This window comes from Burkholderia sp. 22088 (assembly GCF_052045915.1).
In the GTDB taxonomy this organism is placed as follows: domain Bacteria; phylum Pseudomonadota; class Gammaproteobacteria; order Burkholderiales; family Burkholderiaceae; genus Burkholderia; species Burkholderia cepacia.
Window position 1 is genome coordinate 1 of record NZ_JBQEPY010000007.1, and the last position, 113,684, is coordinate 113,684.

Sequence of the window (113,684 nt, forward strand, 5' to 3'; positions counted from 1 at the left end):
CTGATCGGCGGGATCAACAAGGCGATGCACTTCGACGCAGCAATCGCGGAGCAGGCGCATTTCGGTTTGCACCCGCCCGCGTTGTGGGCTGCACTGGCGGTCGTCGTCGAGATCGGCGGTTCGCTGTGCATCGTGTTTCGCCGCTTCACGTGGCTCGGCGCCGGCGGCCTCGGCATGCTGACGCTCGTCGCGATGGCGGTGGCGAACGACTTCTGGAACCAGACGGGTGCCGCGCGTTTCATGGCGCTCAACAGCTTCTTCGAGCATCTCGGGCTGATCGCCGCGCTCATCCTCGTCACGATGCTCGGCGACGTGCGAAGCGGGGAAGGGGACGGACGAAGCTGATCGTCTGCTGTCCGGACGATTGCAGCAGGAAGGAGCGGCGATCACGAAGCACGTTCGCTCGACATGCCCGGCGCCGATGTGGGCGGGCGGTTTCCGCGCCGCACGCACGGCGTTCGCGGCGTGGCCGAAATCCGTCGCCATACCGGCGCCGCCGCTCGCGGTCGGGCCGCATGACGACACGGCGCACGTGCACGCAGCGCCCACCCGAGAAATTCGACCGTTTCACCGACAGCTTCGTCGCCACGTACGGTGGCAGCAAGTCGAAGCGGGGGCGTTTTCCAGGTGACGCCGACGTATGGTCAGACCATTTCCCGGCTCGCCTTCGCGCCGTGCCGCGCGATTTCGGTACTTGCCAATATGTGGGAAACGTCGTGCATCCGGCACTGACGTCAGCAACGGGGCACGCCCCCACCCGAACACCGGCCCATCGGCCGCACTGATCCCATTGCAGGCTGCGCAAGCGGCCACGATCCAGGCCTGCCTTCCTGATGACCGACAGCGCAAGCGGCGCCACGGTTCATCGATCCCGGCCAAACCCGCGCCCGAAACAATCGATCGAGCATGAACCGGCGTTCCGGTCAGCGCCCCGATTTGCGCGAGGTCGAGTTGCCCGCCGCCGCATGTCGCGTGGCAGGTGTCGAGTGATCGAATTCAAAATTTGTCTAGTCATCCTGGCGATTTGTCCATTCATCCTGCACCAAACGTGTGCCCGAATTCCCCGCGAAGAGGCACGTCAGAGCCCCGTATTTAGGGGATTTCCCGCGTTTACGCGGTTTTTTTTGATCAACGCTTGTCCGGCCGTTTTTCTTCTTGCATGCTTGTATAGACAAATTCCTGAGGCGTCTTGCAGACCGAAGGGATGACGAACTTCAACGCAAGGAGAAATCTCGTGAACGGCAAGCGCATCAAGTGGGCAATCAGGACGATCGGCGCGATCGCGGCGGCTGCGGCAACCCTCGCCGCGCCGGTGCAGGCAAAGGAATGGAAGACGGTGACGGTGGCGCTCGAAGGCGGCTACGCGCCGTGGAACCTCACGCTGCCGGGCGGCAAGCTCGGCGGCTTCGAACCGGAGCTGCTCGCCAACGTGTGCGAGCGGATCAAGGTCCAGTGCAACATGGTCGCGCAGGACTGGGACGGGATGATTCCGGGCCTGCAGGCCGGCAAGTTCGACATCCTGATGGATGCGATCTCGATCACGCCGGAGCGCGAGAAGATCCTGCTGTTCTCGCGTCCGTATGCGGCCACGCCCGCGACGTTCGCCGTCACCGATACGAAGATCCTGCCGAAGGCCGCGCCCGGCGCGCCGATCGTCAAGCTGACCGGCGACGCGAATGCGGACAAGGCAACCGTCGATGCGCTGCGCAAGCAGTTGAAGGGCAAGACGATCGGCATCCAGTCGGGCACCGTCTATACGAAGTTCATCAACGACGGCTTCAAGGACATCGCGTCGATCCGCGTATACAAGACGTCGCCCGAGCGCGATCTCGACCTCGTCGCCGGTCGCATCGACGCATCGTTCGACGACGTCACGTACTACGCGGCGAACACCGGGAAGAAGGAGAACGCGTCGATCGTGCTCGCGGGCCCGAAGCTCGGCGGCCCGATCTGGGGGCCGGGCGAGGGCCTCGCGTTCCGCAAGCAGGATGCTGACCTGAAGACGAAGTTTGACGCGGCGATCGGCGCGGCACTCGCGGACGGCACCGTGAAGAAACTCGCCGACAAGTGGTTCAAGACCGACGTCACGCCGTAAGCACACGCGCGGCCGCCGCTGCATGAGCGACCCGACGGTCGCGCAGCGGCGCGCATCCTGCCGATCCACTCAACGCTTGCCGGGAGGCACGCATGGCCATCCTTGAAATGCTGGGCTTCGGAACCGACGGCTGGGGCGGCGTCCTGCTGCTCGCGGCGCTGATGACGATCGCGCTGACGCTCGCCGCGCTCGCGGTCGGCGCCGTGATCGGCGCCGGCATCGCAGCCGCGAAACTGTCACGCCACCGCAGCGCGCGCGTGCTCGGCGACCTCTACACGACGGTGTTTCGCGGCGTGCCCGAACTGCTCGTGATCTACCTGTTCTATTTCGGCGGCTCGACGCTCGTCACGACCGTCGGCCAGTGGTTCGGCGCGGAAGGCTTCATCGGCGTGCCGCCGTTCGTGATCGGCGCGCTGGCGGTCGGGATGATCTCGGGCGCGTACCAGGCCGAGGTATATCGCGCGGCCGTGCTGGCCGTGTCGAAGGGCGAGCTCGAAGCGGCGCGCTCGATCGGCATGCCGCGAAGCATGGTGCTGCGCCGCATCCTGATTCCGCAGGTGCTGCGTTTCGCGCTGCCCGGCATCGGCAACGTGTGGCAACTGAGCCTCAAGGATTCCGCGCTGATCTCGGTCACCGGGCTCGCCGAGCTGCTGCGCACCAGCCAGATCGCCGCGAACTCGACGCACCAGTATTTCGTGTTCTTCGTCGCGGGCGGGGCGCTCTATCTCGTGATGACGGGCCTGTCGAACCGCGTGTTCAACCGGGCGGAAGCGATCGTCGGCCGCTCGTTCCGCCGCAATTTCGCACGCAACTGACGGAGCGATCGCATGTCCATCGATTTCGACTTTCTCCTCGACACGCTGCGCCAGCTGCTCGCGGCCGTGCCGACCACGCTCGGCCTGTTCTTCGCATCGCTCGTGCTCGGCGGCCTGCTGTCGCTCGTCATCGTCACGATGCGCGTGTCGCCGCACTGGCTGCCGAACCGCTTCGCGCGTGCGTACATCCTCGTGTTTCGCGGCTCGCCGCTGCTGATCCAGATGTTCCTCGTGTACTACGGGCTCGGCCAGTTCGGCGTGATCCGCGAGAGCTTCATGTGGCCGCTGCTGCGCGAACCGTATGTGTGCGCGGTGCTGTCCCTCGCGCTGTGCACGGCCGGCTATACGGCCGAAATCCTGCGCGGCGGCTTGATGGCCGTGCCGGTCGGGCAGATCGAGGCCGGTTATTCGATCGGCCTGTCGGGCTTCGCGCTGCTGCGTCGCGTGATCGGCCCGATCGCGCTGCGCCAATGCCTGCCCGCGTATTCGACCGAAGCCGTGCTGCTCGTCAAGTCGACCGCGCTGGCGAGCCTCGTCACCGTGTGGGAAGTGACGGGCGTCGCGCAGCAGATCATTCAACAGACCTACCGGACGACCGAGGTGTTCGTGTGCGCGGCCCTCATCTACCTGGGCCTGAACTTCATTGTCGTGCGCGTGCTCGGCGCGCTCGAATGGCGGCTGTCGGGCCACCTGCGCGCGCCGAAGCAGACCGGCGCGCCGGCCGCGGCCGCGCGCGACGCCCGACGCGTCGCGTCCTGAGCGCATCCATCCTTCCAGGAGAATCCGATGAACACCGCTGCTCCCGTTGCCCTGTCGGTCAGGAACATCCACAAGTCGTTCGGCGATCACCACGTGCTGAAGGGCATTTCGCTCGACGCGCACGAAGGCGACGTGATCTCGATCCTCGGCGCGAGCGGCTCGGGCAAGAGCACGTTCCTGCGCTGCCTGAACCTGCTCGAAACGCCCGACGACGGCACTGTCGCGCTCGCCGGCGAGGAGCTGAAGATGAAGCGCGCGCGCGACGGCAAGCTGCAGCCGGGCGACCGGCGCCAGGTCGACCGGATCCGCTCGCAGCTCGGGATGGTGTTCCAGAACTTCAACCTGTGGTCGCACATGACGGTGCTCGACAACCTCGTCGAAGGTCCGCTGCGCGTGCAGAAGCGCAGTCGCGCCGAAGCGGTCGAGGAAGCCGAGGCGCTCCTCGCGCGCGTCGGCCTCGCGGACAAGCGCGGCTACTATCCGGCGCACCTGTCGGGCGGCCAGCAGCAGCGTGTCGCGATCGCCCGTGCGCTCGCGATGCATCCGAAGGTGATGCTGTTCGACGAACCGACGTCGGCGCTCGATCCGGAACTGGTCGGCGAGGTGCTGCGCGTGATGCGTTCGCTCGCCGAGGAAGGGCGCACGATGCTGGTCGTCACGCATGAAATGGGTTTCGCACGGCACGTGTCGAACCGCGTGATGTTCCTGCATCAGGGCGAGGTCGACTCCGACGGCACGCCCGGCGACCTGTTCGGCGGCCAGTGCTCGGAGCGCTTCCGGCAGTTCGTGTCGAGCCATCACGACCGCGCCGCGAACTGAGGCCATCATGACCGTATTCCGTTCGGCAAGGCCGCTCGACTGGCGGCAGATCGCGGAGGTGGCCGCCGGCGAACCGCTGGCGCTCACGGACGAAGCGCGCGTGCGTGTCGCCGCGGCACGCGAGCTCGTCGATGAAATCGTCGCGCGCGGCATCCGCGCGTACGGCGTCAACACCGGCGTCGGCGCGCTGTGCAACGTGATCGTATCGCCGGCGCAGCAGAGCACGCTGTCGCGCAACATCCTGATGAGCCACGCGGTCGGCGTCGGCGCGCCGCTCGGCGCGGCGGAAACGCGCGCGATCATCGCGGCGGCGATCAACAATTACGCGCACGGGCATTCCGGCGTACGCGCCGACGTCGTCGACCAGCTCGTCGCACTGCTCGAACACGATTGCCTGCCGGAGGTGCCGGCGCACGGGTCGGTCGGGTATCTGACGCATATGGCGCACGTCGCGCTCGTCTGCATCGGTCACGGCCATGCGCGCCATCGCGGCGAGCGGATGCGCGGCGACGAAGCGTTGCGCCGCATCGGCCGCGAGCCGCTGGTGCTCGGTGCGAAGGAGGGGCTGAGCCTCGTCAACGGCACGCCGTGCGTGACGGGGCTGGCCGCGCTCGCGCTCGCCCGCGCGGAGCGGCTGCTCGACTGGGCCGACTGGGTCGCGGCGATGAGCTTCGAGAACCTCGGCGGACAGCTGGCATCCTTCGATCCGGCATCGCTCGCGCTACGCGTTTCGCCCGGCATCGGGCAGGTCGGCGCGCGGCTGCGCGCGCTGCTCGCCGACAGCGGGATGCTCGGCGCGGCGAGCGGCCGGCATACGCAGGATCCGCTCAGCCTGCGCACGATTCCGCATGTGCACGGCGCGGCACGCGACGTGTTCGCCGTGACGGCGGAAGTGGTCGATCGCGAACTGGCGTCCGTCACCGACAACCCGATCGTCGCCGGCACGCGCGCCGAACCGGCCGTCCATTCGCAAGCGCATGCGGTCGGCGCCGGCATTGCGCTCGCGATGGACAGCCTCGCGGCCGCGATGGCCCAGGTCGCGGCGATCGCCGAACGGCGTCTCGACCGTCTCGTCAATCCGCTCGTCAGCGGGCTGCCGGCGTTTCTCGCGACGCCGGGCGGCACATGCTCCGGCTTCATGATCGCGCAGTACACGGCAGTCGCCCTCGTCGCGCAGAACCAGCGGCTCGCGGCGCCCGCGAGCCTCGACGGCGGCATCACGTCGGGGCTGCAGGAAGATCACCTGTGCCATGCAACGCCGGCGGCGCTGAAGGCGCTCGACATCATCGAGAACACGACGCGCGTGCTCGCGATCGAGATGCTGGCGGCCGCACAGGCGTACGATCTGCAGGCGAACGGCGCGGCGCGGGCCGCGCCCACCGATACGTTGTGGCGCCACGTGCGCGAACGCGTGCCCGCGTACCAGGACGACCGGCCGCTCGCGGACGACATCGCGATCGCGACCGGCATCGTCGCGGGGATGCCGCCGCCGGTGCTGTGACGTCGGGTGACGGGGGCGGTGGCGGGTTATCTGGACATCTAATAATCATTCGGGCGAGGGCGCATGAACCATACGGAACGACACCTTTCCGCCGGGCTGGCGGTCGCGTCGGGCGACGACGTGCCGGCGCGCGCGCTGCCGGCCTACCAGCAGATCAAGCGCTACGTCGTCGAGCGGATCGCGAAAGGCGACTGGAAACCCGGCGGGGCGATTCCGACCGAAGCCGAACTGGTCAAGGAGTTCGGCGTCGCGCGGATGACGGTGTCGCGTGCGCTGCGCGAGCTGACCGCCGAGCGCGTGCTGACCCGCATCCAGGGCGCGGGCACGTTCGTCGAACGGCGGCATTACGAATCGACGGTGCTGGAAATCCGCAACATCGCGGACGAGATCGCGGAGCGCGGCCATCGGCACAGCGGGCGCGTGCTGCTGCTCGAAAACAGCGACGATACGGAGGCGATCGAAGCGCTCGGGCTGCGCTCGGGGCCGGTGTTCCATTCGCGTATCGTGCATTACGAGGACGACGAGCCGATCCAGTTCGAGGATCGCTACGTGAACCCGGCGCTGTTTCCCGCGTATCTGGAGCAGGACTTCACGGTCGAGACGCCGAATCACTATATGGTGCGGCTCGCGCCGATCCAGCGTGCGGAGTTCCGGATCTATGCGCAGAAGCCCGATGCGCAGGTGCGCCGGCATCTGGTGATGGAAATCGGCGAGCCGTGCTTGTTGCTCCGGCGGCGGACCTGGGTCGGTGAACAGGTTGCGACGTCGGTGCGGTTGTGGCATCCGGCTTCGCGGTTTCATTTGGCGGGGAGGGTGTAGGGGGCGACCGGGGTTGGCCGGAAAGTGTGCCGGTTACCAAACCGTATCGTTGGCAGACTCACGCGGCAACCCGCTGAACCGCGGGCGATCCGGAACGACCGTCACCTTTCTGTTTGTCGATGTCGAGGCCGACGGTACGCCCGCGGTTTCGCGAACCTGCGTCAGCGCATGCCGCCACTGGCGACGATGTGCTCGCCCGTCAGCCACTTTGCGTCGTCGGAAGCGAGGAAAACCGCAATCGATGCGACGTCGTCCGGTCTGCCCACGCGCCCGAGCGGCGTCTGGCTGACCGCCGAATGCTCGAACTCCGATCCGATCACCCCGGCGCTTTGCGCGCCTTCGGTCACGATCACGCCCGGATTGATCGTGTTCACGCGAATTCCTCGTGGCCCGAGTTCACGTGCGAGCGCGCCAGTGATGGAATCCACCGCGCCTTTCGTGCCGCTGTAGACGGCGGTCGTCGCCGGTGTGAGCGTCGAGACGACCGAGCTGACATTGATGATGCTGGCGCCTTCGCTGAGGTGCTGGACGGCGGCCTGTGTCGTGAGCAGGACCCCGAGCACGTTGATGTCGAACTGCCTGCGGTATTGCGCTTCCGTGAATGCTTCGATCGGCGCGAACTCGTAGACGCCCGAGTTGTTGACGAGGATGTCGAGGCGGCCGTACGTTTCGATCGCCGCATCGACGATGCCTTTCGCGTCGGCCGCCTTCGACACGTCGCCGCCCACGGCAACGGCTTTCCCACCGGCCGTGGTGATGGCGGACACGACGTCGTCCGCGCCGGCCTTGCTGCTTGCGTAGTTCACGACGACCGACGCGCCCTCTGCCGCGAGCGCCTTGGCGATGGCGGCGCCGATACCCTTCGACGCACCGGTTACAACGGCCACTTTCCCTGCAAGCTTGCCCATGATGTTCACCTCAGTGTGAATGATTCCGTTGATGGACACCGGCCTGCCGTCTCGCACGATGCGATCGCCGGTGTTTTCTGCCTATGCGGACCTGCATGCGGTCGCGATCGGTTGGCGCGGCGCGACTGGCCGGGCATCGATGCGCGAGACACGGCATCGTCAACCCGGCCATGCCGAATTGCGGATGACGGAACAGAAGTTCCCCCGATGAAAATGAGGCTCCTTGTCGGCGATCACGTCGGCTTTCACGTTGCCGAACGTGGTCTCCGGTTTGTGCTTGATGCCGTTGTAGAACGCCTGAATGATCTCTTCCTTGAAGTGCGGCGGGCGCGGATGCGCACGCGTGACGGCTTCGCGTTCCTCGTGCGAGAACGCGTGGTACGAAAGTCCGAGCACATCCATCTCGACCCCGGCGGTCACCAGTGCGACAACCGGGTGCATATGGCGCGGAATGCCGGGCGTGGTATGCAGCGCAATGGCCGTCCAGACGAGATCGATGTCGGCCGCGGTGATGCCCCGGCCCGAGAGAAACTCGCGGGCCGCATTGGCTCCGTCGACTTCGAAGCGCTCGGTGGCGCTGCTGTACGCGCCGGTGAGGCCGATGTCATGGAACATGGCGCCCGCGTACAACAGTTCCGGATCGAATTTCAGGCCGCGGCGCGCGCCCTCCAGGGCGCCGAACAAATAGACGCGGCTCGAATGATGAAAGAGCAGCGGGGTGGACGTGTCGCGCACGAACTCGGTGATTTCCCGCGCAAGCTGACTGTCGGGCACGGCGACATCCTGAATGACCTGCGACATGACGGTTCTCCATCGAAATGTGAGCGGACGCTGGCGTCGTGGCGGACGCCGCACGCGATTGGCCGGCTACTTCGTGGCAGTCGTTGCCCCGATTCTTGCCAGCGCCTCGCGAACGCCCGCGCCGTACTCGGGGTCGGCCTTCGCGCAATTGAGGATGTGGCGCTCCTGGATATGCGCGTGGACGGAGGCCATCTGGCGAGCGGTGTTGTCGAACAGCAAGTGTTGTTGCGCCTGACTCATCAGGCGAAACAGATTCCCGGGCTGCGCGAAGTGATCGACGTCCACGCGGTGGTCCCAATGTGCGGCGTCGCCTTCGATCCGCAGCGGCGGCTCGTGAAGGTCGGGCCGTACTTCCCACTCGCCGGAACTGTTCGGGTAGTAGGACGGTGTGCCGCCGAGGTTGTCGTCGGTGCGCATGGCGCCATCGCGGTGGTAGCTGTGGAAGGGGCACTTCGGCGCATTGACGGGAATGTGATTGAAGTTCACGCCCAGCCGATAACGTTGCGTGTCGCCATAAGAGAACAGCCGCGCCTGCAGCATCTTGTCCGGCGAAAAGCCGATGCCGGGCACGACGTTCGCGGGCGAAAACGCCGCCTGCTCGACCTCGGCGAAGTAGTTGCCCGGGTTGCGGTTCAATTCGAGCACGCCTGCCTCGATCAACGGGAAATCGCTTTTCGGCCAGACCTTGGTCAGGTCGAACGGGTTGAACGGCAGTGCCCTGGCCTCGTCGTCGTTCATCACCTGAATGAAGAGGGTCCAGCGCGGGAAGTCGCCGCGTTCGATGCTTTCGTAAAGGTCGCGGCCATGCGTTTCGCGATCCTTGCCCACGAGCTGTTCGGCTTCGCCGTCGGTCAGATTCGCGATGCCTTGCTGCGTACGGAAGTGGAATTTCACCCACGTCCGCCGATTGTCGGCATCGACGAGGCTGAACGTATGGCTGCCGAATCCATGCATGTGCCGATAGCTGCGCGGTATGCCCCTGTCGCTCATGACGATCGTGACCTGGTGAAGCGCTTCCGGCAGGAGCGTCCAGAAGTCCCAGTTGCTGTTTGCGCTGCGCAGTCCCGTGCGCGGGTCGCGCTTGATCGCGTGGTTGAGATCGGGAAAACGCAGCGGGTCACGGAAAAAGAACACGGGCGTGTTGTTGCCCACGATGTCCCAGTTCCCTTCTTCCGTATAGAACTTCACCGCGAAGCCGCGGATGTCGCGCTCGGCATCCGCGGCGCCGCGCTCGCCGGCGACGGTCGAAAAGCGCATGAATACCGGCGTTGCCTTGCCGATTTCCGAAAAGAGTTTCGCCTTGGTGTAGCGCGTGATGTCGTGCGTCACCGTGAATACGCCGTGCGCGCCCGATCCTTTGGCGTGCATGCGTCGTTCGGGAATGACCTCGCGGTCGAAGTGCGCGAGTTTCTCGATCAGCCAGATATCCTGCAGCAGCGCGGGACCGCGCGGGCCGGCCGTTTCGATGTTCAGATTGTCGGCAACGGGTGCACCCGTTGCGTGATCAAGACGCGTAGACGTATCGCGATTCTTCATGCGTCGACTCCAGGAGGGTTGGGCGGACCGGCGCAGCGCCATGCCGTTTCGGGCAGGCGGCCGCGCGAGGCTTGACGGGCAAATCAACGTGCTATCTCGGCAGGTGCGCCGAAATGAAACGGCCGGACCGCGATGGCCACCCGTTCACCGAGTGACGAGCCACGGAGGCATCGACGAGTCGATGTGAGAGAAGCGTACCTGCGGGGTGACCGCGCGATCTTGTATAAAACAACGATTCGTTGGACGATTCGCGGGCGACCGTCGCATACCGGGGGGCAGTGGCTGAATTCGGATCAGGAGGCGGCGGATCGAGCTGACACACATGCGCCGCCCGTGACGTTTGCACCTGTCCGGTGCTATCGGTTCCGCTGCGCCCAGTCTTTCGGCCCGCATCCCTCGAGACGCGAGAACACGCGCGAAAAATGACTCTGGTCGAAAAATCCGCAGTCCGATGCGATGCTGGCCAGGCTTGCATCGGTTGCCCGCAACAGCGATTTCGCGCGCTCGATACGGCGCTTGAGCAGCCACTGATGAGGCGTGCTGCCGGTGGTCTGCTTGAAGGCTTCGCCGAAGTAGCTGGTGGAGAGATTGCACTCGCGTGCGAGATCGGCGATCGACGGATTGTCGTGCAGGTGGGACGCGAAATAATCCTCGATGCGCCGCATCTGCCAAGGAGCGAGTCCGGAGCGGCGTGGCCGGAGCACCGGATCGGCTCGGCCATAGCGTGTGACGACGTGTTCGCAAAACGCCAGCGCGAGGTAATCGATGAACAACGCGCTCGTCAGGTCGGGCTGCTGCAGGACTGTCTGCAGCGTATGCGACAGACTGAACAGCACCGGGTCGCTGGCGCCGAGATGCGGCTGCACGAGTCCTCCTATGCGCCGGCGCCGCTTTTGATCGGTGAACTCCTCGATCGCACCCTGGGCCAGATAGAGCCGCATGGTATCGAACGGCATGTCGAGACGGCGCGTCGGGCTCGCGCGCAGGTCGAGCAGATAACAGCTGCCGGGGCTGCTCGATGCGGAAGCATCGAGGTTGCCGCTTGAATAACGGAGGCCGGGATCGGGGCCGAGTATCAGCGGCATCTGGAAGACGAAGGCTTCCTCCGGTTGCGGCGTGAGCGAGCGCCCCGGTTGGGGCCGCGGGTTGATCAACCGGGTGAACGAGATCGGTTGCCCGTGGGAGAAAACGCCGGCCCGTACGGTGGGCGCATCTCGCAGGAGAAACCGTCTGGCAAGCGTGTCGTCTGCAACGGGTTGCCCGAAATCGACAGGATCCTTGTCGTTCATTCATCGCGCCCTGAAGTGCGCCCGTTCGGGCGTGGTGTGCCTTTACCCGACGGCGTGTTCAAACGAAATCTGGCCCAATTTAGCGCAATTCGATGACGGCCGCGCAATGGGTGTTGTGACGCGCGAGACGCTGTCCGATTGCGGGCGCGACGCGCACTGCAATGGCGCGGTACGCACTCGCGCGAACCCGGAAAGTGCGCGGGTTTCGTTGCGCGCGCCAATGCTGGGCGGCTTCGTCAGCGTGAAGTCAGCGACGTCTGCCCGACGTGCGATGCCGGATCCCAGCCGCCGCCGAGTGCCTTGAACGTCGAGATCGCCGCACGCGCGGATTCCGTTTGTGCTTGCGCACGGGCGTCGGCGGCCTGGAGCAGCGTCTCGTTGGCGTGCAATACGTCGATGAAACTCGCCGCACCGCTGCGGTACGCGGTCATCGACGCATCCTTGGCGCGGGAAAACGACGACTCGGCATGCGACAGCGTGGCCGCCTGCGCCTGTCGGTTCACCAATGACGAGAGCGAGTTTTCGACGTCCTCGGACGCGCGGAGTACGGCCTGCCGATAGGCCGCGAGCGCTTGCGCGTCGGCGCCTTTCGCCGCTTCGACATCGGCACCGATGCGCACGAAATCGAACAGGCGCCAGCGCAGCCCGACGAGGCCGGCCGCCTGGTTGGCGCCGCCCGAGAACAACGTACCGGTGGCGGCGGAGGTCGCGCTGCCGAGGAAGGCGTTCAGCGAGACCGTCGGGTAGTACTCGCCGATCGCGGCGCCAATGCGCGCATTGGCCGCAGCGAGGTGACGTTCGGCGGCGATCAGGTCGGGACGTCTTTGCAGCAGATCGGCCGGCGTGCCCATTTCCGCGAGCGACGGCGCAACGGGGATCAGGGACGGCGGGCTCAGCTCCGCGCGGTGCGTGCCGGGAGGGGAGCCGAGCATCACGTCGAGGGCGTTCGACGCTGCATCGAGCGCCGCGAGCAGGACGGGCACGCCGGCCTGAACCTGGTCGAGCGCACCCTGCGCCTGCTGAACCTGATAGTCGGCCGCCGCGCCTTTCGAATACAGGAGTTTCACGTCCGAGAGCAGCGCCTGCTGCGTCTGCACCTGCCGGGTCGCGATGTCCAGACGGGCCTGGAGCCCCCGGATCGTGACGTAAATGTCCGCGGTCTGGGCCGCGACGGCAAGGCGAGTGGCGACCGCCGCCGCCTGCGTCGCCGAGTAATCGGCGAGCGCGGCTTCACGCTGACGGCGCAGACCGCCAAAGATGTCGATCTCCCAACCGGCCTCCAGGTTGGTTTCGTACTCGGTGCCCCAGCGCGAGTAACCCGGCGTGGCATTGAGCAATTGTCCCAGCGGCGTGTCGACGGACTGATAGGCGCGTGCGGCCGACGCGGAAACCGAGGCCGACGGAAGAAGCGCCGCGTTGGCCGTGCCGAGGCGCGCACGCGCCTGAGTAATTTGCGCAACGGCCTGGGCCAGGTCCAGGTTCTGCGCCAGCGCCAGCGATACGTAACGCGTGAGCAGCGGGTCGTTGAAGCTTTCCCACCACGCGGACAGATCGGCAACCGGAGCCTTTGCCGTGCCGGCGGGCGGCTGGGTCATGTAGTGCTGCGCCAGCGGCGCATCCGGGCGGTGGTAGTCGGGACCCACGGCGCACGCCGAGAGGGCGGCGACGCTGGTCAGGAGAACAAGTGAACGGTGCAGGGGCATGATCATTTCGGGAGCGCAACGGTGAGCGGATGTTGTGACCAATATACAATATGGTCACACGTTGTCAACTCGCGAGTGAGGGGCTAAGCTTGAGACATGAACAAACCGACTCCCTCCGCCTCCCCGTCCCGCGGCCCCTCGGACCACGAAGTTCGCGCCCAGATCGTCGACGCCGCAACGGAATACTTCAGCCGCTACGGCTACGAAAAGACCACCGTTTCCGACCTTGCGAAGGAAATCGGGTTTTCAAAAGCCTATATCTACAAATTCTTCGATTCCAAACAGGCGATCGGTCAGGTCATCTGCGCGAATCGCCTCGCCGCGATGATCACCGCCGTCAGGGAAAACATCGACGGCGTACACAGTGCGACGGAAAAATTTCGCCGTATGTTCAAGACCTTGCTTTCATCCGGAAGCGAGCTCTTCTTCCAGGATCGCAAGCTTTACGACATCGCCGCCGTGTCGGCCGCATCACCCTGGCCATCGGTCCAGGGTTATGAGGACCAGATCCGGCAACTCGTCGCCGAGATCCTGCGGCTCGGGCGCGAAACCGGCGAATTCGAACGCAAGACCCCGCAGGACGAGGCGGTGAACGCGATCTTCCTGGTGATGAAGCCCTATTTCAATCCGCTGCTGCTCCAGTACAACCTCGAGGGCGCGGAAGAGGCGACGACCCAACTTGCGAACCTGGTACTCAGAAGTCTCGCTCCATGAATCTTGTTGTGACTGTTGACTGAATTGGTCACCGGTATCAGAATGAGGGCTCCTGTTCTTTGCGAGAGGGGACCTCATGTTCCGGCGCCATCATTTTGTCTACACATTGGGCGTGGCTTCGCTTGCGCTCGCGGCATGCGGCGAGCATCCGGCCGCTGATCCGCGTACCGAGGCGCCACTTGTGCGTACGAGCGCCGTTCACGGCGCGGCGGGGGCGAGCCGGTCGTTTTCGGGTGTCGTGGGCGCCCGCGTTCAGAGCGATCTCGGTTTCCGGGTTCAGGGCAAGGTCATCGAGCGGCTGGTCGACGCGGGCCAGACGGTCAAGCGCGGCCAACCGCTGATGCGCATCGATCCGATCGATCTGGGGCTGCAGGCCCGTGCACAGCAGAAGCTCGTGGATGCCGCGCAGGCGCGCGCGACGCAGACGGCCGCTGACGAGGCGCGCTATCGGGATCTCGTCGCGGCAGGCGCGGTTTCGGCATCGACCTATGACCAGCTCAAGGCGGCCGCGGACTCCGCCAAGGCCCAGCTCGTCGCGGCGCAGGCGCAGGCCGTGCTCGCCAACAATGCGTCCGGCTATGCTGTCGTCATGGCGGACGCCGACGGCGTGGTGGTCGAGACGCTGGCGGAGCCCGGCCAGGTCGTCGCGCCGGGACAAATCGTCGTGCGGCTCGCGCATGCCGGCCCCCGCGAAGCCGTCGTCCAGCTTCCCGAGACGCTGCGTCCCGCATCCGGCTCGATCGCCGAGGCGACGCTGTACGGCGCGGCCCAGAAGCCTGTTCCCGCCGTCCTGCGCCAGCTCTCCGACTCCGCCGATCGGCTGACACGGACCTACGAGGCGCGGTACGTCCTCCAGGGCGCGCTGTCGAATGCGCCGCTCGGCGCGACCGTCACGCTCGATCTCGCCGGCGATGCCGGCCACGCACCCGCCGGCATGGTGGTCCCGGTCGGCGCCGTGTTCGATCCGGGCACGGGCACCGGGGTCTGGACGGTCGACCGGGCCCAGTCGCGCGTGACCTGGCGCAAGGTGCGTGTCACCGCATTGAGCGACGACAGTGCGACGGTAACGGGCGACCTTCGCGACGGCGACCAGGTCGTCGCGCTCGGTGCCCAGTTGTTGCACGACGGAGAGCATGTGCGCCTCGCCAACGACAAGATGATCGCGGCATCCGTCTCCGCGCAAGGAGCGGCGCAATGAGCGGCTTCAACTTGTCGGCGCTCGCGGTGCGGGAGCGCTCGGTCACGCTGTTTCTGATCATCCTGATCTCGATCGCCGGTGTGGTTGCCTTCCTGAAACTGGGGCGGGCCGAAGATCCGCCCTTTACCGTCAAGTCGATGACGGTCATTACGGCATGGCCCGGTGCGACCGCGCAGGAAATGCAGGACCAGGTGGCCGAGCCGCTCGAAAAGCGCATGCAGGAACTGCGCTGGTACGACCGGACGGAGACCTATACGCGTCCGGGGTTGGCCTTCACCACGGTGACCTTGCTCGACAGTACGCCGCCCGCGGACGTGCCCGAGGAGTTCTATCAGGCGCGCAAGAAGCTGCATGACGAAGCGGGCAACCTGCCGCCCGGCGTGATCGGCCCGCTCGTCAACGATGAGTACTCCGACGTAACGTTCGCGCTGTTCGCGCTCAAGGCAAAAGGCGAGCCGCAACGAGTGCTGGTGCGCGACGCCGAGGGATTGCGCCAGCGGCTTCTTCATGTCCCGGGCGTCAAGAAGGTGAACATCATCGGCGAGCAGGCGGAACGGATCTATGTCTCGTTTTCGCACGACCGGCTCGCGACGCTCGGCGTGACGCCCCAGGAGATCTTTGCCGCGTTGAACAACCAGAACGTTCTGACGCCGGCCGGTTCGATCGATACGGCGGGCGCGCAGGTCTTCATTCGTGTCGAAGGCGCGTTCGACAAGCTGCAGACCATTCGTGACACGCCGATCGTCGTTCAGGGCCGCACGTTGAAGCTCTCCGACGTGGCGACCGTCGAACGCGGTTACGAAGACCCGGCCACGTTCCAGATTCGCAACAACGGCGAACCGGCGTTGCTGCTCGGCGTCGTGATGCGGGACGGCTGGAACGGGCTCAACCTCGGCAACGCGCTCGACGCGGAGGTCGCATCGATCAATGCCGGGATGCCGCTGGGCATGAGCCTCACGAAGGTGACCGACCAGGCCGTCAATATCCATTCGGCCGTCGACGAATTCATGGTCAAGTTCTTCGTCGCGCTGCTCGTGGTGATGGTCGTGAGCTTCGCGAGCATGGGATGGCGCGTCGGCATCGTCGTGTCGGCGGCGGTGCCGCTGACGCTCGCGGGGGTCTTCGTCGTGATGGCCGCCACGGGCAAGAGCTTCGACCGCATCACGCTCGGTTCGCTGATTCTCGCGCTGGGCCTGCTCGTCGACGACGCGATCATCGCCATCGAAATGATGGTCGTGAAAATGGAGGAGGGCTACAACCGCGTCCAGGCGTCGGCTTACGCGTGGAGCCATACGGCCGCGCCGATGCTGTCGGGCACGCTGGTCACGGCGGTCGGCTTCATGCCGAACGGCTTCGCGCGATCGACGGCCGGCGAATACACGAGCAACATGTTCTGGATCGTCGGCATCGCGCTGATCACGTCGTGGGTCGTGGCCGTCGTCTTCACGCCGTACCTCGGCGTCAAGCTGTTACCCGACATTGCCGTGATCGAAGGCGGCCACGAAGCGATCTACAACACGCGGAACTACCAGCGTTTTCGCCGTTTCCTCGGGCGCGTGATCGGCCGCAAGTGGATGGTCGCCGGGATCGTGGTGGCATCGTTCGTGGTTGCCGTGATGGGCATGGGACTGGTGAAGAAGCAGTTCTTCCCGACGTCCGATCGCCCGGAAGTGCTCGTCGAAGTGCAGATGCCCTATGGGACGTCGATCGAGCAGACCGCGTCGGCAACGGAAAAGGTCGAGGCGTGGCTCGCGAAGCAGCCGGAAGCGCAGATCGTGACCTCGTACATCGGGCAGGGCGCGCCGCGCTTCTATCTGGCCATGTCTCCGGAGCTGCCGGATTCGTCCTTCTCGAAGATCGTGATCCGCACGAGCGACGAGCACCAGCGGGAAGCGCTCAAATTCCGTCTGCGCAAGGTCGTCGCCGAAGGATTGGTGCCCGGGGCGCAGGTTCGCGTCACGCAGCTGGTGTTCGGCCCTTACTCGCCTTACCCCGTTGCGTTCAGGGTCATGGGCCCGGACGCGGGGACATTGCGCACCATCGCCGCGCAGGTCGAGCGGACCATGAAGGCCAGCCCGATGATGCGAACGGTGAACGCCGACTGGGGGCCGCGCGTTCCCACCGTGCATTTCACGCTCGATCAAAATCGTCTCGGGTCGTTCGGGCTGACGTCCAGCTCGGTCGCGCAGCAACTGCAATTCCTGCTGACCGGAATTCCCGTCACGCACGTGCGCGAGGACATTCGTTCGGTGGAGCTGGTCGCGCGTTCGGCGGGAGACACCCGGCTCGACCCGCAACGGATCGAGGGATTCACGCTGATCGGTAACGCAGGGCAGCGGGTGCCGCTCTCGCAGGTCGGCAAGGTCGACATCCGCATGGAGGATCCGATCCTGCGCCGTCGCGATCGAACGCCGACGATTACCGTGCGTGGCGATATCGCCGAAGGATTGCAACCGCCCGACGTGTCGACCGCGATGCTCGCGCAATTGCAGCCCATCATCGCGAAGCTGCCGGGCGGCTACCGGATCGAGGAGGCCGGCTCCATCGAGGAGGCCAACAAGGCGACCAATGCGCTCGCGCCGCTGTTCCCGATCATGATTGCGCTGACGCTGCTCATCATCATTTTCCAGACGCGCTCGATTGCCGCGACCATGATGGTGTTCGCGACCAGTCCACTGGGTTTGATCGGCGTGGTGCCGACACTCCTGCTGTTCAATCAGCCCTTCGGCATCAACGCATTGGTGGGGCTCATTGCGCTCTCCGGCATCCTGATGCGCAACACGCTGATCCTGATCGGCCAGATCGAAGAGAACACGCGTGCGGGCATGGCGCCGTTCGATGCGGTAGTGGAGGCCACCCTGCAGCGCTCGAGGCCCGTGATCCTGACTGCGGTTGCCGCGATGCTTGCGTTCATTCCGCTGACCCATTCCGTGTTCTGGGGCACGCTGGCCTATACGCTGATCGGAGGAACTTTCGCAGGAACGATACTGACGTTGGTGTTTCTGCCAGCTATGTACTCGATCTGGTTCAAGATCCGGCCCGGGGCAGAGGAAAGCCACTCTGCGCTCGAACCCAGCGCCAGCGTGACTTCGTAGACATGTGGGCTTTGTCACGTTACGGAGGGTGATCGCGTAGGATGCCGGAATGACGAATCCCAAATCGCTTTACCACGGCCATCGTTTCCCAGCTGCGATCATCAGCCTGGCAGTCCGATGGTACTTCCGGTTCCAGCTCAGTCTGCGCAACATTGAGGAACTGCTGTTCGAACGCGGTGTCATCGTCAGCCACGAAACCATCCGTCGCTGGTGCGACAAATTCGGTGCAGTCTTCGCGGGCTGCGCGAAGACTGTACGACGCAAGACCGGCAGCACCTGGCACCTCGGCGAGATGTTCGTGACTCTGCGCGGCGAGCCTTATGTGCTGTGGCGCGCCGTCGACGAGCATGGTGCCGAACTCGACATCCTGCTGCAGAAGCGGCGTGATAAAGCTGCCGCCAAACGTTTCTTCCAGCGAGTGCTGCATTCCTTTCCGGCGCCGCGAAAGATCGTTACCGATCAGCTGCGCAGTTATCCTGCTGCGAAGGCGGAGTTACCGGAACTGGCGAACGTGAAGCACGTGTTCGTGAAGGCCTGTGCGCGCGTGAACAACCGTGTTGAGAACAGCCATCAACCCACCCGCGAACGCGAGCGACGCATGCGAGGGTTTCGCGACCCGAAGCGAACTCAGGCCTTCCTCGCGAGCTTCGGACCGATCCGTCAGCATTTCGCCTTGAAGCGACATCTACTGCGCGCCTCTCTTTATCGCAAACACCTTGCCGCACGTTTCTCGACGTGGCATGAATTCACCGAAGTCCCCCCCATTCCGTCTGCAGCATGACGCAGCGGGTCACTCTTACGCTCGCTCCGTACTTACTCGGCTAACTTGACAAAGCCGTTGCGCGCGCACCAGGCTCGCGCGACTCGGACCGCTTTGCGCGAGCGTCGTGTCAGCCAGTTGCACGAGGCGTTCGATCAGCGCGTCGTGCGCCAGGGTGACGTCGGTCGCGAGCGCCTTGACCGCCGTCGCGAAATCGCGTAGCTGCGCTTTCAGGTCGGGCCGCTTCGCGTCGACCTTGCTGCCCGCTTCGTTGACCATCTTGCGTTGCCAGCGGGCAAGCATCCACAGCAACTGATCGGTGGCGACGCAGAGCGCATAACGCATGAAACACGCAGCCTCCAGTCGGCGAATCGGCTGTCGGACGCGCTTGCTGACGGACGGCGGGCGGTTGGCGCAGCGTCGCGCGTAGTGCCGCACCACGGCCTCGTTGCATTCGGCCGGCCAATCGCGATGCACGCCGAGCTTAGTCAGGCGCTCAATCTTGCGAAACAACTCGCCCATCTGATTCGTCGAGTTCCGCAGCGGCACGGACCAGAGCCACTGCTGCAGGCTGGCGCCGCCCGATTCCGGCCGCGGCAACAGCATGCCCCACTGATCAAGGGCAGCGGCGCCGAACGCAGCCTCGAGCCGGTGAGTTAGCGCCGTTTCGACGTCCTGCACCGCCTGCACGATTAGGTGTCGCAGCGCACGGTCGTGGACAATCAGGACCCGATGCTCGTACAGCCACTGCTTGAGATCAAACAGCGCGGTGCTGCGATCCTGTCGGCCCGACAGCCGCTCCTTGAGCCAGCGAATGACGTAGCGTCGCTGGTGCTCGGCCATGGGTTGAAATCCGAGCGCCTCGTAGGTGAGCTTCTGGTGGTCGGCTAGCGTGTCAGTACGGTCGTCGTACAGCGCGCGCAACGTCCCCAAGTCGGGCGGGTCGATGCCGAGTTGCTCACCCAAGTGCTGCCACAGCCGTTTTGGAATTTGTTTGTAAGCGTCGAGCGTGCGGCCGGTCATCCGCACGAAGCCCAAGTGCAGCGCGACCGCCAAGCGGTAGAGGTGCGAACGGCGGCCGTCGATCAAGGTGCGCTCGCGGGCGGAGAACGTAAAGAAGGTATTGAGCTCGAATTCGGTCAGCTCATGCGGGAAGTGTCGCATGCCGAGATACGCCAGCCGCCAGTGGTCCATCGCTCGCACTCCCGCACGAAAAACGGACTATGCAGCGTAGCGGGAAAAAATCCGTGAAGCAATCGGGCGCACGAAAGACAAAGAGTATTTGGGCACTTCGGCAATTGCCGATGTCTTACAAAAACGTCATGCACCAGGACGTGCACTCGAACCGCGACTGTGCTTCGTGGTTGAGCGCGAGCCGTGTGATAGCGATTTACGCTTTGGCACGCAGCCTCAATCAGCAGGACGCCAGCGATTTCGCACAATCCCGCCCCTCATGGATCAATTCCCGCGCGACGTTGGACAAAACGCCATAACGCTCGATCGTCGAGAAGCCGGCATCGAGTCGGGCATGGTACAGCCCGAGCATCTCCTTGATCGTGACCCGATCGGCATCAGATAGCGCCGCACGCTCAAGAATGCGCGTAAACGCAACCAGCAGGCGTTGGATGACAAACGTCGCGTGATAGATCGCAAGCATGTCGCGGGCATCCCGACGCAGCGGAGACGCATACTTTATTTCCGGGCTGTTTTGAACGAGTTCCTCGCGCAAATTGATGCCATATAGGTAGGTGTGCGCCGCCTCATGAACCAGCTTGTCGAGCAGGAAGATCCAACTCAGGTCGATCTCCCCGTTCACGAGAATCATCGATTGAAGCTTATCACCCGTTAGCGATAACGCACGCTCGCTAGTCGCACCCGCCGATTCAAAAAAGACGATCGAGCCGACGAGGATCTCGATCTCCGCGGCGAGTTCCGCATACGCGGCTTCAAGCACCCGAACGCCGTGTGTCATAGCCGCTTCCGCGAGTTGCTCCTTTTCCCGGGGCAGCGGCCGTAAGACAATCTCCGTATAGGATGTGCCACCCGAGATTTCGTCCAGCACCTCGCGTAGCAACTTGCAATCGATGCGCGATGCCGGCGTGAATCGAGGCAGCGTCTCGTATCGGTCGCGCGCGATGACCGTGAGCAGGCGCGACGCTTCCGGCAGCTTGTTCTGCTCCGCCAAGCGGATCACATAGTGGTAGGCGAAGCTGTGAAATCCATTGAATCCGGCGGGCTGCAAGGTTGCGAAGTGCGCGTGGACGCTGTCGGGAAACAGCGCCGGCGCATGTGCCGCGAGTTGTTCGAGCAGATCCTCATACGCGGACTTCAGTTGGGATTTGAACCCCGTTGACAGCGACGAAGCCACACTTGCCACCGGAAGAAAGGGATAGGTCATGACAGTGATTGAAGGTCGAACAGTTCTCGGTTAGTCTGGAGATAGTGAGGCAAGCCACTATCTCCGGAATTGAGCATGAGCCTCAACGGCCTGGAAAAGACGATACAAAGGAGTGCAAGCACGAAAAGTTCGCTGCCGTAGATGATGACGGTGTCGGGCGACAGTGTCTTGAGGGCCACGCCCGATATCCAGATGCCCAAAGGAGCGGCGGCCGTGCAAAGAAACATCAGGCTCGATTCCATGCCGGTGCGATGCCCTTCCGGAATCGCCATCGCTCGTTTCGAATTGACTGTGACGTTGAACGTCGTCAACCCGACACCCAATGCGAAACCCAGCACGCACCAAGTGAGGAGATGGTGCGTGCAACCGAACGCAAAGATGGAGGCGCCGATCATTCCGATGCCGACGCTCGAAACTGCATGATCGGAAGCGATGCGCCGGGCTTGCTGGATCAGCAGGGCAGAAGCCCCCAATACGCCCGCGCCCAACGACAGCTCGATGCTGGCCACGTTCAGCATGGTGCCGCCCTCCGCGAGAACCTTGGCTGGCAACAGGAAGAATATGAACGGGACGAACAGCATGTTGGCGAGCAGCGACGCTGTCGCGATCGCCCGCTCGGCTCGAATACCGAGTACCCGTTGCATCCCGTGGCGCAGGTCCCGGAAAAACGACGGTGCTGGCCCGGCGCGCGTTCGCACCGATTGCACCGCACTGAACGACATGTGGAAGGCGAGCGAGGCCACGACGCCGAGACAACTGCTCGCGGCACTCAGCCAAAGCGCGGACTCGCCGCCAAATGCCCCGATCATGAAGCCCGCCAACGTCGGGCCGAACAGGATGTTCAGGATGAAACCCGACGCCTTCAGGCGCAAACCTCTGCGAACCTCGTCGGCATCGGGCGAAATCTCGGGTATCAGCGGTGTGCTCAGCGGCATCAGGGCCGCCACGGCGACGCTCGAGGTCACGCTTGCGATGACGATAACGACAACAAGCCAATTCGAGTGGGTGACGTGAAGCGTACGTGCAACGACGACGACCGGTATCACCGATGCAAGTGCGAGCAGCGACGCGCACAGCAACACGGTGCTCTTGCGGATTCGCTCGGCGACAACGCCGACAAATGGAAGGAATAGCAAGGTCGTCGCCCACGTCGCGATTAGCGTCAGCGTGAGTGCCGACGGGCTTGCGATGTCCTTCAGCAAAAGCCAGGTGGCATAGAATTGCAGGATGCGCGACGAAACCGTCACGGCTGCGTCGGCTAACACATAAGTCACGATCAGCTGCCATCGGGTCGAGTGCATCACGCTATTCGCTCTTCTGAAACTCGTCGGCAACGGATTTGAAAATGGCTGCCGCGTTGAACGCCCGTGCGTTCCCGGCAAAAACTTGCACCTGAATAAATACCTCGCGAATTTGTTCGATCGGTATGCCGAGGTGCAGGGCAGCGCCAAGTTGAAAACGCAATTGATTCTCGCAGCCGCCCATGGCGCTGATTACCCCGAGCGTGACGAGGTGCCGTGTCTTCAGATCAATGCCGGGTCGGCGATACGCGTATCCATAAATGTCAGAAGCCAGTTTATCGACGAGATCGGGAAATACCGGCCGCACGGTCTCGTTGGCCAGCCGGACGCCGTCTGGATTGAACATCTGAAGCAGGTCGCCGTTCTGTTCGATGGGATTCATCGGTCGCCTCTGTCCGATATGGCGGATCCCGGGATCCGCCATTGACAATTCACTACGCTGCTGTCACTTCAGGGCAGCGGTAATTGCGTGGACGATTTTGCTTTGTGCACCTTTCATGACCATCTTGTTTTCGATCTTCATCTGAAGCTCCACGTATTAAAAATTAAAGCAATCCGAAAGAAACGTTCGGGCTCGATGCAGTTCGTTACGAACCGCAGGGCAATACTTGCAGGTAAACAAATTTAGGTAAAGCAAAAAAATATTAGATGCATTGCCGAGAATTTGATGGATTCAATTCGCGTCTCTTAGCCAAGAGCGATTTTTGGGCTAGCAATCATCATCCAATTGATTATAAAGAATATTTTTTAGGGGGCGGAGCGCAAACTCTTGTCGCAGCTAGATCGACTTACACCGGTAAACTGCACCGAAATCAAGGGGATCCCGGAACCAGTGACTCGATGAGGAAAATGATGACGAAAGCGTATGACGAACAGCGGATCCTAGAGCAGCAGGTTCGCGATTGGACCGCAGAACTCAAGCGCCTAGCCGGCCAGATCGCTGCGGCAAGAGGTATGCCGAGTGCAATCGTGATGATCACACCGACCGATGAAGACTACTGGGACGTCATACCCGAGTTGATCGCGGAGGACGCGCTGCAGGTCCGTACGTACGGCTGGCCCGCCGGTTTCAATGTTGAGATCCTCAACCAGGCTGATTAGGAGTGACCTGATGACTCACAAGACCAACAAAAGGGTACTCGCCAGGCCGGAGCCCCTGCGCGTCGATGGAATCGTGTTCCACGTCGCGCTGCATGAAGATCGCTGGATCGAAACAATCGGTGTCCCGTTCGAACATCGTGGTCGCACTTGGGCCGTGCATCGCAGCACGCTCTCCGATCCGTACACGCCGGCGCTGTTCTCGGTGTCGGACGTGGAAACGGGACGAAGCATTGGAAGGATCATGGAAGGGTCGATCGACGCCGCGCGCACCGTGGCGATTGAGAAGATCGACCGAGCCACACCTGAGCAATGGGAGGCGTTTTGCTCTGCAGAGCGATCGGCGAATCCACGCGGGCGCCTGCGTGCTACAGCTGCTTGATCCATGTCGAACCACCTCAGCAGGAGGCGCTGCCCCAGCGCACTTACGTTCGAATTGAATTCACCAAGCCGCGTGCGGCTGAAGGGCCCGTCGATCGTTACGATCGCGTGTTTCGACATCGACAGCATGGAGACGCTGGAGGTCGGATGCCTATTGAGTACCAGGGGCGACGACGTGGTCGAGTGTGCCCGTGTAGGGGGGCGACCTTGCTTTTCGCCCGCAGGCAAGCGTCGATCTCGAAGTGCGGTGAGCCGCGTGTACCGCCGTGCCCTGGCAGATAAATGAGCTGGGCGGCCGGCCCCAGTTCGTGCCGACGTGGTGCCGGTCGAGGCATCGATGGATGCCAGTCTTGCTAGACGCGGCGCGTCGACTGAACCGCAGATTGCGGCAGGAGTTCCCGTCGCCATGCAAGCAATCACACTTGAAATGGGGTTCGAGTGATCCACCCTGGCTACCAAAACTCCACACCTCGCGCGGCGGCTCGTTTGTACGCCGCTGCGTGAAAATCCCGTAGGTCGAACGCTCGGCGATCGGTGTTCAAAGGACAGATCGCCGCGGCCTCGACCACAAATAGAGCGGGCGCAAACCGATCTTGATCGGTCGGGTTGCGTCGCACCCATCCGTGTGTGCCCCACGCGTCAATTAGACCTCTATTCGCGAGCAGACGGTCGAACGCATCGACCCTCTCAAGGAAACAGGCGCGTGTGTTTTCGTCTGAGAACACGTCTGTCGCCACGGCCGCGAGAGCGACCTCGTAAGGGCCAGGATCCGCTCCATAGAACGCAATCAGCATCCCACGAATCTTCGAAACCCGGCGCGTATCGACCAACACCTCGCCATCGTGGATCGCGCCGGCCAGCACGAAGGCCGAACAGAACAGGCGTGGCATCAACAGCGGGACGTTCACGATGACCTCCGGTGTCGTGTCGAGTACGATATAAGCGAGGGAACCTCGCACGGCAAGCAGTCCCGATTTATTCTCGGACCTCGTGCGACGCCCCCAAGCGTGCTCTTTACCTCGCGTGTGGCGTCGTCGATCGTAACGAAAGTTTGCGCTATGCTGCTGCAGTGATCGTGTGACCCAGACAATCCCCATGCTGATTCGCAAACAGGGACGCGTAGTCAAGTTGGTGCGCCTCGAACCGTCGAGAGGATCTGCCGCGGTCGGGCGATCGCGTGAGGGCGCTCGTTGTGTCCGTCGTGTAGTCGGGTCGTTTCGCGTCGACGAACCGGTGCCACGGATGCTACTCCAGGTGTTGAGCCGCGCCGAACGCCAGACGCTCTCGTGTTGGATGGCTGTCTATCGCGAAGAGCAGGCCCGTGCGCGAGCCCTACCGGTTCTTGCATCGGCAGCCCAGCAATTCGACATGATCGTTGCCGCATTAGATGCTGCTGCAGATACTCTATCGGTCGCGGACGCCGAGCACCTGTGGGCGCAATTGCAGGCGATCTCGCGCGCGCTGAAGCGGGCAGGGCATGCGCGACCGCGAGCTGCACGTCGGCCGGCTCGACCGGCACCTGGTCAACGAGATTTCTTTTGTGAAACCGACGAACTTGTGCAGCCTGCCAGACAGTAAGTGATCGTCGGCATCGTGACCTTGTCACGTCTCAATCCGCGGCCGGTGTCTCTGATGGGTATTTCCGCTGCTAGTCGTAGCGCTTGATGAAGCGATCGAACACGGAAGGCGGGTTCAATACCTTGGCCGATCTGTTCTCTAGATCCACGGATCCGTCGTCGTCACTGATCGTGACGAACAGCGTGATTTTCTCGCGCTCCGCACCGGTTCCGAACAATCCTTCCTGATCGAGAAGTCGCAGCGCCTCGATCATGTCGCTCTGGAGATCTTCAAAAAAGACGTCAAACTTCGCTTCCGGAAAGTTCGGACCAAGTACCGTGTCGGCCAACCTTTTGCATAAGGGATTGAACGAGTCCGACTCGGCTGCTTCATACGCCCATTCGCCGGTCGCCCACGTGAACTCCGGAGCATCCTCGTCGTCATCGATTTCCATCTGTTCGCGGACCCGCTTCAACCCCTCCTCAGTATTGGCGGCCGGCACGACGGTCATCGCGCCACTGTCGGTGTAGAGAGCAAAAGCATAAAAATGTTCGTCGGGATGTGCCGCAAGAAGGGCGCGGTAAGTCACTCGCGCCGCGTCGGCAATCTCCCGCGCGAAATCAGGAAACACGCTCATATTGACCCTCGCTGTATGACCTAGTCGTTGTTACCTAGAAAAACTTCTCGACCGATTCGTTGTAGTTCGGCCCGCATTGCTGCTTGTCCTTCAGCGCGCGGCAGATCGAAGGTTGCCCATCCATCCGTGACGATCATCTCCGCGCACGGAAATACGTCGCGATGTCCGTTTGCCGTTGCTGCGACGATCGTACGCTCACGACACGTTGCCGAGTATCTCCCATCGGACAGAGGCCGAGCAACGTGATCAACTGTCAACTCGGCTCACTGTTCGATCAGAAAACGATCGCGATTCTTGGCTTTCGCAATCCACTGCGGCGCCTTACCGCGGCCACTCCACGTCGCGCCGGTTTTCGGATCGCGATACTTCGGTGCAATCGGAGCGCGTGGGTGCGCTGCAACGGCGCGACGCCGACCGAAAATTTGCAAACGCTTACGACGCCGGCTTGTCCATCCAATCCGGCTCAGCCTTCATTGGCATATGGCCATGGTGATATGCGTAACAGTCCAACCATGCTTGGGCTTGCGACTTTCGGAACGGCTGCCGGTCCGTATAGTGGCTTTGCGATGCGGTAGAACTTGGGTGCATCCAGCCGTACAGCACCGGGTCTTGGTCGACAACCGTGTGGACGGTGTATCCTGCCTTCTTCAGGTCGTCGATTTCTGCAGCGCTCAGTTCAAGTGTGTGGTTTTTAGTTGACATAATGCTGATGATCATTTTTTTATTTTGTAGCGGCTAGATTGAAATGTCCGCTTTTAGCCAAGTTCAAATGTCTGCTTTTCGGCTTCAGCCGTGGCGCGCGCTTCGTGCGGATGCGTCACCAGATTCGCGGCACCTACCGGGCCACGCGCCAGACCTGGCGGAACGTGGTCGATTTCGTGGTCGCCAACGAGGCGCGCCTCGCTCGGCTCATCTCCCATCGATTGCCGCTGCACGAGGCGCTCCAGTCGTTCGAGCTCGCGAAATCCAAGGTCAGCGGAAAAGTCATGCTGATTCCATGATGGCCGTGCCGCAGCCAGGGGCATCGAATTTGATTCGATAATCCGTGCGATTTTCGGGCATCGCGAAATATTCGCAAAACTCGGTGTTAATGCGTAGCCCGCGGTGTTTACCGCAAGCATGCATCTGCTATCCGGCTGACGTCATTTTTCCATGACAGGGAACGCGGGTTCCCGGAAAGATGTAACGGTTCGGTCGATTATTCTGGATTTCGTGTTCGATCGGCGCGATTGCTTCTAAAAATCGCTTGAAAATCGACGACGGCTCATCCGCTGATCGAACAGTTGGCTGCGGCAAATTGTTGCATTGTTCGAATTCCCGCTTCACCCGATCGGCCGCAGCGTTTGTTACTGCGCGGTTCCCGCCATTTGTCACGGCGATAGTTCGCGCGATCGCAATAACGAATGCAATCGTGAATGCATGGTTCGCATGCGGCAAAGTTTTAGCCCATGGCCAGTTCCTGATCACGACGGCGATCGATTATCCTATTCAGGATCCGCCACGCGCACGATCCGCAATCGAGATGCGCGAAACCCTCGTGGACAAACCCGCCCGCGCTCGCTCGCCTGCCGCTGCGTGCTACTCTCGCAACCGGCACCGGCCAGGACAGTACAGTGGTGCGCGACCAGTGAACATTGTGGATTCACGCATCATGTACTCGATCTTGCCCGCGTTCGTCTCTGCGTTGTTTCTCGGGTTCGGCCTCTACGTGCTGGCCACCAAGGGCCTCACGCGGGTATCCGTCCCGTTCGCCTTGATGTGCGCGGCGACCTTCGTCTGGCAGGGAACGTGGGCCTTCCTGTTCCAGACGACCGACGCGGACGTCGCCAACTTGCTGGTCAAGGCAGGTTATCTGTTCATCCTGTTCCTGCCGACGACCTTCTATCATTTCGTGACGGAGATCGTGTCGCGTCGGGACGAGCGGCCGTTCATGTTCGCCTCCTACGGCCTTTGCGTGCTGCTGGCCGTATTGCTGGTCACGGGCAATGGGGTCGTCGATGGATTCCGCCTGCATTTCTTCGGCCCGTATCCCAAGGCGGGCCCACTGCATCCGCTGCACGTCGTGCAGACCGTCCTCCTGGTCGGCCGCAGCTGCTGGCTCCTGATCGAGGCACGACGACAGACGCGCGCGCGGGATGTCCGGCAGCTGCTTACGCAATGTCTCGTCAGCCTGGGCCTCTACTCGCTCGCGGCCACCGACTATGCGGTGAACTACGGCGTCGAGTTCTATCCGGTGGGGGTATTGTTCATTGCGATGAGTCTCGGGATTCTCGCGACGTCGATCGTCCGCTATGGCCTGATGGGCCCCTATCTCCTGGCCGCGACGGTCGCGCACGAAGTGGCCACGCCGCTGGCGGCGATCGGCCTGCATGCGGACGAGCTGCGCAACGTCCTGCCGGCGCTGCTGCGCGGGTATCGGCTGGCGGTGGAGCACCGGTTGTGCACCGACAGCTTGTATCCGGGGCAGCTGGACCGGCTGCCGACGCTCGCATCGTCGATCCGGCGCCAGGTCGACACCACGAGCACCGTGGTCGAAATGTCGCTGGCGTCCTTTACGCTGGACCGCCTCGATCGCCACGGCTTCGCGGCCTATCCGATACGAGCCTGTGTCGACGCCGCGGTGGATCGCTTTCCCTTCCGTCCGGGTGAACGCGACCGCGTGTCGGTCGGCGCGATCGATCCGGACCTCCGGTTCTCCGGAACCGACTCGCTCGTGATCTTCGTCATCTTCAACCTGCTGAAAAACGCCCTGTATGCGATCGACGCAAGCGGCCGTGGGCAGATCGAGATCGACGCTCATCGCAGCAACGGTTACTGCGTGGTGCGTTTCAGCGACACGGGCCCGGGCATCGCTCCCGAGGTGCTCCCTCAAATCTTCGACGCCTTCTTCTCGACCAAGTCGCACGGGTGCGGCGCCGGCATGGGCTTGAGCTTCTGTCGCCGCGCATGCGAAGCGCTCGGCGGCGCCATCGCGTGTGAATCCATCCCCGGCGTGCGGACCACGTTCACGATTCGGCTGCCGGAGCCCGGTTCGCCGGCGGACCAGGCATTGCGCGATCCGCCGGCACCCACCCGGCACTATCGCATCGGGTAAGGCAGTCTCACCTTCAGTTCGCGGCGGACGGCAGGATCAGTTCATACGCCTTGACGCGCTCGATGATGCCCGCCGGAAACCGGCTGATCCGCTTGTCGGGACCGGCAAACACGATCTGCTGGTACCCCAGCGACACCTGTCGCCCGTCGACGTAGAAGCGAAACAGCAGATACGCCGAACACTGCCGAACCTCGAACGTATTGAGGAAGCAGTCGACCCGCTGGAACGGAAACGTCTCCTGGACGTATTCCTGATGCGCGCGCTTCGTCACGAACGACCCGCCGGCCGCCAGCAGGTTGTTGTGGATGCATTCGTGAAACCAGCGTTCACGGCACACGCCCTGCCATTCGAAGTAGCGTGCGAAATAGGTATTCATGAAGGCATTGGAATCCTTGAGGTAAATGTCGACCACGTGGTGGAAGGTTTTTTCGGACTGGTGTGCCGTTTCGTTGGAAAGGACGTGAAGAATCGCGTCTTGCGTCAACATGGATAACTCCTTGAATCGCTACTGGCGGTAGCGGCGCATTCCTTCAACGAGAAGGAATGGCCAGATTCTCGCCGTGCAATTCTGTTGAGCGCTTCGGTCAATACATGCCAAATTAGTGGTTGACAAATGGTTGATGTAAATACCACTTTCGCCCGATAATTGGCGCGGTCATGCAACGCGGCCGTCATTTGTGGAAACGCGTCTCCGTTATCGAATCTTTTTCTGCTGATTTATCGACTCTCGTATGCAAACCTTCGTCAGGCAGCCGGTGCTCTATCCCGTGTCCGTGGTGTTTGTCGACGACAATCCGGATTTCCTGCAGGCACTGCGGGGCGCATTTCCGGACGAACACCTGAACCGCTTTTTCACGCAACCCCGGGTGGCGCTCGACTTCGTGTCGTCGCGTGACGTGGAGATGCCGCCAACGGCCGCCGACTATTTCGGTGCGGAGAAAAAAGGCGGGAATGCGATCGGCGAGGATGCGCTCACCGATCCCGCCCGATTCGAGGCGGTGGGCGCGGTGGTCGTGGACTTTTCAATGCCGGAGGTCGACGGCATCCAGCTTCTTTCCTCCATCCGCAACGCAAACTGCATGAAAATCCTGCTCACCGGCGTTGCCGACGAGCGCGAGGCGGTGGACGCGTTCAACGCGGGACTGATCGATTGCTTTCTGAAGAAAACCGACGTCGAGATGCCACGCAAGCTGGCAACCGTGCTGGACAACGCGAAACGCAAGCACTGCGCGGCTCGCGGGCACATCAGCCTGCATGAAGCAGGGTCGACCTACCGCGATCCGAGGATCGTCAAACTGATCGACGAGGTGGCCGCGCGGGAAGGCATCGTCGAATACTACTGGCGCCCCAATCAGGACGCGGTGCTGATGTTCGACGCCGCGGGCGCGCCGAGTGTATTTCTCGCCTGGAACGAAGAGGATTGGTCGTTTCACTGCGATATCGTGGCCGACGCGAACGGTCCGGCCGAATTGCGCCAAGGCATGGAGGCGCGCAGCATCATGCCGCTGTTCTGGCCATCGCAGGCCTATCGGCCCGGCTTCGCCGACGTCAAATGCGCGGCGCCCCTGCCCGTTCCGGGATGGAACGGCACGTTTTACAGCTGGACCCGTCTGGACGATACGGCCACCGAACGCGAACTGCCCACGTTGGCGAAATGGCGTCACGCTTGAGGAATCATCTGCCTGTCTTCAATCAGGTGGTGCTGTCGTCGAGCCGGCAAGAACTCGAATTGAAGCAATCCCTGTCAATGTTGACAGTTATCGGCGGCACGGACTTTTGTTTTAATAGCGCCCTATTCCGAGGGCCACCCACTATTCCAATCAGGCGGCACATTCATTCAGGGCAGGTATCAGAAGTGCGGAAGGGCCATTCAGCAAGCGACTGATACCGCTGAGTATTGTTTCAGGTGCCGCGTGGTAAGCCTTGGCGGATCTGGTTCGATCTACGCCGATAAAACGCAGCAAAATCAAGGCTCCCTGATATCCCCGCGCGACCTCGATGGGTCGGCAGCACGTTTCCGGCCGGCGCCCATCGCGGTCGATCGTGATTCCGTGACGCGCGTGTCGCCGCGCGGCGCTTGCACGACGAGACCGGGTGAATTCTGCCCCAGACATTTCGATGTGCTCGATCTGCGCGTGCGTATTGCACGTGTCGTCGCCCGCGAGAACGTGATCCGCTCAGGACCTGCTGTATGAGGGCGATATCTGATCCAGAATGTCGTTGAACGCCCCTTCCGATACCGAGACGAAGGACTCGAAATGCAGATCGTCTGCGCGTCCAAACGCTCAATAACGGGTTCGTTCCTTATAAATTCTTCTGAAACCAGTTCATATTTGATTACGGCCGAAAACCCGGCGACGGCGGAGCCGTATCCGGTGCGGGTGTATGACGCAGCCCGAGCACGTCGAGATATGTGTCAAGCGAGCGTTGTGCAGATTCGGCAACCAGTCGCGTAATGTCGCCGTAATCGCCACTAACACATGCTTTGTCGAGCGCGTCGTAGTAGGCAAGCCGATCCTCTTTGCGGATGATCGCGGGCGGATAGCCCGCCTTCATCAACTCGAAGTTGAGCAGCAGCCGCCCCGTCCGCCCGTTGCCATCAATGAACGGATGGATCTTCACGAATCGCGTGTGCAGTTCCGCCGCCCGCTCGACCGGATGCCTGTCTCCGGCCGCCTCATACCAGTCGATCAGCGCGGCCATTTCAGCAGGCAGATGCATGAAATCCGGCGGGGTTGTACTCGCACCCGCGATCACCACGTTTTCGCGGCGATACCGGCCCGCTTCTTCAGCATCGATGCCCTTCAACACGAGACTGTGGAGGTTGCGAATCTGCCATTCCGACAGTGCCTCCGCTTTCGCCACGATGTCCTCGACATAGACGATCGCGTCACGATGGTTTGTCGCCTCGAAGTGCTCGCGAAGGGATTTTCCGCCGACCGTGATGCCTTCGAGCACCACCTTGGTTTCTCGCAGCGTCAGCGTGTTGCCCTCGATCGCGTTCGAGTGATACGTCCACTCGAGCAACAACTTTTCGCGCAGCGAGGCAACGGTGTGCTGTGGCAGCGGACGCGCGGCGTCGAGTGTCGCCTTGTCGGCGTCGATCGTGTTCAGCAGCGCGGAAGTTTGATTCGGCATTTGCTTCTCAAGGCGAGGTTCACTATTCGTCAGTATATATCCCCAATGGGGACAATCAAGCGGGTTTCCGCATTTTCTGCCACTGCAGGATTTCCAGCACGTATGATCGGCCCATATCGGGCATGGTGCGCGAGTCTGGCGAGTCTGCCGGCAGAAGCCACTTGTCCAGCGTCCGCACGGCAATGCTCAAGCGCGCGGCAAACTCCGCTCGCGTCATACCCAGTCGATCCATCGCTACGCGCAGCAGTTCCTGCTGGGGAAGTGCTGCGAGATCTTCCTTCGTAGTCATGCGTCAATTCAACGGTCAAAGTCACTTCCGGACTTATATCCCCAACGGGGATGACAATCAAGCATCAGCGAAAAATCCGTCGAGATCGGCCATCGCCTTGCGCCTCGCCTTCTTCGAGATCTTGAGATATGGAGCGAAATGATCAAGATGGATGTGGCCGAGAAGTGACTGCACCGTTTCGATTGAGTGACGCTGTGCAATAAGGCGATTCGCGAAGGTCCGGCATCTTGGGTGGCTTGAAATCCCTCGACCGAAACCAGCGGCGCGGTACAGTCCGGTTACATCGTGCTGAAGGCTGTCCACCGCGAGATGTTTGAACGTTTCGCCGTCGTCGTTGACGGGACGCTTCACGTTCAACTCGTGGCGTGTACGCTTGTGCGTCAAGATGAGCGGCACGGCAGGCATAGTCCCCGCCACTTGCTCCGGTCGGGCGTCGTTACTTTGCTGCGCTTCCAGCGCCATTCGATGTATCGGTTCATGGTCGCGACGGTTTTCGGGTGACTCAGGGAGACGCATTGGTGATCACACCTCGAAGGCCCACTTCCTCGCAGCGCCCACCGCCATCGCACGACATGGCCGATTTTCGGTGGATCCTCGGGCAGCGTTAGAATAGCGCCCCTTCTCATGGGAGACGAAAATGTCCTGGTTCGTTTACGAAGTACCCGAATACCACGAAGACGCTGCGCGCATCGAGCCCTTCAGCGACCTGCGCAACCGTGTGTTGAAAGTCGGTGACCCGGCCATGGCTGAAGAACTGGAAAGCGTTCGCGAGAATGCCGCGGCGACCGCCGACACGCCCGAGCGCCCCCTGCGGACTCCGGAAAATCCGCACGTCTTTCCGATTCCTTACGCCGAATCCATGATCCTGGTCGGGTTCATCTTCGATCTGAAACGCGAATTCCGGCAACTGGTCGTATCACCCGTGGAAATGCCCTGGCTGAAAGACGCGTAAGAGGCGGTGGGAACGGAAGCGCGACCTCGCGCTCGCGTGCGCGCTACCCGTTGACGTTTGGTCAGGCCCGGCACTCACTCGCGGAAGAAACCGGTGCCGGCGTCGGGCATCGACTCGGGAGCGAACGTCGGCGGCAACGCGAAGGCGCGACAGGCGCAAGGTGCCCGTGATCGGCGGTTCTCTACAACAACGACAACTGAGCCGGCATGCTTGTGCGACCTGCCTGATCGCTTTCCCTTACCGCCAGGTCCTGCCGGTCCGTTGACTGCGCATCGCCGTCGTCCTGTCGATATTTCCGCGCCCAATCGACGCCAAGCACATCAGATGAGAACACGACGCCGGGCGCAATCTGAACAAGCTGGCTCATGTGCGGATTTTCCTAAGCAGTCTGAACGTCGAAGTGTGCGGCTGCATAGCGTGCACTGCAGTTCCACACTTCGACGCCGTCACGGGTAAAGGTAGCCCATCCGTCCTTGACGATCACCTCTGCACCGGGAAAGACGTCACCATATCCATTTGCCGTGGCAGCGAAAACCGTTCGCTCGCGACACGTCGCCCAGTATTTCCCGTTTTCCAGGGTTAGCGGCTTTGTGCTCAATCGTCGACTCGACTCATTGTTTGATCAAAAAACGATCGCGGCTCTTTGCTCCCGCAATCCATTGAGGCGCCCTGTCAGGGGCATGAGCAAGGTAAGCGCAATTCCCTATCATAAGCCGTGACGTCATGACATCTCTTGTTATCGCCCGGTATTGACCCTACCCTTTCCCGTCGCTTGTATTCACGGTCGCTAACCGGCCGTAGCCATCGGAACCGGGAGCGAATCGCCCATCAATTCCGCAGGCGCCTGCTTCGCGCCCGGCCCTCGGCTTTCGACCGGCACGCTAGATCCGCCGGACATACCGCTCTGAAACGACCGAGCGTTGCTGGATCCATGCGACGGCAAGCTCCAGCGCTTCATCGCGAGCCTCCTGGGCGTTGGCGAAATCGCCATCGACGCCGAGCGTGCGTGTCTCGCCGGCCCGGTCGGTGACAATGGCCGCCGCCGCGTAGCGGCTGTTTCCGGTGACGGTTACCACCGGCCGGACCTCGCAGCCGTGATACTCCATGACGTTGTCCGTTTGCATATGACACCTCCTGCAGCGTGTTGCACCCGAAGCGGGCCCGGCGATGCGGGATCTTGGCGTGCTTGCCCTAGCCGATATCGATCGAGCGACTGGCGGACTGCACCGGTTCCGATTTCGGCACGGTCAACGTGAGTACACCGTTATCAAACTTTGCCAGGGTGTGGTCGGGGTCGGCGTTTTCCGGCATCGGGATCGTGCGCATGAAGCTTCCATGGGCGCGCTCCAGCCGGTAGCAGCCGTTTTCCTCGCTGCGCACATCCTGCTTTTTCTCTCCACGCAGCACGATTGCTCCATCCTCGACGCTCAACTTCAGATCTTCGCGCTCCATTCCGGGCAGTTCGGCGGTCACGCGCAGCACCTGCCCCTCATCGACGACGTCGATGCGCGGCTGGAAGCGCGACGAGCTGAAGTCGCCAAACCAGCGTTCGAGCGCGCCACCGCCTGCAAACGGGTCGTGAAAGAACGCCTCCATTGCACGCCACGGGTCACGTGAGAACAATCGCGGGATGTCGGGCCACGAAGCCCGCCACTGTTCGCCTGTCGGCGTGCTTTCCGCGCCTTCCGCATCGGATTTGCGGGCAGTTCCGCGAAGGAACTTGAAGGGGTTCCACTTTTTCAAATCGGTATTCATGGCGTCCTCCGATTCAGCTTCAATCTGATTTCACCGCGTACTCGACCGCATCGCGCCGCGCTTCGCCCGCGCTTGTCCAGCGTTTGCTGAAACGCGGCAGATGCCGGTCGGCCAACACCTCATCGTTCCGTTCGATCCGGACGATAGCGATGTAGCCCTCCAGTGCGGACAGGCGGGTCACGATCCGTCGCACGGGAATGGCGCGGAGATCGATCGCGTGTCCTTTCCAGGACTCCTGCGTAACCTCAGACACCCGCCCCCCGCTGCTCCTGGTCCGCGCAGGCGGCAGCGCGATCGCTGCCGCCCTGGTTGCCGACCTGCCGTTGCCGAAGGATCAGCTGCTCCTGACTTCAACGCGCCGTGGGCGCGCCTCGTCGCGGCGCGGGATTGTCAGCTTCAGCACCCCGTCGTGAAGGCTCGCCTCTATCCGTGACGTATCGAAGTCCGGTGACAGCGTGAACGTCCGGGCGAAGTGCGGTTCGCGGACCTCGGCATGCTGCAGCCGCAGATTTTCCGGCGTCGGCACCGCCGCCTCGGCCTCGATCGAGAGGCTGTTGTCGTGAACCTTGACGTCCAGCTTGTCCCTCGTCACGCCGGGCAGATCCGCCCATAGCGTGACGACCTGGCTGTCCTCGTATATGTCGACGGCCGGGACGAGCGTGATCCGGCGCTTGGGCTGTTCCGTGTCGCGACGTGCCACGGTGGACGGGCCGCGTTCGGCCAGTTGGGTCGTGTCATTCATGATCGGCTCCTCGGATTACCGGATAGTGATGGCGCGCGGCTTGGACGATTCGCGCCTGCCTACACTGATCGACAGACAGCCATTTTCGTAGCGCGCCTGGACCTTGTCGGGATCGGCGGTGTCGGGCAGCTCGATGACGCGCCTGAAGGCGCCGGCAAAGCGCTCCTGTGCATACGTACGCGTCTCGCTGCCAGTGCCGGGCTGTGTCGATTTGCGTTCGCCGCTGATGGTCAGCAAGCCCTTGTCGATCGATACGTCGAGTTCGGCGGCATTGATGCCCGGGGCGAAGGCGACGATCTCGATCGACTCGTCGGTCGCACCGATATTGATCTGAGGAAACGCGCCAAGCCGGCCAGCGCGGATGCTGGACGGGAAGCCGCCGAGGAGTTGCGCCATCTGCTGCTGCAGGCGGTCGAACTCGCTGAAGAGGTCGGTTCCGAAGTAAAGATCGCTCATGATCGTATCCTCCTTGAATGCAGCCGGGAGGCGAACGGGCCTACGCGCTCCAGTTCGCCTGCCAGACTGTCGGCAAACAAATCGAAACACGCAGCGCGCGGGATCCGGAGGCCCGCGCATCTGCCTGAGCGAAACCTAAGATAGGCACTCCGCGAAAAATTTCAAGGTGCGTCGGCAGATTTTTGCACTTGAAATTCCGGTGCTGGAACCTATCATCGCAGCGGCTTGGAACTGCATGCGGAGGACGCCATGGAATTCGACACGGACTGGCTTACGCTGGGCAGGCATCGTATCCGGCTGCGCTCGACGAAGGGCTTTCCGACCGAGACGATGCGCACTGTGACCGAGGTCGTCAGGCTCGCGATCGACAACAACATGAGCGCGCGGGCGCGACTCGTCGAGGTCGTCTGCCGGCACGAACAGACCTACGACGTGCTGGTCGGCACGACGATGGCGGAGGACAAGGTTTGTGCACCGCAACTTGAAGCCGCGGTTGCGGTTGTGCTGGGCCTGTTGCCCGACCAGATCAACATCACGGTCACCCCGGTCACGCAAAAGGAGGTCGATCTGCACTTTGGCGTGTACGAGCGGATGCTGTCGGAGAGGCTGAGTACGGCTGCGCCGCCCCGCTGACCGATCGGCCCAGCGCTCCGCCATGCGTCGACGGGGTCGTGACCGACTTTCAGCTCGGCCAGGCGAGCAGCACCGTGCACGTGCTGTTGTTGCCGTAGCTTAACCAGCGGGTCGCGGTGAAAGGACGTATTACCTGGCCGGATTCCGGAACCCGGTTTGCACCGACGCCGGATCTCGCATTTCCGATCGGCTGCCCCGGCGGGAGCGCTTCCAGGGCGCATGCACTACCGTGCGCGGCGTCCATTTCATCCGCATCATCGCCTCCGATCCGGATCATGCGACCGATGACATGCGAGTCGTCCGATGCACGGATGAATGGCGCCGCTGATCGGCCGGCGTCGCGTGTACGCCATGGCCCCTGAAATACGCCGGCGTGCCGACCACCGCCATCTCCAGTGACAGCGTGATGGAGACGGCAATCATGTGCGGCGCGCGGCTCTCGCCGATCCGGATGCCGACATCGCATCCGTCCGCCACGATGTTGGCCAGGCTGTCGTCCATGACCAGTTCTAGGCCGAGCGCGAAAAAACGCGTGCCGAACTCCTCCAGGTGCGGCTCGATCAAGATCGAGGCCGCGACGCGGGCGGCCAAGACCAGACGCGCCAGACCTGTGCCGTCGGCTACGACTACCGACGTGGACGGAGCCCGAACACGTCGCCTCCGGCACGCGCCCGACCGCGCCCGTGCCGATCGCCCGGCCGTTCCCCGTCCCGGTCTACTCGACGTTGTCCGACACGTCCGTCATCCGGATCATGTGCGGCTTCACACCGTCGTCGTCATCGGCAGGCGCGGCCTCCTTCGGATGAATCAGCGCTTCGAGCCGCGCCTTCGTCGCGACGAACGCCGGCGAATTGACCTGCGAATAATCGCGCGGCCGTGGCACCGGCACCTCGATCAACTCCTGCACCGCCCCCGGATTCGCCTTGAGAACGAGAATGCGATCCGCCAGGAAAATCGCCTCGTCGAGATCGTGCGTGATGAACAGGATCGTCACGTCGATATTGCGCCAGATGTCGAGCAGATGCGTCTGCATCCGCGCGCGCGTCTGCGCGTCGAGCGCACCGAACGGCTCGTCCATCAGCAGGATGCGCGGGCGGTTCGCCAGCGCACGGGCGATCGCCACGCGCTGCTTCATCCCGCCGGACAACTGGTGCGGATACACGTCGGCGAAGCGCGTCAGCCCGACGAGATCGAGCCACTGCAGCGCTTCGCGTTCGGCCTCGCCGCTGCTGCTCCCGTTCATCCGGAGACCGAACATCACGTTCTTCTTCACGGTGAGCCATGGAAACAGCGTGTAGCCCTGGAACACCATCCCGCGATCGGCGCCCGGCCCCTGCACGGGCTTGCCGTCCAGCAGCACTTCGCCGCTTGTCTGCGCTTCGAGCCCCGCCAGGATGCGGATCAGCGTCGACTTGCCGCAACCGGACGGGCCGATCACGCACACGAATTCGCGGCGGTGCGTACGGAAGCTGATGTCGTCGAGCGCGACGCACTCGCCCTGCGGCGTCGCGAAGCGCTTGCCGACGTGGCGCACGTCGAGTATCACGTCGCGGGTTTTCAGTCGTGCGAAGCGCTCGCGCACCGCGTCGGACTGCATCAGGTACTCGGGAACGGCTTGCGGATTCTGCATGATGCCCTCTGCGGAAATCGGTTGACGGTTGCGAATCGAAGGGCATCACGCTTTCAGCGTGCGGTCCCACGGAAACAGCTTGCGGCCGAGCACCCCGAGCACGATGTCGGTCCCGAGGCCGATGACCCCGATCATCAGGATCGCCGCATACACGTTGTCGAAATGCTGGTAGCGCGCCTGCTGGCTGATGTACCACGTGATGCCCGAACTCGTGCCGACGAGTTCGGCAACGATCAGGTAAGTCCACGCCCAGCCGAGCAGGATCCGCTGGTCGCGATACAGGTCCGGCAGCACACCGGGAATCACGACGTGGGTGAGCAGCTTGAGCTTCTTCGTGCCGAGCGTCATCGCGGCCTCGAACAGCCCGTATTCGAGCTTGCGTGTCGTGTTCGCGATGATCAGCACCTGCTGGAACAGCGTCCCGATCACGATGATCGCGATCTTCGGTGCGTCGTAGATGCCCAGGATCGCGACCATCAGCGCGCCGAAGGCCGGCGCGGGCAGGTAGCGGAAGAACTCCAGGAACGGCTCCTGAAGTCTCGCGAGCGCGCTGAAGGTGCCGCAGACGATGCCGAGCGGCACACCGATCGCGGACGAGATCACGAAGCCCCAAAAAATGATCCGGATGCTGTGCCACAGGCTCTCGTGCAGCCATACGCCGTCGCGAGATGCGGGCGGGGTCGTGAATGCGGTGTAGAACGCGCGCAACACCTGGTGCGGCGCGGGCAGGTAGACCGGATTCGCGCGCACGCCCTCCGGCACGGCCGCATGCATCTCCCGTGCATGCGCGAGCTCGTCGTCGAAGACGTCGCGATCGATCTGCATGCCGGTCTGGAAATAGTCGACGCTTCCCGGATTCGTGATGCGCATCTGCGGATGCCAGACGAACGGCACATAGCTGATCAGGCACCAGACGGCGAACGGCAGCAGGAAGGACGCCAGGCCGAGCGTCCATTTGCCGCGCGTCGTCAGTTCGCGGCGCACGGCCAGCCATCCGGTCGTGTTGCGGGTCATTGACATGGAAATCTCCGTATCGTTTCGGGTGCCGGTCGCGCGGCGCCCATGGCATCGCGCGACCGGACGTTCATTGCGAGGCGCTGCCCGCGGCGTGGGCGCGGTAAGCCCGCCAGCCGCCGAAGCGCGTGATGTCCGTGGCCTCGTCGAGCGCCGCGCTTTCGCACAGGAAGCCCTGCACGCGCGAGCCGTCGGCGAGCGTCAGCGTGCCGATGCCGAGCGGCGCCGCAATGCCCGCGACGAAGCTGCCGTAAGCGTCGACCGGCATCTCCCAGATCTCGACCGCGATCGGCGCACCGCCGTCCGGCACGCGCACGAGCCCCGGCTTGGCGACGCTGCCGCCGGATGCCGCGCCGGACAGCGCGTAGAGACGGTACGTGGCCGCCGTCGTCGTCGCCGCGACGAAACGCGCGCGTCGCTGCGTGAGTTGCCCGTTCAACGGCTCGCCTCGCAGATGCGCACCGACGACGGCCACGCGCACGACGCCGGTGGATTCCGTCGGCGCCGCGTCCGCCGTTGCAGCGTCCCCGGCCTCACGGACAGCCTGATCGCCGTCGACCCACGCCTGCGCGAGATCGAGCAGCCGCGCATCGTCGTGCGCGCGGCCGACGAACGTGATCCCGAACGGCAACCCCGCGTGCGACCCGGTCTTGCAGACGCCGGCAGGCACCGCGATCGCCGACAGGTCGAGCAGGTTGACGAAGTTCGTGTAGTAGCCGAAGCGCGAATTGATGCCGATCGGATCGGCTTCGAGCGCGTCCACGGTCGCGGTCGTGGCCGAGGTCGGCATCACGATCGCGTCGAGCCCGGCCCATGCGCGGCCCGCCTCGACGCGCAGCGTCGCGAGCCGGTCGAACGCGGCGAACGCGTCGGCCGCGCTGAAGCGCGACGCGCCGCCGACGATCGTGCGAATCACCGGATGGAGCGCATCGGGCTCCCGCGCGGCGAATGCGCCGAGTGCAGCAAGCCGCTCGGCAACCCACGGGCCCTCGTAGAGCAGCCGCGCGGCGGCCAGGAACGGGCTGAAATCGATCTCGACGATCCGCGCGCCCGTCGCCCGCAAGCGTTCGAGCGCCGCTTCCCAGGCCGCGCGATACGATTCGTCGCCGAAGAATTCGAGCTGATCGGCACGCGGTACGCCGAAACCCGACTGGCCGAGCGCACGCACCCGGTCGACATCCGGCAGCGGCTGCCATGCGCGCCCGTAAGGATCGCCTTCGGTCACGCCCTGCGCGACGGCGAACACCGACCGTGCGTCGGCCGGCGAGTGCGCGAACACCGACACACAATCGAGCGACCGGCAAGCCGGCACGACGCCGAGCGTACTCAGCACGCCGCGGGTCGGCTTGAGTCCGACGAGCCCGTGAAACGCTGCCGGCACGCGCCCGGAACCGGCCGTGTCGGTACCCAGCGAGAACGCCGCGACGCCGAGCGCGACCGCCACCGCCGACCCGGAACTCGATCCGCCCGACGCATAGCGCGGATCGAGCGCATTGCGGCACGCGCCGTAGGGCGAGCGCTGCCCCGACAGCCCGGTCGCGAACTGGTCGAGATTGGTCTTGCCGACCGGAATCGCGCCGGCTGCGATCAATCGCTCGACGACGGGCGCGCTGCGATCCGGCGTGTACGCATAGGCCGGACAGGCCGCCGTCGTCGGAATGCCCGCGAGGTCGATGTTGTCCTTGATCGCGAACGGCACGCCGTAGAGCGGCAGCGATGCGATGTCGCGTCCGGCCAGCGCGTCGGCATAGGTCGTCATCTCGGCGTGCGTCAGCGGCCGGATCCACGCATGATGCGGATCGCCCGCGTCGAAATGCGCGGCGATCGCGTCGACGAGCGCGTGCGGCGTCAGGGTGCCCGCCTCGTAGCGCGCGCGCAGCGCGGCGATCGAGCCCGGCCCGGGCAGCGGCGAACGTTGTGTCGTGCTCATGCCACCTCCTCGGCGGCGCCGGTCTTCTGCACCATCAGCCGCTGGCCGGCCACGACCGCCGCGCCCGGCGCGCAATCGATTGTCTCGATCGTGCCGTCTTCCATTGCCGTCACCGCCACCTCCATCTTCATCGATTCGACGATCACGACGACCTGCCCTTCGGTCACGCGCTCGCCGGGTTCGACCAGCACCTTCCACACGCTGCCCGACACGTCCGCGGCAATCGCGCGCTGCGTATCGTCGAGCGCGGCCGTTTCCCGCGCCGCCTGCGCGTCGCCCTGCTCCGCTTCGCCGACGTACTCCGCGTGCCCGGCCGCCCGCCACCGCTCGCGCTCGGCTTCGAACGCGGTTTGCTGCGCGGCCTTGAACGTCGCGATCGACTCCGCCTCGTCGCGCAGGAAGCGGTTGTACGCGCCCAGGTCGAACACGGATTCCTCGATCTTCAACGACGCGCGGCCCGCGATGAAATCCGCGCGCAGCGCAGCCAGCTCGGCCTCGCTGACTTCGTAGAAGCGGATCTCGTCGAAGAAGCGCAGCAGCCACGGCTTGCCGGCTTCGAACTCCCGCGTGGTGCGGTGACGGTTCCACATCTGGACGGTACGGCCGACGAACTGGTAGCCGCCAGGCCCTTCCATGCCGTACACGCACAGATACGCGCCGCCGATACCGACCGCGTTCTCGGGTGTCCAGGTACGCGCGGGGTTGTATTTGGTCGTCACGAGCCGGTGCCGCGGATCGATCGGCGTCGCGACCGGCGCACCGAGGTAGACATCGCCGAGCCCCATCACCAGATAACGCGCGTCGAACACGATGCGCTTCACGTCGTCGATGCTCGCCAGCCCGTTGATCCGCCGGATGAACTCGATATTGCTCGGACACCACGGCGCATCGGGCCGCACCGACTGCATGTAGCGCTCGATCGCGATGCGCGTCGACGGGTCGTCCCACGACAGCGGCAAGTGCACGATGCGGTTCGGCACGCGCATGTCGGCCACGTCGGAGAGTTCCCGCTCCGCAGTCTGCAGATGCGCGAGCAGTACATCGAGCGGCAGCACGCGTGCATCGAACTGCACCTGAAGCGAGCGGATGCCCGGCGTCAGGTCGAGCATGCCGGGCAACCGGTGCGCGTCGAGCCAGCACATGAGGGCGTGCACGCGAAAGCGCAGGTTCAGGTCGAGCACGAGCGGCCCGTATTCGACCAGCACGTTGCGATCGCCCGAGCGCCGGTAGACGACACCGATGCCGCCGCCCGCCGACGGGTCGCGATGCAGCACGCATTCGCCGGGCGCGGCAGAGGCAGCCGTGGCGACGTCGCGCGTCGGTTGCACGATCGCAGCAGCCGGCTTCCCGGCCGACGCGGCCGCGCGCACGAACTGCACCGTATCGCCCGGGCGCAACTGGCCGAGCTTCCACAGCTCGTCGCGCACGACCGTCACCGGGCACACGAAGCCGCCGAGGCTCGGACCGTCCGGGCCGAGGATCACCGGCATGTCGCCGGTGAAATCGACCGCGCCGATCGCATACGCGTTGTCGTGGATGTTCGACGGATGCAGGCCGGCCTCGCCGCCGTCCGCGCGTGCCCATTGCGGTTTCGGTCCGAGCAGCCGGACGCCGGTGCGGCTCGAGTTGTAGTGGACCGTCCACTGCGTGCCGTAGAGCATCGCGATGTCGTCCGGCGTGAAGAAGTCCGGCGCGCCGTGCGGCCCGTCCAGCACACCGAGCGTCCACGCATGCGTCAAGGCGGGAATGTCGTCTTCGGCCAGCGTCGCGCCGGCATCGCCGCGCCCCGCGTCCGCGTGCAGATGCAGCACGTCGCCCTTGCGCAGCGCGCGCCCCGCGTGACCGCCGAACTGGCCGAGCGTGAAGGTGGCCTTGCTGCCGAGATAGTCGGGCACCTGCAGCCCGCCTTTCACGGCCAGGCACGCGCGCACGCCCGCGCCCGTCACGCCGCCGAGCTTCAGTACCGTGCCCGGTCGAGCGCGCAGCACCTGCCAGAACGGCGCGGGCTCGCCGTCGAGCGTTGCCGCGAGCGGCGCACCGCCGAGCACGAACAGCGTCGCGGTGTTGAAGCGCAGCGTCGCGCCGACCATCGTGAATTCCAGCCCGGCCGCGTCTCGTGCGTTGCCGAGCAGCGCGTTGGCCAGATCGAACGCGCGATCGTCCATCGGACCGGACGGCGGCACGCCGACGCTCCAGTAACCGACGCGCCCGGGCGCCTGCTGCACGGTGGTCTGCACGCCGCCGTCGAACACGTCGATCGTGTGCGGCGCGAATGCGAAGCGCGACAGGAACGCCGTCGTCGGCGCGCCGCGCGCGAACGTGTCCGAGCCGGCAATCGCGCGCAGGTAGTCGAGGTTGGTTTCGATCCCGTACAGCTCGGTCCGCGCCAGCGCGGCCTGCAGTGCCGCCAGCGCGTCGCAGCGCGTATCGCCGCGCACGATCAGCTTCGCTAGCAACGGATCGTAATGCGCGCTGACCTCGGTGCCCGCGTCGATCCAGCCGTCGACGCGCACGTCGTCCGGAAAGGCGACATGCGTGAGCACGCCGGCGCTCGGCTGGAACTGCTTGTGCGGATCTTCCGCATAGAGCCGCACCTGGATGCTCGCGCCGCGCGGCGCGACGGCGAGCGTGTCGAGCGGCGGCAGGTCGCCTTCGGCCTGCAGGATCATCCATTCCACGAGATCGATGCCGGTGACTGCTTCGGTCACGCAATGTTCGACCTGCAACCGCGTGTTCACTTCCAGGAAATAGAAGCGGCGCGCGTTCGCGTCGAACACGAACTCGACCGTGCCGGCCGACGCGTAGCCGACCGCGCGGGCGAGCCGCACCGCGCTCGCGTGCAGCGTGTCGCGCTCGGCATCGGTCAGGTCCGGCGCGGGTGTCTCCTCGATCACCTTCTGGTTACGGCGCTGCACGGAGCAATCGCGTTCGCCGAGCGCGATCGCGCCGCCGCGGCCATCGCCGAAGATCTGCACTTCGATATGCCGCGCGTGCTCGACGAATTTCTCGAGATACACGCCCGCATGCGCGAAGTTCGCGTTGCCGAGCCGCACGACGGATTCGAAGGCCGCCTCGAGCTGCGCGGCGTCACGGCACAACGACATGCCGATCCCGCCACCGCCGGCCGTACTCTTCAGCATCACCGGATAGCCGATCGCACCGGCTTCGGCAAGCGCCGTCGCCACGTCGTCGAGCAGGCCCGTGCCCGGCAGCAGCGCGACACCCTGTGCGGCCGCGAGCGCGCGCGCGGTGTGCTTGAGGCCGAACGCGCGCATCTGGTCGCCGCGCGGCCCGATGAAGCGCACGCCGGCCGCTTCGCATGCATCGGCGAAACCGGCATGCTCGGACAGGAAGCCGTAGCCGGGATGCACGGCCTGCGCGCCCGTCTCGCGCGCGGCTGCGAGGATCGCCGCGACGTTCAGGTAGCTCTCCGCCGCCGGCGCGGGGCCGACCCGCACGGCTTCGTCGGCGAGCGTCACGTGACGCGCGTCGCGGTCGGCGTCCGAGTAGATCGCGACCGACGCGATGCCGAGCCGCTTCAACGTCCGGATCACGCGGCACGCGATTTCGCCGCGGTTCGCAACGAGGACTTTGGCGAATCTCATTCGGCCTCCCACACGGTGAGACGCACGGGCGTCGGGTTGTAGCCGTTGCACGGGTTGTTCAGCTGCGGGCAGTTCGAGATCAGCACGGTGATTTCCATCTCCGCGCGCATCTCGACGTACTTGCCGGGCGCGGAAATGCCGTCCTCGAACGTCAGCCCGCCGAGCGGTGTGACGGGTACGTTCATGAAGAAGTTGACGTTGCCGACGAGGTCGCGCTTGGTGAGCCGCGCGCCCGTGCCGCACGTGCAGTGCGCGATTGCATTGAGGAAGCTGTCGCGGCAGTTGTGCATGTGCCGCTTGTCGAGCGCATAGCGCACCGTGTTGCTCTCGGCCGCGCATGCGCCGCCGAGCGTGTCGTGACGCCCGCACGTATCGGCGATGATCGTCGCCATCGCGTTGCCCCGGCTCGACAGCAGCACGCTGCCGGCGCTCAGGTACAGGTTGCGCTGCGCGCGGATCGTGTCCTGCGCGCTGTAGCGCTCCTCGGGGTCGTCGGACCGGTAGAACAGCGTGTCGACGGCCTGGTTGCCCTCGAGGTCGAGGATGCGGAAGACCTGCCCGCGCTTCAGGTCGTGCAGCCACGGTTCGCCCGCGTTCAGCGTGATGTCGTGGATCGCGTCGCGCGGGTCGAGGCGGCTTTCGATGATCGGCATGGTGCGGCTCCTTACGCGAACAGGCGGTCGGTGTTGGTGAAGCCGCGCATGTTCTCGGCGCACGCGCGCCGGCACGGATCGTCTTCGGGTGCGGCGGCGTCCGCCGGATACGCGCGGTACGCGATCAGCTTCACCGGCTTCGGCGCATAGTCCGCACGCGGATCGAGCGGATGCGGCGCGGTCGAGAATGCCGCGAGCGTGTTCATCTCGAAGCGCAGGTCGACGGCACTGCCGGCCGTCGAATGGCCGGGGACGAAATCGAGCGTGCCGTCGTCCCCCGTCTCGAGCTTGCTGAAGAAATTGACGTTCGCGACGAGGTCGCGCGCCGACAGCCCGTACTTCGCGAGTTCGAGCACGAGGCTGTCGCGGCCGTTGCGGATCATCGCGTTGCGATCGGCCTGGTACGTCGTCGTGCCGTACTTGTGTGCGAACAGGCGCGCATCGCCGACGCCGCCGAGCGGGTCGTGCCAGCCGAGCGTGTCGGCCGTGATCGACGCGATCACGCGCCCCATGTCCGTGTACAGCGCATGGCCGCGCGTGAGATGCGCGGTGTGCTGCGCCTTCAGCGTATCGGCCATGTTGTAGCGTTCGAGCAGGTCTTCCTGGCGATGAAATACGGCGGACAGGTTCGCGCCGCCTTCGACATCGACGATGCGCAGCGCGAGGCCGCGGCGCAGGATGCCGGACCAGTGGGTGCCGGCGGGAATCAGCGTTTCCCACGCGACGTGCGGGGGTGGGGCGAGGACGGCTTGGGGGCTCGGCGACATGGCGGCTCCGTGGTCGGTTGGATAAAAGGCGTGAGAGGGCGACCGAACGACATCGCGACCTCCCGGGCTTTTATCCCTCCGTGGAGCCTCGCCGCTGCCTCGTATCGAGGCGAAGGCAAGACCGGATTGCTCTCGGACCAGGCATCGTGCGGCGCGAACGCCGCATGACCGGAACCCTAGCGATCCTGAAGATGATGCAAATTGCTTCGCACCTCTCGGGCAACGATCTAGCGAGTTGCGTGCCAGCCTCGATGAAACGGCTGCACAACGCGGTGCGGCGGCCCGCACGTGCGCCGCGTGCACGACATGGCGGCGGCCCCGTGCCCTCGCGGCGGGCGTGCCGCGCACCAGGCGAACGCGATCCCGCACCGGCGCAGTGCGTGTCGCATGCGCATGCACGGCACGATCCGCAATGGCATGGGCATTGCATCGATGGCGACACCTTCACTCGACATCCAACCGCTCATGAACAAGCTCGACCTGCTCCGGCGCGCGCTGACAGCCCTCTTCTCCGCCCGCTTCATCGAACTGCAACGCGCCGCACGCCGCCGCTGAGCCGCCCTCGTCGCACGTCGTTGGCACGGTTCTCGCTCGGCATGACGCCGAGAGGTGCGGCGGCGTCGCATCTTAGGGATGCTAGGGTTCCGGTTCATCGAACGTCTGGTCCGAGAGCAGCCCGGCACGGGTTCGTCCGATCGCGAGAGCGGACGCGCACGCGCTACACGGCGGGACAAAAGCCCGGGAGACTGGCGATGGCAACGGCCATCGCGCCTCTCCGTGGCCGCTTCGTTCGTTCCGCATCCGCAGGAACCGGCTACGCAGCCGGACTGTGCTCCTGCACGGTCCGTATCGACGATCCCGATCCCGGTCTCCTGGAGAAACACGATGACCCGTCCCGCCTCGGCATTCCGCCGCCTGCTGTCCTTCCGTTCCGCCCGTCGTGCATTGGGTGCCGCCGCCACGGCTGCGGCGCTGCTCGCGGCGCCCGCCGTTCACGCGGCGGCGCCGCTGAAGATCGGCTACAGCGACTGGCCCGGCTGGGTCGCGTTCCAGGTCGCGCTCGACAAGGGCTGGTTCAAGGAGGCCGGCGTCGACGTCGATTTCGAATGGTTCGATTACTCGGCGTCGCTCGACGCGTTTTCTGCGGGCAAGCTCGACGCGGTCGCGGCAACCAACGGCGATGCGCTCGTGACGGGCGCATCCGGCGCGAAGAACGTGATGATCCTGCTGACCGACTATTCCGCCGGTAACGACATGATCATCGCGAAGCCGCCGCTGCGCAGCGTCGAGGGGCTGAAGGGCAAGAAGGTCGGCGTCGAGCTCGGCCTCGTCGATCACCTGTTGCTCGAAACCGCGCTGCAGAAGCACGGATTGAAGGATGGCGACGTGACGCTGGTCAATGCGAAGACCAACGAACTGCCGCAGGTGCTCGGCTCGTCGACCGATGTCGCCGCCGTCGCCGCATGGCAGCCGAACGCGAACGAGGCGTTGAAGCGCGCACCGGGCGCACGCGCGATCTTCACGTCGGCCGACGCGCCGGGGCTGATCTACGATGCGATCACGGTCGCGCCCGCGAGCCTCGCCGCGCGCCGGGCCGACTGGGCCAAGGTGATCAAGGTCTGGTACCGCTGCGTCGCGTACATCAACGACCCGAAGACGCAGGCAGATGCGGTCAGGATCATGTCCGCGCGCGTCGGGCTCACGCCGGAGCAATACCTCCCGCTGCTGAAAGGCACGCACCTGCTCGACGAAGCCGCTGCGAAGCATGCGTTCCGCAAGGGCGACGGTCTCGATTCGATCTATGGCTCGACGCGCAACGCGAATGCGTTCAACGTGCGCAACGGCGTGTACAAGCAGTCGCAGAATATCGATGCGTATATCGATCCGCGATTCGGGATGTCGAACTGACCGTTGCGTGCGGTCGGACCTTTGACGGCTCTGTCAGGCTGGCGAGGCGCCTCCCCGATTCATCGAGCACGGGGAGGCGCATTTTCGAGGATGTCGAGGCAGGCGTCGCCCGTCGGCGGTGCTTGCGCAGCTGATCGCACGCTTCACCGGTCGCGTGTTCGGCAATCCGAAGATGATCGACGATTCGATCGGGATCCCGTGACGTTTACCGTCACGAAATCCCCCCTTCCCAAGCCCGCCTCTTTTCCATCATTTCGCTCATTCTCCTCGATCGTTTCTCAAACAAAAATTGATTGATTTGGCGAAACCGCATTCGCATACTGCGCAAGCTTCGTTCGCAATGCGTTGTCGTTGTCCTGAATCGGTCCCGACGCGCTGTGCCAGCGGCAAGCGGGATCGATATCGCGCGGTTTCCACTCTCTCGATGGAGAAACGTCATGGGCGTTACCGTCATTCCCCGCCTGCTCGGCCTGAAGGACGAGAAGAAGATTGCCACCACCGTTGGTGAAGCCCGGTTGAGCGGGATCAACTACCGGCATCCCGATTCCGCGCTGGTGTCCTATCCGGTCGCCGCCGCCGCGCCGTTGGGTACGCTGCCCGCCGGCAACTACAGGATCGCCATCGTCGGCGGCGGAGCAGGCGGCATCGCCGCACTCTACGAACTGGGCCGGCTCGCGGCGACGCTGCCGGCAGGAAGCGGCATCGACGTGCAGATCTACGAAGCCGATCCCGATTCGTTTCTTCATGACCGCCCGGGAATCAAGGCGATCAAGGTACGCGGGCTCAAGGCCGGACGAGTGTCGGCGGCACTCGTTCACAACGGCGATCCCGCCAGCGGCGACACCATTTACGAAGTAGGCGCGATGCGCTTTCCGGAAATCGCCGGATTGACCTGGCATTATGCGTCCGCCGCATTCGGGGACGCGGCACCGATCAAGGTATTTCCGAATCCCGGCAAGGTGCCGACCGAATTCGTGTTTGGCAATCGGGTCGATCGTTATGTCGGGAGCGATCCGAAAGACTGGGAAGATCCGGATTCGCCGACGTTGAAGGTACTGGGTGTCGTCGCCGGCGGGCTGGTGGGCAACCCGCAAGGCGAGAATGTCGCGATGTATCCGATCGCCAATGTGGATCCGGCCAAGATCGCGGCGATCCTGAATGCGGCTACGCCGCCGGCCGATGCCCTCGAGCGGATTCAGACGAAGTACTGGCCCGAGTTCATCGCGCAATACGATGGCCTGACGCTCGGCGCGGCCGTCCGCGAGATCGTGACGGTTGCATTCGAGAAGGGAACGCTGCCGCCGGTCGACGGTGTGCTCGACGTCGATGAATCGATCAGCTACTACGTCGAACTGTTCGGCCGCTTCGGCTTCGGCACCGGCGGCTTCAAGCCGCTGTACAACATCTCGCTGGTCGAGATGATGCGGCTGATCCTCTGGGACTATTCGAACGAATACACGCTGCCGGTCACGGAAAACGTCGAGTTCATCCGGAATCTGTTCCTCAAGGCCCAGGACGTCGGCGCCGGCAAGCTGGCCGTCCAGGTTCGTCAGGAACGTGTCGCGAACGCCTGTCATTCCGGCACCGCGTCGGCGCGCGCACAACTGCTGTCATACGACAGCCATAACGCCGTCCATTCCGAAGCCTACGATTTCGTGATCCTCGCCGTCCCGCACGATCAGTTGACACCGATCGTCAGCCGCAGCGGCTTCGAACATGCCGCCAGCCAGAATCTGGGGGACGCGGGCCTGGGCCTCGAAACGCATACGTACAACCAGGTCTATCCGCCGCTGCTGCTGAGCGATAGCAGCCCCGCCGCGAACGCCCGGATCGTCACGGCGATCGGCCAGCTTCACATGGCGCGCTCGTCGAAGGTGTTCGCCACCGTCAAGACCGCCGCGCTCGACCAGCCGTGGGTTCCGCAATGGCGCGGCGAACCGATCAAGGCCGTCGTCTCCGACAGCGGCCTCGCGGCGAGCTACGTGGTACCGAGCCCCATCGTCGAAGACGGCCAGGCGCCCGAGTATTCGAGCCTGCTCGCCAGCTACACGTGGGAGGACGATTCGACCCGGCTTCAGCACGATTTCGGGTTGTATCCGCAAAACCCGGCAACCGAGACCGGTACGGCGGACGGGATGTACCGGACGATGGTAAATCGCGCGTATCGGTACGTGAAGTATGCGGGCGCGTCGAACGCACAACCGTGGTGGTTCTATCAGCTGCTCGCGGAAGCACGCACGGCGGACCGCTTTGTCTTCGACTGGACGACCAACAAGACGGCCGGCGGCTTCAAGCTCGACATGACGGGCGACCATCACCAGAGCAACCTGTGCTTCCGGTATCACACGCATGCGCTCGCCGCGTCGCTCGACAACCGCTTCTTCATCGCCAGCGACAGCTACAGCCACCTCGGCGGCTGGCTCGAAGGCGCGTTCATGAGCGCACTGAATGCGGTGGCGGGCCTGATCGTGCGCGCCAATCGCGGCGACGTGAGCGCGCTGTCCACTGAGGCACGTCCGCTCGTGATCGGTCTGCGGCCCGTCGTGAAGGTCCCCGCAGCGGAGCTGGCCACCAGCCAGTAATTCGCGAACAAGGAGACGCGTGCGTCGCGCGTCATCATGCGCCCGCCGTCCGGCGGGCGCGTTTCACATCGATCGAAACAGGGCGCGCGGCCGGACGGCGGAATCGGTGTATCCGGATTACCGCTCGCTTACCTTCACGCGCGGCAGCCATTCCGCCTCGGCACCCTGCGTGCCTTTCAATTGGGCGGGAATCGCGTCTTGCACTTGCGCGTCGTAGCGGCGTACCGCCTCGGTGTCGAGATGACGGCCGTCGAACGTCGACTGGCGACGGGTAATCATGTTGATGCGAAGGCGTTTTGCCGCCATGGTCGGTCTTCCTTGAAAAATCGGCACCCGCCAACTGGCGAAGTGCAATAGATGTACGTGAGAAAGATGTCGCCAAGATGACGTGATGTGAAACGCACGTCTCCCGCCATCCTACGGCGGCTGCGCATGCACCGAAATGACCTCGAGCAAGCATCGCAGTTCACTTCTCCGCGATCCGCTTGCCGTCCGGCTTGATGGGTCGTTTCAAAGAAGGCACTCGAGGCGCGCCGCACGATCGACACGCTCCGCACTGGGTGCAGCGTCGAGGTACAACGGGTCGAAGGTCTGCCGGACGTGACGCCGTTCGACTTCGACCGCATCTGACCTCGCAGGCCGGACCGTGATCGGGCCGCCGTTATAATCGGTGCGACTCTACGGCGGCCGCGCGTGCCGGCTGCCGGCTGCACGCCGGGATGATTTCCCTTTCGGGCGCGACGCGCTCGAGGATTTCTTTCTCCCCGAGCGTGAAGCGCCTTGCGCCATTCCCCGCGCCTGCCACTCATGCTCGGCCGGGCAACGGATGGTGACTGCGCGAGTTGCTTCAAATATGACGGTTTCCCGTGCTGCCACCGGGTTCACGGGGATCCTCGACAGAAAGACAGAGGGCCTCGCCGATGCCGGTTTCCACTGGTTTTGACCGCAATGCATTCAGGGCGTATCCGCTGGACGGCGCGCTGCTGCGCTTTCACCCCGCGACAGGAACGCACGTCCGGATCGAGAACGCGGCGACCCGCCACTTGCGGCGCCTCGCACCCCGGGTCGTGATGTTCGGGATAACGAACAAGTGCAATCTGTCCTGCGAATTCTGCTCGCGTGATGTGCGGCGCGACAGCGCCTGGTCCGTCCAGTCGGCCGCCGGCGTCCTTCGCGGCCTCGCCGCGGCAGGCACGCTGGAAGTCGCCTTCGGCGGCGGAGAGCCGTTCGCGTTCCGTGGATTCGCCGAGCTGATCGACATCCTCCATCACACCACGCCGCTTGCGCTGAACGTCACGACCAATGGAACGCTGATCCGGCGCAACACGTTCGCGCCCTACGCGGGCCGCTTCGGCCAGGTCCGCGTCTCGCTCTACGACGACGTGCGCTGGCGCGACGCGGGCACGGTCCTGTCGGAATACGGGCAAAGGTGGGGCGCCAACCTGATCGTCGACGACGCCGTGCTGCCGGGCCTCCCCGCCCTGCTGGCCGAACTGGCCGCGCTGGGTTGTCAGGATGTCTCGTTGCTGTCCTACATCGGCCCCGATTTGCGCAGGCACCTTTCGCCGAGGGGGCGCGCGCAGCTCGCGGCCATCGTGCAGGATTCGCCGATCGCCTGCCGCCTGTCGGTGTGCTTCGGCGACGCGGTGCCCGTATCCAGATTGTTCGACGGAGCCGATGGCAGTGGCGACTGCGGCGCGGGGCTGGACTTCGTCTCCATCACGCCCGATCAACGCATGCAGGGCTGTTCGTTCCAGGACGGCGGCCTGCCTGCCGCCAGTGCGGAGGACATCCTGCACGGGTGGCGCAACGCGCGTGCGCATCTCGAGCAGCCCAGTGCGCGGCGCGGTTGTGCACGTCGCGGCGCAGATGCCGGTCGAACCCGGTCAACGCCGCCGGTCAGCGTGTGGCAGGCATTCTCCGGCAACAACAGCGGCGAGTGCGTGATGGTCGCGAAATTCGAGACCATCGCGGATGCGGACGCCTACCTCGCACAACTGCTGCCGTCATGGGCGCCCGACGCCGAGTATTCGTCCGAGTGGAAGCGCCTGTTCAAGGAAGAAGCGGTCGCGGGGCCGGGCTTGTCGGGCGGAGGGTCGCCCCGCGAGCTGGCGGCGATCGGCCGCTCGGTGATCGCGACGGGATACGAGGCGGACGACCTGTTTCCGGAATTGCGTGCGCTGGCCTGGAAGAAAGGCGCATACGTGGTGCCCGGCGGCATCCACGCCCACGACGTGTTCCTGCTGGCCGCGGTGCGTGCGTCAGGCGCGGATGACGCACGCGATCTGGCCGCCCGGAAGCCCCATCCCGCCGCCAGGACCTGGCTGCATGGAGAGGTCGTCCTCGTCACGCTCGAGCTGCAGGGTGACGGCGCGCCAGGTGAGCTCGTCGAGATCCGGCAACTGCTCACCGACTATTGCGCCGGTCGCCCGCTCGCCGCGGAACTCGTGTTCGACGACATCGACGACGCGGCCATGCTGTCGGTCAAGAAGCGGCTCGGCGCGGAAATCGGTAGAACGCCAAGGCTTGCGCTGCATTTCGGCTCGCGTGAGGATTCCGGCGAGCGGGCGGTTCGATTCGCGCAAATGATCGCGGAAGGCCAGACCAACGTCGCCGGCACGTGTGTCCTGGTATCGGGAATCGAGCGGCGCAAGCGGCTCGCGGTGCTCGCCTATCGGCAAGGTGCGCATGTCGGCGCCATCGACGGCCCGGAAGTGCGCGTCAGTGCCTATTTTTTCGTGCGTGATGTCACACCTCGGAAAGGCCGGCGCGCGGAACCCGGCGAGATCGATATCGGCCTGGTTCGCGAAGCGCTTCACCAACGGTTTCCGGGCGGCGTTCGCATCGATGTCAAGGCGGGATATCGCCGGGGTATGGCCTTCGTGACCATCGTCACCGCGGACCCCGGATACGCTTTCGGTCAACTCGAGCAGCTTGCGGCGTCGTTCGATGCAAGGCTCAGCATCGGGGTGCACGAGGTCGATCCGCTGGCGTTTGCCGTTCGACGCGTGATCGCGGACGTGCATTCCTGACCTTCAACGCAACCCGCCCGGCGCGCGCAATCGTCATCCCGGAATGCACGTTTTCGGCCGTCGATCGATCCGGGTATCGCGCAGTCCGGCCGCGTCGCCGTCGCTCACGCCCGCCTGCCCGTCGACTGCGCAGCCAGCGCGGCCCGCTCGATCCAGCGAATGGCCGGCGCATCGTGCTCGCCCGGCGCGGGCTTGCCGATCAGGAAGCCCTGCACCTCGCGGCAGCCGGCATCCGTGATGCACGCCAGTTGCTCCTCCGTCTCGACGCCTTCCGCGACGGTCGTCACGCCGAGGCGCTTGCCGAGATCGGCCACCGCGCACACGACGGCCGCGCAGTCCGGTCGCGAGATCGCATCGCGCACGAAGCTGCCGTCGATCTTGATCTTGTCGAACGGAAACGCGCGCAGATGCGCGAGCGACGAGAAGCCCGTGCCGAAATCGTCGAGGGCGACGCGCACGCCCATCGAACGCAGCGCGCGCAGGTCCGCGATCGCCTTGCCCTCGTCATGCAGCAGCGCGGTTTCCGTCACCTCGATTTCCAGCCGGTCGGGCGTGAGGCCCGCGCCGGCCAGCGCCGCCGCGAAGGCCGGCACGATCGTGCCGTGGCCGAGCTGCGCCGCCGACACGTTCACGGCGACGCGCGCGCCGTCCGGCCAGCGCGCCGCCTCCCGGCAGGCATGGTCGAGCACGAAGCGGCCGAGCCGGTCGATCAGGCCGCCGCGCTCGGCCACCGGAATGAAGTAGCCCGGCGAAATCCAGCCGGAGCGCGGGTGATGCCAGCGCAGCAGGGCCTCGCGCGTCGTCACCTTGCGAGTCAGGACATCGACGATCGGCTGGTAGAACACGTACAGCCCCTGGTTCTCGTCCAGCGCGACGCGCAGCTTCGATTCGAGCGCGATCCGCTCCTGCGCGCTCGTTTCCATGTCCGGCGAGAACATCCGGTACGTACCCTTTCCGGCTTTCTTGGCCGCATAGAGCGCCATGTCCGCGCGTGACAGCAGCACGCCGGCGTCGTTGCCGTGATGCGGCGCCAGCACGCAGCCGATCGATGCGCCGATGCGGAACTGCCGCTCGGGCGACGGCGCATAGGGCGCGACGAGCGTGTCGACGAGCCGCGCGGCCGCGCCCATCGCGCCGTCCGCGTCGGTGTCGCGCAGCAGCACCGCGAATTCGTCGCCGCCGATGCGCCCGAACATCGTCCTCGCTTCCGGGCACTGCCCGCGAAGGCGTTCCGCGACCTGGCGCAGCACCTCGTCGCCCGCCGAATGCCCGCACGCGTCGTTGATCAGCTTGAAGCCGTCGAGGTCGATGAAGAGCAGCCCGAGCGTCTTGTCCGAGCGGCGCAGGCTCGTGTCGAATTCGGCGAGGAAGGTCGCGCGGTTCGGCAGGCCGGTCAGCGAATCGTGATGCGCGAGCTGGTGGATACGCGCTTCCGCCTCGGCCTGCTGCGTGACGATCGACCACGACAGCATCGGGCCGATGTAGCGCCCCTCGGCATCGCGCACCGCCGAGACCTGGAGGTCGAGCACTTCCGGCCCGAGCCGCACGCGGCCGCGATGCGGCAGGTTCGCCGGATCGGCGAGCAGGCGGCGCTGGTGCTGCGGGTGCGGATGGAAGAAGTCGATCGACGCGCCGAGCGCATCGTCCGCGCGGATCGGCAGCAAATGCTCGATCGAGCGCAGCAGGTTTCGCGACGCCGTGTTCAGGTAGTTGATGCGGAACGTCTCCGGGTCGGCCGTCATCACGGCCACCGGCATGTCGTCGATCATCCGCATCAGCCGCGTCTGCGCCTGCTCGCGCATCCGCGATTCGGCCTGCGCGTCGACGGTGCGCACGAAGCCCCGGTAGTTGACCGAGATGACGGCGATCAGCGCGGCCGACACGAAAGCCATGTTGACCGCGGTGGCGACGAGCGTCGGCTGGCCCGTCGAGAGGAAGAACGCGATGAACGCGGCGTTGACGATCACGGCCACGATCAGCGCGGCCGTGCGCAGGTACATCAGGCTGAAGATGCAGCCGATCACCGTGATCGCCATGTAGAACGCGACCTGGGCCCTTTGCCACGCGTCGCCGTACGGGAACAGCAGCAGCGCCCAGAGGGTGAACGTCACCGCGATCGGGATCACCAGCCAGTTCGTCATCGTGAGCGCACGCGACACGGTGTCCGGCGTCGGCTCCACCAGCCGCGCGCGGCGCCAGTGCAGCAGCCGCGCGAGCGACACGAGCGTCATCGCGGCCGGCATCGCGACCGACAGCCACCACGGCGTGCTGCGCAGGTGCGTGACGGCGAGGCTCCAGGTGCTCGAGACGAGGATCAGGTACATCACCGGTAGCTGGCCGGCGAATACCCGGAATTGCGCCGCGAGCAGGTCCGGGTTCCGGGCCGGCGCCGCGATGCTTGCCAGTCTGACCATCCGTGCGTAGTGGGTTTTCATGTGAGCCTGCCTGCTGCAACCTGCGTTCGGATTGCCGTATCCGGCGTTGTCGCTTACCGGCGCGGGCCCGGATCCAGCTCGGCCGTGACGGCCGATCCGGACGCGGGAACCGTCGCGCTGGCGCGGTTGCTGCCGGTCAGCGCGATCTGCCCGCTGCCGACAATCTCGTTGAGTGGTGCGGGCCTGCCGAGCAGGAAGCCCTGCGCTTCGTCGCAGCCTTCGTCGGCCAGCAGCACGAGCTGGTCGCGCGTCTCGATGCCTTCGGCCAGGATCGGAATGCCCAGGCTCTTGCCGAGCGCGAGCACGGCGCGGATGATCGCGCGATCCTGCGGTTTCGCTTCCGCGTCCGCGACGAACGACTGGTCGAGCTTGATGCGGTCGAACGGGAACGAGCGCAGCGTGTCGAGCGACGAATAGCCGGTACCGAAATCGTCGAGCGCGATGCTCACGCCCAGCGCCTTGATCTGCCGCAGCGTATCCAGCGCGCGCTCGCGGCCGGCAAAGATCGTCGATTCGGTCAACTCCAGCTGCAGGCGCGATGCCGGCAGGCCGGTTGCATCGAGCACCTCCGCCACGAGCGCCGTCAGGTCCGCGTGCATGAACTGCACGGCCGATACGTTCACCGAGACCGTATAGGGCGGCTCCCACGTGGCCGCGCGCGCGCATGCCTCGCGCAGCACCCACGCGCCGATCTCCAGGATCACGCCGTTTTCCTCGGCGAGCGGAATGAACTCGGTGGGCGGTATCGTGCCGAGCGTCGCATGCTGCCAGCGCAGCAGCGCCTCGTAGCCGCGGATCTCGCCGGTCGTCAGCGACGTCTGCACCTGGTAGTGGATGCTCAGCTGGTTGTCGGCCACCGCGCGGCGCAGGTCGGCCGCGAGGCTGCGGCGCGCGCGGACGATCAGGTCCATCGCCGGCTCGTAGAAGCAGATCGATTGCGCGACGCTGCCCTTCGCACGGTACATCGCGAGGTCCGCGTTGTTGATGAGGATCGCCTTGGTGGTGGCGTCATCCGGGTAGATGGCCACACCGAAGCTCGCGCCCGGCACGACCTCGTAGTCGTCCAGCCTGACCGGCTTGTAGAGCGCGGGCTCGAGCCGTTCGAGCAGGTCCATCAGGCGTGAGTCGTCGCCCATCCGGCAAAGTGCCGCGAATTCGTCGCCGCCGATGCGGGCGACGAATTCGCCTTCGCGCAGCAGGTTCGACATGCGCCGCGCGAGGATGCGCAGCACCTCGTCGCCGGCGTGGTGGCCGCGCAGGTCGTTGATTTCCTTGAAGCGGTTCAGGTCGATGCCGATCAGCGCGAGCTTCGTGCCCTGCTCTTGCGCCAGCGCGATTTCGAGGTCCAGCCGCTCGTTGAAGCTCGCCCGGTTCGGCAGGCCGGTCAGCATGTCGCTCAGTGCCAGCCGGCGCAGGTGCTCGAGCGATTCGGCCCGCACGTTGCTGTCGATCACGTAGCTCACGAGCCCCGTGCAGACGATCACGAGCGACGTACCCGCGACCGCCAGCGCCAGCGGACGCAGCGTGTTCACGTCGGTCCACGCGCCGTCGAGCGTCAGCGGCGTGATGCGCAGCGCGGACATCCCGGTGAAATGCAGCGCGAGGATCGCGAGCGACAGCACGCCGGCCATCTGGTTGACCGCGTACGGCGACGGCCGCAGCGCGAGGTGCAGCGCGAGCGCCGCGAGGGTCATCGCCAGCAGCACCGACGCGACCAGGTAGCCGATGTCCCACGACACGATGCCCTCGACCCGCCACGCGAGCATGCCGGTGTAATGCATCAGCACGATCGCGACGCCGACGATCGCGCCGCCGAGCGCGGGCGCGATCCTGACGATGCGGCAGGTCGTCAGCACGAAGCCGATCGTGCTGCCGCCGACCGCGATGAGCAGCGACACGAGCGTGAGCGGCAGGTCGAATTGCACGGGCGCGCCGGCGTCGAAGCCGAGCATCGCGATGAAGTGCGTGCACCAGATCGCCACGCCGGCCGAAATGGCCGTCAGCACCTGCCAGCCGAACCGCTGCGTGCCGGAGGTGTTCACCGTGCGCTGGAACAGGCGCGCGGTGACCCACGAGCCGGCCCCGCACAACAGCGCGGCAAGCAGGACCAGCCAGTGATTGTGCCGTTGAACGATGCACCCTAAAACTGTCGCCAAAACCTTTCTTCCCCTATCCGTCGCATGCGTGGATGCCGTTCCCGATCGAAACCGCGGGGCGATGCCGCTTCGATCAGGCGCGCCTTCCGGATATCGGCATGCGATGAATAAACTGAACGCCGCGCGGCGGCACGCAAACGATTGCCCGGAAGATATTTTTTCTGGGAAAAGTGCCGGAACGAGACGGGGCGGGATATCGAAGGATCGGCCGATGGTTTGCCGATCGACCGACGGGTGTAGGCGATGGGTGATACGGCTGGATTCCGCCGCGCGTCACCGTCAGGTTTCTTCCGGGTTCGTCACGGATGGCCAGGGAACGCGGCGCGGTTATCGAGGAAGGTGCTGCAGGCTCGACCATGTCGGCACGCGGTGCCGAAGAACGGGATAGGTGGCAGACGGGATTAAAACCGGATTCCAGAGATCGACCGCCCGCAATTGCAGGCGGTCGATCAACACGCGTCCGTCATTTGCCCGGGCGTCGCGTGGGCTCGATCGGCTCTCCGTTCTCCGACACGAAATGCCGCCACGCGATCGATCCTCGGGCATTCAACGCACTGGCACACACGCCATCAATTCACCCCGACCGCGCTCCAAGCACGAGCGACCGTCGCGCTTTCGGCCGAATTCGCGCCGTACAGGTCGTTCGCCGCCTGGATCGACGCACGCCGCGCGTTCGGGTAGCTGGAGTTGGCGTTCAGATACACGGTCAGCGTCCGGTACCAGATCTTGCCGGCTTTCTCGCGGCCCAACCCGGTGAAGGTCGTGTCGCCGTTGCAGACCAGTTTCGCCTTCGTCAGGCCGGTATCGGTCGACGGCACCGTCGGGCCCTCCGCCAGCAGGTAGAAAAGGCGGTTGCCGACACCCGATGTGAAATGCGGATCGTGGCGCGGATTCGACCACGAGAATCCGCCGGACGGGTAACAGCTGAACGACCTGCCATCGAGATCCTGCTTGTACATCTTGCGCAGGCCGCCGCTCACCACGCGCGCACCGATCACGTAGTTGCCGGGATCGTTCGGGTTGTTCGCGTAGTACTTGACGAGCGTGCCGAAAATGTCGGAAGTCGCTTCGTTCAGCCCACCCGCGTCGCCCGAATAGTTCAGGTTGGCCGTGGCCTCGGTCACGCCGTGGCTCATCTCGTGTCCGGCCACGTCGACCGACACGACCGGCTTCGGCAGGCTCGTGCCCGGCTGGCCGTCGCCGTACACCATGATGTGCGACGGCATCCATGCCGCGTTCGCGCCGGTCGTGCCGCTGCCGGTGTCGAACACCACGTGCGCGAAACTCTTCACGCCGCGCCCGTCGTTGAAGATACCGTTGCGGTTGTGCGTCGTCTTGTAGTAATCCCAAGTTAACGCCAGACCGTAATCGATGTCGGCGGCGACGGTCTGCCGGTCGGTGGTCGCGTTGTTGCCCCACACGTTCGTGCTGCTCGTGAAGATCGGCAGGTCGGACGCCTGCTCGACGTCCTCCGCGATCAGTCCGCGGCCGTCGTATACGGAGCCGCCGCCGCGATTCGGATCGAGCATCCGGTACGCGTTCGTGCCGGTCTGGTCGGTGGTCAGCGTCAGGTTGCCGTAGTACAGCGAGCGGCCGGTGCCGGTCGCGGCGGCGGTCTTGATCAGGTCCTGCGCATCGAGCACGGCGCCCGTGCGTGCGTCGACGTAGTACAGCACCGCATCGCCGTGCACGTCGTTCGACTTGCCGTATACGCGCACTGCATAGGCCAGCGTCGGCGTGACGTCGCGTGCGAACACCACGAGTTCCGCGTCGTCGACGCGGCGCACGTCCGAGTTGAAGCGCGCGGTCGCGATGCGCTTGACCCTGGCGTTGCCGATGTCGGGCGCGTTGCGTATCACGGAGCGGTTTCCGACCTTGCCGATCGTGCCGGCGAGATTGATCGGCGCGAGCTGGGTCACGCTCGCCTGCTTCAACTGCCCCTTGCTCGAATGGACGACCACGTCACCGCCGATCACGGGCAGGCCCGCGTAGAAGCGGTCGAAACGCACGTGCTCGGTGCCGTCGGGATCGACGATCACGTCGCGCACCTCGAATTGATCGCCGTCCGTCGGCGCACTCGCCTGCGGCCCTGCGAACTTCAACGTGCGTGCTGCGCCGCCAGCGGCCAGACTGAAGGCGGACGGGTTCTGCTGGATCAGTTGCAGTGCCTTGTCGACCGTGGCCGACTGGTCGCCGGCCTGGGCAAAAGCACTGAGACTCGCGACGGTAATCGCGGTGATGGACAGCAGGCGAGACAGTTTCTTCATGTAATCCCCCGGTTATGTATGGGTGATGTTCGAGGAATGCATCAAGTACAGACTTTGATCCAGGACATGTCACGAACTGCAGAGGGATGCTAGAAGGTCATTTTTATAATTACAAGATATTTTCTGACAGGTTAATATTTTCTGTCGGCGATGTTAATCGAGTCATGATTTGGTGAGAAATCTGAAATGATCTCGTCGGCTGCGATGCCGGTTTCGGCAACGCCGCATCGGCGGAATGTGCGTGACGAGCCCGCCGTTACTGGGGAAAGGCGTGCGTGGCGCGGGTCGGGCGGGATGGAGGATGTGAAGCTCGAGGTAACGCGGCAGATGCTATTTGCTTTATTAAATATTGATTTTGATTATTGCCATTCCGGGCACGCCGCCGGGATTTTTAATGGCTTTCCGATTCTCGCCCTTGATGACACCGCCTTTTAATTCGTAGTAAAAGCCTCGCGAATGACGCGCGAGAACAAGTTTTCTACGAATCTTTTGTTTGAGCGGTACGGCTCAGCCGGCAGCATGAGTGCGTCACACTGCCTCTTGCATCGCCCTATCCGCGCAGCGTGACGCGGATGCGCGGCCGCACGCCGCTGTTTTCGCGAGAGATGCATACGGCCGATGGACCGTCCGTCGACGTCGGCCGCCTACCTGCCCCGCACCTTGACCTGCACCACCAGCCACGTCAGCGCCCCCAGCACGAATACGGCGAGCGTCCACGTGCCGCCATGGTGCTGCAGCACCGCGGCCGTCGCGGCGATGCCCGCCAGTCCCTGCTGCAGGAAGCCGCACAAGGCCATCGCATGCGCGCCGTGTTCATGCGCATCGCTGACGGCGGTCGCCATGCTGTTCGGAAACAGCACCGCCTGGCCGAAGATCGCCAGGCAATACAGCGCGATGAAGATCCACAGGCCGGTGAAATGGGTCAGCAGGCCGCTCAGCCACGACACCAGCATCAACGTGGTTGCGAACGCAAGCAACGCGGCGCCGGCATGCATCAGCCGGACGCCGCCATGCCGTCTCACGAGGCGGTTGACCAGCATCGCCCCGCTGAAATAGGCCACGCCGAGCAGCAGGCCGATACTGCCGAAGCTCGTCACGGCCAGCTGGAAATGCTCCTGGAACACGAACGGGCTCACCTCCTGCAAGGTGACGGTCGTCGCGAACCCCAATCCGCCCGCGCAGGCTGGCCACAGGAAGCCCGGGCGCCGCAGCAGGAGCCAGTAAGTACCGGCCAGGCCCGACGGTTTGGCGGCTCGGCTTCCCGCCTTCAACGGCAACGCGTACGACAGCGCGATCGCCAGCGCGGCGACGACGGCCATCAGCACGAAACCCGTTTGCCAATGACTGTATCGGCCGATGAGCCCGCCGATGAACTGGCCGCCGCCCAGGGCCGTGATGAAGGCGATCGACAACACGGAGAGGCGTCGCGCCAGTTCGTCGCCGCGCCAGTTGTCGCGGACGATGATTCGGGCGATGATCGCCGCGCCGCCGCCGCCGATGCCCTGGATGGCACGCAACACGAGCAGCACCGGTGCGACCGTGCAGCCGGCGAGCAGCAGGCTGCTGCCAATGAACAGCAGCAGCGAAATCAGCAGCGGGCCGCGCCGGCCCCAGCGTTCCGCGGCAGCGCCCCAGAATGGCACCGGCAGCGCGGCACCGATCACATAGGCGGAGATGGATAACTCGGCGCCGCCTTGCGTCATCTTCAACTCGCGCATGACGACAGGCAGCGACGGCAGGTACACCGTCGTCGCCATTTGGGCCATGAATACGACCAGGCACGCCAGCGCCATCAGCGAAGCAGCCGACGCCGCAGGTTCGCACGGCGCACCGGCGGCAAGAACGGGTTTGTCGCTCATGCCAGCCCTCGATCCGATCGGAACGCGCACCCGGTCGTTACCCATTCGAGCGCACATGACGGGCTCCCGTCGCGGGCGCTATTCGCGTACATGCGCGTCTGAAATCCGGGTTCGGTCGCCATCGTTTCTCTCACGTTATTTTTTTCGGGGTTTGCCGCGGCAGTGGGCGGCAGGACTGAAGCGGCTGATTGTACAAAGGTGCGGGAAACGAATGGTAGACGCCGAATTCAAATGACCGTTGCGGAGCGGCGAGGGGCTCCCGGCTCCGCCCGCCCCGACAATGCAGGAAGTGTGGTGGGGCAAGCAGGGCCATGGCCGATATTCAATGACGAACCGCAGTCGAGCGACCGCTTCGTGCATGAGGCACAATAGCCGGCTTCAACATTCAACCGCGATCAAACCCATGCGCTTCGTCGTCGTCGGAACCAGCGGAGCGGGGAAATCCACCTTTTCCAGCGCACTGGCGGTGGCAGCAGGCTGCCCGTACATCGAGCTGGATCGACTCTACTGGGGCCCCGACTGGACTGCCGTGCCGCCGGAACAGTTCGAGCGCGCCGTGCTGGCCGCGACGGCCGGCGACCGATGGGTCGCCGACGGGAACTACAGCGCCGTGCGCGACGTGCTCTGGTCGAGAGCCACTCACGTGATCTGGCTCAACTTCGGGCGGCGGACGGTGTTCTCCCGCGTGCTCTGGCGCACGTTGAGCCGCGGGCTCATGCGCACCGAACTTTCGCACGGCAACCGCGAGTCGCTGCGGATGGCATTTTCGCGAGAGTCGGTGCTGCTGTGGTCGTACACCACGTTCGCCAGGAATCGCGTCAAGTTCGCCGGCCTGCGTGACGACCCGAAATACGCGCATCTGCACTGGACTGAGATCACCCGGCCTTCGCGCACCCGCGCGGTCATCGACATGCTGGTTGGCGCCGGCGGTTGAGCGCGGCGCGACGCGCGTTTGCGGCGATGCGAATTCACTTCACGGCCGCATTGCCTCCGTCGGCGAACAGGGCCGAGCCGGTAACGAAACTGGCCATCGGGCTCGCCAGAAACAGCGCCGCGGATGCGATCTCGTCGGGGCGGGCGATGCGCTTCATCGCGTGGAGCCCGGCCGCCCATTCCTTCTGCTCACGGTCTCCCCCCATCGCGGTGTCCACACCGCCCGGCAACAGTGCGTTTGCCCGAATCCCCCGTGCCGCGTAGTCGGCGGTGATGCCCTTCACCAGTCCCATCAAGCCGGCCTTGGACGCACCATACGCGGACATGCCGGGTAGCCCGACGCTGGTTCCGACGAAGCTGGACGTGAAGACGATCGAGCCGCCTCCGCGTTCGAGCATCGCGGGAATCTGGTTGCTTGCGCCCAGGAAGGCGGCCGTCAGATTGGTAGACAGCGTGTGCTGCCAATCGTCGAGCGAGATGTCCGCGAGCGGTTTGAGCGGCCCGACGGTTCCCGCGTTGTTGATCGTGATGTCGAGACCGCCGAACTCGCGCAGGGCCGTCGCGACGAGCCTTCGATGCGTATCGACGTGACAGACGTCGCCTGCGCAGGCGAACGCCTGCCCGCCGTGACGACGAATCTCGCTGGCCACCTGATTCAACGTGGATTCGCTTCGCGCGCCCAATACGATTGACGCGCCATGCGCCGCGAACATCAGTGCGATCGCCCGGCCGATTCCGGTGGAGGCACCGGTGACGATGGCGACTTTCCCGTCGAGTAAGGTCATCTTCTTCACATCCCGTGAGTGAGGTCAGTCACGGCAATGTAGGCGACCGTTTGCAGGCAGACACTCCGTTTCTTGCTGTTGAAGTCCGGTGCAACGGCATCGCGGGTGGTGCGGCACGGCCATGTCGCGCGCTGCGGCGATCTGCACGTGATGGAGATGCGCAGCCTTCCCGACCTGCACGGTCATTGAAACGGCGGCCCGCGCCGGCACCCGAACGCGGTACGACGCTTGCCGGCGTCAGTCGTCGAACGTGCCGTGATATTCCGGCGCGGCATCCGCGCGCGTGTTCAGCTCGAACATCACGCCGCCCGGCGCGCGGCAGAAGAAACGCGAACCGCGCCCGTTGTTGAAGACGTCCGTCACCATCTCGACGCCCTCTTCCCTGAAGCGTTCGAACAACGTGCGAACGGCATCGAGGCTCGGCAGCTCGAACCCGACGTGGAAATTCGTCGGCCACGCGGTCTCATCGTCGCCGGCGTGATCGATCACTACGTCGAAGCCCGGGCGCTTGAGGATCCAGGATTTGTCCCAGCTTCCCGCGATCGTGAAGCCGAGATGCCGCTCGAAGAATCGGGCCGTCGCCAGTGTGTCGGCGGAGGGGAAGCTCAGGTGATTGAGCTTCATGGTTTGCGTCATGGCAGTCATTGCGAGTCTCCGTCATGCGTCGATCGGCGGAGGCCCCATGCCGTTCCGCCCGACGCACCCAGAATACGAGCCGCGGCTCGCATTCGACAATTCGCATTCGCCGCCTGGCTCGACAGCGCGCGAACCCGCGAGAAATCGCGGATCGGGACGTGGTTGCGAGCGCTGCGGATCGCGCCATTCGCATTTGTATTTGTCCGTGATTTGGCTGAACCACATCACTTCCGGCAGCCGCCCACCTTATTGCTCGAGAGAGCCATCTCCATTGGATCCTCTTTCTGGACAGGTGGAACCATCGTTGAAAGCGACACGCCCCATGCCGCCCTACGTCTTCGCCGCTTCGTAAACCTTCGTCTTCGGATTGAACCGGTATTCGACGACATCCGCGGCGCCGTCGGTCTTTTTCCGGCCGGCGTTGTCGATGCCCGTCCCGTTCATCGCCACGCGAAGGCGCGGCCAGTCCCGGCCGTCTGCCGGCAGGAACGTCAGCGTCGCCGAGCTTTCCACGCACGGTATCCGGTTGCCGGTACCCGCGGCATCGCATGCCGCGCCGCTGTCGTTGCCGCGAAATACGTTGCCGGCATAGGTCCAGTCGGTATCGTCAGGATTGCTGGACGCATCGGTGCGCCGATAGACGAACATGCCGAACGACTTGATCCGGGTACCGGAAGCCAGGTACCAGGTCGGCACGGCCAGCACGATCCGCCCGTCCGGCAGGGTCGTGCTCACGGTGGATTCCTTGTCGTCGATCGTGTCAGCCTTTTCGTAGCGGCCAAACTCGCCGATCGAGCGTTCCGACTCGATCATGTTCCAGCCGGCCACGCTGCCGTCCGAGATCCATTCGAAGGTCGCCTCCGTGATCGTCACCCTGGCATCGGGCGCCGGCTCGGCGGTGTTCTCCTGTTCGGCGTACTTGTTCGGCGTCTCGTACGCGAAGCCGGTGAAGTAGTGGCCGCCGTTCAGGTCGAACGCGTAGCCGTACCAATACGTGGCCTGGCTTCCGTTGGCAATCTCCATCGAGGCCTCGCCATGCGCGTCCTTCTGGTAAATGCCCTCGAGCACCTGGCCCGGCCTGGGCGGCACGGGCGAGTCGCGCCCTTCGCGCTGCGAGGTAACGGCCTGCGTCGCCGACGCGGCCGCCGGCTGCGCATTCGACGCGGTATCGGCCTGACCGGAACGATCCCCGCATGCCGCGACCAGAAGCGAAACGACGGACAGCCATGCAATTTTCCCGATCATGTGCCTTTACCCCGGATGCGTCTTCAAGTGACCCGATGCACGCTCACGGGTGCACCAATTGATATCGCCGTTCGATACCGGTTGCCCGGCCGATCGATTCGGGCGCCGGTTCTCTTGTCGAACCCATGGCGCGGATTGTCCGGGCGCTAGCGGCACCTGCCGCCGTAACCGGCCGGCAAAGCCGATGGCAACGCGGCGCTCGCCGCGAAGGCAGGCAGCCCAATGTGACGCGGCAACGCGACGCGCTGCGCGGGAAGCATCCTGTTCTCGGGTTTCATCGTTTTCATTTTGTCGTTGTCGGCGCCAATACGGGACTGGAAGACGTGCTCGGACACGCTCAATGCGGAGTGCATTGCGCCAGCGCCGATTATCTCCACAATCGGCGAATAAATCATCCATCGACGGCATCGGCTGCCGGACGAGCCCGACGTAGCCATACCGCTCTTCGCGACGCCTCAAGCGTCGATGGCCCGGGGTCGACAGACACACCCCGGGCCACGGATCGCCCGCCAGTGCCGGGCATCACGACCGCTGCCCGACACCACCGTTCGATCGATACTGCGCGGACAACGTCAGAACTGGTAACCCGCGCCCACCACCGCGCCGAAGTCCGAACGCGTGTTGCCCGTCACCGACGCCTTGACGACCCAGCGGTTGCTTTCCGTCACGTACGAGTACCCGGCGGCGAAACCCTGCTGGCCGTGATAGTTCGACGTCGCCGCCGAGACCATCGAGCGGCCCGCGCCCGTCGGTTGCGGCAGGCCGGCCACGGCCATTGCCGATGCCACGCCGCCGTACATGTCCTTCTTCAGGTCGTTGAACGAGTTGTACACCTGGCCGATGCGCTGGTCGGTGTAGCCCTTCGCCTGCGACGTGGCGGTCGACAGGTTGTCGTTCAGCTGCTGCACGTTCACCGCGTCGGTCGGCGCCGTGCCGGCCCCGACGTTCGTGACCTGGCGCTCGCTGCCCTTCGCACCGACCGAGAACGAATTGTCGCGATCGGCGACGGAGCCCTGGCCGACCGCCACCGCGTTCTTGCCGGTTGCGGTTGCCGTCGACCCGATCGAACCGGCATCGGCACGTGCGATCCACGTCGTGTTCGCATCGGTCGCCGCCGCACGGATCTGGTCGTTGGCCGCCGCGTTCTTCAGCGCGTTGTTGAACTGGCCCATGTTGACCGCGTCGTTGTCCTTCACGCCCGCCGCGACACCGGTCAGCACGCGGTCGCCCGACGTGCCGGAGAAGTTCACGCTGGTGCCGCCGGTGTCCTTCCCGACCGTGATCGCGCCGTTCGGATCCTGCTGCTGCACGAGCCCGGCCTTGCCGTTCGCGATGTTGTTCACGTTCCCCTGCAGGTTCGTGATGTCGGTCGTGTTCTTCGCGACCTGCTGGTTGGTCGCGTAGAGCTGCGAGCCGTTCACCGCATCCGTGCTGGTTGCGCTGAGCGTGCCTGCCTGCACGTTGGTGATGCGCGTGCCACCTGCACCACCGAGCGTGATCGAGCTCTTCGACGCGTCGTCGTACTGCACCGCGAGCGCACCGAGCTGGTTGAGGCTCGACTGCACGCCCTTCAGCTGCTTGACGTTCACCGCGTCGGTATCGGCGGTGCCCGCGGCGACGTTCTTCAGCACGACGGCCGCATTCGGGTCGCCGCCGATGAGCGATACCGAGTTCATCCGGCTGCCGTTCGCGTCGACGTCGTACTTGACGACGTTCTTCACGGCCTCGCCCGCCTGGTTGGACACCTGCGTGATCTGCTGTTCGAGCGACGACTTCACGCCCGACAACTGGCCGCCGTTCACCGCGTCCGTGCTGCCCGCGGCGACGTTGCCGTCGGCCACGTTCGTCAGCTTCGTCGGTGCACCGCCGCGCGCCGCGTTGTAGGCACCGAGCGTCGGGTCGAACTGCAGCGCGTCCTGCTGCAGCCCCGCGATCGCGGCCGTGTTGCCGGCGATGTTCGTTTCCGCATTGCCGAGGCGCGTTTCGTGATTCTCGAGCGTCGTCGTGTTGTTGAGAACGCGGCCGTCGAGATTCGTGAGCGCGTCGCCGACATTGTTGAACGAACCGCCGCCTACCTTATAGTCCGGCGCGCTGATCGAGCCGTCCGGATTCGCCGTCGCACCGCCGCCCAGCGCGGCCGCCGTGCCGTCGGTTGCACGGCGCAGTTGCGCGCCGTTCACCGCGTCCGTGCTGCCGGCCGCGACGTTGCCTTCCGCGACGTTGGTCAGGCGCACCGGGCTCCCGCCATTGCCCGCGCCGAGCGAAACCTGCTTCTTGCTCGCGTCGTCGTACTTCACGGCGAGTGCGTCGAGCTGGCTCGTGCCGTCCTGGATCGCCGCGTTCAACTGGTCGACGTTGACCGCGTCCGTGCCGTTCTTGCCGGCCGCGACGTTGCCGATGCGTTGCGGGCCGTTGCCGCCGTGGCTCGCGTCGTAGGTGCCGAGGTTCGCGTTCCACTGGAGCGCGTCCTGCTGGAGCGCCGCGATGTTGCCCGTGTTCGTCGTCACCTGGTTGCCGAGCGTCGTCACGTTGTTGCTGACGTTCGTAATCGACTGGTTCAGCGAGTCGGTTGCCTTGCCGAGCTGGCCGACGTTCACGGCGTCGCTCGCGGCAGTGCCGTCCGCCACGTTGTGCAGGCCGACCGGCGACTGGGCGCCCTTGCCGCCGAGCGTCACGCCGCTGTGCGCATCGTCGTCGTACTGCACCGCGTTCTTCGTCGCGTTGCCGATCTGGTTGTTGATCGACGTGCTCAGGTTGCCGAGCGTCGTATTGATGTTGTTCGTCACGCTCGTGCTGAGCGACGACAGGCCGCCGTTCAGTTGCCCGACGTTCACCGCGTCGGTGTTCGCGACACCGGCCGCGACATTGTGCAGCGTCGTGCCGTTCGTGCCGGCGAACGTCACCGAGTCGAAGCCGCTCTGGCCGTCGTACTTGACGTTGCGCGTGTCGGCCGCCTGCAGGTTGCTGATGTTGGTGGTCGCCGTGCTCAGCGATGCGTTGATGCCGGTGACGTTGCTCTGCAGGTTCGTGATGTTCGACGCGGCGGTCGAGATCGACGATTGCAGCGGCGCGACGCTGCCGTTCAGCTGACCGACGTTGACCGCGTCGGTGTCGGCGATGCCGGCCGCGACGTTGCCGATGCGTTGCGGGCCGTTGCCGCCGTGGCTGGCATCGTATGCGCCGAGGTTCGTGTTCCACAGAAGCGCGTCCTGCTGGAGCGCCGCGATGTTGCCCGTGTTCGTCGTCACCTGGTTGCCGACATTCGTAATCGACTGGTTCAGCGAGTCGGTTGCCTTGCCGAGCTGGCCGACGTTCACGGCATCGCTCGCGGCAACGCCGTCCGCCACGTTGTGCAGGCCGACCGGCGACTGTGCGCCCTTGCCGCCGAGCGTCACGCCGCTGTGCGCGTCATCGTCGTACTGCACCGCATTCTTCGTCGCGTCGCCGATCTGGTTGGTGATCGACGTGCTCAGGTTGCCGAGCGTCGTGCTGAGATTGTTCGTCACGCTCGTGCTGAGCGACGACAGGCCGCCGTTCAGTTGCCCGACGTTCACTGCGTCGGTATCGGCGACACCGGCCGCGACGTTGTGCAGCGTCGTGCCGTTCGTGCCGGCGAACGTCACCGAATCGAAGCCGCTCTGGCCGTCGTACTTGACGTTGCGTGCGTCGGCCGCCTGCAGGTTGCCGATATTCGTGGTTGCCGTGCTCAGCGATGTATTGATGTCCGTGACGCTGCTTTGCAGGTTCGTGATGTTCGACGCCGCCGTCGAAATGGACGTCTGCAGCGGGGCGACACTGCCCTTCAGCTGGCCGACGTTGACCGCATCGGTGTCGGCGACGCCGGCCGCGACGCCGCCGATCGTGGTGCCGTTGCTGCCGTCGAGCGCGATCGCCGCGTGCGAATCGTCGGTGTATTTCACGACGTTCTTCGTCGCCGTCACGATGCTGGTGCTGAGGCTGTTGCCCACGCTGGTCACACGCTGGTCGACGTTCGAAATCGTGGTCGACAGCGAATTGCCGACCGACGTCACGCGCGCGTCGACGTTGGCGATGCTCGTGCTGAGCGTGCCGTTCACGTTCTTCAGCTGCTGGACGTTGACGGCATCCGTATCGGCCGCGCCCGCCGCGACGTTCTTGAGCTGACGCTCGGCGCCGATGGCGCCGAACGACACCGCGCCGCCGACCGGCGCGGCCGTGCCGCCGAACACCGGCGTGCCGCCGTTGTTCGCGCCGACGCTGCCCGAGCCGATCGCCACCTGGTTGTTGTCGTTCGTCTGCGCGCCCGCACCGATCGCCACGGATTGCGTGCCGCCGGCGCGCGTCTGTGTCGCCGCGTCGTACGACGCGCCGGCCGACACGCCGTCGCTCGAGGTCGGGTTCGCACCGCCGATCGCAACCGAACGGTCGCCGCTTGCCAGCGCCGAGTGGCCAAGTGCGATCGAGCTCGTGCCGCGCGCATCGGCGACGTTGCCGAGCGCCATCGAGAAATCGCCGACCGCGGCCGACTGGCGGCCGACGGCCAGCGACGTATTGCCTTGCGCGACGGCTACCGTGCCGATCGCCGTGGCCGAGTTTGCCAGCGCCTGCGAACCGACGCCGATCGCAATCGCGCCCCCGCTGCTGGTGCCGCCCTTGCTGCTCGCATTCGACTGGTCGCCGATCGCGATCCCGCTGGTACCGGCCCTGGCGTTCGTCCCCATCGTGACGTTTGCCGTGCTCACCGCCACGTAACTTCCGCTCTTGGTCGACACGCACAGCGGGTTCGTCCCGTCGATGCACTGGCCGTTCAGCGCGTTGTCCGGGTTGCCGCGGTCGACGAAGTTGTCCGCATGCGCGGCCCCCGCGATCAGGACACCTGCACCCGTGAACATGGCGGCGGCGAGCGCCGAAATCTGCTTCCTCTTCATGGTCTTCTGCTCCGTTTTGTAGCGTCTGGTTTGTATACGGACTACTTAATTTGCTTGAAGGATTCAGCTGCGATTGCGACTGCGATTACGATTACGACTTCAGTGCGGAACCTGATTCCGATACCCGGCCCGAGCGTGCCGAAGGCGACACGCATCTCCCGCCCGTAGCGACGGGACGTTCGAAAGCCCGGGCACGCCGTTGGTGTGACGACCCGTTCCGTTAATCCGGTTAGTGCATTAGGAATGCATATCGTTTTATATGGGCGAATTCGCCCATCGACTGAATCCGGAGATTCAACCCGCCGTTATGGACACCCCTGATTTGATGTCGCGCCGACCGCGACCAACCCCGCTTCTTTTATTTCATCGACGGCAACCGGACGTGCGCCTGAGCGCTACGGACATGCGTTCGGACGAGCATCAATTGATGCCACGGCCCCGAATCACGCAACGTCCGTCACAACCCTCCGTGCCTTGTGCTGCCCCGTGCAACCCTGCGTTCAAAGTTCGGACGAATTATGAGACACGCACTTAAATTATTGAAGGCGACATTCTTTATAGATTGTAAAATCCAATATATTCAATAAGTTGCGTTAAAAATGCGCATCTCGCAAACGATTTCGCGGCGCCGAAATTAATCCAGATGTTTTGTCGAGCGGACAAATGCTTTGCCGAAGCGGATTAAAAACAAATTCCAGCGAAAATATTTCTGCAGAAAAAACCACCGAGCCGCGCGATCGCATGCGGGCAAGAATGAAAATGGCGGAAATGGACAGGTATCAGGGTGCCACACCGCCAACGCAAATCGCAATATCTGATTAAGAATCATAAAACTCGAATGAAGCAAATAGAGTCAATGCGTCTGGCAAGAATCGAAATATCCCCCTACAATTCGGCTCGCATCGACACGGTCAGCCGCACCCTTTTCCACGCGCGGCGACGGCAACGCTTCGCGTCCTTACCGGATCAGCGATCAATACAAGCAACGCCGGGTATTACGCCGACCGGTCGTCTGTCGCGCGGTTTGCGCGAAATCCGAATATCGATGCGCTTGTGCGTTGCCATAGAGCAGTTTCCAACGATTATCCGAGCCGGGCCGGCCACCCGCAGGAACGCAGCCAGCAGCCATTCCAGAACAGGTGCACGATGCATCCATCGACCTCCGCATTGGGCGACGCCCATATCCTGATCGTCGACGATCAGCCCGACCAGCTCCGCTTGCTGATCGACATCCTGCGCGGCACCGGGTGCCGGATCAGCATTGCATCCGACGGGCTGCAGGCGTGCCAGCGCGCGCAGGCGCTCATGCCCGACCTGATCCTGATGGATGTCCGGATGCCGCGCATGGACGGCTTCACCGCGTGCCGGCTGCTGGCCGCTGATCCGCTTACGTGCGCGATTCCTGTCATCTTCCTGACCGTGGCGGGCGCGTTGCACGAACGCCTCGAGGGGTTCGAGATCGGCTGCGTCGACTACGTGGTGAAGCCGTTCGAGCCGGCCGAAGTGCTCGCGCGGATTCGCGTGCAACTCGCGCGGGCGACGCGCGAGCGGCCCGTCGACACGGAAAGCGTGTTCGTGACCGGCAAGGACGACGACATCATCGTGCGCGCGGCCATCCGCCACCTGGCGCGGACGCTGAACGATCCGCCGACGGTGGAACAACTGGCACGCGCGGTCGGCACGCATGAAAAGCGGCTGTCGCGGGCGTTTCGCGACAATCTCGGCCAGACGGTGTTCGAGTATCTGCGGCACGAGCGGCTGCGGATCGCGCAGGATCTGCTGGATTCGACGTCGCTCAGCATTGCCAGCATCGCGAAGGAGATCGGTTTTTCCACGCCGGCGAATTTCGCGACCGCATTCCGCGAACGTTTCGGCCTCACGCCGACCGAGTGGCGGCGCCAGCGCCACGCCGGTGAACGCGCCGCGCGCCGGGAGCCGCAACGCGACGTGTAGGACGCGTTCCGCGCGCTCGCGCCTACCAGTTGTATTTCGCGCTGGCGAGCACGGTCCGCTCGTTGCCGAACACGCACACGTTGTACGACTGGCAACCGCTGACATAACGCCGGTCGAACAGGTTCGCGACGTTCAGCGCGAACCGCCAGTGCGGGATCTCGTAGTGCAGCGCCAGGTCGACCAGCGTCACGCTCGGCACCGTCAGCGAGTTGTCGGGCGCGCCCGCCGACGCGCTCTGGTAACGCACGCCGCCGCCGAGCCCGAGGCCCGACAGCGCGCCCGTGCGCCAGGTCCAGTCGGCCCACATCGAAGCCATCTGCCGCGGCAGCGGCACGGCCACCGGCCAGTGGTTCAGCGACGCGTCGTTCGCCTGCACGTTCTTGACGTCCTGATGGACGTACGACGCGACGACCGACAGCTCGCGGGTGGCCTTGCCGACCGCGCTCAGCTCGATCCCGCGCGAGCGGACCTTGCCGGTCTGCACGGACGTCGTGCCGGTCGGGTCGAGATTGACCGGCGTCGGCGTCACGACGTTGGTCTGGTCGATCTGGTAGAGGGCCGCACTCAGCATCAGGTTCCGGCCCGGCGGCTGCCAGCGCAACCCGGCTTCCGTCTGCGTGCCGCGTGTCGGCTTCGGCAGCCCGCCGCCATACAACCGCACGCCGATGACGGGATCGAACGACGTCGAATGGCTCACATACGGCGACAGCCCGGCGTCGCCCCGATAGGTGAGTCCGACGCGCCCGGAGAATGCACTGACGTCCTGCCGCGCCTGCTTGCCGGCCGTCCGGTCGTCGAACCGCGCATTGACGAAATCCTCGCGGCCGCCGAGCGTCAGCGTCCAGCGCTTCCAGCGGATCTGGTCTTGCGCGTATACACCGAACGTGTTCATCGCCGTGTACTGGTCGACGTGGCCGAGCGACGTCGGGCCGGAGAAAATCGCGTCCGTGACGGGCCGGTACACGGGGTGATACAGGTTGAGCGACGGCGCGATCGCAAGCCACACGCTGTTGGTCGTCGTCTGCCGGTCGTATTGCACGCCGAGCAGCAGCGTATGTTCGAGCGGCCCCGTGCCGAAGCGGGCCTGCGCGTGGTTGTCGATGTCGAGCCGGCTGTAGTTGAGCTGGAACAGCCCTGCGGTACGCATCATGTTGGTGGTGCTGCGGGGCGCGAAGCCGTTGCCGAACACCGTCGCGTCGTCGAGCGACAGGTGCGACCAGCGCACGTCCTGGTGCAGCGACCAGATCGCGTTCACGCGGTGCTCCAGCGCGTAGCCGAGCGACCACTGCTTCTTCCGGTAGTCGTTGAACCCGGGGTCGCCCATGTAGATGTCCTGCGACAGGCGGCCGTTCGGGTTCGGCAGCACCGTGCCCGACGCAGGCAGGAAGTTCGACGAAATATCGCCGCTGTCCTGCAGGAACGTCGCCGAGAGCGTCAGCGACGTGTCGGCGTTCGGCCGCCAGCGAAACGACGGCGCCAGCGCGACGCGACGGTCGCCGTTCGGGCCGGTTTCCGCGTTGCCGTCGCGCGCCACGCCGACGAAGCGATACGCGTACCGGCCGTCCGGGTCGAGCGTATCGCCGACATCGACCACGAATTGCTTGCGCGCGTCGTTGCCGATCTGCACGCCGGCTTCACGGACGCGTTCGCCGTCGGCGAGCTTCGTGTGCGCGTCGACGATCGCGCCGGGCTCGCCCGCGCCGTACAGCACCGACGTCGGCCCGCGCAGCACCGCGATCGAGTCGATCGTGTACGGGTCGACGCGCCAGTCCGCGATCACGGCCGTATGCGGCGCGGCCACGCCATCGACGTACAGCGTCGGCGTGAAGCCGCGCAGCGCCGCATACGAGTCGGTGCGGCTGTCGGCGCCGAACGTCGCGAACCCCGGCACGTAGCGCAGCGCCTGGTTCAGGTCGGTCGCGCCGGTCATCTCGATCTGCTGCGCGGTCACGATGTTGATCGTCTGCGGCACTTCAGCCACCGGCGTATCGGTTTTCGTGCCGGCCGTGGTGCGCAGCCCGACGAGCCCGCTCGACGAGCGGTCGCCCTTCCCCGTTACGTCGATTTCCGGCAGCACGGCCGCCGGCGGCGCTGCCGCACCCGATGCCTGCGCGTGCGCGCCGCCCGCTGCCGCCACGTACAACGCGCCTCCGGCGGCGATCGCCATCGCGCGTTTCGCCGCGCCCGTCCCCGTTACCATCGTTCCATGCTCCGTCGTGCTGGTGGCCGATTCGACCCGATCGCGGCCCGATCGCGGCGCGACGCACCGCCGGCGTCCGCCCCGTGTTGTCATGCCGGCGATGCTGGTTGCGCGCGAGTCGGCATGCAACGGCCAATGGCGTCGTTCGCGAGCGCAGCGATCATACCGGGCGAACGTAACGGAGTCTTTAAAAAAAGTGCGCCGGCGGGAAAAGCCGGCGTTTGGCGCGTTGGAGGCGGGGCCGGCGCGGGATCGATCCGTGCGGCGGCCCGCGAGGAAGGCAGATGAAAGACGGGAACGCCAGGCTGCATGCGCCCCGGGAACGGCCGTGGGCTGCCGTCGGCGGTACTAGGCGCGCACGCGCCGAATCCTGAGCGTCGCCGACGGCGACTCGCCGAACGCCCGCTTGTACTCGATCGCGAATCGCCCGAGATGCGCGAAGCCCCATTTCAGCGCGATGTCCGTCACCGATGCGAGCCCCGGCGACTCGTCGGCCAGCAGTTCCTCGCGCACACGTTGCAGCCGCAACTGCCGCACGAAGCCCATCGGCGTGATCCCGTGGCGATGGCGGAAGCCGGCGAACAGCGTGCTCGGGCTCACGCCGGCGAGGTCGGCGAGCCGCTCGATCGTCAGCGGCTCGTCGAGATGGGCGCGAATGTAATCCTCGACGCGCCGCACATAGAACGGCGCGAGCGCCACCGGCAGGTGCCGCGTGCCGTTGCGCGCGCTGTTCGGGTGGCCGTGCAGCAGCAGGTTGAGCAGCGTCGATTCGAGCGGCTCGAACGCGAGCGGATGACGCAGCGGATGCGCGTCCGTTGCGATCGCGCCGGCGAGGACCGGCAGCAACTGCGCGAGACACGCCCCTTGCGACGACGACAGGCTGAATGCCGGTTCGAATTCGACCGGTGCGCGCCGGTCGTCGCCGAAATGCCGCTGCGCATGGCGCTCCATCACTTCGCGCTCGATGCGCACGATGACCTGCGGACACGCGTCGCCCCAGCGCATCTTCAGCGGCAGCGTCGGCGAGATCAACGACGCGGTGCCCGGCGACGACACGAAACGCGCCGATCCGCACTCGATCTCCGCGTCGCCGCGCAGCGGGATCTGCAACAGGAAGAAGTGCTCGAGCGGCCCGGGCTCGATGCTGACCCCGCCGCCGTAATCGAGCAGGTTCAATGACAGGTTGCCCCAACGCGCATGATGCATGCAGCTGTGCAGCGCGCGCGATTCGCCTGTCGGCGTGAGCCGGTGCGGCTTGAAGACGTCGGCGACACGCGCGCGCACCTCGTCGACATCGTTCGACTGCAGCAGCAGATTGTCGTGATTGAAACAGGCGGTGTCGGCCAGCCAGCCCGTTCCGGAAAATTGCGCCATCGATGTTCTCCCGTCATGCTCGGTTGCACTCGCGCCGTGCATGCGTTCCCGGTGTGGGGGCATTCGCCGCACGATCCGGATAGCGCCCGGAGTATCCGGACAGCCCGGCCGCCAAAGCACGCAAGTCCCGCGCAAACGACGCAAGAAACGGACCGTTCGCGCATCGTAGAAAACTGTGCGGGCTTTCCGCATCCGCACATACCCGCAGTCGGCCGCGCGCCTGCCCACGCGCGGCGGCCGGTGCCGCAGGTTTCCGGAATTCGCGGATACCGGCCGAAGAAAGCGGATAGAAGCGCACGTTTCGTCCGCCAATACTGGGCTCGTCGCAGCAATGAATTCAACGGAGGGACAGATGAAAGGACGTCACATCGAGATTCCGTCGCCGGACGGCGGAACGTTTCGCGCCTACCTGAGCACGCCGGCCGGCGGCAAGGGGCCGGGCATCGTGCTGTGTCACGAGATCTTCGGCGCGAACGCGACGATGCGGGAGGCCGCCGACTACTACGCGGAGGAAGGCTATACGGTGCTCGTGCCCGACCTGTTCTGGCGCCAGGCGCCGGGGATCGAGCTCGGCCATGCGGCAGCCGATGTCGAGCGCGCGATGGCCCTGTATCGCGAGTTCGACGAGGACAAGGGCGTCGAGGACATCGGTGCCGCGCTGGACGCGCTCAGGCAGCAGCCGGAATGCACGGGCGAAGCCGGCGTGCTCGGCTACTGCCTCGGCGGCAAGCTCGCCTATCTCGCCGCGTGCCGGCTGCCGGGCGTGGCCGCGGCGGTCAGCTACTACGGCGTGGGCATCGAGCAGGCGCTGGACGAGGCCGCGCACCTGCAGGGCCGGCTCGTGCTGCAGATCGCGGGGCTGGACCGCTTCTGCCCGCCGGACGCGCAGCAGCGCATCGCCGACGCGCTGGCCGGCCGCGACGGCGTCGAAGTGTATGTGTATCCGGGCGTCGATCACGCGTTCGCCCGCGTCGGCGGCGATCATTTCGACAAGGCCGCCGCGGTGATGGCCCACCAGCGCGCGATCGCCGCGTTCCGCGCCGCGCTCGGCCCGCACTACGACCTGTCCACACTGTGGGAAGCGCATCTCGAACACGAATTCGCCACGCGCAACGTCGATGCCACGATGGCGACGATGGTCGCCGAGCCGTACGTCAACCACGTTCCGACGCTGACGGGCGGCGTCGGCCACGACGAGCTCAAGCGCTTCTACACGCATCACTTCGTGCATGCGAATCCGCCCGACACGACGATCACGCCGATCTCGCGCACGATCGGCGCGAGCCAGGTCGTCGACGAGCTGCTGTTCTGCTTCACGCACACCACCGAGATCGACTGGATGCTGCCGGGCGTCGCGCCCACCGGCAAGCGCGTCGAGATTCCACTCGTCGCGATCGTCAAGTTTCGCGGCGACAAGCTCTATCACGAGCATATCTACTGGGATCAGGCGAGCGTGCTCGTGCAGATCGGCCTGCTCGATCCGGCCGGCCTGCCGGTCGCGGGCGTCGAAACGGCCCGCAAGCTGCTCGACGAAACCGTGCCGTCGAACGGCCTGATGCGCCGCTGGCAGGACAGCGAGCCGTCGACGGGTGCGCACTGACGCGCCCCCTCCCTCACCTCACGATTCACGGAGACACCCCATGACTGCCCTTGCTGGCAAAGTCGCGATCGTCACCGGCGGCGCCACGCTGATCGGCGCCGCGGTCGCGCAGGACCTGAGCCGCGCCGGTGCATGCGTCGCGATCCTCGATCTCGATGCGGACAACGGCGCGCGCGTCGCCGGTTCGCTCGGCGACAAGGCCATGTTCGTCGCGCTCGACATCACCGACGATCGCGCGATCGAACGTGCGATATCGGCGATCGTCGAGCGGTTCGGCGCGATCGACGTGCTCGTCAACCTCGCGTGCAGCTACGTCGACAACGGCATCCAGGCGACCCGCAACGACTGGCTCGCCGCGATGGACGTCAACGTCGTGTCGGCCGCGATGCTCGCGAAGGCCGTGCATCCGCACATGGCCCGGCGCGGCGGCGGCGCGATCGTGAACTTCAGCTCGATCTCGGCCGAGTGCGCGCAGACCGGCCGCTGGCTGTACCCGACGTCCAAGGCGGCGATCCGCCAGCTCACGCGCAGCATGGCGATGGATCTCGCGCCCGAGCGCATTCGCGTCAACTCGGTATCGCCGGGATGGACGTGGTCGCGCGTGATGGACGAGCTGACGCACGGCGACCGCGCGAAGACCGATCGCGTCGCCGCGCCGTTCCACCTGCTCGGCCGCGTCGGCGATCCGTCCGAGGTCGCACAGGTCGTGACGTTCCTGTGCAGCGACGCGGCGAGCTTCGTGACGGGCGCCGACTACGCGGTCGATGGCGGCTATTCCGCGATGGGCCCCGAACAGGCGGTGCCGGCCATTCCGCGGCTCGCGGAGTGACCGTTCCCCGCCGCCGCTTCCCGCAATCATTCCGGCCGGCATCCGGCCAACCAAGGACATCCCCATGAGACGTATCGCCATCGTCGGCGCCGGCCAGTCCGGCCTGCAACTCGCCTTCGCCCTGCTCGGCCAGGGCTACCACGTGACGCTCGCGACCAATCGCGACGCCGAACAGATCCGCACGGGCAAGGTCATGTCGAGCCAGTGCATGTTCCATACCGCACTGCAGATCGAACGCGACCTCGGCCTGAACACCTGGGAGGAAGCGTGCCCGTCCGTCGAAGGGATCGGCATCGCGGTGCCGCATCCGGACGGCGGCGGCCGCAAGGCGATCGACTGGTCGTCGCGGCTGACCCGCTACGCGCAGTCGGTCGACCAGCGCGTGAAAATGGCCGACTGGCTCGACAGTGTGCGCCGCCGCGGCGCGGACGTGCGCATCGGCGACATCGGCGTGCCCGAACTCGAGGAACTGGCGCGCAGCCACGACCTCGTGCTGCTCGCGGCCGGCAAGGGCGAGATCGTCAACCTGCTCGGCCGCGACGACGCGCGCAGCGCGTTCGACCGCCCGCAACGCGCGCTGGCCCTCACCTATGTGAAAGGGATGACGCCGAGCCAGCCGTATTCGCGCGTGCGCTTCAACCTGCTGCCCGGCATCGGCGAGTATTTCGTGTTCCCCGCGCTGACCACGACGGGCCCGTGCGAAATCATGGTGTTCGAAGGCATTCCGGGTGGCCCGCTCGACTGCTGGGCCGACGTGAAGACGCCCGAGCAGCATCTGGACCGGAGCCTGTCGTTCTTGCGGCAATACGTGCCGTGGGAATTCGAGCGCTGTCGCGACGTCGAGCTCACCGATTCGAACGGCACGCTGGCCGGCCGCTTCGCGCCGACGGTGCGCAAGCCGTTCTTCCGGCTGCCGTCGGGCCGCACGGTGTTCGGGATGGCCGATGCGGTGGTCGTCAACGATCCGATCACCGGGCAAGGCTCGAACAACGCCGCGAAATGCGCGAACGCATATTTCGATGCGATCGTCGCGCGCGACGCCGCGCCGTTCAGTGAAGACTGGATGCAGCAGACGTTCGAAGGCTACTGGGCTTATGCGCAGCATGTCGTGCGCTGGACCAACTCGCTGCTCACCCCGCCGCCGCCGCACATCCTCGAACTGCTCGGCGCGGCCGGCCAGTTGCCGTCGCTCGCCGCGGCGATCGTCGACGGCTTCGACGATCCGCGCCGGTTCTCGCCGTGGTGGTTCGAGCCGTCGGCCTGCGCGGCGTTCATCCGCGAACACAGCGCGCGTTCGGAGTAACCGGCATGGAAACGATCGCTACCGACCGCCCGACCCTCGACCCGATGCAGCTGCGTGCCGCGTTCGGGCAGTTCCCGACCGGCGTCACCGTGATCACCACGTGCGCGGCCGACGGACGCAAGGTGGGCCTCACCGCCAATTCGTTCTCGTCGCTGTCGCTCGATCCGCCGCTCGTGCTGTGGAGCCTTCGCAAGGTCGCGCCGAGCCGCCCGGATTTCGTCGCGGCCACCCATTTCGCGATCAACATCCTCGCGCACGACCAGATCGACCTGTCGCGCCGCTTCGCGACGCCCAGCGCCGACAAGTTCGACGGCGTGCCGCACGCGGATTCGGACGTCGGCGGCGTGCCCTGCCTCGACGGCGCAAGCGCGCGCTTCGTGTGCCGCAACGTCGGCCATTACGAAGGCGGCGATCACCTGCTCTTCATCGGCCGGATCGAACAGTTCGACGCGTTCGGCAAGGCGCCGCTCGTGTTCCATGCCGGCCAGTATCGTGCGATCGCCGATCACCCCGATCTTTTTCGCACCGTTTGATTAGTTATACCGATAAACAACCAGGAGGTGGTGAACATGAAATTCGGCTCTCGCCTGCTCGTCGTCGCGGGCCTCTCGATCGCCGGCATGGCCGCAAGCGCGCCGGCCCGCGCAACCGACCTGCCGGCGGTCAATCTCGGCATGACCAGCTTCCTCGACGGCATGCCGCCGGCCGGCTCCGGCTGGTACGGCACGCAGTACCTGCAGTACTACACGGCCGGCCGCGTCAACGACAACGCGGGCAACAAGGTCGGGTTGCCGAAGCAGGACATCGACCTGTTCGCGGGGCTGAGCCAGCTCGTCTATCAGTCGCCGCTGACGTTCGCGGGCATGCATCCGGGCCTCGACGTGATCCTGCCGTGGGTCGCATCGGCGCGGACCGACGACGGCATCGGCAACGTCGCGCTGAATGCGCGCGCCGGCTTCGGCGACCTGCTGATCGGCCCGTTCGTCCAGTTCGATCCGGTGATGGGCGCGCAAGGCCCGCGCTTCGCGCAGCGCGTGGAATTCCAGTTCATCGCGCCGACCGGCGCGTACGATCCGTCGCGTGCGATCAACCCGGGCAGCCATGCCTGGTCGTTCGACCCGTACTGGGCGGCGACGCTGTGGCTCACGCCGAAATGGACCGTGTCGTGGCGGCTGCACTATCTGTGGAACACGACCAACCATCGGCCGGCCACGTCGCTCGGCCCGGACGTGACGTCGACGCAGGCCGGCCAGGCGATCCACGCGAACTTCGCGACCGAGTACGAGGTGCGCCCCGGCCTGCGGCTGGGGCTCAACGGCTACTGGCTGCGCCAGACCACCGACATGAAGGAAAACGGGCAGGACGTGCCGGGCACGCGGGAGGCCGTGTTCGCGATCGGCCCGGGGGCCATGTACAGCTTCTCGCAGCAGGATCACCTGATGTTCAACGCGTATTTCGAGACCTATGCGCGGAACCGGCCGCAGGGCACGCGGATGGTGCTGCGGTACGTGCATCACTTTCAGTGACGGCCGCGACCGGACGAACGAGCCCGGTCGGTTTCGTCGGACGAATGATGCATGCTGCCCGCACCGGCGCGCCTGTCCTATAGTTTTGGAGAAGACAACGCAGGCAATACGTCACGACCACGGAGGACCCGCGCGATGAATCCTTCAGCAACCTCCAAGTTCTTGTCGAACGTATCGCGGCGGCTGGCGCACGGCATGGTGGCCGTCGCACCGGCCGTGGTCATCGGCATCGCCGTTTCCGCGTGCGGCGGCGACAGTTCGCCGGGCTCGAGCGTGCCGGCGTTCGCGAACGCGGCGCGCCCGCAGATCAACGCCCTGCTCGCGGATACGCAGACACCCGGCGCAGTCGTCTATGTGCAATCGCCGCAAGGGAACTGGCTCGAATCGTTCGGCACGGCCGTGCGGGGCACGAACACGCCGATACCGACGAACGCACACTTTCGCGTCGGCAGCGTGACCAAGACATGGACCGGCACGGTGATCCTGCAACTCGTCCAGGAAGGCCGGCTGAGCCTCGGCGACACCGTCAGCAAGTTCGTCGCGAACGTGCCCAACGGCAATACGATCACGATCGAACAGTTGCTGACCATGCGCAGCGGCCTCTACAACTATTCGACGAATCTCGCGTTCAACCAGACGCTCGACGCGCAGCCGGACAAGGTGTGGACCACGTCGGAACTGCTGGGTATCGCCGAAGGCCAGCCGGTCTATTTCGCGCCCGGCGCGGATTTTCGCTACTCGAATACGAACACGGTGCTGCTCGGGCTCATCATCGAGCAACTGACCGGCATGAGCGCGGCCGATGCGATGAACGCGCGCCTGTTCGCGCCGCTCGGCCTGGTCAATACCTTGCTCCCGCCGCAGCAGGATACGTCGCTGCCGGCACCGGCGCCGCAGGGCTATCAATGGGGCACCAATGCCGAGACGACCGACAGCGACGCGCTGTCGCCCCAACGCCAGGCGGACGCGAAAAACGGCACGCTGCAACCGACGAACGTGACCCGCGTGAATACGTCGTGGGCGTGGACGGCGGGCTCCGGCATTTCAACCGTGACGGAACTGGCCGCATACGTGCAGCGGATGGTCGGCGGCGGCTACCTGAACGCCAACCTTCAGGCGCAACGGCTCGCCAGTTGCACGCCGATCGATTCGTCCGACCCGAGGTCGGCCAGCTACTGCTTGGGCCTGGCCAAATTCGGCACGTTCTACGGACATACGGGCGAGATCCCGGGCTTCAATACCTTCATGGGCTACGACCCGGTCACGAAGACGACGATCGTCACGTGGGCGAACACGGCGGCCGCGCCGGATGGGCGCGCACCGGCCAACGTGATCGCGCAGATCGTCATGGGCGAGCTCGGCAAGGCGGCCGAAGTGCCGAGCGAAGGGCGGCCGTGATGCCGCGCGAACACCGCTGCATCGCGTACAACGTGATGCCGGCAAACTTCGCCGGCATTCAGGTTAGCAGTAGGGGGCAGCCGATCAGGCGGTGGACTACGGCTAGTTCCATGGCCGACCATGGGTCCAGGATGCATTGACGCCGCTATGGTCAACCTGTCTCGCGGCGCCGCCTGGGGAGGGAGCCTCCATGAAGCCTGTCGCCGTGCCGGCCGGCGGGGGTGGCCGCCCGGCACGCTGAACCTTCAGTGTCGATTCCGGCGCAATTCCGGCTCGTCGTTCACTGTGCGATGCCAACGAATGTCGGCAGCAGCACGCGATAGACGTGGATCATGGCCGGTCCGAGCAGCACCACCATCAGCGCGGGGAAGATGCAGAAGATCAACGGGAACAGCAGCTTCAACGCGATCTTCGCGGCCCGCTCCTCCGCACGCATCCGGCGCCGCGTGCGCAGCATGTCGGACAACACGCGCAGCGATTCGCTGATGCTCGTGCCGAACCGGTCGGCCTGGATCAGCATCGCGCAGAACGCCTCTATGTCCTCCACGCCGGTACGCAGCGCGAGATTGCGCAGCGCCGTCTCCTTCGTGAAACCGGAGCGCATCTCGAGCAGCAGCAGGTCGAGTTCGCTCGCGACCACCTCGCTGCTGAACCGCAGCTCCTCGCTCACCTTCATCAGCGCCGCGTCGAGCCCGAGCCCCGCTTCGACGCAGACCGTCAGCAGGTCGAGCGCGTCCGGGAAATCCTCGAAGATCTTCTGCTGGCGCACCTTGACCCGCTGCGACAGCACGATGTTCGGGATGTAGTAGCCGATGCCGGCAAGCGCGACGAGGATGACCGACAGGATCTCGCGCTCGTCGCCGAGCCGGGTCGTGATCAGCGCCAGCAGCGCCGCGCACGGCAACCCGAGTGCCAATGCCGTCTTCGCGGTGAAATAAAGCGCGGCCGCACTCTGGTTGCGCCAGCCGGCATTCATGAGCCGGATGCGCAGCGGCGAATTCTCCCAGCCCTGCTTCGGCACCGACAGCCTCGAGATCGGGGTAGACAGCTCCACCAGCTTCGCAACCCAGCGCGACGCCAGGTCGTCGCCGTCGCCGGTGCCCGCAACGGCAGTCGCGCCCGCCCCGGTTCCACCGGCCTGCTGGATCCGGCGCTGGATGCTGCGTGGCGCGAACAGCAGCATCGCGACAAGCGCGCCGCCGGCCACGAAGATGAACAAGCCGCCCAGCATCACGGCCTGGACTACGCTCAGGTTTTGCATGACAGCCTCGCAACGGTTCGTTATACGATTCGCGCGTCAGACGCGAATGCGGACAATGCGGCGGATCCAGAACAGGCCGAACAACATCGACACCAGCATCGTGCCGACCATCCTGATCCCGGCCGGATCTTCCCAGAGCACCGACAGGAATTCTCGGTTCAGCACGGCCATCACCGCGGCTGTGCCGAACGGCAGCAGCCCGAGAATCCATGCCGACAGCCGCCCTTCCGCGGACAGCACGCGCACCTTGTCGAACAGCTTGAAGCGCTCCCGGATCAGCGCGGCGATGCTGTCGAGCAGCTCGGCCAGGTTGCCGCCCGTCTCGCGCTGGATCAGCACCGCGATCACGAAGTAACGCAGGTCCTGTACCGGCACGCGCGTGGCGAGGTTCATCAGCGCGTCGTGCAGCGGCACGCCGTAGTTGACCTCGTCGAAGGTGACCCGGAACTCGCCGCCCATCGGGTCGGGAAACTCGTCGCCGACCATCCCGAGCGTGCTCGTGAACGAGTGACCGGACCTCAACGCGCGCGCGATCATGTCGCAGATGTCCGGCAACTGCCGCTCGAGCTTGCGCATCCGGCGCCCGCGGCAGCGCAGCACGTACATGATCGGCGCGCATCCGGCGAACAGTGCGAGCGGCAGCACCGCGAGTTGCGGCAGCGTCGCGAAGCTCAGTACGAGCCACGCGAACGCCGTGAACACCGTGCTCAGCATGATCAGCTTCGGCAGCGTCCAGTCGAGCCCCGATTGCTGGATCACGAGATCGAGCCGGTGCACGCGCGGCACCCGCAGCAGCAGCCGGTCGAACGGCTTCGATTCGTCGAGCATCCGCTTCTTCAGGATCGACAGCCGTTCCTGCTGAACGTTGCCGCCGGCCGACATCGAGCGGATGCGCGATTCGATCCGGCGCGCGGCGGAGCCGTGCCGCGCGTTCCACCATTGATAGCCCCCTTCGATCGCGAGCACCACCGCGACGAAGGTGAGAATCACAAAACCGTAAAAGATCGTGTTCATGAAGCCTCCCCGGCAGCGAACAGCGCCCTGTCGTCAGTTCGTCTCGTACCGCTGAGACGGGTCGTACAGCGAATCCGGCAGGTTGATGCCGAATGCCTGCAGCCGCTCGACGAACTTCGGCCGCACGCCGGTCGCGCAGAAGTGGCCGCGTACCGAGCCGTCGCGATCCACGCCCGAGCGCTTGAACGTGAAGATCTCCTGCATGTTGATGATGTCGCCTTCCATCCCGGTCAGCTCCTGGATGCTGACGATCTTGCGCTTGCCGTCCGTCAGCCGCGCCGCCTGCACGACCACCGAGATCGCCGATGCGATCTGCTGGCGCATCGTCTTCGGCGGCAGCGTCAGGCCGGAGACGCTGATCATGTTCTCGAGCCGCGTCAGCGCGTCGCGCGGTGTGTTCGCGTGGATCGTCGCGAGCGAGCCTTCGTGGCCGGTGTTCATCGCGTTGAGCATGTCGAGCGCTTCGGCGCCGCGCACTTCGCCGAGGATGATCCGGTCGGGGCGCATCCGCAGCGCGTTGCGCACCAGCGTGCGCTGCGTGATCTCGCCCTTGCCCTCGATGTTCGGCGGGCGCGTTTCGAGCCGCAGCACATGCGGCTGCTGCAGTTGCAGCTCGGCGGCGTCCTCGATCGTCACGATCCGCTCGTTGCGCGGAATGTAGCCGGACAGGATGTTGAGCAGCGTCGTCTTGCCGCTGCCGGTGCCGCCCGACACCAGCACGTTCACCTTCGCGCGCGACAGCGCATCGAGCAGTTCGGCCATCGGCGGCGTCAGGCTGTGGTAGCGCACGAGGTCGTCCATCTTCAGCGGATTGACCGCGAAGCGCCGGATCGACATCAGCGGCCCGTCGATCGCGGACGGCGGGATGATCGCGTTCACGCGCGAGCCGTCCGGCAGGCGTGCATCGACCATCGGGCTCGATTCGTCGATGCGGCGCCCGACGCGCGACACGATCTTCTCGATCACCTTCATCAGGTGCGCATCGTCGTAGAACGTCACGTCGGTCAGTTCGAGCTGGCCGGCGCGCTCGACATAGACCTGCCGGTACGTGTTCACGAGGATGTCGGAAATGCCGGGGTCGCGCAGCAGCGCTTCGAGCGGGCCGAAGCCGAACATCTCGTCGTACACGTCGATCGCGAGCTGCCGCCGCTCGATGTCGTTCGCGGGCAGCCGCTCCTCGTCGAGGATGCGCGCGATCAGGGCGCCGATCTCCATGCGGACCGACTCTTGCTGCATCCGAGACAGGCGCTCGAGCTCGACGCGTTCGAGCACGGCCAGGTGGATTTCGCGGCGCAGCTTCTGGTATGCGTCGCGCACCGACGAATGCGCCGGGCCGGCCGGTTCGCTGCCCGCCGCGTGCGGCTGGGCCCGGTGCAACGACATCTGTTCGCGCAATGACATGATGGTTCCCCGAAAGATTTACATGGACTTGAGCTTCGGCGTGGCCCTGCGGCCGAAAAGCCGGGACATCAGCGGTTCGCTTTGCGTGGTGGAGTGCCCCGCGCGCACCTCCCCGTCGACGAGTTGCTTCGCGCAGCCTTGCAACGCGCGCACGACCGCCGTGCCGCGCGCGAGCCGCGACACCGGATGGCCCTGGTTGATCGCTTCGAGCACGGTGTCCGCATCGTCGGGGATCGTGCAGGCCGCCTGCAGGCCGAGCACTTCCTCGAGCGCAGTGCGGGTACGGTCGCTCGCGCGCGTCGCGCGGTTCACGATCAGACGCAACTGGTCGGTCGAGTAGCCGAGCGACACGAGGATCTCCAGCAGCCGGCGGCCCGCGCGCACGTGCGGCATCGCGGGCTGCAGCACCAGCTGGATCTGGTCGCTGCGATCCAGCGCGACCATCGACAGCGGATTGATGCAGACACCGACGTCGAAGATCACGAAGTCGTAGCGCGGCGCGGCAACACCCAGGATCCATTCGAGCGCGTCCTCGCGCATCTCGGCGGCCTTGACCGGGTCGCCTGCGCCCGCGAGCACGTGGAAGTTCTCCGTCACGTGCGCGACGCTCGCGTCGAGAAATGCGCTGTCGAGCCGCTCGATCTGCGTGCACAGTTGCGGCAACGTCGACGGCGGGGTTTCGTCGCTGACGAGGAACGCCGCATCGGCGAACTGCTGGTTCAGGTCGATCAGCAGCACGCGGCGCTTGAAGCCTTCCGCGATCTCGAATGCGATGTTGCTGGCCGCGAAGCTCGTGCCGGCCCCGCCCTTGCACGACATGAACGACACGATCCGCGTATCGTCGGTGTCGCGCCGCGTGCTTTGCGCGGCCGCGCGCTCGAGCGCATTGCCGAGCGCCTGTGGATCGAGCGGCCACTGCAGCACGTCCCGCGCGCCCGCGCGCATCGCGTCGAGCAGCATGTGCTGCGACGTGTCCGCCGTCACGAGAATGCAGGTCAGGCCCGCGTGCGCGCGGCAGATGCGCTCGATCGCCGACAGTTCGGACGGCTCGAGCGACGTGCCGTCGACCAGCAGGATGTCGAACGCGTCGAGCCCGTCGGTACGATGTTCGATCTGCGACGGGCGGCCGGTCGCGCGCGTGGCGCGATAACGTCCGCAGTCGGCCACGAGGCGCGCGATCTGCGTGAGTCGCGCGGTATCGTCGGAAGCTACGAGGATGTTGATCATGTCGTGTGCCTCGCCTGTTCGATCAATTGCAGTTTGGGCCGCCGGTCGCGGAAGTCAGGCTTTCGCGCGGCAGCGTCGTCGCGAAAGCCGGCATCCTGACCGAGACATTCACGAACGGGATCATCGTCTTGACCGTGACGTTCGTGACGCTGACGGTCACGAACGCGCACGAATTCACGTCGCAGCTCGCCGGCGAGTAGTTCACCGACACGTTCGCGTTCGACAGCAGCGGCAGCAGCGCCCTCACGCGCTTCGCGACGCCGGCGGCGTTCACGTCGCACACCACCGCCGTGCGCGCGCCGAGACGCACGGCTTCGCTCGCGGTGTTCCAGTAGAACAACACGCGGCCGAATTCGAAGATGCCGATCAGCAGCATGATCAGGACCGACGCGATCAGCGCGAACTCGACGATCGTCGAGCCGCGCTGGGCGCGGCGGCGTGACTGGGGGGCATGGCGTGCGTTCATGACACTTGCCTCATCACGGTGACGATGTTGTTGAAGGTGATCGACGGCAGCCACGGGTAGGCGGGAATCGGCTGGTATTTGTAGCCCGTGATCTTCACTTCGACGACGTTGATCGCGCCCGTCGCCGTCCCGCTTGCCGTGTTGTTGTCCGAGTCGTAGGTCGGCAGGTTCGCGAACTGCGACGGATCGGACGTGTCGCTGCAGCCGGTCGTGCGCTGCGCGTCGCAGATCGTCACCATCGACGTCGTGAGCCCAGGCACCAGCTCGGTGCCCGACGAGCCGCACGTCGTGCTGCCGTAGACGACGAGGCACTGCGCCTGCGACACCGGGTACGCGCTGTCGGTCGGCAGCCAGACCGACAGGTAGCGCGCCGCATTGCGCGTCGCCTTGGTCAGCGTCTCGTACTGGTAGATCGCGCGGCCGAACTCGGCCACGCCGGTCGCGAGCATGATCATCGGTACCAGCACGAGCGCGAACTCGACGGCGGCGACGCCACGGGTGCGCGAACGGCGAAACGGCGGCTTCTTCATGATCATCTCTCCGCTATTGAACGAGCATCGGAACCTGGGTCCCGGACGCGCTGCCGCTGCCGGGCAAGCCGTGCGTCGCGCACGGGTTGTTGCCGGAGACCGACGAGCCGAGGTATTCGAGGTGCGCCACGACGGCGCCGCTGCCGGCGCTGAACGGAAGCGGATCGAGCATCAGCACGCAATCCCATTGCGTGACGTGCACCTTGCCGCTATTGCCGTTCAGCGTCGAACAGTCGCCCTCCGGCGCGAGCGCAACGCGGCGGTCGCCGCCGAAGGTCTGGTAATTGCTCGCCGTCGCGGTGCCGTTGGTCGAAATCCCGCTGCCTGACGGCGGCGCGCCGTCGCCCTGGTAGGGCTTGAAGCTCGCGCGGTCGGCGACGAACTGCGTGTACGCGTCGCCCTTGATGCCGGCCGTTCCGGGCGGCCCGTAGTTCGGGCCGACGTACGCGTAGCCGGTGAAGTCGGGCTGGCCGCTCGACCCGTTCGCACCGTTCGTATAGATGCCGAAGCGCGTATTCCAGGCACGCAGCGACGCGGACTTCAGGCCCGTGGTGCTGAGGTCCGGCGGGCTCGTGATGTTGCAGGTGTTGCCCGACAGCTCGCCGGCCAGGGTGGTTTCGTTCGTCGAGCCGTCGAGCGCGGCCCAGCCGAAGCTGCCGGGGCCGTAGGTCGACGACGACCCGGACGGCGACGTGATCCAGTCGCCGACCTTGTACGCAGGTGCGCCCGCCGCGCGGCACACGAACACCGGAATCGCGCAGGTCGTCTGCCCGCCGCCGACAGTCGCGATCGCGCTGGCCGACACCTCCGCCGCGTTCGCGAGCTTCGTGCCGGGCAGCACGTTCAGCACCTCGATGAACCAGTGCGCGATGTTGCTCAGCGTCGCGGTGCACTGCACGTACTTGACGTTAGCCGGCGTCGTGACCGCGCTCTTCGTCAGGAACGGGTTGGACAGCGAATCGCTGAACGTCACGTTCGCGTTCGTCGACATCTGCACCGACTTGTTCTGGAAAAACACGAAATTCAGGTGGCCGGCGGCGATCCCGTCCGCCTCGGCCACCGACAGGCTGATGGCTGAAGTCAGGTCACGCGCAGCCGACAGCGCGCATGCATCGGCGCTGTTCTGCAGTTCGCTGCGCGTGACGTACAGCTTGCCGAGATCCAGCGCGAGACCGACGAATCCGATCATCACCGCCAGTGCGAGACCGACGATGATCGCGACGGCACCGCGCTGGCGATGCAGGCTGCGACGCATGACTTTCGGATAGCGGGCTGCGCTGTTCATGGCGTTCTCCCTGAGCGTGCCGTCGTTACTGGGTGGCCTTGCCGATGCCGATCACGAACGCATTGGCGGGCGGATCGACCTGCTTGAACGACTTTTCGTAGTTGTCGAGCGCCGACGCTGCCGCGCCGCCGTCGACCACCGTCGTCGCGGCCGCGTGTTCGGCGGCATGCGGGTCGATGATCTGGGCCTGCGTCACGGCGCGGACCGATTCGCCGAAGCGGGTGTCCCACACCGGGGTCGACGACATGCAGCCGGCAAGCGCGAAGGCGAGCGGTGCGGCGAGCGCCGCACGGCGCACGAATACGAAGTAGGCGGATTTCATGAGTGTCCCCTTGGATGGCATCAACGATCGGTGGACCCGGATTCCGAGCGGGCGACCTGCGCGTGGGCGGCCGGCGGGAGCCGGTGCGCCGGCTGGGCCGGTGTGGCCGGGCCGGCCGCGGCAAGACGCGCGGCGGTGGCTTCAATGCGCGCGACACGGGCTGCGTTGGCTGCGTTCGCCGCATCGGCCGCGTCGGGCCGCGGCGCGGCAGCCGCCACCGGCGCGGGCGTCTTCTGCGGTTCGGCCGGTACCGGCGGCTGCGCGTCCGCGCCTTGCGGCACACGCGGTGCGGGCAGCGCGGCGGCCGCGGCGGCCGCGGCATCCGGTTGCGGCGCCGGTACGGGTGCCTGAGCCGGTGCCTGAGCCGGTGCCTGAGCCGGTGCCTGAGCCGGTGCCTGCGGGGCAGCTGCCGCGCCGTTCGCCGGTTGTGCGCCGGGCTTGCGCACACCGCCGCGGCCTTCCATGTTGCCCGTCGCGTACACGTCGACTTCGTTCGGCTTCGAGAAGCTGTCGGTCGGCAGCGGCACGTCGGCGGTCTGCAGCGGCTTCACCAGGTGCGGCGTGATCAGGAAGATCAGCTCGGTGCGATCCTGCTGGAACGACGTGCTGCGGAACAGCGCGCCGAGCACCGGCACTTCGCCCACACCCGGAAGCGCCTTCAGCGCGCCCGTCACGTTGTCCTTGATCAGCCCGCCGATCGCGAACGATTCGCCGTCGCTCATCTGCACCGTCGTCGATGCGCGCCGCGTCGTGATCAGCGGCAGGATCGACGTGCCGCCGATGTTGGTGGCACTCAGCGTGACGCCCGTCTGCGACAGCTCCGACACTTCCGGCGCCACCTTCAGGCTGATCCGGCCGTTGGCGAGCACCGTCGGCGTGAACTTCAGCGCGACGCCGAATTCCTCTTCCTGCAGCGTGATCGACGACGTGCCGTTGCCGCTGCTCTGCGGAATCGGGATGAAGATCTTGCCGCCGGCGAGGAACGTCGCTTCCTGGCCGCTGATCGTCACGAGATTCGGCTCCGCGAGGATCTTGACCAGGTTGTCGGTGTTCTGTGCGTCGGCCGCGAGGTTGAACGGCTTGTTGTTCGCCTTGCTGAAGGCGACGCCGCTCGCCACCCCCGCGAGCAGGTTGCTGACCAGCGCCCCGCTCCACGAACCGAACCCGCCCTGGATGTTGAGCGCGCTGCCCATCTGGTTGATCAGCGTCTTCGACACCTCGGCCACCTTCACCTCGAGCATCACCTGCTGCGGCGACGTGACGGCCAGCATGTTCAGCACTCCGCCGCCACTTTGCTTGCCGCCCGCGGCCGGGTCGCCGGCGCTGTCGCCGTAGGCGCGCGCGATCTGCACGGCCTGCTGCGCGGCCTGCGAGCTCGACACGGTGCCCGACAGCACGATCGTGCCGGCCGCGGTCGTCACGCGGATGTCGCGCTCGTTCGGCATCAGCTGCAGCAGCGACGCCTGCAGGCCGCCGGCATCCGCGCCGACCGCGACGTCGATCACGCGGCATGCGCCGCTCTTGCCCTGCACGATCATGTTGGTCGTGCCGACCGCGAGCCCGAGGATGTACAGCGTCTGCGGTGACACCATCGTGGCCTGCGCAACCGCCGGATTGCCGATCGTCCGATTGCGGACCGGCTCCGGCATCGGCACCAGCAGCGACTTGCCGAGCGGCACGCTGACGCTGGTCGACTCGCGCACGGCGCCGACGCAATTCGGCCCACGCAGCGGCCCCGCCGACGCGGCGGGCGCGGCGGCCGCCACCGGCGCCATGCTGATCGTCATCTGCATCGGCCCCTTGCCGACGGCGGTCGGCGCGCTGGCGCCGCCCTTCGTCAGCACCGCCGACTCGATGCCTTCCTGCGCGAGTGCGCCATAAACCGTCAGCCATCCCGAACAGAGGATCGCGACCATCATCGTGCCCCGTGCGACGCGTGTGCGCAGCGGGCCGGTATCCGTGCATTGCGGTTTGATCTTCATTTCGTCTGATCCCCCGAGAGACCGGCACCGTGCCGGTTATCGACTTCCAGGGCCGCCGCACGTTGCAGGCGGCCGTTTATGTGACTGTGTTGATCTGCTTCAGAAACACTCGACGCTGCCCTTCACGCCCGTCAGCACGCCGACGCAGTCGCGCCGCGCTTCCGGCGCCGCATGCGATGCGACGTGCACGCGTACCGTCCGTACGCGAGCGGGCGCCGCGGGCGCTTCGGGTACGGGCTCCTTGCCGAGCAGCGTCAGCTTGGTCGCCCCGTCGGTGTTCAGCGTCTTCTGGTCGACCTGGTTGCGCAGCACGAGCGACAGCGTGCCGACGCTGCGCGCGAGGTCGAGCCGTTCGGCCTGGTCGGGCGTGACTTCCAGCGTCACCGCGTTGACGACCTTCGGCGCCGTGTCGTCGCGGCTCACCTGCTGCGCGACGGCGAGCACGAGGATGTGCTCGAGCACGATCTTCGAGATGCTCTGCCCGTCGGTCTTGCCCTGCTGTTCCTGCGTGTTGACGATCACGTCGACGTAGTTGCCCGGCAGCGCGAAGCCCGCGACGCCGACCACGTCGTTCACGCGCACCGTGATCGCGCGGCTGCCGTCGGCGATCACCGCGGACAGCCCGCCCTTCGTGCCGACCGGCGCGAGCTTCGTCTCGATCACCGGCTCGCCGCGTGCGAGGCTGGTGCGCACGACGCGCCCTTCGAGCGCCTTCGTATCGGTGAACGCGCCGGTCGGCACGCTGCCCGACGGCCAGCTGACCATGTGAATCTGGTTCGGCCCGAGCGGTTCGCCCAGGTTCAGGTCGGTGGTGGCCACCGCGACCGGCGTGACCGAACTCGTGGATGTCTGTACCAGCCAGTGGGACGCGAACACGACCGCGGCAAGACCCGCGACCATCGCGACGACCAGCATCATGACCGCTCGACTGTTTTTCATGGCAATGCTCCTCGACGAATCGTGAAAGAAACGGCTCAACCGGTGATGAAGGTGCGTCCGCCGCGTTCGACGGGCGGCGGATGGACGCCGTCACGTTCGGGTGCCGCGCCGAAATAGCTCACCCACGCGTCGTACAGCGCGTCGTGCGTCACCTCGGGCGGATCGCCGCGGTAACGCGCGCCGGCGGCCACGAGACGCAGCAGGTCCGCCGGAAAACAGGCGAGAAACGCCTTGCCGGTCGGCAGGTGCAGCCGATGCAGCAGGTAGTCGAATGCATCGCTCGCCGATACGAGCCCCAGCGATGCGCAGGCTGCGTCATACACGGCGCGGTAGTCGTCGATCGCCATCGCGCCGACGTGAAGCTTCGAACCGAGCCGGCGCAGGAACGCGTCGTCGCAGAACTGCTCCGGCGCGAGGTTGCTCGAGAACACCGGCCAGACGTCGAACGGCATCACGAAGCGGTTGCCGGATTCGAGCGTCAGGTAATCGACGCCGCGATCGAGCGGACGCAGCCAGCGGTTGAGCAGGTCGCGCGGCTCGACGCGCTGGCGGCCGAGATCGTCGACGACGTACATGCCCATGTTCGCCTTCATGTGCGGCGGCGCCTGGTAAAAGCCGGCGACTTCGTCGCGACGCAGGTCGAGCTCGTCGAGCGTCAGTTCGCCGCCCGACATCACGACCGGCCGTTCGCACAGGCGCCAGCGGCGATCGACCGACTGGCCGCCCGACGACGTTCCCGCATCGACGTGCACGAGCGGGTCGTAGATCTGGATCACTTCGCCGGCCGCGCAGATCGCGTACGGCACCGGCACGCGGCCCCGCATCAGCGAACCGAGCCGCTCGGCGAGGAAGGTCTTGCCGCTGCCGGCGGGCCCGTAGATCAGCAGCGGACGGCCCGCGTTCAGCGCAGCCGCGGCCGCATCGAGCACCGCCGTGTCGATCACGATGCCTTCGAACGCCGCCCACACCTCGTCCTGGCTGATGTGCAGCTTGCGTACCGAATGCGCGTTCAGGCACGCGAGATACGCGTCGAGCGTCACCGGCGCGGGCCCGCTGTAGCCGCTGCGCGCCCGTTCCTCGAGCGCCAGCACGCGGCCCGCGTCGGTCAGGCGGAACGTCACGTCGAGATCGGTCGCACCGCGATGGGTGAGCTCGACGAGATGCTCGCGCACCAGGAACGCGAAGACGTCGTCGAGCACGGCGAGCGGCAGGCAGTGCCGTTCGACCAGGTCGCCGTACGACGGGCGGCCGAGCATCAGCGTCGACTTCAGCACGAGACCGGCGACGAACGTCATGCTCAACCCGGTATCGTCGAGCGAGCGCGGCGCCGCCGGCAACTGCGCGCCCAGCTTCGTATGCGCTTCCCGCGACGGCAACGGATCGGGCAGGCGTGCCACCTGTGCGTCGCGTCTCGGTTCGGTGTGATTCGTGTTCATGATCGTTCCGTCCTCGTTGCAGATCCGTCGCGCTACGCGCACGACGCGAACAGCATGCCCAGCGTGCCGGCCGCGATCGCCACGCCGTACGGCAGCGTGCCGACCGATGCGATTTCGACGGGGCCGCCGGTGGCCTCGGCGCTCGCGCCTGGCGAGCGCCGCGCGATCAACGCGCGCACGTTCGCCCACATCTGGCGCATCCGCCCGCGCAGCAGCGCGTAGGCGATGGCGCCGATCCCGCCGGCCAGGAAGGTGGCCAGCACGATGTAAAACGTCATTTCCGCGCCGACCCAGGCGCCGATCGCGAGCATCAGCTTCACGTCGCCGGCCGCCATTCCGCGCAACAGGTAGAACGGCAACAGCAGGCCGAAGCCGGTCGCGGCACCGGCGAGCCATCCGAGCGCGCCCCCCGCGACACCGTGCAACAGGCACTGGGCAACCAGCGCGCCGGCCAGGCCGAGCAGGACGAGACGGTTCGGAATGCGGCGGGTCGCGATGTCCGTGCTGGCCGCGGCGACCGCGAGCAGCGTCACGCACAACGGAACCGGGTAAGGCGGCGCAACAGGTAGCATGGCGAACCTCGCAGTCGACTCGGTGGATCAGGAAACCATTGCCAGCGCGGTGGCCACGGCGGCCGTCACGGCTGTTGCGATCACTTCGTACGCATTGGCAAGCGAACCCTTCAGCGTGACGACCGTCCCCAGCACCGCGACGGCGAACATCGCGCCGAGCAACGCATATTCGATCGACGTCACGCCCTGCTCGTCGCCGATCCAGCGACGTACGACACGCATCCTGGCTTGCATGATGGTCTCCGGTTCCCGGTTGATCGGATCGCCGGGGACGGCTCGAGCGCTGCACCGGCCGAGCCGTCCGCGGCATGCTCCATCAGATGCCCGCCACCGCCGAGTCCAGGTCGGCCGCGATCGTGCTGAACACGGTCTTGAGGTCCTTCCCGATGGTCGACAGCGCGAGGATGATGCCGACTGCGATCAGTGCGGCGATCAAGCCGTATTCGATGGCGGTCACGCCGTCTTCATCGCGAACGAAACGGCTGGCTTGTTGAATGAACTTGGACATGTTGATCTCCTTGGGTGGTCACTTTCAAAGCCCTCGCGTGCCGGCTGGTCGGATGACCGTGCATCGATACGTCGAGGAATGTCGTTGATGCCGTGTGGTGCCGACGAACGATTCGGACGAGCCGTTCGTCGTACCGTCCATCAGATTCCTGCTACCGCCGAGTCCAGATCCGCGGCGATCGTGCTGAACACGGTCTTCAGATCCGTACCGACCGTCGTCAACGCGACGACGATGCCGATCGCGATCAGGGCAGCGATCAGGCCGTATTCGATGGCCGTCACGCCGTCCTGATCCTGGACGAACCACGCGATCTTTTCGATGATTCTTGTCATGAGCATTCTCCTTTCGGACTGCTATGAAATTCCCTTCGTCGGTCAGGACGTCGGGGTTGGGCACCACCGGCACTACTCGAAAAATCGGGACGCGTCGCTCAGCCGCGGGAGCGGGGATATGCACCCCTGTCCGTGCGAATGGGTATCAGTGACGCAGTGAACGAGAAAGGCGTGTACGGTGCGACCGGCCGGATGAACCGGACCATCCGATCGACCGGAACGGCACGACTGCCGTTCGACGCATGGAATCCAGATGAATGGGAGACAAACTCCCGGATAAGCTGCAATATGTTTTTAATCCGGTTCTCGAACCGTGATGTGCTGTGGTCTTTCATTTTTATTCCCCATATGCGGCCATGCCGACTTTTTATTGCCCTGACGATACCGGGTCTCATTGGTCACCCGACGAAGGCTTGCGCGGTTGATCGACCTGGAGCTGCTTGTTCCCCGATGCGCTCCGGCCCTTCTTTCCGCCTGTGATTCCGGTGCCGGGTTCCGTCTGTCTTTTGCCGGAACCGCCCGGTCGTCACATCGTCGACTGCCGTGCCAACGCTTACGCAAAGAGCAGGCCACCCGAGGCGAAATCGAGGCGCATCAAGGGTTCCGACGATGCCCGCTCTCCCCGGCCCGGGGTGCAGTGTGCGAAATGTTTCAAAATTGATATATGTTTCCCGGCGAGCGTTTCACGCCTGAATGCCCGCCGCCGCGCTGCGCAAAGGATCGAAAATTTTTACTCGGGATTTTCCCGGACGCTCGACGGCGCTCGCGTCCCGAGCGATCGCCGGGGCGCGGAACCGGTCGAAACGACGGAATGTTTCAAGGCAGAAACACGAAAGCCCGCAGTTCGGATTTCTCATACCTGAAAATGCGGTTTTCACGTGCGTCTTAGGCCAGAATAAATCCCGGCATTCAGCGGGTGATTTGCAACGCGCCATTTTTTCTCCAACAATGACCTCACCGGACAACGCCATTTCAGAGCGACTCGATCCGCAGGCACCACAAGATCAAACGGCTGCGATTGACCAAGCGGCCTCTACCAAATACGGGGAATCATGTACACAGCCAATCGTGAAATGCGCGGGCGGGCAACACGCCGCGCTCAGTGGCTGACAGCCGACCGGATCATTCCGTACAGCTGCATCATGCTGATGCTCTTCGCCGCGTTGCTGGTTGTCTGGGGCTTCGTGACCAGCGGCTTCACGTCGAATGTCGCCGTCCGGCCGGGCGTCGATTTCTCCGTCTTCTGGACCGCATCGCACCTGGTGTTGCAAGGCCATGCCGCATCGGCCTACGACCCCTCCTTATTCCTGCAGGCCGAGCTCGCACAATTCGACACGTATTTGCAGCACCGGTCGCTTCCCTGGCTCTATCCGCCGACGATGTTGCTGTTCATCGCTCCGGTTGCCCTTGTGCCTTTCCTGCCCGCATATTTCCTCTTTTTCGCGGGCAGTCTTTTATGCTACGCGTTCGCCGTCTCGCGGTTGTCGGGATTGCGCGCGCATCTTCCGGTGCCGCACGCCGCGGCGATCGTCGTGGTCGCGTATTCGGCGGTGTGCATGTCCGCGCTGTTCGGCCAGAACAGCATCCTGACCGCCGGCCTCGCCGCACTCGCGCTGCATCTGCTCGGCAAGCGCCCGGTCGTCGCCGGCGTGCTGATCGGGCTGCTCGCAATCAAGCCGCAGCTGGCCGTGGTGTTCCCCGTCGTGCTGATCGCGGCACGTGCGTGGCGCACCTTCGCGGCGGCCGCGATCACCGCCGCGCTGTTCGCGGCCGCCGGCATCGCACTGGCCGGCCCCGGTGCGCTGCACGGGTTGAGCCAGGCACTGTCGACGGTGCGCGAACAGCATTTCATGCTCCCGTCGTACTGGCTCGCGTCGCCGACGCCGTTCGCCGCATTGCGGCTCGCGGGCATGCCGGTGACGGCCGCACTGGTCGCGCAAGCGGCGGTCGCGCTGCTCGCGCTCGCCGCGGCCGTCGACGTATGGCGCCGCACGCCCGACATGCGCCTGCGCGGCGCGGTGCTGGCCGTCGCCACGCTGCTGACGACGCCGTATCTGTGGAACTACGAACTGACGTGGCTCGGCATCGCGATCTTCTGCCTGATCGCGCACGGTCTCGACAAAGGCTGGCTGCCGGGCGACCAGGGCATCATCGTGCTGGCGTGGCTGCTGCCGATCTTCGAGATGTTCAACCGACTGATGAAGCTGCCGCAGATCGGGCCGATCGTGCTGCTCGCGGTGCTGTTCATCGTCGTGCGCCGCACGGCGCTCGAATCCCGGAGCGCACGATGAGATCGTCACCTTCCGCACGCCACGCGCACCCGGATACCGACGTGCATCCGGAACTCCCGATCGCGGGCCCGCGCCGCTACCCGCACTGGCTCAATCGCGAGCGCGTGCGCCTCTATGCGGGCGCCGCACTGGCGAGCGAGCTGCTGTTCATCTGCATCTACGTCACCCGCGTGTACCTGTCGCACAACGGCGCGCTGCAGCCGCTGTCGCAGGATTTCTCGCCGATCTGGAGCGCCGCGTGGCTCGCCGCACACGGGCATGCGGCCGATGCCTGGCATTTTCCCGCGCTGTTCGCAGTGCAGAAGCTCGCGATCCCGACGATGACGCTCGCGGACGGCACGCTGCCGTGGCTCTACCCGCCCTCGATGCTGCTGCTCGTGCTGCCGCTCGGCTGGCTGCCGTACACGCTGGCGCTCGTGCTGTGGCTCGGGCTCACCTATGCGCTGTTTTCGGCAACGATCCGCGCGATCGTGCAGCGAGATGACGCATGGTTGTGCGCGTTCGCATTCCCCGGCGCGTTCCTCACGGTGATCGTCGGGCAGACCAGCCTCTTCACCGCGTTGCTCGCCGGTGCCGGCCTGCTCGCGCTGGCCCGCCGCCCCGTGCACGCCGGGATCTGCTTCGGCTTGCTGACGATGAAGCCGCAGCTCGCGGTGCTGTTCCCGCTCGCGCTGCTGTGCGCCGGCCAATGGCGCGCACTGGCCGCGTGGGCCGCGACGATCGCGTGCAGCGCCGCACTCGCGACACTCGCGTTCGGGTTCGGCCCGTGGATCACCTTCACGCATGTGATCGACAGCGTCTACACGATCGTCGGCACGGGCCAGGCCAAGCTCGCGCGCATGCCGTCGGTGTTCGCGCTCGCGACGATGGCCGGCCTGCCCACCTTCGTCGCCAGCGGCCTTCAACTGCTGTCGGCCGCGGTCGCTGCGATCGCGGTCGTCTATGCGTGGCGCGGCGACTGCGCGTACGCGCTGCGCGCCGCGACGCTCGCGTGCGCGTGCCTGCTCGTCAGCCCCTATCTGTACGACTACGACCTGACCTGGTACGGCCTCGTGATCGCGTGGTACGCGCGTTATGCGTGGACGCACGGCTGGCGGCGCTTCGACCGGGAATGGCTGACGCTGCTGTGGCTGATGCCGCTCGCGGGCCTCGCGGTCGTGCCGCATCTGTCGTTCCAGTTCATGCCGCTCGTCACGCTGGCGTCGCTCGGGCTGCTCGTCAGCCGGATCGCCCGGGACCGGCGCGACGTGCCGTCGATGCCGGACGCACGCGACCACTCGACCGACACCGCGTTCACCCATTCGGCAAGAACGCACCACCGCCCGGCGTACGGATTGCGCCGCACCGGCCGACCGACCATCGGCGTGCATCGGTGAAGCGACATCACAGGGGAAATCATCATGCGGGAACCACTCTATATACCGCTCGTATCGCTGGTCGTGCCGTTCTATAACGAAGGCGAGGCCGTCGAACGCTTTTTCGACGTCGTGATGCCGTTGATGACGTCCATCGACGGCATCCGGTTCGAGATCGTCTGCGTGAACGACGGCAGCCGCGACGACACGCTCGAGCGGCTGATCCGGATCGGCGCCGGCGAACGGCGCGTGCGGGTGATCGACCTGACCCGCAACTTCGGCAAGGAAGCGGCGCTCACGGCCGGTCTCGACGAAGCCCTCGGCGACGCGGTGATCCCGCTCGACGCCGACCTGCAGGACCCGCCGAGCCTGATTCCGGTGATGATCGAACACTGGCGCGACGGTGCGGAAGTCGTCGCCGCGAAGCGCAGCAACCGCGCGTGCGATTCGTACGCGAAGCGCACGGCGGCCGCGATCTACTATCGCGTGCACAACCTGCTGTCGGACGTGAAACTGCCGGAGAACGTCGGCGATTTCCGGCTGATGGACCGCAAGGTCGTGAACGCGCTGCGCAGCCTGCCCGAGCGGCATCGCTTCATGAAGGGGCTGTTCGCGTGGGTCGGCTACCGGACGGTCATCGTCGAATACCAGCGTGACGCGCGTAGTGCCGGGCACTCGAAATTTTCCGGCTGGAAGCTATGGAATTTCGCGCTGGAAGGCATCACCAGCTTCAGCACCGTGCCGCTGCGCAGCTGGACCTACATCGGTGTCGGCATCGCCGCGCTCGCGTTCCTGTACGGCACGTTCATCATTCTCCGCACGCTGCTGTTCGGCAATCCGGTGCTCGGCTACGCGTCGCTGATCTCGGTCACGCTGTTCATCGGCGGCATCGAGCTCATCGGGATCGGTGTTGTCGGCGAATACATCGGGCGGATCTACGACGAGTCGAAACAACGGCCCGTCTACCTGATCCGCCGCCGCTACCAGACGCACGGCAAGGTGGTCGAACTGCGGGTCGCGCGCGATGCGCGCCGCCAGAGCGCACGCCGGCGCGTGCAGCCGACCCGTGCGCGGATCGGCGAACGCTGACGCGCCGCGACGGCCATGATCGGCCTGCTCGATGCCGAGCGCACGCGCCTCGTGCGCTTCGGCGTGTCCGGCCTCTGCTCGACCGCGCTCCACACGCTGGTCGCGGCGGCGCTGTTCGCGCGGTTCGACGCGACGCTGGTGACGGCGAACTCGATCGCGTTCCTCTGCGCGACGGCGTTCTCGTATCTCGCGAACACGCTGTGGAGCTTTTCGTCGACGGTGCGCACGCGCAACGCGGTGCGCTTTCTCGCGGTCACGCTCGCCGGCTTCGTCGAAACCCTGCTGCTCGCGCGTGCGGCAGAAGCGCTCGACGTGTCCCGCGCAATGAGCATCGTCGCGATCGCGTTGCTGATTCCGCCCACGACGTTCCTGCTGCACCGGCTCTGGACCTACCGGTAAACGCCCCTCCCCGCCGCCCCCGAAAATAATCGGCCATTCAATTAACAGATTCAATGTCGGCATATTTATGTCACGCATCAATCCGATTGATTCCGATTTTAAAATTACCGCCCGAAACAAATTAAATACCCTGTTTACTTTTACAGCTTCCATAAACAACCGAACGGGATAATCTGCCTTCGCCATCTCGCCAGCACGGGCATCGAACGGCGACGAGCCTTGCAGGACAAGGCAATGGCGGCTGTGCGACGAAATTCGCGCAACAATAATTCCCATTCATTCAAACGGGAGCTTCTATGTCACGCGTTACCGATGTGCTCGTCTCTTTCGATACCGAAACCATCCTCAAAAAATATCCGAATCCCAGCAAGAATCCGAATAGCCCGACGCTGATCGACTGGAAGCACGTGTACATGGTCACCAACCAGGACAACGTGGTGTCCGGGCAGGCGGGCGGCGAACTCGACCTGAAGGCGCAGGTCGGCGACCTGATCCGCTGGCGTGAAACGAGCCTGTCGCTGGGCTTCGAGAACCAGGTGGTGTTCTACAAGTTCATCGGCAACGTCGGCAACGAACTGATCTCGACGCCGACGCCGCGCGTCGCGGAAGCGTCGATCCCGGTGCCGAACACCAGCAAGCCCGAGGTGCCGACCTGCCAGAAGGTCGCGAACTACTACTGGTCGTCGGAATGCCTGAAGGTCGGCCGCGTGACTTACCACTTCCAGTTCCAGATCATCGATCGCAACTGCCAGAGCCAGGGCTGCTTCTCGTGGGATCCGTTCATCTCGATCCATAACTGATCGCGGCAGACGGGCGGCCGCGCGGCGGCTGCCCGCATCAACCCCTTGTTGCGGAGGAAGCGCTCATGCCTGGTCTTCGTTCCGATGTGCTCGTGATCGTCGACGCCGTCACGCTGCTGTCGGCCTACCCGGAGGCGAGCCGGGACCCCGACGCGCCGACCGTGATCGACGGCCGGCACCTCTACGTGGTGAGCCCCGGCGACGCCGCGCAGCTCGGCCACAACGACAGCCGGCTCTTTGCCGGGCTGTCGCCGGGCGACCAGTTGCGCCTGCGCGAGACCGCGCTGGCACTGCGCGCCGAGGCGAGCGTGCTGTTCGTCCGGTTCGCGTTGAAGGATGCGGGCATCGTCGCGCCGTTCGAAGCCGAAGTACGCGACGCGGCCGCGCCGGTACCCGATGCCGACGACCTGCTGCATCCGCCGTGCCATCCGATGAAGGACCACTACTGGCGCAGCGACGTGCTGGCCGCGGGCGCCACCACGTGTACGGCCGATTTCGCCGTGTTCGGCCGCGACGGCACCGTATCGGGCTATTTCCGCTGGGAAACGTCGATCGAGATCGGCGCAGGCCAGCCGGCCGCGAAACAGCCGGATTTCAAGCCGTCGTCGGATCGCAACGGCAACTTCACGCTGCCGCCGGATACCGCGTTCAAGGCGATCTTCTACGCGAATGCCGCCGACCGGCAGGACCTCAAGCTCTTCATCGACGATGCGCCGGAACCGGCCGCGTCGTTCACCGGCAACAGCGAGGACGGCGTCAGACTGTTCACGCTGAACTCGAAGGGCGGCAGGATCCGGATCGACGCGTTCGCCAACGGCAGGAAATCCGCGACCGACGCGCGTCTCGCGCCGCTGTCCGCGGGCGACACCGTCTGGCTCGGCTGGCTCGGCGCCGAGGACGGCGCCGATGCCGACTACAACGACGGGATCGTGATCCTGCAGTGGCCGATCACCTGAGCATCGCGGCGATCGGCACGCGAGCGGTTCAGGTGCGCGGCAGCCCCGGCGGATTGGTCTGCGACCGGTCGATCGCTTCGGCGTCGAGACTCCAGCGGCCGAGCACCTTCCGGTAGCTGCCGTTCGCGATCAGCGCATTGATCGCGACCGTCAGCGGATCGGCGAGGCCGCTGCCCTTGCGCGTCGTGATCGCGATGTCCGCGGTGCGCGGCCAGCCGCCGCTCACGGTGCCGATCAGCTTCGCGTCGCCGCGCAGCGATGCCTGGTACGCGAGCATCGAGTTCACGCTGAAGATCGTGTCGACGCGCCCCGACTGCAGCGCGACCCAGCGCTCCGCCGCATCCGCGTAATACTGGATCTCGACCGGCGCGAGGCCGCGCGCGACGTTCTGCCGGTTCCATTCGAGCAGGATCTTTTCCTGGTTCGTGCCCGAATCGGTCACGACGCGCAGCCCGGCAACGTCCTTCGGCTCGCGAATCGACGCGATCCGGCTGCCGTTCTTCACGTAGAAGCCGAGCTGATCCTTCCGGTAGGTCGAGAAGTCGAATTTCTCCTTGCGCTGTTCGGTCACCGTCACGTTCGAGATCACCGCGTCGACCTTGCCGGACTGCAGCGCGAGCGGCCAGTCGGCCCACGAGAGCGGCACGATCTTCAGCTTGCGGCCGATGCTGTCGGCGACGAGCTGGGCGAGATCGGGATCGAAGCCGACGACCGTTCGCGCATCGGTCGCATAGGTGCTGAGCGGCGGCAGGTTCGGCGCGATGCCGATCGTCAACGTGCCCGCTTCGGCAAACCGGTAGCCGGCCGGCAATGCCTGCTCGACCGCCGGGTTCACGGTGCCGCGCTGCCGGCCCGGCTGCTCGGGGCTCAGGTCGAACGTCGCGGCCTGCGCGGCGACGCTGACGCCGAGCAGGACGGCGGCCAGCGTGCGAGCGATGCGTGCTGCGGGAATTGCGGTTCTTCTCATGTCTTCCGGATTCCTTGATGTTTGACGACGCGTGTGCCGAACGCGGGCGGCGCCGAACGATGCTCACCGCCCGTTCGCCGCCCTTCGCCGGCCTTCTCCTCCCGGCGTTCCCGGTACGCTCACGCGGGCGTCGCCTCGAGTTCGGCGGCGGCCGCGCGTTGCGTCGCCGGTTGCGCGACCGGCGACGGGCGCGTCGCGTGCGCGTCGCCCGCATACAGCGCCTTCGGATCGAAGACCCGCGCCTGCAACGGCGTGAACGCGCGGAAGTTCCACAGGCTGCGCGCGACGAACACGCGCTGCACCCAGCGGAATGCCCGGTCGTTCTCGTCGTATTGCGGATCGAAACGGTCGCGCGAATGCAGCGTGAAATGATTGTTGATCAGCACCAGCTTGCCGGGCTGTACCTGCACGCCGAACGACACTTCGCGCACCGCGCGATACAGGTTGGCCAGCGCCTCCTGCGCACGCGCATTGACTGCCAGCACCATGTCCGGATAGAACGCGACCGTCACGCGCGGCGCGTCGAGCGGCCCCGACAGCACCGCGCTCAGGTCGGTATTGTCGCGCGGCGTCGGCGCGGCGCCGCGCCACCGGTACGGCACGCGGATGATGTAGTGCTCGCCGTAGAGTTGCGCGATGTCGTCCGGCGACAGCAGCTGCAGCGCGCGGCGCGCGTCGGCGAGCCGCGTGTACGGGCCGCCGCCCGCTTCGCTGCGCACGCCGAGCAGCAGCAACGCGAACGGCGACGTGTCGCCTTCCGGCATGTGCGCCTGCGCGGCGTTCTCGATATGGAAATCGAGCTCGACCTCGGAGCCGAGGCCCGTATAGTCGCGTGCGGTCGCCTTGTGCGGCGTGAGGTTGTTCACGAGCTCGCGGCCTTCGTGCGCGATCGAATACGGCTCGCCGGCCAGCGTGCTCAGGGCAACCAGCACGTTCTCGCTCAACACGCCCGCCTTGAACGAGCGGCCGGTCTCCTCGAACCGCGGGCTGCCCTTCACGTCGTCGTCGATCGGCAGGTTGTCGATCTCGATCGAGCCGTGCGCGTCGGCGGTCGGTGCCTTCGCGCGATCGAACGCGTCGACGATCCGGTCGGGAAACGCGTTGTAGGCGAGCTTGCGCACCGCGCTGATGTAGCCCGCGCCGCCGGCCGGATCGTAGGCCAGTGCGCCGAGCGTCTTCCGGATGTGACCGGACTCCGCTGCCGTCAAGACGATGCGTTCATCTGCGAGATAGGTCATAGGTCTCTCGTATAAAGATCGGGGTTCGAAGAGCGGCATGGCACTGCCGCCGCGCGTTGCCGTCCTCGGGGCGCAGCGCTCGACAAGACTAGGAGACCGACATTGCATTGCGAAATGATATTAAGTCGATTGCAAACAAAAATTTTCGATATAAGTTCAGCAATCCCGGCGGCGTCGATCGCGCCGCGCCTTAACACGAAAGGTGGTTAAAAAATCGCTGGTTATTATTTGTATTCGTTAGCAGGTCGATGCTAGTTTTCTGTCGGATTCGACGATGCGCCCGGCCGTCGATCGGCAGCCGGCGCCCTTCCTCCGCCCTACGGAAATCTGCCCGATGACCCGATTCCGCCTGCTGCGCCGTTCGTCCGGTCACGACGTGACCCTGCCCGCGTACTGCCTTGCGCGCCACCCGGCACGGAGGCCGCAATGAGCGATCGCGCTCCGGCGCTCGGCGGCGCGCCGGCCGCCATCGCACCGCCACATCGCACGTCGCTGCGCGCGATCTTCCCGACCGTCGCGGCCGCAAGCCTCGGCTTCGCGATCGTTCAGCTCGACGTGACCGTCGTCAACGTCGCGATTCCGAGCCTCGGCCATTCATTCGGATCGAGCGTCCACGGGCTGCAGTGGATCGTCGATGCGTACACGCTGTCGTTCGCCGCGCTGCTGCTGACGTCCGGCACGCTGGCCGACCGCTTCGGCAGCCGCCGGCTGTTCGCGTACGGCCTCGCGCTGTTCCTGCTGGCATCGCTCGGCTGCGCGCTCGCGCCGTCGCTGGCCGCGCTGATCGCCGCGCGGGTCGCGCAGGGCGTCGGCGCCGCGATGATCCTGCCCACGTCGCTCGCGCTCATCACGCATGCGTGCGCGAACGATGCCGCCGCGCGCGTAAGGGCCGTCGCGTGGTGGAGCGCGACCGGCGGCGCGATCAGCGCGGCCGGGCCGACGCTCGGCGGGCTGCTGATCGATTCGCTCGGCTGGCGTGCGATCTTCTTCATCAATCTGCCGATCTGCGCGGCCGGGTTGTGGCTCACGGTGCGCCATGTACGGGATTCGGCCGCCGCACGCACGCGGCTGTTCGATCCGGCCGGCCAGATCGTCGCGGTGCTCGTGCTCGCGCTGCTGACGGGCGGGATCATCCGGGCCGGCGCGCAGGGGCCGGGCGACCCGTATGCGGCCGGTGCGCTGGCCGCGTCGGCCGCGCTCGGCGCGCTGTTCGTCGCGATCGAGCGCCGCGTGGCCGCGCCGATGCTGCAGCTCGCGTTCTTCCGGATCGCGCGCGTGCCGGGCGTGCTCGCAATCGGCGCGATCACGAATGCCGCGTTCTACGGGCTGATTTTCTCGCTGAGCCTCTATTTCCAGAATGCGCGCGGCTTCACCGCGACCGAATCGGGGCTCGCGCTCGCACCGCTCACAATCATCATGCTCGCCAACATCGCGAGCGCGCGCCTCGCTGTGCGCCATGGATTCCGCGCGACCGTCATCGTCGGGCTTGCGGTGTCGCTCGCGGGCTACGTGTGGCTGTGGCGGACCCTCGGTGCGCATACCCCGTATGCGCTGCTCGCGCCGGGGCTCGCGGCAATGGCGATCGGCGGCGGCATCGCGATTCCCGCGCTGACGTCGACGCTGCTCGGCAGCGTCGAGGCCGGCCGCTCGGCCACCGCGTCGGCGATCCTCAATACCGCGCGCCAGGTGGGCGCTGCCGTCGGCGTCGCGGCGCTCGGCGCGCTGGTCGCGGGCCAGGGCGCCGCGATCGTGGCCGGCGCGGCACGCGCATTCGCCGTCGCGGCCGTGCTTGTGGCCGTCTGCATCGTGCTGGCCGCACGCTGGCCCGGCGATGCGCCCGAACCCGGCACGCGGGCCTGAACCCGCACCGGTCGCCTCCTTCAACCGATCCCACAGCCCAGCGAGGAATCCATGCCGCATCGTTTCATCGATACCGTCCTGATCGTCGACGGCGCGTCGACAGCCGCCTATCTGGCGCCCGCGTTTCGCGCCTACGGCATCCGTTGCGCGCACGTGATCAGCGACCCCGACCTGCCGGAGATCTACCGGAACCAGTTCGTCCCGTCCGACTACATCCGCCAGGTCCAGCATCGCGGCGACCTCGACGCAACGCTCGCGCAGTTGGCCGACCTGCGGATCGGCGCGGTGCTGCACGGCCTCGACGCGGCGCTGGAACTCGCCGACACGCTGGCCGAGCGGCTCGACGTGCCGTACCGCAATCCGCTCGCGACCTCGGCCGCGCGCCGCGACAAGTACGCGATGAACGAGCGCATCCGCCAGGCCGGCCTGCGCGCACCGGCCCACTTCCACAGCACGTCGGTCGACGCCACGCTCGATTGGGCGCGCGCGCACGGCAGGCTGCCGCTCGTGGTGAAGCCGGCCCGCAGCGCGGGCGTGGCCGGCGTGAAGATCTGCCGGACGCTCGACCAGGTCGAGGCCGCCGCACGCGACGTGCTCGCCACCCGCTCGCTCTACAACCAGCCGAACGACGACATCGTGATCCAGAGCTATTCGGAGGGGCAGGAATACATCGTCGATTCGGTGTCCTTCGAAGGCCGCCATCGGGTGGTCAGCCTGTGGGAAGTGCACCGCGACCGCACGCATGCACCAAGGCTCGACAAGATGCTGGTGCTGAATCACGCCGACCCGCGTTACGCGCCGCTGCTCGACTACGCGGCCGACGTGCTCGACGCGCTGGAAGTCCGCTTCGGGCCGACCCATCTCGAACTGTTCGATACGGCCGACGGCCCGACGATCGTCGAGCTGAACGCGCGGCTGCACGGCAGCCTCGATCCTCGGCTGACGAGCGCGGTCAGCGGCGAGAACCATGTATCGGCCGCCGTCGAGGCCGTGCTGCATCCGGAGCGGCTGTTCGGCGAAGCCGCCGCGGCGACGGATTTCCGCGGCTACTGCGGGCACGTGCTGCTGCTGTCGTCGCGCAACGGCGTGCTCCGGCAGGACTTCACCTGGCAGGCGATCCAGGCGCTGCCGTCGTTCGTCGGGCTCAAGCAATGGGCCAAGGTGGGCGACACGCTGCGCGTGACGACCGACCTGCAGACGGCGCTCGGCACGGTCGGCCTCTACAGCCCGACGTTCGAGCGCCTGCTCGAGGATTGCCGGCGCATCCGCGAGATCGAGGCCGATTTCTTCGCGGACGAACGGGCGGTCGAGTCGGCCTAGTGTCTCCGCGTGGTGCGATCGGCGCCGCGCATGCGGTGCGCTTGCGTTGTGCTCCGCTAACGCGCGAGCAGCGCGCCCGACTGCCGGCCGAGCACCGTGCGCAATGCGTCGAGCTCGGGCAGCGCGGGCGCTTCCTCGGGCGTGACGAGATAGGTCGTCACGTTGTCGAGATCGTCGAACGCGTGCGTCCGCAGCTCCTTGCGCGCCACGTGCTCGGTCGTGATCCGCTTCGGCAGGATCGCGACGCCCATGCCGGCCGCCACGCAGCCGAGGATCGCGCCGAACGTGCCGAACGACGCCACCGACCCGATCGCGATGCCGCGCGCCTTCAGCCAGTGCTCCGCGACCGCGCGATACGGGCAGCCGTCGTGAAACGCGAGCAGCCGTACCGTGTTGTCGGCCAGTACCTGCCGCCGCGTGACGGTGGCCGCGCTCACCAGCACCATCTCTTCGGCGAACGCCGGCTCGTAGCGCAACCCGGGCCGGACGACCGCGCGCGCGGTCAGTGCGGCGTCGATCCGGCCGCGCAGCAGCGCGTCGGCCAGATCCGGCTCGCTGCCGATCTGCACCGTGAGGCCGAGCGCCGGATCGTGCGCCTTCAACGCGGCGGCGAGCGCCGGCAGCCGCGTGGCCGCCGTGCTTTCCATCGAACCGAGCCGGAAGCTGCGCGCGACCGGCGTCTCGCGCACCACCTGCGTCGCTTCGTCGACGAGGCGCAGGATGCGGTCGCAATACGGAATCAGCCGGCGCCCCGCGTCGTTCAGCACCAGCCGCTTGCCGTGCCGGTCGAACAGCGGCGCGTCGAGCGACTCCTCGAGCTGGCGCAGGCGCGCGGTGACGTTCGACTGCGTGCAGCCGAGCCGTTCGGCCGCGCGCAGCGCGCTGCCTTCCTGAACGACGGCCCGGAAGGTTTCGAGCAGAGGAATGTTCATATCACTATCTCTTGTTCCCGATGCAGTTTATATCATTTTACTTCGCCAATAATCAGGAATAGCCTGACGGATATCCCGTACCGGCCCACCCCCTTTCGAGGAAACCGCATGCCATCCGCCGCCTGCCCCGGCTTCGCCGCCGTTCACCACCGGCCCGAGGCGCCCCCGTGCGCACGCTGATAGCCGCGCTGGTGCGGCGCGGCCCGACGGTGCTCGCGGGCGGCGTCGGCCTCGGGCTGCTGGTGCCGCCGCTCGCGGACCTCGCGCGGCCGCTGATGCCTGTCACCGTGTTCCTGTTCGTGCTCGGCACGCTGCTGCGCGTCGAGCCGAGCGCCGTGCGCGCGGTCGCGCGGCGGCCGGCCGTGTCGCTGCTGCTGCCCGCCGCGACGATGATCGCGTGCCCTGTCGCGCTCGGCATCGCCGCGCGGCTCGCCGGCATGCCGTACGACTGGGTGGTCGCGCTCGTGATCGCGTACTGCGCGCCGCCGTCGAGCGGCACGTCGACGATCGCGCGGATGCTGTCGCTCGACGCCAGCGTCGCGCTCGTCGCGACTCTCGCGTCGATGGTGTTCGTCCCGCTCACCGCGCCGCTGCTGACGGCCTGGTTCAGCCACGATGCGGCCGTGTCGATCTCGCCGTTGAATCTCGCGTTGCGGCTCGCGCTGCTGATCGGCAGCGCCGAGGGCGTTGCGCTGCTCGTGCGGCGGTTCGCGGGGTCCCGGCTCGACCGCTATGCGACGCCGATCGATGCGACCGTCGTCGCCGCGCTGCTGGTGTTCGCGCTCGGCACGATGGCCGGCATGCAGCAATCGATCATCGACGCGCCGCACCGCGCGTTGACGGCCATCGCACTCGCGTTCGCCGTCAACGCGGGCTTCCAGATCATCGCGTACGGGCTCACGCCCGGCGACGTCCGCACACGGCTCAATGTCGCGCTGATCGTCGCCAATCGCAACGTCGGCCTGATGTGGGCCGCGCTCGGGCTCGCCGCGACGCCCACCATGGCGCTCGTGTTCACGTGCGCGCAGCTGCCGATCTACACGCTCCCGCGCGTCGTCCAGCATCTGCTGCCGCGCCTCGAGGCACAGCGCCTGCGCCGGCGCGCACGTTGACCGGCACGCAATGCCCCCTTCTTCACCGATCAAGGATCCAGCATGAAGCGACTCATCGTGATCGGCGCACGCGCCACCGGCAGCAGCCTCGCGCTCGTGCGCGGCGCGCTCGCCCGCCAGGCGGCCGTGACCGTCATCACCGCGCCCGGTCACAGTCTGGACGGCGTCTTTCCGGACGGCGTCGAGACGGTCAATCTCGAACCCGATGCCGCACTGCTCGCCGGCTGGCTGCGCGCGCGTTATCCGGACGAGATCGACACGCTGCGCGTGACGACCGCGCACGACACCTATGCGCGCACCGCCGCATCGGTCGCCTACGCGCTCGGCCTGCCCGGCCCCGATGCGCGCCACGTCGCGCACGCGGTGTCGAAGTCGAACCAGAAGGCACTGCTCGCCGCGCACGGCATCCCGGCCGCGCAATTCGTCACGGGCACGCTGGCCGCGCCGGCGGCACTCGCAGCCGCGGCCGCTCCGCTGCGTTTCCCGGTCGTCGTCAAGCCGTCGGAAGGCTCGGCGAGCGACGGCGTGCGGCGCTGCGAGGACATCGCCGACGTGCGCGCTCAACTCGACGCGCTCGCCGCCGCTCGACCCGATGCACAGGCGCTTGCGACCGAGCGCATCGTGATCGAGGAATTCCTGGGCGGCAACGAATACTGCGTCGAGTATTTCGACGGGCGCTATGTCGGCGCGATGCGCAAGCTGAAGCGGCATGGCGCCGGCTTTCTCGAACGCGGCTACACATCCGAACTCGATCTCGACACGCCGACGCTGCGCGCGCTGATCGACGTCGGTACGCGCGCAACGGCGGCCGCCGGGCTGACGTGGGGGCCGGTGCACCTCGACTGCATCGTGCACGACGGCGTGCCGCACGTGATCGAACTGAATCCGCGCATCGCCGGCAGCTTCATCTGCGACATCGTGCGCGACGGCTACGGCTTCGACGTGGCCGAAGCGTTGCTCGACAAGCTCGACGGGCGCCCGGTCGCGATTCCCGAGCGGTTCGAACCGCTCGCGTATGCGCGCGCCGAATTCCTGCTCGACAGCGACCCCGGCGCATGGCGTTTCGCGCAGGCGGGCGAGATCCGCGACGGCACGGTCACGATCAGCTATGGGCCGCAGGTGTTGCCCGATCGCGAGCGGCGTGCGTTTCTTTATGTGCGGGTTGCGCTGCCGGTTGCGCACGATGTGCACGAGACGCCCGCGCATCCCGGCTCGTCGGCCCACCGGGCGTCTGTCGCACCACCGGCCGTTTCCGGCTGACGGAACGGCCGGCACAAGCGCCCGACTCGACAGGCGCCGTGCCGGCCTGACCGGCTGAGCGGCATCGTCACACCGTGCGCCCCAACAACTGCCCCGGCCACCCGTCCACGTCGAAGGTCGATAGCCGCTCATACCCGCAGGACTCGTAGAAGCGCACCAGTGCGCCGGTCCCGCCCCCATAACAATCCACCCGCAAGCGCTGCACCCCGGCAGCCCGGGCGCGCTCATCCGCAAAGGCCATGAGCCGCCGGCCGACACCGCGCGCCCGCGCATCGCGCGACGCAACCAGCACCCTCACGTAGATTTCCGGCTCGGTCGCGGGCGGCACGTAGGGCATCGATTCGCCCAGGATCAAGGCGCCCAGGATGCGGCCGTCGGGCGATTCCGCCACCCACGCGTCGGGCAGCGCACAGGCTTCCGTCACGAGCGCAATCCGCTTCGGTTGCGTCGACCAGGGCTCGCGCCCCCATTGCCCGTCGTTGCCGATGTCGACGAACCACGCAATCACTTCATCGAAGATCTCCAGCACGGCCGGCGCATCCAGCGCGCTGGCACGTCGGATCACCCGCTCGTCCGTTCCTGTCACCGTCACGTTCAACACTCCTTCGCCGGCATCGACGACCGGCGCATGGTTGGATGTCACGCCGGGCTACCCGGGGAGGCGCGATGGGAGCCTGGCGATCAAGCCTGCTACGGTACTGAAAATCCACCCCGTTGATCAAGGCGTGACGGCCCACGATCCAACGTGACGGGTGGGCTTCGTCGTACGCCCCGGAGGTCGGCGTCAGGCGAGGGGTCGAGCGACGATGACGCGCATGGAGGTTGCCGACGGACTGCAACACGTCGCGGCGTTGCAGACGGATCGGCACCGAAAAAGCGTTTCGATTCCGTCGCGAGGGTGCCGAAAGATCATGCTGCGGCGCATTACACCTGGCCATCACGTGATGACGGCAGGCCGACGCGCCGCCTGCTACGCACCGCGCCGCATCGAAACGAAAGGAAACGAAACGATTCCCGCGCGCATGTCGCCCTTCGCGCCAAAAATATACAATCGTCGCGA

The 113,684-nt window shown here is 65.6% G+C and carries 102 protein-coding genes, 2 pseudogenes and 2 riboswitches (1 of these 106 running past the window's edge); of the genes and pseudogenes, 41 read left to right on the top strand and 63 right to left on the bottom strand.

The genetic code is table 11. From position 1 onward, the window contains the following. From ACTJLD_RS14820 to hutC, 7 genes are all read left to right on the top strand, one after another. A partial coding sequence (locus tag ACTJLD_RS14820; RefSeq protein ID WP_440659155.1) for a DoxX family protein occupies positions 1-345 on the top strand: 345 nt, incomplete at its 5' end. 859 nt (positions 346-1,204) lie between these two features. Next, a complete protein-coding gene (locus tag ACTJLD_RS14825) occupies positions 1,205-2,095 on the top strand; it encodes a transporter substrate-binding domain-containing protein (RefSeq protein WP_217445044.1) in 891 nt (296 codons plus the stop codon). Between the two features lie 92 nt (positions 2,096-2,187). Then, on the top strand, positions 2,188-2,910 hold the full coding sequence (locus tag ACTJLD_RS14830; RefSeq protein ID WP_440659156.1) for an ABC transporter permease: 723 nt from the start codon (positions 2,188-2,190) through the stop codon (positions 2,908-2,910). A 12-nt stretch (positions 2,911-2,922) separates the two neighbouring features. Beyond that, complete coding sequence (locus ACTJLD_RS14835; RefSeq protein ID WP_027792650.1) at positions 2,923-3,669, top strand: ABC transporter permease; 747 nt, start codon at positions 2,923-2,925, stop codon at positions 3,667-3,669. A 27-nt stretch (positions 3,670-3,696) separates the two neighbouring features. Further along, a complete protein-coding gene (locus tag ACTJLD_RS14840) occupies positions 3,697-4,488 on the top strand; it encodes an ABC transporter ATP-binding protein (RefSeq protein ID WP_021158296.1) in 792 nt (263 codons plus the stop codon). A gap of 7 nt (positions 4,489-4,495) precedes the next feature. Next, positions 4,496-5,989, top strand: a complete 1,494-nt coding sequence (locus tag ACTJLD_RS14845) for an HAL/PAL/TAL family ammonia-lyase (protein ID WP_440659159.1) — start codon at positions 4,496-4,498, stop codon at positions 5,987-5,989. 63 nt (positions 5,990-6,052) lie between these two features. Continuing rightward, the gene (hutC, locus tag ACTJLD_RS14850; RefSeq protein WP_176115141.1) at positions 6,053-6,808 is read left to right on the top strand and encodes a histidine utilization repressor; all 756 of its coding nucleotides are present in this window, start codon (positions 6,053-6,055) and stop codon (positions 6,806-6,808) included. A 161-nt stretch (positions 6,809-6,969) separates the two neighbouring features. Here hutC and ACTJLD_RS14855 read toward each other — a convergent pair whose 3' ends face one another. The 5 genes from ACTJLD_RS14855 to ACTJLD_RS14875 all read right to left on the bottom strand — a co-directional run bounded on the left by ACTJLD_RS14855 (position 6,970) and on the right by ACTJLD_RS14875 (position 13,045). Next, a complete protein-coding gene (locus ACTJLD_RS14855; RefSeq protein ID WP_021156917.1) occupies positions 6,970-7,716 on the bottom strand; it encodes an SDR family NAD(P)-dependent oxidoreductase in 747 nt (248 codons plus the stop codon). Between the two features lie 159 nt (positions 7,717-7,875). Further along, the gene (locus tag ACTJLD_RS14860; protein ID WP_021156918.1) at positions 7,876-8,517 is read right to left on the bottom strand and encodes an HD domain-containing protein; all 642 of its coding nucleotides are present in this window, start codon (positions 8,515-8,517) and stop codon (positions 7,876-7,878) included. Positions 8,518-8,583: 66 nt separating this feature from the next. After that, positions 8,584-10,053, bottom strand: a complete 1,470-nt coding sequence (locus ACTJLD_RS14865) for a catalase (protein WP_027792655.1) — start codon at positions 10,051-10,053, stop codon at positions 8,584-8,586. Positions 10,054-10,409: 356 nt separating this feature from the next. Further along, positions 10,410-11,342 carry a helix-turn-helix domain-containing protein gene (locus ACTJLD_RS14870; RefSeq protein WP_124547165.1) on the bottom strand — a complete coding sequence of 311 codons (933 nt, stop codon included), beginning with the start codon at positions 11,340-11,342 and terminating at the stop codon, positions 10,410-10,412. 236 nt (positions 11,343-11,578) lie between these two features. Further along, on the bottom strand, positions 11,579-13,045 hold the full coding sequence (locus ACTJLD_RS14875) for an efflux transporter outer membrane subunit (protein ID WP_059699641.1): 1,467 nt from the start codon (positions 13,043-13,045) through the stop codon (positions 11,579-11,581). Positions 13,046-13,141: 96 nt separating this feature from the next. Between ACTJLD_RS14875 and ACTJLD_RS14880 the strand changes: the two genes are divergently transcribed. The 4 genes from ACTJLD_RS14880 (at position 13,142) to ACTJLD_RS14895 (ending at position 18,833) form a co-directional block, all read left to right on the top strand. Continuing rightward, positions 13,142-13,759: a TetR/AcrR family transcriptional regulator gene (locus tag ACTJLD_RS14880; protein ID WP_021156923.1), complete on the top strand. Its 618-nt coding sequence runs from the start codon at positions 13,142-13,144 to the stop codon at positions 13,757-13,759. Positions 13,760-13,835: 76 nt separating this feature from the next. Beyond that, on the top strand, positions 13,836-14,957 hold the full coding sequence (locus ACTJLD_RS14885) for an efflux RND transporter periplasmic adaptor subunit (RefSeq protein WP_049096552.1): 1,122 nt from the start codon (positions 13,836-13,838) through the stop codon (positions 14,955-14,957). Beyond that, positions 14,954-18,052: an efflux RND transporter permease subunit gene (locus ACTJLD_RS14890; protein ID WP_060084681.1), complete on the top strand. Its 3,099-nt coding sequence runs from the start codon at positions 14,954-14,956 to the stop codon at positions 18,050-18,052. The genes ACTJLD_RS14885 and ACTJLD_RS14890 overlap by 4 nt, the downstream gene beginning before the upstream one ends. Positions 18,053-18,101: 49 nt before the next feature. Continuing rightward, positions 18,102-18,833 (top strand): IS6 family transposase, encoded by a 732-nt coding sequence (locus ACTJLD_RS14895; RefSeq protein WP_440659164.1) that lies wholly within the window; start codon positions 18,102-18,104, stop codon positions 18,831-18,833. Between the two features lie 51 nt (positions 18,834-18,884). Here the strand turns inward: ACTJLD_RS14895 and ACTJLD_RS14900 are convergent. The 4 genes and pseudogenes from ACTJLD_RS14900 to ACTJLD_RS14915 all read right to left on the bottom strand — a co-directional run. Next, positions 18,885-20,006 (bottom strand): annotated as a pseudogene (locus tag ACTJLD_RS14900) (DUF4158 domain-containing protein); the annotation flags it as partial. Between the two features lie 220 nt (positions 20,007-20,226). Then, positions 20,227-21,210 carry an aKG-HExxH-type peptide beta-hydroxylase gene (locus ACTJLD_RS14905; protein WP_059699305.1) on the bottom strand — a complete coding sequence of 328 codons (984 nt, stop codon included), beginning with the start codon at positions 21,208-21,210 and terminating at the stop codon, positions 20,227-20,229. Then, positions 21,207-22,511 (bottom strand): MFS transporter, encoded by a 1,305-nt coding sequence (locus tag ACTJLD_RS14910; protein ID WP_060174363.1) that lies wholly within the window; start codon positions 22,509-22,511, stop codon positions 21,207-21,209. Before ACTJLD_RS14910 ends, ACTJLD_RS14905 begins: the two co-directional genes overlap by 4 nt. Positions 22,512-22,515: 4 nt before the next feature. After that, positions 22,516-22,893 carry a carboxymuconolactone decarboxylase family protein gene (locus ACTJLD_RS14915; protein WP_059666150.1) on the bottom strand — a complete coding sequence of 126 codons (378 nt, stop codon included), beginning with the start codon at positions 22,891-22,893 and terminating at the stop codon, positions 22,516-22,518. 467 nt (positions 22,894-23,360) lie between these two features. Between ACTJLD_RS14915 and ACTJLD_RS14920 the strand changes: the two genes are divergently transcribed. Together ACTJLD_RS14920 and ACTJLD_RS14925 are read left to right on the top strand one after the other, a co-directional pair. Beyond that, positions 23,361-23,612 (top strand): hypothetical protein, encoded by a 252-nt coding sequence (locus ACTJLD_RS14920; protein ID WP_230948776.1) that lies wholly within the window; start codon positions 23,361-23,363, stop codon positions 23,610-23,612. 10 nt (positions 23,613-23,622) lie between these two features. Continuing rightward, positions 23,623-23,991: a hypothetical protein gene (locus ACTJLD_RS14925; RefSeq protein WP_081066310.1), complete on the top strand. Its 369-nt coding sequence runs from the start codon at positions 23,623-23,625 to the stop codon at positions 23,989-23,991. Positions 23,992-24,442: 451 nt separating this feature from the next. Here ACTJLD_RS14925 and ACTJLD_RS14930 read toward each other — a convergent pair whose 3' ends face one another. From ACTJLD_RS14930 to ACTJLD_RS14955, 6 genes and pseudogenes are all read right to left on the bottom strand, one after another. Beyond that, positions 24,443-24,898, bottom strand: a complete 456-nt coding sequence (locus tag ACTJLD_RS14930; RefSeq protein WP_060174512.1) for a hypothetical protein — start codon at positions 24,896-24,898, stop codon at positions 24,443-24,445. A gap of 740 nt (positions 24,899-25,638) precedes the next feature. Continuing rightward, the gene (locus ACTJLD_RS14935) at positions 25,639-26,184 is read right to left on the bottom strand and encodes a DUF4303 domain-containing protein (RefSeq protein WP_136473321.1); all 546 of its coding nucleotides are present in this window, start codon (positions 26,182-26,184) and stop codon (positions 25,639-25,641) included. A gap of 263 nt (positions 26,185-26,447) precedes the next feature. Continuing rightward, positions 26,448-26,609, bottom strand: a pseudogene (locus ACTJLD_RS14940) (H-NS family nucleoid-associated regulatory protein); the annotation flags it as partial. Between the two features lie 7 nt (positions 26,610-26,616). After that, positions 26,617-26,901, bottom strand: a complete 285-nt coding sequence (locus tag ACTJLD_RS14945; RefSeq protein ID WP_440659167.1) for a hypothetical protein — start codon at positions 26,899-26,901, stop codon at positions 26,617-26,619. A 38-nt stretch (positions 26,902-26,939) separates the two neighbouring features. Further along, positions 26,940-27,305 carry a hypothetical protein gene (locus ACTJLD_RS14950; protein WP_440659169.1) on the bottom strand — a complete coding sequence of 122 codons (366 nt, stop codon included), beginning with the start codon at positions 27,303-27,305 and terminating at the stop codon, positions 26,940-26,942. Between the two features lie 7 nt (positions 27,306-27,312). Next, entirely contained in the window at positions 27,313-27,651 is a 339-nt protein-coding gene (locus tag ACTJLD_RS14955; RefSeq protein WP_440659171.1) for a hypothetical protein, read from the bottom strand. A gap of 184 nt (positions 27,652-27,835) precedes the next feature. Here ACTJLD_RS14955 and ACTJLD_RS14960 point away from each other — a divergent pair, with 184 nt between their 5' ends. Next, positions 27,836-29,278: an ATP-binding protein gene (locus tag ACTJLD_RS14960; RefSeq protein ID WP_440659173.1), complete on the top strand. Its 1,443-nt coding sequence runs from the start codon at positions 27,836-27,838 to the stop codon at positions 29,276-29,278. A 13-nt stretch (positions 29,279-29,291) separates the two neighbouring features. Here the strand turns inward: ACTJLD_RS14960 and ACTJLD_RS14965 are convergent, their stop codons facing one another. After that, a complete protein-coding gene (locus tag ACTJLD_RS14965) occupies positions 29,292-29,765 on the bottom strand; it encodes an acyl-CoA thioesterase (protein ID WP_021158078.1) in 474 nt (157 codons plus the stop codon). A gap of 244 nt (positions 29,766-30,009) precedes the next feature. On the opposite strand from ACTJLD_RS14965, the gene ACTJLD_RS14970 reads away from it, so the two are divergent. After that, positions 30,010-30,948, top strand: a complete 939-nt coding sequence (locus ACTJLD_RS14970; RefSeq protein WP_334045582.1) for a response regulator — start codon at positions 30,010-30,012, stop codon at positions 30,946-30,948. A gap of 667 nt (positions 30,949-31,615) precedes the next feature. On the opposite strand, the gene ACTJLD_RS14975 is transcribed toward ACTJLD_RS14970, so the two are convergent. The 3 genes from ACTJLD_RS14975 to ACTJLD_RS14985 are packed head-to-tail and all read right to left on the bottom strand — an operon-like array spanning position 31,616 to position 33,167. Beyond that, positions 31,616-32,416: a Fic family protein gene (locus tag ACTJLD_RS14975; RefSeq protein ID WP_440659176.1), complete on the bottom strand. Its 801-nt coding sequence runs from the start codon at positions 32,414-32,416 to the stop codon at positions 31,616-31,618. Between the two features lie 55 nt (positions 32,417-32,471). Beyond that, the gene (locus ACTJLD_RS14980) at positions 32,472-32,705 is read right to left on the bottom strand and encodes a hypothetical protein (protein WP_060316699.1); all 234 of its coding nucleotides are present in this window, start codon (positions 32,703-32,705) and stop codon (positions 32,472-32,474) included. A gap of 57 nt (positions 32,706-32,762) precedes the next feature. Next, a complete protein-coding gene (locus ACTJLD_RS14985; protein WP_060196835.1) occupies positions 32,763-33,167 on the bottom strand; it encodes a hypothetical protein in 405 nt (134 codons plus the stop codon). A 175-nt stretch (positions 33,168-33,342) separates the two neighbouring features. Here ACTJLD_RS14985 and ACTJLD_RS14990 point away from each other — a divergent pair, with 175 nt between their 5' ends. Next, on the top strand, positions 33,343-33,657 hold the full coding sequence (locus tag ACTJLD_RS14990; protein WP_027792681.1) for a hypothetical protein: 315 nt from the start codon (positions 33,343-33,345) through the stop codon (positions 33,655-33,657). A 181-nt stretch (positions 33,658-33,838) separates the two neighbouring features. Here ACTJLD_RS14990 and ACTJLD_RS14995 read toward each other — a convergent pair whose 3' ends face one another. The 6 genes from ACTJLD_RS14995 to ACTJLD_RS15020 form a co-directional block, all read right to left on the bottom strand. Next, entirely contained in the window at positions 33,839-34,024 is a 186-nt protein-coding gene (locus ACTJLD_RS14995) for a hypothetical protein (protein ID WP_059699323.1), read from the bottom strand. Between the two features lie 514 nt (positions 34,025-34,538). After that, the gene (locus ACTJLD_RS15000) at positions 34,539-34,781 is read right to left on the bottom strand and encodes a hypothetical protein (RefSeq protein ID WP_059699325.1); all 243 of its coding nucleotides are present in this window, start codon (positions 34,779-34,781) and stop codon (positions 34,539-34,541) included. 67 nt (positions 34,782-34,848) lie between these two features. Continuing rightward, positions 34,849-35,412, bottom strand: coding sequence for an Hsp20/alpha crystallin family protein (locus ACTJLD_RS15005; protein WP_176115149.1), 564 nt, complete (start codon positions 35,410-35,412; stop codon positions 34,849-34,851). A 19-nt stretch (positions 35,413-35,431) separates the two neighbouring features. Further along, positions 35,432-35,593 carry a hypothetical protein gene (locus tag ACTJLD_RS15010; protein WP_226229011.1) on the bottom strand — a complete coding sequence of 54 codons (162 nt, stop codon included), beginning with the start codon at positions 35,591-35,593 and terminating at the stop codon, positions 35,432-35,434. A 153-nt stretch (positions 35,594-35,746) separates the two neighbouring features. Further along, a complete protein-coding gene (locus ACTJLD_RS15015) occupies positions 35,747-36,154 on the bottom strand; it encodes an Hsp20/alpha crystallin family protein (RefSeq protein ID WP_440659181.1) in 408 nt (135 codons plus the stop codon). A 15-nt stretch (positions 36,155-36,169) separates the two neighbouring features. After that, on the bottom strand, positions 36,170-36,610 hold the full coding sequence (locus tag ACTJLD_RS15020; RefSeq protein WP_027792687.1) for an Hsp20/alpha crystallin family protein: 441 nt from the start codon (positions 36,608-36,610) through the stop codon (positions 36,170-36,172). A 249-nt stretch (positions 36,611-36,859) separates the two neighbouring features. Here ACTJLD_RS15020 and ACTJLD_RS15025 point away from each other — a divergent pair, with 249 nt between their 5' ends. Then, positions 36,860-37,243 (top strand): hypothetical protein, encoded by a 384-nt coding sequence (locus ACTJLD_RS15025; RefSeq protein ID WP_060174513.1) that lies wholly within the window; start codon positions 36,860-36,862, stop codon positions 37,241-37,243. A 273-nt stretch (positions 37,244-37,516) separates the two neighbouring features. On the opposite strand, the gene ACTJLD_RS15030 is transcribed toward ACTJLD_RS15025, so the two are convergent. The 7 genes from ACTJLD_RS15030 to ACTJLD_RS15060 form a co-directional block, all read right to left on the bottom strand. Next, positions 37,517-37,834, bottom strand: a complete 318-nt coding sequence (locus ACTJLD_RS15030) for a hypothetical protein (protein ID WP_440659184.1) — start codon at positions 37,832-37,834, stop codon at positions 37,517-37,519. Positions 37,835-37,958: 124 nt separating this feature from the next. Beyond that, complete coding sequence (locus ACTJLD_RS15035; protein ID WP_440659186.1) at positions 37,959-38,873, bottom strand: ABC transporter ATP-binding protein; 915 nt, start codon at positions 38,871-38,873, stop codon at positions 37,959-37,961. A 45-nt stretch (positions 38,874-38,918) separates the two neighbouring features. Beyond that, positions 38,919-39,893, bottom strand: coding sequence for an ABC transporter permease (locus ACTJLD_RS15040; RefSeq protein ID WP_027792689.1), 975 nt, complete (start codon positions 39,891-39,893; stop codon positions 38,919-38,921). 64 nt (positions 39,894-39,957) lie between these two features. Beyond that, positions 39,958-41,817 (bottom strand): allophanate hydrolase, encoded by a 1,860-nt coding sequence (atzF, locus tag ACTJLD_RS15045; RefSeq protein ID WP_440659188.1) that lies wholly within the window; start codon positions 41,815-41,817, stop codon positions 39,958-39,960. Further along, positions 41,814-45,422, bottom strand: coding sequence for an urea carboxylase (uca, locus tag ACTJLD_RS15050; RefSeq protein ID WP_440659189.1), 3,609 nt, complete (start codon positions 45,420-45,422; stop codon positions 41,814-41,816). Before uca ends, atzF begins: the two co-directional genes overlap by 4 nt. Then, on the bottom strand, positions 45,419-46,075 hold the full coding sequence (locus ACTJLD_RS15055; protein WP_440659191.1) for an urea amidolyase associated protein UAAP2: 657 nt from the start codon (positions 46,073-46,075) through the stop codon (positions 45,419-45,421). The genes uca and ACTJLD_RS15055 overlap by 4 nt, the downstream gene beginning before the upstream one ends. 11 nt (positions 46,076-46,086) lie before the next feature. Continuing rightward, complete coding sequence (locus ACTJLD_RS15060) at positions 46,087-46,842, bottom strand: urea amidolyase associated protein UAAP1 (RefSeq protein WP_440659193.1); 756 nt, start codon at positions 46,840-46,842, stop codon at positions 46,087-46,089. Positions 46,843-46,899: 57 nt separating this feature from the next. Next, positions 46,900-47,033, bottom strand: a riboswitch (guanidine-I (ykkC/yxkD leader). 202 nt (positions 47,034-47,235) lie between these two features. Here ACTJLD_RS15060 and ACTJLD_RS15065 point away from each other — a divergent pair. From ACTJLD_RS15065 to ACTJLD_RS15075, 3 genes are all read left to right on the top strand, one after another. After that, on the top strand, positions 47,236-47,397 hold the full coding sequence (locus tag ACTJLD_RS15065; RefSeq protein WP_175854013.1) for a hypothetical protein: 162 nt from the start codon (positions 47,236-47,238) through the stop codon (positions 47,395-47,397). A 70-nt stretch (positions 47,398-47,467) separates the two neighbouring features. Then, positions 47,468-47,589, top strand: a riboswitch (guanidine-I (ykkC/yxkD leader). 138 nt (positions 47,590-47,727) lie between these two features. Then, positions 47,728-48,750, top strand: a complete 1,023-nt coding sequence (locus tag ACTJLD_RS15070) for an ABC transporter substrate-binding protein (RefSeq protein ID WP_440659195.1) — start codon at positions 47,728-47,730, stop codon at positions 48,748-48,750. Positions 48,751-49,187: 437 nt separating this feature from the next. Continuing rightward, entirely contained in the window at positions 49,188-51,332 is a 2,145-nt protein-coding gene (locus ACTJLD_RS15075) for a tryptophan 2-monooxygenase oxidoreductase (RefSeq protein ID WP_134319616.1), read from the top strand. Positions 51,333-51,449: 117 nt separating this feature from the next. Here the strand turns inward: ACTJLD_RS15075 and ACTJLD_RS15080 are convergent, their stop codons facing one another. Then, positions 51,450-51,638: a hypothetical protein gene (locus ACTJLD_RS15080; RefSeq protein ID WP_027792696.1), complete on the bottom strand. Its 189-nt coding sequence runs from the start codon at positions 51,636-51,638 to the stop codon at positions 51,450-51,452. A gap of 614 nt (positions 51,639-52,252) precedes the next feature. Between ACTJLD_RS15080 and ACTJLD_RS15085 the strand changes: the two genes are divergently transcribed. Beyond that, positions 52,253-54,364, top strand: a complete 2,112-nt coding sequence (locus tag ACTJLD_RS15085) for a radical SAM protein (RefSeq protein ID WP_440659197.1) — start codon at positions 52,253-52,255, stop codon at positions 54,362-54,364. A 104-nt stretch (positions 54,365-54,468) separates the two neighbouring features. Here the strand turns inward: ACTJLD_RS15085 and ACTJLD_RS15090 are convergent, their stop codons facing one another. From ACTJLD_RS15090 to ACTJLD_RS15100, 3 genes are all read right to left on the bottom strand, one after another. Beyond that, positions 54,469-56,799, bottom strand: coding sequence for a putative bifunctional diguanylate cyclase/phosphodiesterase (locus ACTJLD_RS15090; protein ID WP_440659198.1), 2,331 nt, complete (start codon positions 56,797-56,799; stop codon positions 54,469-54,471). 53 nt (positions 56,800-56,852) lie between these two features. Beyond that, entirely contained in the window at positions 56,853-58,955 is a 2,103-nt protein-coding gene (locus ACTJLD_RS15095; RefSeq protein WP_440659199.1) for a putative bifunctional diguanylate cyclase/phosphodiesterase, read from the bottom strand. 569 nt (positions 58,956-59,524) lie between these two features. Beyond that, positions 59,525-61,222, bottom strand: coding sequence for a M4 family metallopeptidase (locus tag ACTJLD_RS15100; protein ID WP_060316735.1), 1,698 nt, complete (start codon positions 61,220-61,222; stop codon positions 59,525-59,527). A 186-nt stretch (positions 61,223-61,408) separates the two neighbouring features. Here ACTJLD_RS15100 and ACTJLD_RS15105 point away from each other — a divergent pair, with 186 nt between their 5' ends. Then, positions 61,409-61,657: a hypothetical protein gene (locus ACTJLD_RS15105; protein ID WP_440659200.1), complete on the top strand. Its 249-nt coding sequence runs from the start codon at positions 61,409-61,411 to the stop codon at positions 61,655-61,657. A gap of 209 nt (positions 61,658-61,866) precedes the next feature. Here the strand turns inward: ACTJLD_RS15105 and ACTJLD_RS15110 are convergent, their stop codons facing one another. Next, the gene (locus ACTJLD_RS15110) at positions 61,867-63,081 is read right to left on the bottom strand and encodes an MFS transporter (protein ID WP_440659201.1); all 1,215 of its coding nucleotides are present in this window, start codon (positions 63,079-63,081) and stop codon (positions 61,867-61,869) included. A 403-nt stretch (positions 63,082-63,484) separates the two neighbouring features. On the opposite strand from ACTJLD_RS15110, the gene ACTJLD_RS15115 reads away from it, so the two are divergent. Next, entirely contained in the window at positions 63,485-64,015 is a 531-nt protein-coding gene (locus ACTJLD_RS15115; RefSeq protein WP_124839217.1) for a toxin, read from the top strand. Between the two features lie 34 nt (positions 64,016-64,049). Here the strand turns inward: ACTJLD_RS15115 and ACTJLD_RS15120 are convergent, their stop codons facing one another. The 4 genes from ACTJLD_RS15120 to ACTJLD_RS15135 form a co-directional block, all read right to left on the bottom strand. After that, positions 64,050-64,799 carry an SDR family oxidoreductase gene (locus ACTJLD_RS15120; RefSeq protein WP_440659202.1) on the bottom strand — a complete coding sequence of 250 codons (750 nt, stop codon included), beginning with the start codon at positions 64,797-64,799 and terminating at the stop codon, positions 64,050-64,052. Positions 64,800-65,036: 237 nt separating this feature from the next. After that, positions 65,037-65,444, bottom strand: a complete 408-nt coding sequence (locus ACTJLD_RS15125; protein WP_196589686.1) for a VOC family protein — start codon at positions 65,442-65,444, stop codon at positions 65,037-65,039. 321 nt (positions 65,445-65,765) lie between these two features. Next, complete coding sequence (locus ACTJLD_RS15130) at positions 65,766-66,680, bottom strand: hypothetical protein (protein ID WP_440659203.1); 915 nt, start codon at positions 66,678-66,680, stop codon at positions 65,766-65,768. A gap of 572 nt (positions 66,681-67,252) precedes the next feature. Continuing rightward, complete coding sequence (locus ACTJLD_RS15135; RefSeq protein ID WP_440659204.1) at positions 67,253-71,587, bottom strand: YadA-like family protein; 4,335 nt, start codon at positions 71,585-71,587, stop codon at positions 67,253-67,255. 1,146 nt (positions 71,588-72,733) lie between these two features. On the opposite strand from ACTJLD_RS15135, the gene ACTJLD_RS15140 reads away from it, so the two are divergent. Next, positions 72,734-73,540, top strand: coding sequence for a response regulator transcription factor (locus ACTJLD_RS15140; RefSeq protein ID WP_059699351.1), 807 nt, complete (start codon positions 72,734-72,736; stop codon positions 73,538-73,540). Positions 73,541-73,562: 22 nt separating this feature from the next. Here ACTJLD_RS15140 and ACTJLD_RS15145 read toward each other — a convergent pair whose 3' ends face one another. Next, the gene (locus tag ACTJLD_RS15145) at positions 73,563-75,740 is read right to left on the bottom strand and encodes a TonB-dependent siderophore receptor (protein WP_440659205.1); all 2,178 of its coding nucleotides are present in this window, start codon (positions 75,738-75,740) and stop codon (positions 73,563-73,565) included. 348 nt (positions 75,741-76,088) lie between these two features. Beyond that, positions 76,089-77,114: an AraC family transcriptional regulator gene (locus tag ACTJLD_RS15150; protein ID WP_440659206.1), complete on the bottom strand. Its 1,026-nt coding sequence runs from the start codon at positions 77,112-77,114 to the stop codon at positions 76,089-76,091. A 352-nt stretch (positions 77,115-77,466) separates the two neighbouring features. On the opposite strand from ACTJLD_RS15150, the gene ACTJLD_RS15155 reads away from it, so the two are divergent. The 6 genes from ACTJLD_RS15155 to ACTJLD_RS15180 all read left to right on the top strand — a co-directional run bounded on the left by ACTJLD_RS15155 (position 77,467) and on the right by ACTJLD_RS15180 (position 83,770). Continuing rightward, the gene (locus tag ACTJLD_RS15155) at positions 77,467-78,714 is read left to right on the top strand and encodes a dienelactone hydrolase family protein (protein WP_437265697.1); all 1,248 of its coding nucleotides are present in this window, start codon (positions 77,467-77,469) and stop codon (positions 78,712-78,714) included. Between the two features lie 40 nt (positions 78,715-78,754). Further along, a complete protein-coding gene (locus tag ACTJLD_RS15160) occupies positions 78,755-79,543 on the top strand; it encodes an SDR family oxidoreductase (protein ID WP_048027245.1) in 789 nt (262 codons plus the stop codon). Positions 79,544-79,607: 64 nt separating this feature from the next. Continuing rightward, complete coding sequence (locus ACTJLD_RS15165; RefSeq protein WP_027792711.1) at positions 79,608-80,846, top strand: styrene monooxygenase/indole monooxygenase family protein; 1,239 nt, start codon at positions 79,608-79,610, stop codon at positions 80,844-80,846. 5 nt (positions 80,847-80,851) lie between these two features. Then, positions 80,852-81,379, top strand: a complete 528-nt coding sequence (locus tag ACTJLD_RS15170; protein ID WP_440659207.1) for a flavin reductase family protein — start codon at positions 80,852-80,854, stop codon at positions 81,377-81,379. A gap of 36 nt (positions 81,380-81,415) precedes the next feature. Next, positions 81,416-82,372 carry a SphA family protein gene (locus ACTJLD_RS15175; protein WP_124535349.1) on the top strand — a complete coding sequence of 319 codons (957 nt, stop codon included), beginning with the start codon at positions 81,416-81,418 and terminating at the stop codon, positions 82,370-82,372. Positions 82,373-82,507: 135 nt separating this feature from the next. Continuing rightward, entirely contained in the window at positions 82,508-83,770 is a 1,263-nt protein-coding gene (locus ACTJLD_RS15180) for a serine hydrolase domain-containing protein (RefSeq protein WP_440659208.1), read from the top strand. Positions 83,771-84,050: 280 nt separating this feature from the next. On the opposite strand, the gene ACTJLD_RS15185 is transcribed toward ACTJLD_RS15180, so the two are convergent. From ACTJLD_RS15185 to ACTJLD_RS15260, 16 genes are all read right to left on the bottom strand, one after another. Beyond that, complete coding sequence (locus ACTJLD_RS15185) at positions 84,051-85,031, bottom strand: type II secretion system F family protein (protein WP_060084650.1); 981 nt, start codon at positions 85,029-85,031, stop codon at positions 84,051-84,053. 36 nt (positions 85,032-85,067) lie between these two features. Next, a complete protein-coding gene (locus ACTJLD_RS15190) occupies positions 85,068-86,045 on the bottom strand; it encodes a type II secretion system F family protein (protein ID WP_060084649.1) in 978 nt (325 codons plus the stop codon). A gap of 33 nt (positions 86,046-86,078) precedes the next feature. Further along, a complete protein-coding gene (locus ACTJLD_RS15195) occupies positions 86,079-87,446 on the bottom strand; it encodes a CpaF family protein (protein ID WP_060084648.1) in 1,368 nt (455 codons plus the stop codon). An 18-nt stretch (positions 87,447-87,464) separates the two neighbouring features. Further along, positions 87,465-88,673, bottom strand: a complete 1,209-nt coding sequence (locus ACTJLD_RS15200) for an AAA family ATPase (RefSeq protein ID WP_060316762.1) — start codon at positions 88,671-88,673, stop codon at positions 87,465-87,467. 22 nt (positions 88,674-88,695) lie between these two features. Further along, entirely contained in the window at positions 88,696-89,139 is a 444-nt protein-coding gene (locus tag ACTJLD_RS15205) for a TadE/TadG family type IV pilus assembly protein (protein WP_059688219.1), read from the bottom strand. Continuing rightward, a complete protein-coding gene (locus tag ACTJLD_RS15210) occupies positions 89,136-89,669 on the bottom strand; it encodes a TadE/TadG family type IV pilus assembly protein (protein WP_175864070.1) in 534 nt (177 codons plus the stop codon). The genes ACTJLD_RS15205 and ACTJLD_RS15210 overlap by 4 nt, the downstream gene beginning before the upstream one ends. 13 nt (positions 89,670-89,682) lie before the next feature. Continuing rightward, entirely contained in the window at positions 89,683-90,954 is a 1,272-nt protein-coding gene (locus ACTJLD_RS15215) for a pilus assembly protein TadG-related protein (protein ID WP_060084646.1), read from the bottom strand. Between the two features lie 25 nt (positions 90,955-90,979). After that, a complete protein-coding gene (locus ACTJLD_RS15220; RefSeq protein ID WP_059648656.1) occupies positions 90,980-91,276 on the bottom strand; it encodes a hypothetical protein in 297 nt (98 codons plus the stop codon). Between the two features lie 20 nt (positions 91,277-91,296). Beyond that, on the bottom strand, positions 91,297-93,258 hold the full coding sequence (locus ACTJLD_RS15225) for a type II and III secretion system protein family protein (RefSeq protein WP_440659209.1): 1,962 nt from the start codon (positions 93,256-93,258) through the stop codon (positions 91,297-91,299). A gap of 99 nt (positions 93,259-93,357) precedes the next feature. Then, positions 93,358-94,197 (bottom strand): Flp pilus assembly protein CpaB, encoded by an 840-nt coding sequence (gene cpaB / locus ACTJLD_RS15230; RefSeq protein ID WP_440659210.1) that lies wholly within the window; start codon positions 94,195-94,197, stop codon positions 93,358-93,360. Positions 94,198-94,232: 35 nt separating this feature from the next. Further along, complete coding sequence (locus ACTJLD_RS15235) at positions 94,233-95,633, bottom strand: ATP-binding protein (RefSeq protein ID WP_060084692.1); 1,401 nt, start codon at positions 95,631-95,633, stop codon at positions 94,233-94,235. A gap of 32 nt (positions 95,634-95,665) precedes the next feature. After that, complete coding sequence (locus ACTJLD_RS15240; protein ID WP_059688223.1) at positions 95,666-96,205, bottom strand: A24 family peptidase; 540 nt, start codon at positions 96,203-96,205, stop codon at positions 95,666-95,668. 27 nt (positions 96,206-96,232) lie between these two features. Then, entirely contained in the window at positions 96,233-96,439 is a 207-nt protein-coding gene (locus ACTJLD_RS15245) for a Flp family type IVb pilin (protein WP_059485633.1), read from the bottom strand. 82 nt (positions 96,440-96,521) lie between these two features. Beyond that, a complete protein-coding gene (locus ACTJLD_RS15250) occupies positions 96,522-96,713 on the bottom strand; it encodes a Flp family type IVb pilin (RefSeq protein ID WP_011349893.1) in 192 nt (63 codons plus the stop codon). Positions 96,714-96,853: 140 nt separating this feature from the next. Continuing rightward, positions 96,854-97,045, bottom strand: a complete 192-nt coding sequence (locus ACTJLD_RS15255; RefSeq protein WP_059688225.1) for a Flp family type IVb pilin — start codon at positions 97,043-97,045, stop codon at positions 96,854-96,856. 683 nt (positions 97,046-97,728) lie between these two features. After that, positions 97,729-98,016: a hypothetical protein gene (locus ACTJLD_RS15260; RefSeq protein WP_143066134.1), complete on the bottom strand. Its 288-nt coding sequence runs from the start codon at positions 98,014-98,016 to the stop codon at positions 97,729-97,731. Positions 98,017-98,097: 81 nt separating this feature from the next. On the opposite strand from ACTJLD_RS15260, the gene ACTJLD_RS15265 reads away from it, so the two are divergent. The 6 genes from ACTJLD_RS15265 (at position 98,098) to ACTJLD_RS15290 (ending at position 103,935) form a co-directional block, all read left to right on the top strand. Beyond that, positions 98,098-99,336: a glycosyltransferase family 87 protein gene (locus tag ACTJLD_RS15265; RefSeq protein WP_060316772.1), complete on the top strand. Its 1,239-nt coding sequence runs from the start codon at positions 98,098-98,100 to the stop codon at positions 99,334-99,336. Then, the gene (locus ACTJLD_RS15270) at positions 99,333-100,712 is read left to right on the top strand and encodes a glycosyltransferase family 87 protein (RefSeq protein ID WP_440659211.1); all 1,380 of its coding nucleotides are present in this window, start codon (positions 99,333-99,335) and stop codon (positions 100,710-100,712) included. The genes ACTJLD_RS15265 and ACTJLD_RS15270 overlap by 4 nt, the downstream gene beginning before the upstream one ends. A 24-nt stretch (positions 100,713-100,736) precedes the next feature. Continuing rightward, complete coding sequence (locus ACTJLD_RS15275) at positions 100,737-101,780, top strand: glycosyltransferase family 2 protein (protein ID WP_440659212.1); 1,044 nt, start codon at positions 100,737-100,739, stop codon at positions 101,778-101,780. A gap of 15 nt (positions 101,781-101,795) precedes the next feature. Further along, positions 101,796-102,179, top strand: a complete 384-nt coding sequence (locus ACTJLD_RS15280; protein ID WP_124535341.1) for a GtrA family protein — start codon at positions 101,796-101,798, stop codon at positions 102,177-102,179. 296 nt (positions 102,180-102,475) lie between these two features. Next, entirely contained in the window at positions 102,476-102,979 is a 504-nt protein-coding gene (locus ACTJLD_RS15285; RefSeq protein WP_027792733.1) for an inclusion body family protein, read from the top strand. Between the two features lie 65 nt (positions 102,980-103,044). Further along, positions 103,045-103,935 (top strand): AidA/PixA family protein, encoded by an 891-nt coding sequence (locus ACTJLD_RS15290; RefSeq protein WP_440659213.1) that lies wholly within the window; start codon positions 103,045-103,047, stop codon positions 103,933-103,935. 28 nt (positions 103,936-103,963) lie between these two features. Here the strand turns inward: ACTJLD_RS15290 and ACTJLD_RS15295 are convergent, their stop codons facing one another. Next, positions 103,964-104,902 carry an ABC transporter substrate-binding protein gene (locus ACTJLD_RS15295; RefSeq protein ID WP_124839203.1) on the bottom strand — a complete coding sequence of 313 codons (939 nt, stop codon included), beginning with the start codon at positions 104,900-104,902 and terminating at the stop codon, positions 103,964-103,966. A 119-nt stretch (positions 104,903-105,021) separates the two neighbouring features. Next, complete coding sequence (locus ACTJLD_RS15300) at positions 105,022-106,140, bottom strand: TauD/TfdA family dioxygenase (RefSeq protein WP_060063766.1); 1,119 nt, start codon at positions 106,138-106,140, stop codon at positions 105,022-105,024. 426 nt (positions 106,141-106,566) lie between these two features. Between ACTJLD_RS15300 and ACTJLD_RS15305 the strand changes: the two genes are divergently transcribed. After that, positions 106,567-108,000, top strand: coding sequence for an MFS transporter (locus tag ACTJLD_RS15305; RefSeq protein WP_440659214.1), 1,434 nt, complete (start codon positions 106,567-106,569; stop codon positions 107,998-108,000). A gap of 51 nt (positions 108,001-108,051) precedes the next feature. Then, positions 108,052-109,320 carry an ATP-grasp domain-containing protein gene (locus ACTJLD_RS15310; protein ID WP_124672398.1) on the top strand — a complete coding sequence of 423 codons (1,269 nt, stop codon included), beginning with the start codon at positions 108,052-108,054 and terminating at the stop codon, positions 109,318-109,320. Between the two features lie 56 nt (positions 109,321-109,376). On the opposite strand, the gene ACTJLD_RS15315 is transcribed toward ACTJLD_RS15310, so the two are convergent. After that, entirely contained in the window at positions 109,377-110,252 is an 876-nt protein-coding gene (locus tag ACTJLD_RS15315; RefSeq protein ID WP_440659215.1) for a LysR family transcriptional regulator, read from the bottom strand. A 167-nt stretch (positions 110,253-110,419) separates the two neighbouring features. On the opposite strand from ACTJLD_RS15315, the gene ACTJLD_RS15320 reads away from it, so the two are divergent. Next, on the top strand, positions 110,420-111,364 hold the full coding sequence (locus tag ACTJLD_RS15320) for a hypothetical protein (RefSeq protein WP_059855770.1): 945 nt from the start codon (positions 110,420-110,422) through the stop codon (positions 111,362-111,364). A gap of 42 nt (positions 111,365-111,406) precedes the next feature. After that, on the top strand, positions 111,407-112,624 hold the full coding sequence (locus tag ACTJLD_RS15325) for an ATP-grasp domain-containing protein (RefSeq protein ID WP_440659216.1): 1,218 nt from the start codon (positions 111,407-111,409) through the stop codon (positions 112,622-112,624). 67 nt (positions 112,625-112,691) lie between these two features. Here ACTJLD_RS15325 and ACTJLD_RS15330 read toward each other — a convergent pair whose 3' ends face one another. Next, the gene (locus tag ACTJLD_RS15330) at positions 112,692-113,267 is read right to left on the bottom strand and encodes a GNAT family N-acetyltransferase (protein WP_230961200.1); all 576 of its coding nucleotides are present in this window, start codon (positions 113,265-113,267) and stop codon (positions 112,692-112,694) included. Positions 113,268-113,439: 172 nt separating this feature from the next. On the opposite strand from ACTJLD_RS15330, the gene ACTJLD_RS15335 reads away from it, so the two are divergent. Then, positions 113,440-113,684, top strand: partial view of a hypothetical protein gene (locus tag ACTJLD_RS15335; RefSeq protein ID WP_440659217.1) — the 5' portion only. It continues 16 nt past the right edge of the window; only the first 245 of its 261 coding nucleotides appear in the window; it begins with the start codon at positions 113,440-113,442; its stop codon lies off the right edge, out of view.

Excerpts from the sequence above, each read along its gene's own strand:
- ACTJLD_RS14825 (WP_217445044.1), top strand. The coding sequence starts at position 1,205 with ATGACGAACTTCAACGCAAGGAGAAATCTCGTGAACGGCAAGCGCATC.
- ACTJLD_RS14830 (WP_440659156.1), top strand. The coding sequence starts at position 2,188 with ATGGCCATCCTTGAAATGCTGGGCTTCGGAACCGACGGCTGGGGCGGC.
- ACTJLD_RS14835 (WP_027792650.1), top strand. The coding sequence starts at position 2,923 with ATGTCCATCGATTTCGACTTTCTCCTCGACACGCTGCGCCAGCTGCTC.
- ACTJLD_RS14840 (WP_021158296.1), top strand. The coding sequence starts at position 3,697 with ATGAACACCGCTGCTCCCGTTGCCCTGTCGGTCAGGAACATCCACAAG.
- ACTJLD_RS14845 (WP_440659159.1), top strand. The coding sequence starts at position 4,496 with ATGACCGTATTCCGTTCGGCAAGGCCGCTCGACTGGCGGCAGATCGCG.
- hutC (WP_176115141.1), top strand. The coding sequence starts at position 6,053 with ATGAACCATACGGAACGACACCTTTCCGCCGGGCTGGCGGTCGCGTCG.
- ACTJLD_RS14855 (WP_021156917.1), bottom strand. The coding sequence starts at position 7,716 with ATGGGCAAGCTTGCAGGGAAAGTGGCCGTTGTAACCGGTGCGTCGAAG.
- ACTJLD_RS14860 (WP_021156918.1), bottom strand. The coding sequence starts at position 8,517 with ATGTCGCAGGTCATTCAGGATGTCGCCGTGCCCGACAGTCAGCTTGCG.
- ACTJLD_RS14865 (WP_027792655.1), bottom strand. The coding sequence starts at position 10,053 with ATGAAGAATCGCGATACGTCTACGCGTCTTGATCACGCAACGGGTGCA.
- ACTJLD_RS14870 (WP_124547165.1), bottom strand. The coding sequence starts at position 11,342 with ATGAACGACAAGGATCCTGTCGATTTCGGGCAACCCGTTGCAGACGAC.
- ACTJLD_RS14875 (WP_059699641.1), bottom strand. The coding sequence starts at position 13,045 with ATGCCCCTGCACCGTTCACTTGTTCTCCTGACCAGCGTCGCCGCCCTC.
- ACTJLD_RS14880 (WP_021156923.1), top strand. The coding sequence starts at position 13,142 with ATGAACAAACCGACTCCCTCCGCCTCCCCGTCCCGCGGCCCCTCGGAC.
- ACTJLD_RS14885 (WP_049096552.1), top strand. The coding sequence starts at position 13,836 with ATGTTCCGGCGCCATCATTTTGTCTACACATTGGGCGTGGCTTCGCTT.
- ACTJLD_RS14890 (WP_060084681.1), top strand. The coding sequence starts at position 14,954 with ATGAGCGGCTTCAACTTGTCGGCGCTCGCGGTGCGGGAGCGCTCGGTC.
- ACTJLD_RS14895 (WP_440659164.1), top strand. The coding sequence starts at position 18,102 with ATGACGAATCCCAAATCGCTTTACCACGGCCATCGTTTCCCAGCTGCG.
- ACTJLD_RS14905 (WP_059699305.1), bottom strand. The coding sequence starts at position 21,210 with ATGACCTATCCCTTTCTTCCGGTGGCAAGTGTGGCTTCGTCGCTGTCA.
- ACTJLD_RS14910 (WP_060174363.1), bottom strand. The coding sequence starts at position 22,511 with ATGCACTCGACCCGATGGCAGCTGATCGTGACTTATGTGTTAGCCGAC.
- ACTJLD_RS14915 (WP_059666150.1), bottom strand. The coding sequence starts at position 22,893 with ATGAATCCCATCGAACAGAACGGCGACCTGCTTCAGATGTTCAATCCA.
- ACTJLD_RS14920 (WP_230948776.1), top strand. The coding sequence starts at position 23,361 with ATGATGACGAAAGCGTATGACGAACAGCGGATCCTAGAGCAGCAGGTT.
- ACTJLD_RS14925 (WP_081066310.1), top strand. The coding sequence starts at position 23,623 with ATGACTCACAAGACCAACAAAAGGGTACTCGCCAGGCCGGAGCCCCTG.
- ACTJLD_RS14935 (WP_136473321.1), bottom strand. The coding sequence starts at position 26,184 with ATGAGCGTGTTTCCTGATTTCGCGCGGGAGATTGCCGACGCGGCGCGA.
- ACTJLD_RS14945 (WP_440659167.1), bottom strand. The coding sequence starts at position 26,901 with ATGATCATCAGCATTATGTCAACTAAAAACCACACACTTGAACTGAGC.
- ACTJLD_RS14950 (WP_440659169.1), bottom strand. The coding sequence starts at position 27,305 with ATGCTTGCGGTAAACACCGCGGGCTACGCATTAACACCGAGTTTTGCG.
- ACTJLD_RS14960 (WP_440659173.1), top strand. The coding sequence starts at position 27,836 with ATGTACTCGATCTTGCCCGCGTTCGTCTCTGCGTTGTTTCTCGGGTTC.
- ACTJLD_RS14965 (WP_021158078.1), bottom strand. The coding sequence starts at position 29,765 with ATGTTGACGCAAGACGCGATTCTTCACGTCCTTTCCAACGAAACGGCA.
- ACTJLD_RS14970 (WP_334045582.1), top strand. The coding sequence starts at position 30,010 with ATGCAAACCTTCGTCAGGCAGCCGGTGCTCTATCCCGTGTCCGTGGTG.
- ACTJLD_RS14975 (WP_440659176.1), bottom strand. The coding sequence starts at position 32,416 with ATGCCGAATCAAACTTCCGCGCTGCTGAACACGATCGACGCCGACAAG.
- ACTJLD_RS14980 (WP_060316699.1), bottom strand. The coding sequence starts at position 32,705 with ATGACTACGAAGGAAGATCTCGCAGCACTTCCCCAGCAGGAACTGCTG.
- ACTJLD_RS14985 (WP_060196835.1), bottom strand. The coding sequence starts at position 33,167 with ATGGCGCTGGAAGCGCAGCAAAGTAACGACGCCCGACCGGAGCAAGTG.
- ACTJLD_RS14990 (WP_027792681.1), top strand. The coding sequence starts at position 33,343 with ATGTCCTGGTTCGTTTACGAAGTACCCGAATACCACGAAGACGCTGCG.
- ACTJLD_RS14995 (WP_059699323.1), bottom strand. The coding sequence starts at position 34,024 with ATGAGCCAGCTTGTTCAGATTGCGCCCGGCGTCGTGTTCTCATCTGAT.
- ACTJLD_RS15000 (WP_059699325.1), bottom strand. The coding sequence starts at position 34,781 with ATGCAAACGGACAACGTCATGGAGTATCACGGCTGCGAGGTCCGGCCG.
- ACTJLD_RS15005 (WP_176115149.1), bottom strand. The coding sequence starts at position 35,412 with ATGAATACCGATTTGAAAAAGTGGAACCCCTTCAAGTTCCTTCGCGGA.
- ACTJLD_RS15015 (WP_440659181.1), bottom strand. The coding sequence starts at position 36,154 with ATGAATGACACGACCCAACTGGCCGAACGCGGCCCGTCCACCGTGGCA.
- ACTJLD_RS15020 (WP_027792687.1), bottom strand. The coding sequence starts at position 36,610 with ATGAGCGATCTTTACTTCGGAACCGACCTCTTCAGCGAGTTCGACCGC.
- ACTJLD_RS15025 (WP_060174513.1), top strand. The coding sequence starts at position 36,860 with ATGGAATTCGACACGGACTGGCTTACGCTGGGCAGGCATCGTATCCGG.
- ACTJLD_RS15035 (WP_440659186.1), bottom strand. The coding sequence starts at position 38,873 with ATGCAGAATCCGCAAGCCGTTCCCGAGTACCTGATGCAGTCCGACGCG.
- ACTJLD_RS15040 (WP_027792689.1), bottom strand. The coding sequence starts at position 39,893 with ATGTCAATGACCCGCAACACGACCGGATGGCTGGCCGTGCGCCGCGAA.
- atzF (WP_440659188.1), bottom strand. The coding sequence starts at position 41,817 with ATGAGCACGACACAACGTTCGCCGCTGCCCGGGCCGGGCTCGATCGCC.
- uca (WP_440659189.1), bottom strand. The coding sequence starts at position 45,422 with ATGAGATTCGCCAAAGTCCTCGTTGCGAACCGCGGCGAAATCGCGTGC.
- ACTJLD_RS15055 (WP_440659191.1), bottom strand. The coding sequence starts at position 46,075 with ATGCCGATCATCGAAAGCCGCCTCGACCCGCGCGACGCGATCCACGAC.
- ACTJLD_RS15060 (WP_440659193.1), bottom strand. The coding sequence starts at position 46,842 with ATGTCGCCGAGCCCCCAAGCCGTCCTCGCCCCACCCCCGCACGTCGCG.
- ACTJLD_RS15065 (WP_175854013.1), top strand. The coding sequence starts at position 47,236 with ATGCACGGCACGATCCGCAATGGCATGGGCATTGCATCGATGGCGACA.
- ACTJLD_RS15070 (WP_440659195.1), top strand. The coding sequence starts at position 47,728 with ATGACCCGTCCCGCCTCGGCATTCCGCCGCCTGCTGTCCTTCCGTTCC.
- ACTJLD_RS15075 (WP_134319616.1), top strand. The coding sequence starts at position 49,188 with ATGGGCGTTACCGTCATTCCCCGCCTGCTCGGCCTGAAGGACGAGAAG.
- ACTJLD_RS15080 (WP_027792696.1), bottom strand. The coding sequence starts at position 51,638 with ATGGCGGCAAAACGCCTTCGCATCAACATGATTACCCGTCGCCAGTCG.
- ACTJLD_RS15085 (WP_440659197.1), top strand. The coding sequence starts at position 52,253 with ATGCCGGTTTCCACTGGTTTTGACCGCAATGCATTCAGGGCGTATCCG.
- ACTJLD_RS15090 (WP_440659198.1), bottom strand. The coding sequence starts at position 56,799 with ATGAAAACCCACTACGCACGGATGGTCAGACTGGCAAGCATCGCGGCG.
- ACTJLD_RS15100 (WP_060316735.1), bottom strand. The coding sequence starts at position 61,222 with ATGAAGAAACTGTCTCGCCTGCTGTCCATCACCGCGATTACCGTCGCG.
- ACTJLD_RS15105 (WP_440659200.1), top strand. The coding sequence starts at position 61,409 with ATGATCTCGTCGGCTGCGATGCCGGTTTCGGCAACGCCGCATCGGCGG.
- ACTJLD_RS15110 (WP_440659201.1), bottom strand. The coding sequence starts at position 63,081 with ATGAGCGACAAACCCGTTCTTGCCGCCGGTGCGCCGTGCGAACCTGCG.
- ACTJLD_RS15115 (WP_124839217.1), top strand. The coding sequence starts at position 63,485 with ATGCGCTTCGTCGTCGTCGGAACCAGCGGAGCGGGGAAATCCACCTTT.
- ACTJLD_RS15120 (WP_440659202.1), bottom strand. The coding sequence starts at position 64,799 with ATGACCTTACTCGACGGGAAAGTCGCCATCGTCACCGGTGCCTCCACC.
- ACTJLD_RS15125 (WP_196589686.1), bottom strand. The coding sequence starts at position 65,444 with ATGACTGCCATGACGCAAACCATGAAGCTCAATCACCTGAGCTTCCCC.
- ACTJLD_RS15130 (WP_440659203.1), bottom strand. The coding sequence starts at position 66,680 with ATGATCGGGAAAATTGCATGGCTGTCCGTCGTTTCGCTTCTGGTCGCG.
- ACTJLD_RS15135 (WP_440659204.1), bottom strand. The coding sequence starts at position 71,587 with ATGAAGAGGAAGCAGATTTCGGCGCTCGCCGCCGCCATGTTCACGGGT.
- ACTJLD_RS15140 (WP_059699351.1), top strand. The coding sequence starts at position 72,734 with ATGCATCCATCGACCTCCGCATTGGGCGACGCCCATATCCTGATCGTC.
- ACTJLD_RS15145 (WP_440659205.1), bottom strand. The coding sequence starts at position 75,740 with ATGGTAACGGGGACGGGCGCGGCGAAACGCGCGATGGCGATCGCCGCC.
- ACTJLD_RS15150 (WP_440659206.1), bottom strand. The coding sequence starts at position 77,114 with ATGGCGCAATTTTCCGGAACGGGCTGGCTGGCCGACACCGCCTGTTTC.
- ACTJLD_RS15155 (WP_437265697.1), top strand. The coding sequence starts at position 77,467 with ATGAAAGGACGTCACATCGAGATTCCGTCGCCGGACGGCGGAACGTTT.
- ACTJLD_RS15160 (WP_048027245.1), top strand. The coding sequence starts at position 78,755 with ATGACTGCCCTTGCTGGCAAAGTCGCGATCGTCACCGGCGGCGCCACG.
- ACTJLD_RS15165 (WP_027792711.1), top strand. The coding sequence starts at position 79,608 with ATGAGACGTATCGCCATCGTCGGCGCCGGCCAGTCCGGCCTGCAACTC.
- ACTJLD_RS15170 (WP_440659207.1), top strand. The coding sequence starts at position 80,852 with ATGGAAACGATCGCTACCGACCGCCCGACCCTCGACCCGATGCAGCTG.
- ACTJLD_RS15175 (WP_124535349.1), top strand. The coding sequence starts at position 81,416 with ATGAAATTCGGCTCTCGCCTGCTCGTCGTCGCGGGCCTCTCGATCGCC.
- ACTJLD_RS15180 (WP_440659208.1), top strand. The coding sequence starts at position 82,508 with ATGAATCCTTCAGCAACCTCCAAGTTCTTGTCGAACGTATCGCGGCGG.
- ACTJLD_RS15185 (WP_060084650.1), bottom strand. The coding sequence starts at position 85,031 with ATGCAAAACCTGAGCGTAGTCCAGGCCGTGATGCTGGGCGGCTTGTTC.
- ACTJLD_RS15190 (WP_060084649.1), bottom strand. The coding sequence starts at position 86,045 with ATGAACACGATCTTTTACGGTTTTGTGATTCTCACCTTCGTCGCGGTG.
- ACTJLD_RS15195 (WP_060084648.1), bottom strand. The coding sequence starts at position 87,446 with ATGTCATTGCGCGAACAGATGTCGTTGCACCGGGCCCAGCCGCACGCG.
- ACTJLD_RS15200 (WP_060316762.1), bottom strand. The coding sequence starts at position 88,673 with ATGATCAACATCCTCGTAGCTTCCGACGATACCGCGCGACTCACGCAG.
- ACTJLD_RS15205 (WP_059688219.1), bottom strand. The coding sequence starts at position 89,139 with ATGAACGCACGCCATGCCCCCCAGTCACGCCGCCGCGCCCAGCGCGGC.
- ACTJLD_RS15210 (WP_175864070.1), bottom strand. The coding sequence starts at position 89,669 with ATGAAGAAGCCGCCGTTTCGCCGTTCGCGCACCCGTGGCGTCGCCGCC.
- ACTJLD_RS15215 (WP_060084646.1), bottom strand. The coding sequence starts at position 90,954 with ATGAACAGCGCAGCCCGCTATCCGAAAGTCATGCGTCGCAGCCTGCAT.
- ACTJLD_RS15220 (WP_059648656.1), bottom strand. The coding sequence starts at position 91,276 with ATGAAATCCGCCTACTTCGTATTCGTGCGCCGTGCGGCGCTCGCCGCA.
- ACTJLD_RS15225 (WP_440659209.1), bottom strand. The coding sequence starts at position 93,258 with ATGAAGATCAAACCGCAATGCACGGATACCGGCCCGCTGCGCACACGC.
- cpaB (WP_440659210.1), bottom strand. The coding sequence starts at position 94,197 with ATGAAAAACAGTCGAGCGGTCATGATGCTGGTCGTCGCGATGGTCGCG.
- ACTJLD_RS15235 (WP_060084692.1), bottom strand. The coding sequence starts at position 95,633 with ATGAACACGAATCACACCGAACCGAGACGCGACGCACAGGTGGCACGC.
- ACTJLD_RS15240 (WP_059688223.1), bottom strand. The coding sequence starts at position 96,205 with ATGCTACCTGTTGCGCCGCCTTACCCGGTTCCGTTGTGCGTGACGCTG.
- ACTJLD_RS15245 (WP_059485633.1), bottom strand. The coding sequence starts at position 96,439 with ATGCAAGCCAGGATGCGTGTCGTACGTCGCTGGATCGGCGACGAGCAG.
- ACTJLD_RS15250 (WP_011349893.1), bottom strand. The coding sequence starts at position 96,713 with ATGTCCAAGTTCATTCAACAAGCCAGCCGTTTCGTTCGCGATGAAGAC.
- ACTJLD_RS15255 (WP_059688225.1), bottom strand. The coding sequence starts at position 97,045 with ATGACAAGAATCATCGAAAAGATCGCGTGGTTCGTCCAGGATCAGGAC.
- ACTJLD_RS15260 (WP_143066134.1), bottom strand. The coding sequence starts at position 98,016 with ATGGCGTTGTCCGGTGAGGTCATTGTTGGAGAAAAAATGGCGCGTTGC.
- ACTJLD_RS15265 (WP_060316772.1), top strand. The coding sequence starts at position 98,098 with ATGTACACAGCCAATCGTGAAATGCGCGGGCGGGCAACACGCCGCGCT.
- ACTJLD_RS15270 (WP_440659211.1), top strand. The coding sequence starts at position 99,333 with ATGAGATCGTCACCTTCCGCACGCCACGCGCACCCGGATACCGACGTG.
- ACTJLD_RS15275 (WP_440659212.1), top strand. The coding sequence starts at position 100,737 with ATGCGGGAACCACTCTATATACCGCTCGTATCGCTGGTCGTGCCGTTC.
- ACTJLD_RS15280 (WP_124535341.1), top strand. The coding sequence starts at position 101,796 with ATGATCGGCCTGCTCGATGCCGAGCGCACGCGCCTCGTGCGCTTCGGC.
- ACTJLD_RS15285 (WP_027792733.1), top strand. The coding sequence starts at position 102,476 with ATGTCACGCGTTACCGATGTGCTCGTCTCTTTCGATACCGAAACCATC.
- ACTJLD_RS15290 (WP_440659213.1), top strand. The coding sequence starts at position 103,045 with ATGCCTGGTCTTCGTTCCGATGTGCTCGTGATCGTCGACGCCGTCACG.
- ACTJLD_RS15295 (WP_124839203.1), bottom strand. The coding sequence starts at position 104,902 with ATGAGAAGAACCGCAATTCCCGCAGCACGCATCGCTCGCACGCTGGCC.
- ACTJLD_RS15300 (WP_060063766.1), bottom strand. The coding sequence starts at position 106,140 with ATGACCTATCTCGCAGATGAACGCATCGTCTTGACGGCAGCGGAGTCC.
- ACTJLD_RS15305 (WP_440659214.1), top strand. The coding sequence starts at position 106,567 with ATGAGCGATCGCGCTCCGGCGCTCGGCGGCGCGCCGGCCGCCATCGCA.
- ACTJLD_RS15310 (WP_124672398.1), top strand. The coding sequence starts at position 108,052 with ATGCCGCATCGTTTCATCGATACCGTCCTGATCGTCGACGGCGCGTCG.
- ACTJLD_RS15315 (WP_440659215.1), bottom strand. The coding sequence starts at position 110,252 with ATGAACATTCCTCTGCTCGAAACCTTCCGGGCCGTCGTTCAGGAAGGC.
- ACTJLD_RS15325 (WP_440659216.1), top strand. The coding sequence starts at position 111,407 with ATGAAGCGACTCATCGTGATCGGCGCACGCGCCACCGGCAGCAGCCTC.